The organism is Mycolicibacterium hippocampi (genome assembly GCF_010723735.1).
Taxonomy (GTDB): Bacteria; Actinomycetota; Actinomycetes; order Mycobacteriales; family Mycobacteriaceae; genus Mycobacterium; species Mycobacterium hippocampi.
In genome coordinates, this window is sequence record NZ_BLLB01000002.1 from 1307791 (window position 1) to 1421846 (window position 114056).

Consider the following 114056-nt stretch of genomic DNA (forward strand, 5'->3'; position numbering starts at 1 on the left):
ACTCACTCCGGCGCGGGGGAGTCCAACAACGCGCGCAGCATCGACAGCATCTCCGAGCGGGACTCCGCGCCGAGCCTCCGACGGATGCGGGCGACGTGATGTTCGACGGTCTTCGCGGAGATGAACAGCTGCGCGCCGATATCGCGGTAGGGCATGCCGTTGAGCAACAGCTCGGCGACCTCGCGTTCCCGGTCCGACAGGTGGGCCGCCGCACGCGCCGGCCCGGCAACCGGGGGCGCGCCGCGGTCGTCGGCTGCCGGTTCCGGGCTCGCGACCGTCTGCTTCAGATCACGAGCCAGCTGCAGCATCGTCTGCGACACCCGCGGATCGGTGGTCTGCAGTGCGGCCTGACTCACCAGCCGGGTCGCGTCCCAGGTATGACCGAACTGAGCCAGCGCGCGTGCGGCGGCGCTCACCTCGTCGGCCTCGACCTGGTTGGCCAGCACGCGTAGCCAGGTCCGACCGGCGGTGGCCAGCGCCTTGGCGAAATAGGTGTGCGGTGCGGCGGCCGTCAACGCCTGGCCGTGCGGGGCGACGGCGTCCGGCGAGTTGGCGAGGATGCCGGCGTGAACCCCGGCCCAGTGCAGCGGCACCGACCACAGCACCGGATCACCCATCGCGGCGAGCAGTGCAAAAGCTTCGTCCAGGGTGTGCTGCAGCTGGTCGACCTGCCGCATCCGGGCGGCCGCGACCCACAGTTCACCCAGCGGCAGCAACGCGAACACGTCGGCCGAGTACTCGGCCAGCACCTCCATCGCCGAATACCAGTGCTTCTGCATGGCGCCGCTGTCACCGCTTCGCCGGGCGATGGCGGTCTGCAGCGCGCTCGCCCACAGGGCATCCCGCCGGTGCAGTGTCGAGTACTCGGTGGTCGGAACTGCGGCAGCGGCGGCCTGGAGCTGTCCGTCCTGCATTTGCGCCCAGCCCAGCAGCAGCCGGTGCCGGTGTGTGACAAAAATCGCATCGGTGTGGCCGGGGTGGTCGCCGGCGTGGGAGTGGCGGACGGCGCGGGTGATCACGCTGCGGGCGCGCACCGGGTCGCCGCCGTGCAGCGCAGCGAGCGTGACGAGGGCGGCCGGGGTGTCGGGGACGACGTGGGTCTGGCCCCCGGATGCGCCGTAGTCGGCGTCGATCGCCTGGCTCAACCGTGCCACCGCGACGGGGTAGGGCTGATCGAGTGTCATGACCAGACCGTCGGTGATACTGCGTGCGGCCCGTGCCGTGGACGTCGGGGGACCGGAGGTCGGCGTCTCCGCGACCGCCCTGGCCGCGGTCGCGTCGCCGGCGGCCAACGCCGCGATGGTCGCCGCCGCGCCGACGACGGCATCCGGAGCAGGTCCGAGCCAGCGGAACAGGTCGTTGGCTTGCGCGGCGCTGCCGTCGTGCAGCGCAATGCTTGCCGCGATCCGCACCGCGGCGGCCCGATCGCCCAGATCCGGCGAGTCGAACAGCTCGTCGGCCAGCCGACCCGCCGTCACGCAGTCCCCGGTGAGGGCAAGCGCGTCGGCGAGGCGGGCGCTGAGCGCAGTGGCCCCGGCGTCGGCGGCTGCCCGGTACAGCTGTGCGGCGCGTGCCGGGTTTCCGGGGCTCCGCGCGGCGAGGTCGGTCAGCGCGGTGGCCAACCGCTCGTCGCGAACCCCGTGCTCGGCGATCCGCAACGCCAGCTCGGCGGTCAAGGTCGACAACTCGAGCTGCGAGCACAGCACCGACACCTCGATATCGTGATGCCTTGCCGCGCCGACGATCTGGGCGATGCCGTCGTGCAGCGTCCGCAGGAACCCCGGATGGTGTGACGGTTCGAGCAACCCGGTGGCGCGGGCCCGGTCCACCGCCGTCAGTGCTGCGTCCGATGGCATCCGCAGCGCGGCGGCGACGTCGTCGGGTCCGAGGTCGAAGCTCAGCGACGACACGAGCAGCGTGTCGAGCAGGCGTTCGTCGAGGCGGCGGAGCCGTTCGATCAGCGCGAAGCGGGCGGCCTGCCGCACGGCGGGGGCGCCGTCGGCGGCTGAGGCGAGCGCGGGACCGAGAAGAAACGGCAGCCCGGCCGTCGCCGACATGACGGCGCGGACCAGTTCCACCGCGGGCGGGGCGCCGAGAATCGACGCGGCGCTTCGGCCCAACTCGGCCGGCGACAGCGGTCCGAGGGCGACAGCGGGATTCTCCCGTTCGAGCGCCGTCATGAGGCTGCGCAGCGCCGGATGGTGAGCGAGCGGTTCGGCAGCGACCACCACCGTCGTGGCGGGGTCGGCGACCAGCTCGGTGAGCCGGTCGAGGTCGTCGGCGCCGAGCAGGTGCGCATCGTCGATGACGACCGCGGAATCCGCCGCGTCGTCGAGCCGCAGCGGCCGGGACAACACCGGGCGGCCAGACGCCCGCAGTGACCCGCGCACCGCCGCCATCACCGTCGACTTCCCGGTGCCGACACCACCGGTCACGAGCAACTTGGTGGGAGATCGCGGGTCGGCGTCGACGGCTGCGACGGCCTCACGGGAAGCCGGGGGGAGATCAGCCGGCCGACGCGGCGCCGGACTCGTCATCGGCGCAGATCACGCACCGTCGTCGGGAACGATGACCGTCGTGGTGACCGGATCCGGCGGGTCCACCGTGGTCGGCGGGGGCTCGGTCGTCGTCGGCGGTGGTGCCGTGGTGGTCGGCTGCGTCGTCGTCGGACGGGTCGTCGTGGTCCGCGTCGTCGTCGTGGTGGTGGGGGCCGTCGTGGTCGTCGTCGTGGTGGTCGTGGTCGGCTGTGTGGTCGTGGTGGGGGCCGTCGTGGTGGTCGTGGTCGTCGGTGTCACCGGTGGCGGCTGGCTGACCGTGGTGGTCGCCTGACCATCGGGTCCGACGGTCACGGTGGTGACCGGGTCGGGGGTCACCGGCGCAGCAGGTTCGCCAGGGCCCGGCGTGGCGGTCTCGGTGACCGGGGCCGGTTCACCGGTCGAGCTGGTCAACGTCACGGCGAGACCGCCGAGTGCGAGCAGCGCCGCCGCGGCCGCCGCACCGAACAACACCGGCGGACGCTTGTACCAGGGCAACGGTGGCGGCTCGTCGCCCAGATCGGGGTCGTATCCGTCGCCGGGGCCGAACGCCACCGGTGGCCGTGCGCCGGTCGCGCCCGCGTCGCCGTACGCCGCCGAAGTGGCGTAATCGTCGCCGGTGTAGGGCAGCGGATCCCCGGCCGATTCGTCGTCCTGCGACCACGCCAGCGCGCGGAAGGTCGCCGATGCGGCGCCGTCGTCGGCCGCTTGTCCTGCCGCCAGCCCGGCCGCACCGGCCGCCCATGCCGCCGGTCCCATGGCCGTCGGAACGTCGGCGGCCGAAGCCAGGCCGGTCGGTGCGTCGGCCTCCAGGCTCCGGTTCGCGACCAGCGCCGCACCGGCGGCGATGTTGAGCTGTGACTCCGGGGTGGTGACGACGGGGGCGCGTAGGTGCTCGGACAGCCGCTGAGTCACCAGCGGGATGGCGGCGCCGCCGCCCACGGTGGCCACCGCCGACACATCGGCGAGCTGAATCTGGTTGCGCTGCAACGTATCTTCAACCGAGTTCAGCAGCCCGCCGAGTGGTTCGGCGATCACCTGCTCGAACTCGGGCCGGGTGACCCGCAGGTCGGAGCGGAATCCGGGGAGGTCGGCCGGCACCACGGTGGCGGTCTCGGCGGAGAGGCGTTCCTTGGCCTTGCGGCACTCGTCGCGCAGCAGGGAGAGCGCCCCGACCGCGGCGGTCCCTGCGGGATCGGCATTGTTCGCGTCGGCGATCCCTGCCAGGACATGGTTCAGCAGCGCCTGGTCCATGCCGTCGCCCGAGAGTTCCGGGTAGCGGACGGTCTGTCCGATGGCGTCGAGGTTCGCCCCGGCGTCGGCCAACGTGATGCTGGATCCGCTGCCGCCGAGGTCGACCAGCACGACGACGCCCCGGTCGGGCAAGCCCGGCGCGGCCTGCAGCGCCGCCAGCGCGGCCGTCGAATCGGGGATCAGCGCGGCAGGCACACCGTCGGGTGCCAAGCTCGGCTTCGCGCGCAGCGCTCCGCGGAGTGCGCCCACGGTTCCGGGACCCCAGTGGGCGGGAACCGCGATCGCGACCGGCGAACCGCCGTCGACGGTGCGCGCCATTGCCTCGAGCGCCTCGGCCAGCACGGTCTCACCGCGGTGCGCCGAGCCGTCCGCGGCGACCAGCGGCACAGGGTCGCCGACGCGGTCGACGAAGCCGTTGAGGACAACGCCCGGCCCGGTGGGCACCCCGACCTCGGGCGCACGGTCGTCGAAGAGGGTGAGGATCGATCGCCGCATCACCGGCGGGCGGCCGACGCGGGCCGCGACCAGGTTGGTCATCCCGATCGACAACCCCAGTGGTTCAGTCATCGTGGCGTCTCTCCTGTCTGGGCCGGTCACCACCTTAACGGCTCGCCCACCAGGGTCGGCGGATTTCCCCTAGTGGCGCGATTCCCCTAATGGGCGATCCCCTAATGGCGTCGGCTCAGGGCTGGGTTCCGCACCGATCCCGTGAGCAGTGGACGTGGCTAGCATCGTGTCAGGCAGCTGGCAACAGCGGAGATCCAAAATGAAAGGTGTGGTCGTGGCGAACTCGCTACTCGACTTCGTGATGTCGCTGGTGCGCGATCCCGACGCTGCGGCACGCTACGCCGCTGATCCCGCGCAAGCCCTCGCCGACGCGCACCTGACCGATGTGACCAGCGCTGACGTCAGCAATTTGATCCCGGTGGTCGCGGAGTCACTGTCGATGGGTGCGCCATCGGCCGGTTTGGACGCCGTCGGTGTGGAGGCGGCGGGCAATGTGTGGGCCAGCGGCGCGGCCACCGCCGCTTTCGACGCCTTCTCCGATCCGACGGTCACGCCGGGGGTGATCGACGCCCCCCTGGTGGTTACCGACACCGTGGTGTCCGACACCGTCGAGGACGGCGGCTCGGTCCTGGAACCGTCGTCGGCAGGCGGCCCGGCCGACGACGCGGCATCGCTGCAGCTCGACGACCCTGTGTTCGAGGAGGGTGTGGTCGACGGCGCTGGTCTCACCGACGAGTGGGTGCAGCCGGTCGTCGACACCCAGCCCGGGGGTGACGACCCCGGCCCGGGATTCGACATCTTCAGCTGATCGAACCGACCCCCAGCACACCGCGCGGCCCATCCGGGCCGCGCGGTTTTGTCGTTTGACGTGCGGAAACGGGTCCATCCCCCGCAGCGTCCCGATTGCCCCGTAGAGTCCCCCTAATCCCCTAATGGGGGTCGCTGAATATCCCTAGGTAGGCGGGGCCAGAGAGGGGTCCCGACCCCGTTTGCCGCGGGTTCGGAAGTCCATAACGTGGTCTCCAGATCGCCGGGAAGCCCGGCGAGCCAACCTCCCCGAGGAACACGGTAGGACCCGGGAAGAACAGAAAGGCAGTTCAATGACAACCCTCATCGACTTCATCCTCGACCTGTTCCGCAGCCCCGCCGCAGCGACGTCTTTTGTCATCGACCCTGACGGCGCGTTGCGTGACGCCGGCCTGCCCAACGTGACCGCGGCCCAGCTCGCGTCGGTCGCCGCGACCGCGGCGCCGGCCGGCTACATGTTCGGCGGCGGCGACCCGGTGATGGGCCTGCAGCGCGCGGTGACCGACCATCACAACCTCAACACCAGCTTCGCCTCGCCGTTCTCGCCGCAGACCACGTTCGCGCCGGACACGAACACCGAACTGGGCAGCCGCAACAACACCGACCTGCTGAGTGGCAACAACGTCCCCGTGGCCAGCCCCGACCAGGCCGCGGGCGCCAACGCCCAGAACGGCGCGTTCAACCTGGGCTTCGGTGACATCACCCTCGGCGACAAGACCAGCAACACCGCCACCGACGGTGGCGTTGTGGTCGGCGGTGACAACGACGGCGACATCGTCAGCGGAGACGGCGCCGCGCTCGGCGACGGCAACACCATGAACAACGGCGACATCCTCGCCGGCTCCGGCTCCAACGTCGTGGTGGGCAAGGACAACGAGGTCGAGGACAATTCGCAGACCGCCGGCGGCGACCTCATCGCCGACAACGACGCCCCGGTCCTCAACGACGTCGACACCAGCGGAGGCAACGGTGGTGGCGCAGCCGGCGGTGACAGCCTGATCGGCATCGGCAGCGGCAACGCGTCCGGCGGCGACGGAGGAAGCGGTGGCGGGATCATCATCACCGACAACGACGTCAACACCGGCACCCAGATCGACGGCGACTACGGCAGCGACAACACCGAGGACAACTCGGTCAACACCTCGGTGGAGACGGAGACGACGACGTCGACGGAGAGCTCGGTCGAGGACAACTCCTCGAACTTCGAGTCCAACATCGGGTCGGGCAACGAGACCGACACCGATCTGTTCTCGGGCAACGACACCGAGACCGACCTGTTCTCGGACAACAACACCGGCTTCGACACCGACGTCGCGTCCAACAACAGCACCGACACGTCACTGGATGCGTTCTGAGTCACCGTGACCGGGTAGCGCAACTGGCGGGGACCGTGATGGTCCCCGCCAGTTCCGCGCGCCTAACGTTGAACAGTCGCCGTCGGACGTAGAGGGGCACCATGACCCAGGCCAAAGACCCACACACGGTGATCATCGAGCTCATCGACCACACCAGCAAGATCGCCGACACCAACGAGCGTGGCGATCTGGTGTCCCGGCTGGCGTGGGCCAAGCGGCGGATCAGCGACCCGCAGATCCGGGTGGTGATCGCCGGCCAGCTCAAGCAGGGCAAGAGCCAGCTGCTGAACTCCCTGCTGAACATGCCGGTCGCCCGGGTCGGTGACGACGAGTCCACGGTGCTGGCCACCGTGGTGTCCTACGGCGAGCAGGCGTCAGCGCGCCTGGTGGTGGCGCGGCCCGAGGGGGCGGAGCCCGAACTCGTCGAGATCCCCACCAGCGACCTGGGCAACGACCTGCGCCGCGCCCCGCAGGCCGCCGGCCGTGAGGTGCTGCGCGTCGAGGTGACCGCCCCCAGCCCGCTGCTCAAGGGGGGCCTGGCGTTCATCGACACCCCGGGTGTCGGCGGCCACGGCCAGCCGCACCTGTCGTCGACGCTGGGCCTGTTGCCCGACGCCGACGCGATGCTGATGCTCAGCGACACCAGCCAGGAGTTCACCGAACCCGAGATGACGTTCATCCGGCAGGCGCTCGAGATCTGCCCGGTCGCCGCGATCGTCGCGAGCAAGACCGACCTGTACCCGCACTGGCGGCAGGTGGTCGACGTCAATGCTGCCCACTTGCGCCGCGCCGGTGTCACCACACCGATGATCCCGGCGTCGGCGACGCTGCGCAGCCACGCCGTGAAGCTCAACGACAAGGAACTCAACGAGGAGTCGAACTTCCCGGCGATCGTGAAGTTCCTGTCCGAGGACGTGCTGGCCCGCCACAACGACCGGGTGCGCCAACAGGTGACCGCGGAGGTCCGGGCAACCGCCGAGCATCTGAAACTGGCTCTGGAGGCCGAACTCTCGGCGCTGGCCGACCCGCAGGCGCGCGACGGTCTGACCGCCGACCTGGAGCGTCGCAAGCAGGAGGCGCAGGACGCACTGCAGCAGACCGCGTTGTGGCAGCAGATCCTCAACGACGGCATCTCGGACCTGACCGCCGACGTCGACCACGACCTGCGTCACCGGTTCCGCAACATCACCCAGTACACCGAGAACGCGATCGACTCCTGCGACCCGACCCAGCACTGGGCCGAGATCGGCGCCGAGCTGGAGGACGCGGTCGCCACCGCGGTCGGCGACAACTTCGTGTGGGCCTACCAGCGGGCCGAGGTCCTGGCCGCCGAGGTCGCGAGGACGTTCACCGAAGCTGGGCTGAACGCCGTGCGGATGCCGGCGATCGACGCCCGCGACATGGGCGCCGGGATGGACGAGTTCAAGTCGCTGGCGTCGCTGGAGGCCAAACCGATCCGCGTCGGCGACCGGATGGTCTCGGGTATGCGGGGTTCCTTCGGCGGGGTGTTGATGTTCGGCATGCTGACGTCGGTGGCAGGCCTGGGGATGTTCAATCCGCTGTCGCTGGGGGCCGGAGCGCTGATCGGGCGCAAGGCCTACAAGGAGGAGATGGACAACCGGATGCTGCGGATCCGCAGCGACGCCAAGATGAACGTCCGCCGCTTCGTCGACGATGTGGCGTTCGTGGTGAGCAAGGAGTCCCGGGACCGGCTCAAGGGCATCCAGCGGCAGTTGCGCGACCACTACCGCGAGATCGCGAACCAGACCACCCGCTCGCTCAACGAGTCGCTGCAGGCCACCCTGGCGGCGGTCAAGATGGAGGAGGCCGAGCGCAACACCCGGGTCAAGGAACTCGAGCGCCAGCTCAACATCCTGCGGCAGGTCCTCGATCACGCCGACAAGCTCGCCACGCCGGCGGGGTCACTAAGCTCGAAGGGTTAGTAGTCGGGCGATCGGGACGGGACTGGGCGAACCCTGAGCACAAGCGACCAAGTGCGGGCGATCCTGGGTGGCACCATCACGGCCTACCGGGCCGATCCCGCCTACCGCCGGCGTCCGGACGTGCACCACGAACTCGAGCGCATCGGCCACCGGCTCAACCAGCCCATGCGCATCGCGTTGGCCGGCACGCTCAAGGCCGGTAAGTCGACGCTGGTGAACGCCCTGGTCGGAGACGATATCGCGCCCACCGACGCGACCGAGGCGACGCGCATCGTCACCTGGTTCCATCACGGCCCCACACCGAAGGTGACCGCCAACCACCGCGGGGGACGACGTTCCAACGTGCCGATCACCCGGCGGTCGGACGGTCCCGCGCAGGACAGGGGCCTGACGTTCGACTTCGCGATGGTCGACCCCGACGACGTCGTCGATCTCGACGTGGAATGGCCGGCAGCCGAACTGATCGACGCGACGATCATCGACACGCCCGGAACCTCGTCGCTGTCCCGGGACGTCTCCGCCCGCACGCTGCGGCTGCTGGTGCCCGACGACGGCGTGCCCCGGGTCGACGCCGTGGTGTTCCTGCTGCGCACGCTCAACGCCGCCGACATCGCGCTGCTCAAGCAGATCGGTCAGCTGGTCGGCGGCTCGTCCGGAGCGCTCGGGGTGATCGGGGTGGCCTCCCGCGCCGACGAGATCGGCGCGGGACGCATCGACGCGATGATGTCGGCCAAGGACGTCGCGCAGCGGTTCACCGCCGAGATGGACCGCACCGGCATCTGCCAGGCCGTCGTGCCGGTGTCCGGCCTGTTGGCGCTGACCGCCCGCACGCTGCGGCAGAGCGAGTTCGTGGCGCTGGAGAAGCTCGCCGGGGTGGAACCCGCCGCGCTGGCCAAGGCGATGCTGTCGGTTGACCGCTTCGTGCGCGAGGACGACGGTGAAAGCCCGGCGCTGCCTGTTGATGCCGCCACCCGCGCGGCGCTGCTGGACCGGTTCGGGATGTTCGGGATCCGGATCTCGATCGCGGTGCTGCGCGCCGGGGTGAGCGACTCGGTGGCGCTGGCCGACGAACTGCTCGAACGCAGCGGCCTGGTGGCGCTGCGTGAGGTGATCGACCAGCAGTTCGCGCAGCGCTCCGATCTGCTCAAGGCGCATACCGCGCTGTTGTCGCTGCGGCAGTTCGTGCAACTGAATCCGGTGTACGCGACACCCCACATCCTCGCCGACATCGAGCCGCTGCTGGCCGACACCCACGCGTTCGAGGAACTGCGGCTGATCAGCCAGCTGCGATCCCGGCCGACCACCCTCAACGCCGATGAGATGGCATCGTTGCGCCGCTTGATCGGCGGCTCCGGCACCGACGCCGCCAGCCGGCTGGGACTGCAGCCCGACGCCCCCGACGACGGGCCCCGCGCCGCCTTCGCCGCAGCTCAGCGCTGGCGGCGCCGGGCCGATCACCCGCTCAACGACCCGTTCACCGCACGCGCCTGCCGGGCGGCAGTGCGCAGCGCGGAGGCGTTGGTCGCCGACTACGCGCGCGGCAGGTAGCGGCCCGGAGCGGGTGAGGCGTGACGCCTAACGTTTCGATGCCCGGAAACGACTAACAGGTATGCGCAGTTCTCTGGGTGTCTCGTTGGGCGCAGCTAACCTCGTCGCGGTCGCCGACGGACGGCCGACCTTCCGGCCGGCGGTCGTGACGCTGCCGGGTGGTGTGTCGCTGACGGGATTCGTCGACCGTGTCGGTGACCCGGTGCCGCTGGTGGCGCCCGACGGTTCCGGGCATCACGCCGACCGGCTGACCGCGACCGCCATCGAGGCGTTGACGCGGGTCGCCCGGCCGCAGCGGCGCCCGGACGTGGCGGCCGTCGCGGTGCCCGCGCACTGGCCGGAGCAGGCGGTGACGGCGCTGCGCGCCCGCGTTCCGCATCTGAGGGTGGTGTCCGACGCGGTCGCGGCGCTCACCGCGCTGCAGTCCGACCCCGGGCTGCCGACCCGCGGCGTGGTGGCCCTGTGCGATTTCGGCGCCACGGGCAGCAGCATCACGCTTGCCGACGCCGGCAACGGCTTCGCCCCGATCGGGCAGACCGTGCGTCACGACGACTTCTCCGGTGACCTCCTCGATCAGGCCTTGCTGGGTCGGGTGCTCGCCGACCTGGAGGTCGACCCGGCAGGCACGTCGGCGGTCGAGTCGCTGACCGAGCTGCGCGAGCAGTGCCGCGCCGCGAAGGAACGGCTGACCGACGAGACCGCCACCGGGCTGGTCGGTGCCGGGGCGAGGATCCGGCTGACCCGGGCCGAACTCGAGGCGGTGATGCGGACCCCGCTCGACGGGTTCATACAGGTGCTGCTCGACACGCTGCAGCGCCACCGCGTCGGTGCGACCCAGCTCGCAGCGATCGCCACAGTCGGCGGCGGCGCCCGCATTCCGCTTGTCACCCAACGGCTTTCGGAGGCTCTCCGGCTTCCGGTGACCACCACGCCATACGCGCAGGCAGCGGCCGCGGCCGGCGCGGAGCTGCTGGCCCTGCGCAGCGCCGAACACGAGGCGCGCACCTCGCTGGTCCCGGCCTCCGGATTGGACGAGACGGTGGCGGCTGCAGCGGTCCCGCTCGCGTGGTCGGCCGAGACCACCGACCCCGGCGCGACCGAGGTCGTCCAACCCGTCTACGAGTCGGCCGACGCACGCCCCGACGTCCACTTCGACCCCCGAGGTGTCGATGTCCCGGAGTTCGAGCCGCTGCCCTGGTACCGGCGGCCCGGCGTGCTGTTCGCCGGTGCGGCGTGTCTGGCTGCGGTGGCGGTGACGGGTCTGCTGGTGACAACGCAGACCGGTCAGGCCGACACGTCCCCGGCCGGCGCCTCCGGGATCGCCACACCGGTCGCCACGCTGCCGCTGCGGGCACCCGCCCCGGAGACCGCGCTGCCTGCTCTGCCGCCGGTGACCGAGACGGTGGTCGCCAACGGTCCCGCACCGCGTGTCGTACAGGTGTCGCCGCAGGCTCCGCCACCCCCGCGGCGGGTCGTCGCCAAGCAGGCGGCACCACCGCCGGTTGCTCCTCCGCCTGCGGCCCCCGCGCCATCCACCACGGCGGAGCCGACACCCACGCCCACGCCGACGTCGACGGCGGAGCCGACACCAACGCCCACGCCCACACCGACGCCCACGCCCACACCAACCCCCACACCGACACCGGAGCCAACACCTTCGCCGACGTCTTCGCCGACGTCTTCGCCGACCCCGGAGCCGACGTCGTCTCCGGAGCCCACGTCGTCCCCGGAACCCACGTCGTCCCCGGAGCCCTCGGCCGCGGAGCCCTCGGCCGCGCCGGAACCCTCCACGGGCGAGATCACCGAGTGCGTCGCGGAGCCAGACGCAGTCTGCTGAGGCGGTCTTCCGGCCGGCGTGAACCGATCAGGGTTCTGCCGGCGGTGGGGGAGGCTCCGTGACCGTTTCGGTTTCGGTCTGGGTGACGGTGCTGGTACTGGTGCTCGTGGTGACCGACGTTGTCGGTGTCGTCGTCGTCGTCGTGGTGGTGGTGGTGGTCGTCGGCGGCGTGGTGGTGGTCGGGGCGGCTTCAGTGGTGGTCGTCGTCGGGGTCGCGGTCTCGGTGACCGTCGCGGGGGGCACCACGGCCGGGGCGGTCGTCGACGTCACCGGGGTGAGGGATGTCGTCGTGGTCGTCTCCGAGGTCGAGTCGCCGGTGATGGCCTTGGCCAGCCCGTAGACGATCAGCGCGACGAGCACCGCGCCGATGGCTCCGAACGCGACCAGAGCCGCCGGCTTGCGGTACCACGGCGGTCCCTCGGGCGGCTGTTCGTCGTAGGAGCCGTAGTCGCTGAGCTGGGTCGGCTCGTCGTCCGAGTAGTTGTTCGGGTCGTCGGGAGATCCGTAGCGCGCCACGAATCCCGATAGTAGGCGGGCTGGCCGCTACGGAACCGGGTTCAGCGTGCGTGTCACGTTGGTTCGCGGTCGGTTGCGTGTGGTGCGCGAGGTGGAATCGTCGTCCGCATCGTCCTCGCGTGTCCTGGGGGGCCGGTAGTTCGGGTTCCGGCGAGGCGACTCCGAGGTGTCCGAGGTGTCCGCGGTGCTCGTCGGCGTCAGGTCGGGATTGATGTCGGTCGTGATCGGCGGACTGGTGCTGGTGATGGTCCCGGTCGTGGTGCGCGTCGGCGACCGAGATTCGGTGGCCGAGCTCGGTGAGTCGATGTAATTGATGGGCGCCTGCTGCGGTTCGTTGAACTGGCGGGTGCCCCAGCTGATCGTCACGACCAGCAGAGCGATCGCGGCCACACCCGCCACGCTGGCTCCGAGCAAGGTGGAGGTGCGGTTGTGCCACGGAACGGGCGGCGCCTCCCCATGGGCGTCTTCGTCTCGATCCCGGCTGCTCACGGCCACCGATAGTAGCCGCGGACACCGGGCAGTCGCTGGGTCAGCGGAGCTGGGGAATCACCCTCTCGGCGAAGAACGCCACGTGGTCGAGATCGGACATGTCCAGGACCTGCAGGTAGACCCGCTCAACACCGGCCTCGATGAAGGGGCCCAACTTGTCGACGATCTCCGAAGGGGTCCCGACTGCAGGCGAGTTCGCGCGAAGCTCGTCGACCTCGCGGCCGATCGCCGCTGCGCGCCGGGAGACGTCGTCGTCGTCGCGGCCCGCGCACACCACGAACGCCGCGGAGTAGGTCAGCGAGTCCTTCTCCCGTCCCTGCTTTTCGACGGCCGCCGCCACCCGGGCGTATTGCGTGGTCAGCGTCTCCAGCGGGACGAACGGGATGTTGAACTCGGCGGCGTATTTCGCCGCCAGCGCGGGGGTCCGTTTGGCGCCACCGCCGCCGATGATGATCGGCGGATGCGGCGGTTGAGCAGGTTTGGGCAGTGCGGGGGATTGCGCGATGCTGTAGTGCGTCCCGGTGTAGTCGAAGGTCTCACCGACCGGGGTGGTCCACAGCCCGGTGAGGATCTCGAGCTGCTCGGTCAGCCTGTCGAATCGCTCGCCCAGCGGCGGGAAAGGGATCGCGTAGGCCAGGTGTTCGGCCTCGAACCACCCCGCGCCGATACCGAACTCGACACGTCCGTTCGACATCTCGTCGACCTGGGCCACCGAGATGGCCAGCGGTCCGGGGTGGCGGAACGTCGCCGAGGTCACCATGGTGCCCAGCCGGATCGAGGTGGTCTCCCGCGCGAGGCCGGCCAGCGTCACCCACGAGTCGGTCGGGCCCGGCAGCCCGTCGCCGGCCATCGCGACATAGTGGTCCGATCGGAAGAACGCCGAATATCCCGTGCTCTCCGCGATCAGAGCCACCGCGAGTTGGTCGGCGTAGCTGGCTCCCTGCTGAGGTTCGACGAAGATTCTGAAATCCACTGCATCCACGAGTTTCAGCCTATGCTCACAGCCCGCCGCGGGACTGTTTCACCCGCTCGACCAGGTCGGCTGCTCCGTCGACCGTGACCCGGGCCTCGTCGCGGCCCGCGGCGAACAGCAGCAGCTCGCCGGGTTCCCCGGTGACTGTGAGCTGCGGGCCCTGGCCCGCGGTGGCGAGCGTCTCGCCTTGCGGGGTGCGGAGTACGACCTTGGCCGGCGCCTTGCGCAGCGTCATCCGCGACATCATCGCCACCGGCCTGCGTAGCGCCGCGACCGTCTTGTCGTCGAGCGCCCTGGGTTCCCAGTCCGGCCGGGCACGCCGGACGTCCTCGTGGTGGATGAACATCTCGGCCACGTTGGCGATCGGATCCAGCAGCTTGAACGGCGAGTACAGCGGCGGCCCCTCGGCCACCTGACCCACCAGCACATCCCAGTCCGTGGAGGCCGCCAGCTGCCCCTGGACCCGCTCGGTGTATCCGGCGAACGCCGGGATCAGGATCCCCGGTGCCGCGTCCAACCGGCGCTCGCGGACTACCAGGTGTGCGGCGAGATCGCGGGCGTCCCAGCCCTCGCACAAGGTGGGCGCGTCCGGCGGAACCTCCCGGAACGTCGCAACAAGGGCGGCCCGTTCCTGCTGTGCCACGGTCATGTCAGTGGTTGCCCTTCCGTCGTCTCCCCAGTCTCCCACCGGCGGTTCGATGTTGATGCCAGCCGTCGCGGATCCGCTCATCCGGTGTGCTGTTCCACGACGGGGCAGGCGTCAAACGTCGCCGCCGGTGACCGCCACGTGACAGCGGGTCAGAAACCCTCGACGCCTTCGACGCTGACGACCATGCCCCGTCCGGTGCTGTCGTTGGTGAAGCGGGTACCGTCCACACTGGCGTCGATGGTCCAGCCCACCGCCGAATAGGTCCGGTAGTCCAGGGTTTCGGCGGGAATGGCCCCCAGATTCCCCAGCACCCAACTGATCTGTCCGTCAGCGGTGAGGCGCACGCCGTTCGCGGGCATGCCCTCGATCTCAGGTGCATCGGTGAACGCTGCCTCGCAGCCCACTTCCTGCTCGTCGAGTTGGCACCGGGTCTTGCCGGACTTGGTCTGGATGAACACGTACCCGTTGCGGGGTTGCAGCACCTGCCCGCCGGGGGGTCGCGGCGCGGTCGGGGTCGGGCGCGGATCCATGGTGGACGGCGGCGCCGCGGTCGGGCGGCTCGGCCTCGGGGTGGGAAATTCGGGCTCGGCGAACGAGTCCTGTTGCCGGGTGGCGGTGCCCTCGACGCTGGACTGGCAGCCGGCGAGCAGGCCGGCGCAGGCAAGCACGCTTGCGATCACCAGCCGCGTCTTCATTCCGGCCAGCGTACCCAGCATGTGGTGCGAGTGACGGAAGTGACGCGCGGGTGGTCGGGCGCCGCGAGTGTGAAGCCAAGGCTGTGATGTTGGTGCAGATCGCGACCAGGAACGCTATTTCGCGCAAGCCGGGGAACGTCGGGAACAAATCGCTCCGGCAGCCCGTTGGCCATATCGATAGTTGAGTGAATCAGGCTCAAGTCTGAGTTGACACCACGGTGGCATCAGGTGCAGTCTTGAGCGCGGTGCACTCACACGTCTGAGGATCAACTAAACGTCTATTCAGGAGGCAGCAATTATGGCTCGTGCGGTCGGTATCGACCTCGGGACCACCAACTCCGTCGTCGCAGTTCTGGAAGGTGGCGACCCAGTCGTCGTCGCCAACTCCGAAGGCTCCCGGACCACCCCTTCGGTCGTCGCGTTTGCGCGCAACGGCGAGGTGCTGGTCGGTCAGCCCGCCAAGAACCAGGCGGTGACCAACGTCGACCGGACCATCCGGTCGGTCAAGCGGGAGATCGGCACGGAATGGTCCGTGGAGATCGATGGCAAGAACTACACACCACAGGAGATCAGCGCGCGCATCCTGCAGAAGCTCAAGCGCGACGCCGAGAGCTACCTCGGTGAAGACATCGCCGACGCCGTCATCACGGTGCCCGCCTACTTCAACGACGCCCAGCGCCAGGCCACGAAGGAAGCCGGCCAGATCGCCGGGCTGAACGTGCTGCGCATCGTCAACGAGCCGACCGCGGCGGCGCTGGCCTACGGCCTGGACAAGGGCGAGAAGGAACAGACCATCCTGGTCTTCGACCTCGGCGGTGGCACCTTCGACGTGTCCCTGCTCGAGATCGGTGAGGGTGTGGTCGAGGTGCGCGCCACCTCCGGTGACAACCATCTCGGTGGCGACGACTGGGACGACCGGATCGTCGAATGGCTCGTCGACAAGTTCAAGGGCACCAGTGGCATCGACCTGACCAAGGACAAGATGGCGATGCAGCGGCTGCGTGAAGCCGCCGAGAAGGCGAAGATCGAGCTGAGCTCGGGTCAGTCCACCTCGATCAACCTGCCCTACATCACGGTTGACGCGGACAAGAACCCGCTGTTCCTCGACGAGCAGCTGACCCGCTCGGAGTTCCAGCGCATCACCCAGGATCTGCTCGATCGCACTCGCAAGCCGTTCCAGCAGGTCATCAAGGATGCTGGGATCGCCGTCGGTGACATCGACCACGTGGTCCTCGTCGGCGGGTCCACCCGGATGCCCGCGGTCTCCGAGCTGGTCAAGGAGATGACCGGCGGCCAGGAACCCAACAAGGGCGTCAACCCGGACGAGGTCGTCGCCGTTGGCGCCGCCCTGCAGGCCGGTGTGCTCAAGGGTGAGGTGAAAGACGTTCTGCTGCTTGACGTCACGCCGCTGTCTCTCGGTATCGAGACCAAGGGCGGTGTGATGACCAAGCTGATCGAGCGCAACACCACGATCCCGACCAAACGGTCGGAGACGTTCACCACGGCCGACGACAACCAGCCGTCGGTGCAGATCCAGGTGTTCCAGGGCGAACGTGAGATCGCCTCGCACAACAAGCTGCTCGGCTCCTTCGAGCTGACCGGTATCCCGCCGGCCCCCCGCGGCGTGCCGCAGATCGAGGTCACCTTCGACATCGACGCCAACGGCATCGTGCACGTCACCGCCAAGGACAAGGGCACCGGCAAGGAGAACACGATCCGCATCCAGGAGGGCTCCGGCCTGTCCCAGGAGGAGATCGACCGGATGATCAAGGACGCCGAGGCGCACGCCGAGGAGGACCGCACGCGTCGCGAAGAGGCCGACGTCCGCAACCAGGCCGAGTCGCTGGTGTACCAGACGGAGAAGTTCGTCAAGGAGCAGCGCGAAGCCGAGGGCGGTTCCAAGGTCCCCGAGGACACGTTGACCAAGGTCGACGGCGCGATCGCCGAGGCCAAGGCGGCGCTGGGCGGCACCGACATCGGCGCGATCAAGTCCGCGATGGAGAAGCTGGGTGAGGAGAGCCAGGCCCTGGGCCAGGCGATCTACGAGGCCACCCAGGCCGAGCAGGCTGCAGGTGGAGGTGACGCCGCCGGGGCCGAGGGTTCCAACGACGACGTCGTCGACGCCGAGGTTGTTGAGGACGATCAGGAGCGCAAGTGAGTGACGACCGAGACCGTTCCGCCGAACAGGAACCGATCACCGTCACCGACAAGCGGCGCATAGATCCGGAAACGGGTCAGGTGCGGGACACCGCTGCCGCCGGGCCGGCCCCCAGTGGGGGGCCGGCGCCGGACGAGTTCGCGGGCGAATCCGTCGAGGAAGCCGGCAAGGCGGCCGAGTTGCTGAACGATCTGCAACGCGTGCAAGCGGATTTCGCGAATTACCGCAAGCGGGCACTGCGTGATCAGCAGTTGATCTCCGACCGGGCCAAGGCCTCGGTGATCACCCAGCTGTTGCCGGTGCTCGACGACCTGGACCGGGCCCGCAGCCATGGTGACCTGGAATCCGGACCGCTGCGCTCTGTTGCCGACAAGCTCTCGACAGCGCTTGAAGCGCTTGGCCTTTCGGGATTCGGCAGCGAGGGTGACGAGTTCGATCCCGCGTTGCACGAAGCCGTTCAGCACGAAGGCGAGGGCACGCATCCGGTCGTCGGGACCGTGATGCGGCGCGGGTACAAGGTCGGTGACCAGGTGGTCCGTCATGCCATGGTGGGCGTCGTGGACACCGTGCCCGACGCGACCGCGGACGGCGGTAATGCCGACGTGAGCGCGGAACAACCCTCAGAATCATAAGAGTTGACCATCTACGACAACGAGCGGGAGAGGAGGTGACCCGATATGGCCCAGCGAGAGTGGGTTGAGAAGGACTTCTACAAGGAGCTCGGCGTCACCTCTGATGCCGACGAGAAGGAGATCAAGCGGGCCGCCCGCAAGATTCTCTCGGAGAACCACCCCGACCGGAACCCCGGCAACGCCGCGGCCGAAGAGCGGTACAAAGCCGCGTCGGAAGCCAAGGAAGTCCTCACGGATCCGGCGAAGCGCAAGGAGTACGACGAAACCCGCCGGCTGTTCGCAGGCGGCGGGTACGGTCGGGGCCGCTTCGGCGGTGGCGGCAGTGGTGGCGGTGGGTTCGGCGGTTTCGGTGCCGGCGGGGACGGCCAGGAGTTCAACCTGAACGACCTGTTCGACGCTGCCGGTCAAACCGGTGGCGCGAACATCGGGGACCTGTTCGGCGGGCTTTTCGGGCGGGGTGCTCAGCAACCGCGCCCGTCGCGTCCGCGCCGGGGCAACGACCTTGAGACCGAGACCGAGCTGAGCTTCCTGGAAGCCACCAAGGGCGTGGCGATGCCACTTCGGCTGACCAGCCCGGCCCCGTGCACGAACTGCCACGGCAGCGGCGCACGTCCGGGAACCAGCCCGAAGGTCTGCCCGAACTGCAACGGCGCGGGCGTCATCAGCCGCAATCAGGGCGCGTTCGGCTTCTCCGAGCCGTGCACCGAATGTCGTGGCAGCGGGTCGATCATCGAGAACCCCTGCGACGAGTGCAAGGGAACCGGCGTGACCACCCGCACCCGCACCATCAACGTGCGGATACCTCCCGGTGTCGAGGACGGTCAGCGTATCCGGCTGGCCGGCCAGGGCGAAGCCGGACTCCGGGGAGCGCCGTCGGGTGACCTGTACGTGACAGTACACGTCAGGCCGGACAAGGTGTTCGGACGCAACGGCGACGACCTGACAGTCACGGTGCCGGTCAGCTTCCACGAATTGGCCCTGGGCACAACGCTTTCGGTTCCAACACTGGAAGGCAAGGTCGGGGTCCGGGTGCCGAAGGGGACATCCGACGGCCGCATCCTGCGGGTGCGCGGACGTGGCGTGCCCAAGCGTGCCGGCGGCCACGGTGATCTGCTGGTCACCGTCAAGGTGGCGGTGCCACCGAATCTCGAGGGTGAAGCCGCCGAGGCCCTCGAGGCCTACGCGAAAGCCGAGCGCGCCGCAGGGTTCGACCCCCGGGCGGGTTGGGCCGGTGCGCAATGAGTGCCGGCCGCAGGGAGGAAGCCAGGACGTTTCTGATCTCGGTGGCCGCCGAACTTGCCGGCATGCACGCGCAGACACTGCGCACCTACGACCGACTCGGTCTGGTCAGCCCGCAGCGCAGTTCCGGTGGCGGACGGCGTTATTCGGAACGTGACGTGGATTTGCTCCGCGAGGTGCAGCGGCTGTCGCAGGACGAGGGTGTGAACCTGGCCGGTATCAAGCGGATCATCGAGTTGACCAACCAGGTCGAGGCGCTGCAGGCGCGGGTCCGCGAACTGAGCGCCGAGGTCGAGCACCTGCGGGCTCAGCCGCGGGCCAAGAGCACCGCGCTGGTGGTGTGGCAGCCACGCCACCAGCGCTGACCATCCGCCGGAACGGTATTCCAGCAGAGGCTTTCTCGGATTTCTGCGCCTGGAATACCGTTCCGGCGGATCTAGTCGATCTTGATGCGGAACTGGGCCGTCGCGGATTCGCCGGGCTGCACCTCGTGATAGCCGCCGCGGCGCAGCGCGTCTGTGGGGGCGGCCATCGGCTCGAAGCACACCACGTCGTCGTCGCCGGGTGCGAACACCTGCGCGGCGGTGAAACCCTCATCGAAGTGCACCTCGATGCGCCGGTCACCACCTGAGAGGGCGAACACCGAGCCGGGCGCGACTTCGTCGTAGCCGTCGTCGATGAACCTGTCACCCAACAACTCCGAGGCCGCCGGGCGATCCTCGATCCGGCCGGTCGGAATTCCCCACGCGTTCACCGGCTGGTACCGCATGGCTGGTGTCTCGATGTTCCAGTTCGCCCGCGGCACACCCGGCAACTGCAGGTAGGGATGGAAGCCGAAGCACATCGGCACCCGCGATCCGGTGGTCGCGCTGACCGTGGTCTTCACCGTCAGCGTCCGGTCGAGCAGGGTGATGTCCAACGTCAGCAGGTGCGGGAACGGGAACGTCGCCAGCAGCGCCGGGCGCGCGGCGAAATCCAGTTCGGCGGTCAGCTGGGACTCCAGCATCGTGGTGACGTCCCAGTCCGGGTACGCGGCCAATGTCCCGTGGATCGGCACCCCGTGCTGGTCGGTACGCACGCCACCGGTGCCGGGGGTCAGCGTCACGACCGCACCGTCGACGCCGTAACCATTGCTGCTCAGCCGGTTCGCCCACGGGTAGAGGATCGGGATCCCCATGGTCTTGTGGTTGGACACATAGGCCTGCAGCCCGCGGCGCTGACCCAGCAGTTCGGCACCCCCGTCCGACAGCGACGTGGCGACCATGCCTGCGGTGGGGACGTAGGTGGCGGTCAGCGCGGACGAGGGATCGCGCAGCGTGACGGTTTCAAACTCGGCCATGGCAGTCGATCCTGCCATGTGGGCTCAGCTTGCCAGCGGGTCATGGCGGATTTGTTCGGCAGGTGCGCCTTTGGCGATCAGTGCTGCCTTGGTGGCCTGCACCATCTCGGGCTTGCCGCAGAGCAAGATCTGGCGGTCACTCCAGCTGCCGTACCGCGTCACGACCTCGGGCAGGGCACCGGTCTGCCGCACGTGCAGGCCGCGAGGTGGCGTCGCGTCGGGGTAGTCGGCGGCCCACGGAGGATCAAAACCGAGCTCGGAGACCGGCGTCACCGACAGCCATGGGTTGGTCGAGGCGATCTCCCAGAGGGTGCGCAGGTCGTAGAGCTCGCACGGGTACCGCGCCCCGAAGAACAGGTGGACGCGCGGGTTCTCCCCGAACCTGGTCAGATCCATGATCAGGGCGCGCAGCGGCGCCAGCCCGGTCGAACCGGCGACCATCAGGACGTCGCCGGCGTCGCGGTCGACGTGCATCGCGCCGTGCGGGTTGGACAGCCGCCACCGGTCGCCGGGGCGGGCCTCGCCGACGATCGTCGGGCTCACCATCCCGCCGGGGACCGAGCGGATGTGGAACTCGACGTACCCGGCCGGGTCGGCCGGGATCGACGGACTCAGGTAGCGCCACCGCCGCGGCCACTGCGGGACCTGGACCGGGACGTACTGGCCGGGCAGGTAGTTCAGCGCGTGATCCATCTTCAGCCGGACGATCGAGACGTCGCGGGTGGGCCGCAGGTGTTCGAGCACGGTGCCGTCACTGAACGGCGGGCTGGTCTCGGCGTCCGCGGCGCCGCTCATCACGCCGATGACCAACTCCACGACGTCGTTGACGGCCTCGTTGAGTCGGCGGTCCCACCGGTCGGCCAGCTGTGAGCGCAGGACTGTCAGCAGCGCCTGCTGCAGCGACGCGTAGTGCGCTTGGGTGACACCGTACTTGCGGTGGTCGCGACCGAGCTGGGCGAGGAAGGCCACCGGCTCCTCGGCTCGCTGGGCGATGAGCTGGTCACACAGCCAGCACAGGGCCTCGGCGAAGACCTTGCGCTGCGTCTCCATGTCGGGCGGGAACAGGTCCCGAGCGGCGAGGTCGGCGCCGAACCATCTGGTGTGGATCTCGCGGATCAGCGGCTCCGATCCGAGATCCGGGTCGACGGCATCACGGAGGATGCGCATCGATTCCCGGTCTTCGAGTCCCACGCCGCACGATCCTAAGTCACTGCGCTGTGGATCCCGGCCGGCGCAGTGCGGCGGTGACGATGAGCACGGTCCCGGCCAGGATCCAGCAGGCCAGCACGACGACCGCGCTGGTTGCGCCGGCGCCGTCGAACGCGGCCGTCGACCGCAGCAGCGTGGCGGTGGCGCCCTGGGGCAGCAGCTGGCCCAGTTGGCCCCACGGTCCGGGCAGCATCTCCGGGGCGCTCGTCAGGCCCGACAGGGGGTTGCCCACCAGCACCGCCAGCAGTGCGCCGACTGCCAGGCCCACCTTGCCGAACAGCGCGCCCAGACCCAGCACGGTCAACGAGGCTGCCGCCACCCCGAGGGTGAGCGCCGCCGCGACGCCCCAGAAGTTCTGATCGATCGAGCCGAACACGTAGCGCAACAGGGCCGCGATCGTGACACCGGCCGCGCCGGCGAAGACCACCGCCGCACCGAACCGGGTCCAGGCCTCACGGCGCAACACCAGCAGCAGGGCGATCGCCGGCAGCAGCCCGGCCAACGTGATGGGTAGTGCCGACGCCGCGATGCCCGCTCCGCGGGGGTCGGCCGACGTGGGCGGAGCGAGGTCTTCGGTGTCCATCGGGATCCCGGTCTGCTGGCTGACCTGGCTTCCAAGCTGGGTCAGCAACTGGGCGATCGCCGGGCTGCCACCCGTGGCGGTCAGCAACCGGGCCTGTCCGCCCGGCTCGGACGGGAGCACGATGCCGCCGTACACGTCGCGCTGCCGGATGGCTTCTGTCAGCGCCGCCTCGCCGGGGTAATAGATGACCTCGAAGGCGCCGGGGGCATTCTGCTCGAGGCTCGTGGCGAGTTGCCCGCCGGCGGCCTGCGGACCCGCCGCCCCGATGGGCACGCCGTTCGGCGCGGAGTGCACGGCGGGCAGTGCGAACGCCAGCGCCAGGATCACCAGGACCGTGGTGAGCGCGACGATGACGCCCGCCGCCCGCGCCGCGGCCGGTGCTTCGTGCGGCGGCTCCGCGCGGTGGTGGGTGTGCTCCGGGCTGGTGGTGACCATGACCGTCCCCTTTTCATTCGTCGTTGAATTAATCCGCTGAGGGGAGCGTAAGCCGTCGTCGTCGATATTTCAACAATCATTGAAATGGTAGCGTCGGTTCATGCCACCACCAGCGCAGACGGTCAGGCGCCGGGGTCGACGACAGGGCGGGCCGGTCTCCCGGGAGGCGGTTCTGACGGCGGCCAAGACCCGGTTCGCCCGGGACGGATACGAGAAGACGACGCTGCGGGCCATCGCCGGGGAGGCGCGCGTCGATCCCTCGATGGTGCTCTACCTCTTCGGTTCGAAAGAGGAACTGTTCCGGGAGTCTCTGCGGCTGATCATCGACCCCGAGGTGCTCGTGGCCGCCCTCACCGGCGCCGGCGACGACGAGCCCGACATCGGCACCCGGATGGTGCGGACCTACCTCGGTGTGTGGGAGGCGCCGGAGAGTTCGGCGAGCATGCGCACGATGCTGGCGTCGGCGACGTCGAACCCCGACGCGCACGCCGCGTTCCGCGGCTTCATGCAGAACTACGTGCTGACAGCTGTCTCCGGTGTGCTCGGCGGCGACGAGCAGGCCAGGCTGCGGGCGATGCTGGCGGCGAGCAGCCTGGTCGGCACGGCGATGCTGCGTTACCTGATCTGCGTGCCGCCACTGTCGGACCTGCCGACCGAGGACGTGGTGCGCCTGGTGGCGCCGACCGTGACGCGATACCTGACCGCAGACGCCGCCGAACTGGGACTGCCGCTATAGGCCGTGAATCCCCTTGTACAGCACCAGAAGGCCGATCACCACCAGGATCGCGGCGACCAGGACGGCGTGCTGTTTCTCCATCCAGTCCTTGAGTCGGGTCAAGGCGGGATCCAGACGTTGGCCCGACACCGCGTATCCGAGGATGGGCAGTGCCACCGATGAGCCTGCCACTGCCACGAACCAGGCGACCGCGATCCACACGCTCGGTGAATCCAGACCCGCCGACCCGATCGCCAAACCGGCTGCCGCGCAGATGAACAACACCTTGACGTTGAGCACCGTCAGGACCGCCGCGGTCACCGCCGCCTTGCCCGGGGTAAGGGAGCTCATCCGGGTCATCCACCCCGGCATGTGCTCGGACTTCTTCCGATTCGCCCACCGGTAGCCGCCGAAGACGATCAGCGCGACACCGACGACGATCCGAAGCCACGACGCCCACCCCGGCGGTTTCTCCCCGATCCCGCCGATCAGGTTGGACACCGACAGGAACACCGCGGTCAAGACGGCGAGGCTGAGGATCCAGCCCGCCGCGAACGCCAACCCCGTGGGCTTGGGCCGCGCCGTGTGCAGCGCCAGCACCGCCGGGATGATCGACAGCGGGGACAGCGCCACCACCAGGGCGAGCGGAATGAGCTCGGTCAGAATCGATCCCCAGTCACCCGACACCCGGAGAACCTAACAAGAAGTGGGCCTTTGTGGCGCTTGAACCCCGCTAACGGGTCGTGGCCGGTACTCTCACTCGATGATCCAGGTGCACCTCGGGCACGTCTTCCATCTGGCGGGGCGGCCGGGGGTCGGCGACTCGGCCGCCGCGCTGGTGACCCTGCCCGACGGCGCATTGGTCGTCGATGACGACGGCCGGATCGTGTTCTGCGGGGCGCGCGGTGAGCTGCCTGCCCGGTTCGGCTCCGTCGAGACGGTCGACCACCGACCCGGGTTTCTCCTGCCGGGCTTCGTCGACACCCACATCCACTTCCCCCAGACCTACGCCGGCGATTCGTACGGAGGCGGCCAGCTATTGGAGTGGCTCGACCAGTGCATCTTCCCGGCCGAATCCCGCCTGGCTGAGCCGGAGTTCGCCCAGCAGGCCGCCGTCGAGTTCTGCGACCGCCGGATCGCCGCGGGTACCACCGCTGCGATGGTCTTCGGCTCGGCGTTTCCCCACGCCCAGGATGCACTGTTCTCCGAGACCCGCCGGCGGGGCCTGCGCATGGTCAGCGGCCGCGGCATCCAGACCGTCGGGCCGGACAGCGCCGCCGCACTGATCACCTCGGAGGAGGACGCGCTGCGTCTGACCGCCGCGGAGATCGACAAGTGGCACGCCGCCGACACCGGTGATGTGTCCACCGCGCTTCTGCACGTGGCCATCGTCCCGAGGTTCGCACCTGCGGTCACTCCCGAGACACTGAAAAACCTGGGGGATCTTTATGACTCTGTCCGCGACAGAGGTGTGTACGTGCACTCCCATCTGAACGAGAACAACCGGCCGGGCACCGGGGAGGTGGACACTGTCAAACAGAGCTACCAGGTCGACAGCTACCTGGACACCTACGACGGGAAATTTTTGCCAGGATCCTCGGCCGGCGGTACCAGCCTGCTCGGACGACGCACCATCCTGGCGCACTGCGTGCACTGCCAGGACGCCGAACTGGAGCGGATGGCGCAGACGGGAACCTCGATCTCGCACTGCCCGACGTCACAGCTGTTCCTGGGATCCGGCACGATGCCGTGGCGCCGCACCGTCGAATCCGGTGTGAACATCTCAGCGGGAACGGATTTCGGTGCTGGTGATGAATGGCTGATCCCCCGGGTCCTCGGTGATGCGTTCAAGGTCCACATCAGCGAGGAGGGTGACGCAGGTGTATCGATGCATCCCGCCGAGATGTTGTTCGTCGGGACCCTCGGCGGCGCCCGCGCTCTCGACATGGAAGATCGGTTCGGCAACTTCGACGTCGGCAAGGAGGCGGACTTCGTGGTGGTCGATCCGTCGCGTACGCCCGCGCTGGCGAACTCGGTGATCGGCGGCGTCCGTTCCACGGATGGCGAGATGGCCCGCGATCAGACACTTTTTGCGCTCCTGATGGGCATCCGGGAGTCGTCGATCGCTCAGGTCTACGTGCAGGGGCGCCGCGTTCATGGGTGAGGCAACCGCGGTCACCGTCTTCCATCCGGTGGACGATGCGGCGGGCTTCGGTCGTTGGTCGCAGGACCTGTTGGCGTCCGCGCAGACAGCGGCTGGCCACGTGGCCGGCCGACTCTCGGTGTGCCCTGATACAGCGCTGGATTGTGCTGTGGCGGTGACCTTCTCCGATGAGCTCGCGCTGCACCGTTGGCTCGACAGTGCGGAGCGGCGCGAGGTGCTCGATGACGGCCGGACCCGGGGTTACTCGACGTGTTCGACCGACATGATCTTCAAAGAGGACGTGCCGCTTTCGGCAGGCGTGGGACTGTTCCGCCATGCCGTCGCGCCTGGCAAGGAAGCCGATTTCGAGGCGATGGAGGTGCACCTGGCGGTCGCTGCCGCCGACTTCCCCGGGTACGAGGGCACGGTGCTGCTGGCACCGGGCCAGCGCGGCGAATGGATCTCGATGGCGCGGTTCCGAACCAGCGCTCAGCTGTCGGAGTGGATGCACTCGGTCGCCCGGTCCGAGGCGTTGTCGGGATTGCGCTCGACATTGCGGCGGGAGTTCACCGCGGCGTCCAGCACCACTCCGTTCGCCACTACGGTGCGGATCGAGGGCGGCCGCACACTCATGACGCCGAACTGGAAGTCGGCGATGCTGGTGTTGCTCGTGCTCTACCCGACGGTGATGCTGCTGTCACGATTCCTCGGACCGGTGATCGCGGATGCGGGTGCAGCACCCTGGCTGGGGCTGTGGATCAGTCAGATCATCAGTGTGGTGGCGATGCAGTGGTGGCTGATGCCGGCGGCGTCACTGCCGTTCCGTCGTTGGCTCGACCCGGTCGAGGGGAAGGACTTCGGTATCAGTGCTGCCGGGGCTGCGGCGATCGTCGCGCTGTACGCGGTGATCCTCACGGTCTTCGCGACCGTGCACGAGCTGCACTTCTGGGACTACCTGGACTGAGGGTGCGCAAGTCCGATGGCCGCGGCGCGCGTCCGCAGTTTGGCATGAATACCACCGTACGGTTCGACGTCGGGAAGCGGATGTTTGTACAGCTTGGTCACCGCGCTGTAGTTCACGTCGACGACGTTGGCCAGCGGCGAAAGGCACAGCTGGCTACACAACTGGTATGCATCCATCCGGCCGAGACCGTACAACTCCGTCATCCACTCGACCATCTCCACCTGGCTGCAGCGCCAGGCGTCCTCCAGCGGCCGCGCGGAACCGACCGTGATCAGCGCGTCGTCGTGCTCGAAGCGTGGCCACGCCGGCGCCCCGCCCTTGATCAGGTCGACGAGCACCGTGACGTTCATGGCGCCCTCGAGCGCGGTGCCGCACGTCTCACCCTCACCCTGCCGGTAGTGCCCGTCGCCGACCGAGAACAGCGCACCTTCGACATTGACGCCGAGGTACACCGTCGTGCCCGCCCGCAACTCGGGGGTGTCCATGTTGCCGCCGAAGTAGTCGGGCACCAACGTCGTGCGCACCTCACGCAACGCCGGTGCGACGCCGACGGTCCCGAGCATCGGGGCCAGCGGTAACTCCAGCGTGAAGTCGCTTTCGTGCGCGACGAACGTCGCTGTCGCCCGCTCGACATCCACGTCGTATATCCACGTCAGCTCCGGCAGTGGAGTCTGCAACATCGCCGTGCGATCGGTGCCGGTGAGCGCGCCGAAAAGCGGGATGGTGGTGGAGGCCGCCCAGGCCCGTGCCGGTTCGATGGCGGCGAAGTGGAGTGCGAGGGTGTCGCCCGGTTCGGCGCCGGTGACGTAGAACGGCCCGGTCTGCGGGTTGAGCTCCTTCGTATTGAGTACCTGGCTCGGTTTGTCGGTCGGGGAGGTGACTCGCCCCGCGAAGGCGTCCTCGGTCCATAACCGAAGAGCAGTGCCGGGCGACACCTCCATGACGGGCTCGGCGCCGCCGAATGTCCACACGTACTGGTCCCTGGTGGGCGTGAACTCAACGACCGCCATGAACAACCTCCTTCACAGCAGGCGAAGTGCGCGCCGACGAAGCGCGCGACACCGCCACCGCGAAAGCCGTAGCCAAGACCATCCACATCACTGCCGCGGTCAGCACCGAGTGAAGGCGGAAGTTGTACAGCAGGTCAGCCGGGAAACCGGGGAACAGCAGGGACCCGGTGCCGTCGACCAAAGCGTCCGGGACCTCATGGACCTTGGGCAAAATTGTTGCGGCGAGCGCGATCACGCCGACGTAGGACCAGCAGGCAGCAATCACCGACGTCCATGTGCCCACACGTGGTGCGTACCGAAGCGCCACGGCGGCGAGTACGGACGCCGCGGCCACCGACGCGATCAACAGGACGAGGTAGGCAACCGTGCGGTGCCCCGACGTCACTTCCTGACCGACGCCGGGCGGGTTACCGGGATAGAAGATGAACGGGGCGAGGCTCACAGTCAAAAACCCGGCCATACCCAAACACGTTGACAAACAGGTTGAATCGACAGAGCGACCTCGGCCGGCCAGCGACGTGGACAGCACCGCGTACGCGACCGCGAAAAGTATCCCGACGACCACACCGAAGCCGATCACGCCGACGCCGGCACCGACGTTCTCCTGCACGGCGCGGGTGAACAGCTCGTGCCCGTGTCCGTGGTCGTGTTCACCGGCCATCTCGGACAGAGCGTGTGACCGTTCCTCTTCGTAGTCGATCGCCTGCCGGATCAGGGGGGCGACCTGGACGCGGGCATAGCCGAAGGCGGCCAGGCCTGCCACGGCCCCTGCGCCCGCACCGATTCCGATGAGCTTCTGCATCGTCGTCTCCTCGATGAGTCAGTGGCAGGGGAAGCCGAGCAGATGGCGGGCGTCGTGCAGGAACTCGTGCACGTGGGTGTCGGCGCCGAAGACCGATACCGCGCCCTGGTCGAAGGCCAGGAAGTAGAACGCGATGAGCGCAACGACGGTGGACGCGGTCAGCCACAGGGCGGCGCCGGCGGTGGCGGCGTCCGGTAGGACTGACGTCGTGCTGCGGGGCAGGGAGCCGGTCGCGGGAATCGATTTCATCGGGCCTATTCCTTCTTGGTCAGGAGCAACTACTTCCAGAACGCAACTATTGCGTGTGACCTGCTTACCGCCAGCAAGCCGGCTCGTCAACACGAAGCGGCGCAGGGCGCGATATGGAAACGTCGTAGAAACAAGCGGGGGTGGCGCAAGGTAAAGGCTCTGTTACAAGCCATCGCTCCGGATTGCCATCGCCGCCGACGCGGTACATCCTTCCATTTGGAAGTGTTTGATCAACCAATGATTGGAGAGATTCGTATGCATGGCCCACACGATCTCGGTGGACGCGACGGCATCGGTCCGATCGATCCCGAGTTTCTCGAGCCGGGGATACCGGAATGGCGCTATCCCTTCGAGGGTCGGATGCACGCCGTCACCGCCATGGCGATCGCCAAAGGTGCGTTCAACCTCGATGAGCAGCGGCACGGGATCGAGCTGATGAAGTGGAGCGACTATCTCGACTCGACCTACTACGCACACTGGCTGTTCTCGGTTGAGAAGTTGCTCAACGACAAGGGTTACATCTCTCACGAGGAAGTCGACGCGCGCATGCGTGAGCTCGGCGCTCCGTCGATGACGCCCCACCCGGTCAAGCCGGAGGCGCTGTCGCCGTTCGCAGAGCAGATGATCGAGGTGTTGTGGGCGGGCACACCTCACGATCGACCGACCGACATCCCGCCGGTCTACGAAGTCGGTGCCTCCGTGCTGGTGCGCAACCTCAATGAGGCCAGCCACAACCGGCTGCCCGGCTACCTCAACAAGGTGCCCGGTGTGATCGCCAAGCAGTACGGGGCGCACCACGATCCCGCCGACAGCGCGCACCGCCAGGTGGATACACCGCACCACCTGTACATGGTCCGCTTCACCTCCACCGACCTCTGGGGCGACGACGCGCCCGAAGAGTTCGACCTGTACGCCGATCTGTTCGAGAACTATCTCGAGCCAGCCTGAGCACACCGATTCACCAGCCGTATCCAGAGGAGACACACATCATGAACTGGCTTTCACTCACCGACGTCGAGGCGCGGGTCAACGCGCTGGAATCGCTGATGGTCGAGAAAGGTCTCGCCGAACACGAGGCGGTCGACGCCGTCGTCGCGTCGTTCGAGAACGACATGGGTCCGGTCAACGGTGCCAAGGTGGTAGCGCGGGCATGGACGGAACCCGAGTACCGCGAATGGCTGCTGGCCGACGCGACTGCCGCTATCGCGGACATGGGCTTCACCGGGTTGCAGACCGAACACATGGTAGCCGTGGAGAACACCCCCGAGCGGCACAACATCGTCGTGTGCACGCTGTGTTCCTGCTATCCGTGGACGCTGCTCGGGATCCCGCCGGCCTGGTTCAAGTACCCGCAATACCGGGCACGCGTGGTGAAGGAACCGCGCAGCGTGCTCGCCGAATTCGGGGTGGCCCTGCCCGATCAGGTCACGATCGATGTCTGGGACAGTAGTGCGGAGATCCGCTATCTCGTCATCCCGCAGCGCCCCGAAGGCACAGAGGCACTGACCGCCGACGAACTCGTGCCGCTGATCAGTCGCGACTCGATGGTCGGAACGGCGCTGGTGACGACAGGAACACCGGCATGACAACCTCAGTAGCGCTGGACCTTTCAGACTTCGACGCACCTGACAGTGATGCCGCCCTGCCGCGGTCGAACGGAGAGCTGGTCTTCGACGCGCCTTGGCAAGGCCGGCTATTCGGTCTGGTCGTGCACCTGTGCCAGGCAGGAACGTTCGAATGGGACGACTTCAAGGCGCACTTGATCGCTGCCATAGAAGAGTCTGGGGTCGGCGAGACCTGCGATCCCGCAGTGTATTACCGGCAGTTTGCGGAGGCCTTCTGTCGTCTGTCGCGCGAGAAGGGGTTCTTCGCCGAGGTCGAGCTGGAGCAGAGAGCCGCCGCAGAGGCGCAACGCCTCGCACATTCCGATCACGACCACGGCCACGACGGTCACCACCACCACTGAGAGGCGAGAATGTCGAAAGCCACTGCACTGTCGATCAGTGTCGGAGTGTTGGGAATGGTGTCGACGTTGATGACGGCGACGGTATGGAACCTTCCGGTCTGGGTGCTGTTTCTGGCCTGGGCATCGTTCTTCTTCGTCGGGTCGGGCACGTCCGGCCTGGCGAAGTCGGTGGCGTGCAACTGGGCGGGTATCGCGATCGCGACCTGCACGCTGCTAGCGGTCCAAAACGCCACGGGCGCCCTGTGGTTGTCGATCGCAGTCGGGCTGGGAAGCTTTGCAATGGTTCAGGCTTCACGCCTGGCGTGGATATCGGCGACGCCGGCGATCGTGTTCGGCTTCGCTATGACCGTAGGTACCATCGCCGCTACAGGCCATTCCATCACCGAGACCGGGGTGTCCAACCCAGCGCTCATCGCGGCGGTAACGGCTTTGGTGGGTGCGTTGTTCGGTGTGGTGTCCGAGTATGGCGCGACCCTACTCTGTCGGGTCCCGTTGCGCCGTAGTGTCACTGATTCGATGCAGCACGCGCGACAGCCGTTGGGGTAATGTCGCTATGAAGACGATCTCGGACCGAGGAATGAATCGATCTCTGCGAGGAGCACATTGACGATCGCGACTGGCTTCGACAGCGTGTCGGAAGTCTTCTTCCGCGCCGAGCGTCGCTGGACTGACGCATTGTGCCGCGGCCTGCTCGACAGCGACGTCACCACCATCGAGGGATGGCGGCTACTCGGTGCCCTTCGCGGCGGTGATGGGCTGACCATGAGCGACATCTCGTCGGCGATGTCGATCCCGCCGCCCACGCTGACCAGGATCGTCGACAAGTTGGTCGACGGCGGATTCGTACTACGGCGAGTCGACGCCGCCGATCGGCGGCGTGTGCTGATCTACCTGTCGGCGCGTGGTAAGACCAAGCTGCGCAAGCTCGCCAGGCAGGAAACTCTGCTCAAGACGGCGCTCGCCGACGAGCTGGGCGAAGATGCCGCGGTGGCGTTCATCCGCGCGCTTGCTCGCATCGGGGACTCCACGTTGTAGGTGCGTTGTTAGTACCGGTTCGCAACTTTTCAACCATCGAACAGATGGGAAACGTGGCGGTAACGCGACAGGTCGATGATGGGCCACAAGCGACCCGAGACTGGAAGTGGACGGAGCGGGACGGTGAATCTGACACTGAACATCGCCCTGGTGATTCCCCGCAGTGGGTCGGCGGGAATTTACGGCCCCTCCTGCGAAGCGTGCGCCGAGCTTGCGGTTGCGGAGGCGAATGCTCACTACGGGGTCCTCGGCCGAGAGATGCGCCTCATCCCGGTGGACGGAAGCCGGCCGCCATCAGTGGTAGCCGCGGAGATCGCCCGACTGGTCGAAAGTGGCGCGATCGACGCAGTCACCGGCTGGCACATCTCGCCCGTGCGGCAAGCCATTGCCCAGGTGACCGCAGGCCGTGTGCCCTACGTGTACGGGCCCCTGTACGAGGGCGGTGAGCACACGGCGGGTGTGTTCCTCACGGGCGAGACGCCGTCACGTCAGCTGTTACCCGCAATGGACTGGATGACGTCTGAGTACGGCATCGACCGGTGGATCGTGATCGGCAACGACTACATCTTTCCGCGCGGCACCGGTCTCGCGGCGGCCAGGCATGCCAGGGCGCAGGGCTCCCCGCTGGTCGGTCAGCTGTATGTGCCGCTGGGGACCGAGGATTTCACCGAGGCCATTCGACAGGTCGAGACCAGGGAGGCCACCGGGGTCGTGGTGCTTCTCGTCGGTGGCGACGGTGTTGCGTTCAACCGGCAGTTCGCCGCCACCGGGATGGACACTGCGATACCCCGCCTGAGCCCGCACGTCGAGGAGAACATGCTGATGGCCAGCGGAAGCCGGGCCAACACGGGATTATTCTCGGCTGCAGGGTATTTCGAGGCGCTCAATACCACCGCGAGTATGGAATTCGCGGCGCGCTACTACTCCCGGTTCGGGCAGGGCGCTCCCGCTCTCAATAGCATCGGCGAATCTTGCTACGAGGCTCTTGCTCTGCTGATTGCGCTCGCGTCGCGGGCTCGTTCACTGAGCGTTGACGCGCTGACCCTCGCAGCCGAGGATCTGAGGTACGTCAGTCCGCGGGGTGAGGTCACCATGCGGGGCAATCAGATGAGCCAGGACGTCTACGTCGCGGAAGCTGTAGACCTGGACTTCCAAGTGCGGGCTCGAATTTCCGCCGCCTGATCCACCCTTCGAACTGGTTCGGCCAGGTTGTGACAAATGGCGGTCCGAGCGAATGGCGGCCCAGGTACTCGTTGCGGAGTCGACCGTCCTCGGACGTCTCGGTGGTGCAGAACGAAGAGGTGGTCAGATCGACGACGGTCCGCCGCGCTCGGCCTCGGGTCGAACGCCGCCACGGCGGCATCTCGTGCACGAAGAACTTCTGCGCCAATTCGAAGTCACCGCGTCGGACTCGGACAGCGACGCTAGCCCGGGCCGAAGCCGCTGGACGTGACGGTCGCGGCCGTGTCAGCGACAAGGATTCCAAAAAAGTTAAAGTTGAGCGGAACAGACTCAACCTTGACGACGTTGGTCAAGGGGACAAGCATTCGAAGGGGCCGTTCTGCGGCCCACTGCACATGGAAGGGGAGGTGTCGTGGATTCGTTCAATCCGACGACCAAGACCCAAGCGGCGTTGACCTCGGCACTGCAGGCTGCCACAGCGGCGGGGAACCCACAGATCGCCCCCGCGCATCTGCTGATGGCTTTGCTGACGCAGAACGACGGTATCGCCGCGCCGCTGCTCGAGGCCGTCGGCGTGGAACCCGCGACCGTTCGCTCCGAGACACAGCGGCTGCTCGACCGGCTGCCCAGTGCGACCGGTTCGGCGTCGCAGCCTCAGCTGGCGCCACAGTCGCTGGCGGCGATCACCGCCGCGCAGCACCTCGCCACCGAGATGGACGACGAGTACGTCTCCACCGAGCATCTGCTCGTCGGCCTGGCCACCGGAGACAGTGACACAGCCAAGCTCCTGACCGGCCACGGCGCGTCGCCCCAGGCGTTGCGTGAGGCGTTCACCAAGGTGCGCGGCAGCGCCCGCGTCACCAGCCCGGATCCCGAGGGCACCTATCAGGCGCTGGAGAAGTACTCCACCGACCTCACCGCACGCGCCAAGGAAGGCAAGCTGGACCCGGTCATCGGGCGTGACAACGAGATCCGGCGCGTCGTGCAGGTGCTGAGCCGTCGCACCAAGAACAACCCGGTGCTCATCGGTGAACCCGGTGTGGGCAAGACCGCGATCGTCGAGGGCCTGGCGCAGCGCATCATCGCCGGCGACGTCCCCGAGAGCCTGCGGGACAAGACCGTCGTCTCGCTCGACATGGGTTCGATGGTGGCCGGCGCGAAGTACCGCGGCGAGTTCGAGGAACGGCTCAAGGCCGTCCTCGACGACATCAAGAACTCCGCGGGCCAGATCATCACGTTCATCGACGAGCTGCACACCATCGTCGGCGCCGGTGCCACCGGCGAGGGCGCCATGGACGCGGGCAACATGATCAAGCCGATGCTGGCCCGTGGCGAGCTGCGGTTGGTGGGTGCCACCACGCTCGACGAGTACCGCAAGTACATCGAGAAGGACGCCGCGCTGGAGCGTCGCTTCCAGCAGGTGCTGGTCGGGGAACCGTCGGTCGACGACACCGTCGGCATCCTGCGCGGCCTCAAAGACCGCTACGAGGTGCACCACGGCGTCCGGATCACCGACTCGGCGCTGGTGGCCGCGGCCACCCTCTCCGACCGGTACATCACCGCGCGTTTCCTCCCGGACAAGGCCATCGACCTGGTCGACGAGGCCGCCTCGCGGCTGCGGATGGAGATCGACTCCCGCCCGGTGGAGATCGACGAGGTCGAACGCCTGGTCCGGCGCCTGGAGATCGAGGAGATGGCGCTGGCGAAGGAGACGGACGCAGCGTCTGTCGACCGGTTGGAGAAGCTGCGTGCCGAGCTGGCCGATCACAAGGAGAAGCTGGCCGAGCTGACCACCAGATGGCAGAACGAGAAGGGCGCCATCGACATCGTCCGCGACCTCAAGGAGCAGCTGGACACGCTGCGCGGTGAGGCCGACCGGGCCGAACGCGACGGTGACCTGGCCAAGGCCGCCGAGCTGCGTTACGGGCGCATCCCCGAGGTCGAGAAGAAGCTCGACGCGGTGGTGCCCCAGGCCGAGGCCCGCGAGAACGTGATGCTCAAGGAAGAGGTCGGCCCCGACGACATCGCCGATGTGGTGTCGGCGTGGACGGGTATCCCCGCAGGTCGGATGCTCGAAGGTGAGACCGCGAAGCTGCTGCGGATGGAAGACGAGCTGGGCAAGCGCGTCGTCGGCCAGAGCAAGGCCGTGCAGGCTGTCTCCGATGCGGTTCGCAGGAGCCGTGCCGGTGTGGCGGACCCGAATCGTCCGACGGGGTCGTTCATGTTCCTCGGGCCGACCGGCGTCGGTAAGACCGAGCTCGCCAAGGCTTTGGCCGAGTTCCTGTTCGACGACGAGCGCGCGATGGTGCGCATCGACATGAGCGAGTACGGCGAGAAGCACTCGGTGGCCCGCCTGGTCGGCGCCCCTCCCGGCTACGTCGGCTACGACCAGGGCGGTCAGCTGACCGAGGCGGTGCGGCGGCGTCCGTACACGGTGATCTTGTTCGACGAGATCGAGAAGGCGCACCCGGACGTGTTCGACGTGCTGCTGCAGGTCCTCGACGAGGGCAGACTCACCGACGGCCAGGGCCGCACGGTGGACTTCCGCAACACCATCCTGATCCTGACCTCCAACCTCGGAGCAGGCGGCTCCGAGGAGCAGGTGATGGCGGCGGTGCGCTCGGCGTTCAAGCCGGAGTTCATCAACCGGCTCGACGACGTGATCATCTTCGACGGGCTCGACCCCGAGGAGCTGGTGTCGATCGTCGACATCCAGCTCGCGCAACTGGCCAAGCGGCTGGCTCAGCGCCGCCTCACCCTGGAGGTGTCGCCGCCGGCGAAGAAGTGGCTGGCCGAGCGCGGTTTCGATCCGCTCTACGGTGCGCGGCCACTGCGGCGGCTGCTGCAACAGGCGATCGGCGACCAGCTGGCCAAGTTGTTGCTGGCCGGCGAGGTGCACGACGGTGACGTGGTGCCGGTCAACGTCAGCGCGGATGGCGATTCGCTGGTCCTGGGCTGACGCCCGACCCCCGCCGGAACGGTATTCCAGCAGGCGTCCACCCGGGCAATGTCAACCGGTTAGTGCAACATTTAGGCGGCTTGGCTAAGAAGTGCGTTGAGTCGTTGGCCGGGTGTGTCGAGGTCGAGGGTGGGCCGTGGCCGGGTGTTGAGTTTGTCGGCGATACGTCTGAGGTCGGCTTTGGTGTAGCCGCTCAGATCGCTGCCCTTTTCGAACCAGAACCTCAATAACCGGTTGGTGTTTTCGTTGGTGCCGCGCTGCCACGGTGAGTGCGGGTTGCAGAAGTACACCGGGGTGCCCAGGGCCATCTTGATGTGCTGCCAGTTCGCCATCTCGCTGCCGCGGTCCCAGGTGATCGATCGGCGCAGGTGATCGGGCAGTTCGGCCATCGCCTCGATCATCGCCGCAGCCACGGTCTCGGCGGTGTGGTCGCCGGGCAGATGCAACAAGATGGTGAACCGGGTGCTGCGCTCGACCAGGGTGCCGATCGCGCTGCGGTTGCCCGAGCCCATGATCAGATCGCCTTCCCAATGCCCGGGTACGGCACGATCGCCGGCTTCAGCGGGGCGATCGCTGATAGTGAAGATTTCCCCAGGGGTGTAGACACCGCTGCGGCCGGGGTGCCCACGGGGTTTGCGTGTGGAGCGTTTCGTCGACAGGCATTTGTGCAGATCAGCACGTAACTGACCACGAGTCTGAACATAGAGGCTCTGGTAGAGGGTCTCGTGGCTCATCTGCATCAGCTTGTCATCGGCAAAGTCACACGCCAACATCTGCGAGATCAGCCTCGGGCTCCAGCCGTCGTCCATCCAGGCTTCGATCATCGAACACAGCCGGTGATCGCTGAGCTTGAAATTCTTCGGGCGGCGGGCGTTGTCGGTGGCCCGGGCCTGGGCCATCAAGGCGTGGTAATCGCCGTTGGGCAGGCTGTTTCGCCGCACTTCGCGCCAGATCACCGATCGGTCGCGCTTGAGCCGGCGACCGATCTCGGCGAAACTGAGACCGGCCTGCAGGCCGCGGTCGATCTCAAAGCGTTCAGCGAAGCTCAGCCGATGTCCGCGCCCACCAGCACGTGTCAGATCTCCCGCGTAGGCCAGTCCACCCAGGCCGTCGCCGCCTATCCGTAATTTCATGCCCCCAGCCTGGCGCCACCACAACCAGCCGGTACGTCGCGACACGCTCACCCGCAACGACGCCTCAGTCGTGGTCATCCCGCCACAGACCAGATCGAAGAACTCCCGCTTGACTACCCACGGCACCGGAAACCCTGACGGCATAGCAACCCCTCAAATCACTGGATGTTGCATTGACCGTATGAATCTGCCCCGGATTTGACCTGCCGGAATACCGTTCCGCGGGGGTGTGACGGCTGAGATTGGGATTGTGATCCGTTCGAGTTCGGGATTCGTCGCCCAGAGCGGATACTCTTGAGCCAATGGTTCCGCTCTGGTTCACGCTGTCTGCACTCTGCTTCGTGGGTGCGGCCGTGTTGTTGTATGTCGACCTCGACCGACGTCGAGGTCTCGGCCGACGCCGCAAGTCGTGGGCCAAGTCGCACGGATTCGACTACGAGCACGAGTCCACCGACATCCTCAAGCGCTGGAAGCGTGGGGTGATGTCCACCGTCGGCGACGTCAGTGCCCGCAATGTGGTTCTCGGCCAGATCCGCGGCGAGGCGGTCTTCATCTTCGATCTCGAAGACGTCGCCACGGTCATCGCGCTGCACCGCAAGGTCGGCACCAACGTCGTCGTCGACATGCGTCTCAAGGGCATCAAGGAACCACGCGAGAGCGACATCTGGCTGCTCGGCGCCATCGGACCGCGAATGGTGTACTCCACCAACCTCGACGCCGCCCGCCGTGCCTGCGACCGCAGGATGGTCACGTTCGCCCACACCGCGCCCGATTGCGCCGAGATCATGTGGAACGAACAGAACTGGACGCTCGTCAGCATGCCGATCACCAGCACCCGTGCCCAATGGGACGAGGGGCTGCGCACGGTGCGCCAGTTCAACGACCTGCTGCGGGTGCTGCCACCGCTTCCTTCGGCCTCCGCGGGCCAGCCGGTCGCCCGCCGCAGCGGATCGCCGAGCCGCCCGCTCACGCCCTCCCCTGCGGGACGGTCTGAGTTGGCGCCCGGTATGAAAGACCAACCACCCGGGCGCGCCGACGTCGGTCGTTACGCCACCCGACCCGAACCCGGCAGGTTCGAGGCCGGTTCGGGCCGGCCCGAGCCGGTCCGTCGTACCCCTCCACCGGCCCGCAACGGTCGGCAGTCGCCGAACTATCAGCGGTAAGTATCCTCTGGGGATGCCTCGCCCCGTCGCTCTGATCACCGGGCCGACGTCCGGTCTGGGTGAAGGATTCGCCCGCCGCTACGCAGTCGATGGCTACGACCTCGTGCTCGTTGCCCGTGACGTCGCCCGGCTCGAACGTCTCGCCGCCGAGTTGCATGACGAGGCAGGCGCTCAGGTGGAGGTGCTTCCCGCCGACCTGTCGGCCGCCGCCGACCGGGAGCGTGTCGCCGAGCGGCTGCGCGCCGGCGTCCGCGTCCTGGTGAACAACGCAGGGTTCGGCACGGCCGGCGAGTTCTGGTCCGCCGATCTCGAGGTGCTGCAGCGTCAGCTCGACGTCAACGTCACCGCGGTCATGCAACTCACCCACGCCGCGTTGCCGTCGATGCTGGCCGCAGGCGAGGGCACCGTGCTCAACGTGGCCAGCGTGGCCGGGCTGCTGCCCGGGCGCGGCTCCACCTACTCGGCATCCAAGGCTTGGGTGGTCTCGTTCTCCGAGGGCCTGGCCAACGGGCTCACCGGAACCGGGGTGGGGGTGCACGCACTGTGCCCGGGGTTCGTCCACACCGAGTTCCATGCGCGCGCCGACATCGACATGGCCGGCACTCCGTCCTTCCTGTGGCTCGAGGTCGACGACGTGGTCCGAGAGACGATGGCCGACCTCGCCAAGGGCAAAATAGTGATCATTCCCGGCCTGCAGTACAAGGCGCTGACCACCGGCGGCCGGATGATCCCCCGAAACGTGGTGCGCGCCTTGACCAAAGTGGTGGGCAAGGGCCGTGACCGAACCTGAGACCACGTGCGGGTAATCGCGATCCTGGTGGCGATCGTTCTCGCCGCCACGTCCTGCTCGGGATCAGCCGACCGAACCGACGTGTACTCCGCCGCAACGGCTTCGATGGGTGAATCGCTGGCGATCCTCGGCTGGAACATGTCGGTGGCCAACCTGAGGTTCGACGCCGACTACGTGCTGGTCGACGTGGACGCGTCGCCGTCGCAGGAGAACGGGCAGCATGCCGATCCGCAGGAGATCAGGTTCGGACTCTACGGAGCGCTGGCGCACCCGATCGAGGCCTCTGGCATCGGTGGCTGTGAGGACGTGACAAGCCTTGACATCCAACCGTTGTCGGCGCCCACGCCGGACCGGCTTACCGGCACCGTGTGCATGGGTCCGTTGCGGGACCAGTCCCAGGTGCGCGGGGTGTACGTCTACTCACCGCGCGACCGCATCGCCGGCACCACGGCGTCCTATCCCGCGGCGTTCCCCGTCGGGGTGATGCCCACCAACGAGAACGACACGGGACTGACGGTCCGGACGACCAGCGTGGATGCCTTCCGTGCGGACGGGGCGAAACTCGACCCCGCGGCCCTCGGCGATCCGACTGCGTTCACCGGCAACGGTTACATGCTGTTGGGACTCGAGATCAACGGCCTGGCAGCACGTTACCGCGACGATTCGGCGGAGCGCGGCGGACCGATGATGGTGTTGGCCGCCCCGACGCTTCCGGGTAGGGGGCTGAGTCATGCGTGCAGCGTGTACGGGTCCTCGGTGCTCGTGCTGCCCGAGGCGTCGCGGGAGGCGGTGCAGATCCGCGCCTCGCTGTGCACCCAGGGCGAGATCAACGAGGCGCTGCTCTACCCTACGGTGTCGCTGACCGGCACCCATGCGGCGCTGTGGACGGTCGAGCCGAAGGATGACTGACGACCCCGAGAGTACTGACGGCACTGCCGATCCGGCCGGACCCACCGAGTGGGGGGAGGGCCGCGGGGTGGGGCCGTGGCAGGGACCGTTTCCCGAGGACATCAGGTACGACCCGGAGTTGTTGCGGGCCGGGGACACCCGCAACGTGGTCGACCCCTACCGCTACTGGACTCGGGAAGCCATCATCGCCGACATCGACGAGCGGCGGCATCCGCTGCACGTGGCCATCGAGAACTTCGGCAACGACGCCAACATCGGTGCGGTCGTGCGCACCGCGAACGCCTTCGCCGTCGACACCGTGCACATCGTCGGCCGGCGTCGCTGGAACCGCCGAGGGGCCATGGTCACCGACCGCTATCAGCGGTTGCGCCACCACGACACGACCGCCGAGTTGCTGGACTTCGCCACGCGGGCCGGGCTGACCGTGGTGGCGGTCGACAACATCCCCGGGGCGTCACGACTCGAGGACGTCACGCTGCCGCGGGACTGCCTGCTGATCTTCGGGCAGGAGGGTCCGGGCATCACCGCCGATGCCAAGGCCGGCGCCGGTGCAGTGGTGTCGATCGCCCAGTTCGGTTCCACGCGCAGCATCAACGCCGCGGTCGCCGCGGGGATCGCCATGCACGCCTGGATCCGCGAGCATGCGGACCTCGACCGGGCCTGGTGAGCCGTCGCGTGGCCGCAGCAGCAGCCAGACTGCGACCGCGGCGGTGAGCAGCAGCGCCGCGCCGACACCGGAGGCGATGGCCAGGCCGTCGGTGAACGCGGTCTTGGCGGCCGTGAGCAGACCCGTCGCCTGATCGGCCGGCAACCCGTCGGCCGCGCGCAGGGCGCCGGGCAGTGAATCCCGGGCGGCGGTGGCGACGTCGGCCGGGACGCTCGGCGCGATCACGACGGTGCGGTAGACGGCGGTGACGATCGACCCCAGCGTCGCGATGCCCAGCGCCATGCCGAGTTCGTAGGCGGTCTCGGAGACCGCCGCCGCCGAGCCGGCCCGTTCCCTGGGCACGCTGGCGAGGATCACGTCGCTGGCGACGGTGAAGGCCAGACCGAGCCCGACGCCGACGACGAACAGCGCGATGCCCAGCGGCAGGTACGGCGTGACCGGTGTGAACAGCTTCAGTGACGCCATCAGCGCGGCCATCGCCACACCGACGAGCGCCAGCCCGGTGGTCAGTACCAGGCGGTGCGACACGTACCGCACGGCCACCCCGGCGAGCACGCCGAACACGGTCGCAGTCACGGCGGCGGGCAGTTCCGCCAGGCCGGCCTTCAGCGGCCCGTACCCCTGCACCAGCTGGAAATACTGCGACAGGAAGAACACCAGCCCGGAAAGTCCGAGCACCGAGAGCAGGTTGGCGGACACCACCCCGGAGAACACCGGGTTGCGGAACAGCCGGACATCGATCAGCGGCACCGGCAGACGCAACTGCCGGCGGACGAACAACGTCAGCGCTGTCGCGCCGACAACGGCCGCGAGGACGGCGTCGATGCGCACGCCGTGCGAGATGGCGGCGAAGCCCTCCTTGATGCCGTAGACCACACCGAGCATGCCGACCATGGACAGCACTACGCTGGGGATGTCCCACGGTCCGGGTTCGGGGTCGCGGTGTTCGGGCAGCAGCACGACGCCGCCGACGACGAGCACCAGCATCACCGGGATGTTGATCAGGAACACCGATCCCCACCAGAAGTGCTCGAGCAGCACGCCGCCGACCACCGGGCCCAGCGCAGCGCCTGCGGAAAACGCCGATGCCCACACACCGACGGCGATGCTCCGCTCCCGCTGATCGGGGAAGAGCCCGCGGATCAATGCGAGGGTGGCGGGTGCCAGGGTGGCGCCCGCCATGCCCAGCAGCGCCCGCATCAGGATCAGCATCTCCGGGGTCGACGCGTACGCTGTGGCCACCGAGACGACCGCGAATGCTGTTGCGCCCCAGAGCAGCAGCTTTTTGTGTCCGATGCGGTCCCCGAGGCTGCCCATGGTGATCAGCAGCGCGGCCAGCACGAACGAGTAGAGGTCCCCGATCCACAGGATCTGGGTGCCGGTGGCGCCGAGGTCGGCGCTGATGAACGGCGTCGCCAACGCGAGAACCGTTCCGTCGACGCCGATGAGCAGCACCGCCATGGTGAGGATGCCAAGAGCGAACCAGCGGCGGTTCATGAGGTCTGTACTCCGTGCAGTAGTAGGTCGGTGATGAGTCGGTCGAAGTCACGGCCGGCGACGCGTCCCGCGCGCACCGCCCAGGCGGTGCCTTCCACCAGGCTGTAGAACGCCTCGGTGAGCCACGCCGCGGTCAGGTCGGGGCGGAAGTCTCCGTCGTGCTGTCCGCGCTCGAACAACGACGTGATCTCGGTGTCGATCTCCTGCCAGACGTCCAGGGTGTGGTCCAGGTCGAGTTCCTGGCTCTGGCTGTACAAAAGGGCCAGGTACGGCGACACCGGCCGGCACGCCGAGATGAGTCGGCGCAGCGCCTCGGGGGCCGGTCCCTCGTGCGGGCGGGCGGTGCTCAGCACGTCGCGCATCTCTGCGATGGCGAGCTCTTCGAGTGCCTCCATCAGGGCGGCCTTACCGGCGAAGTGCCGGTGCAAGGTTGCCCGGCTCACGCCGACGGCGGTGGCGATCTCGTCTTGCGTTGCGTTCGGGCGACGACCGAGGAAGTCCGCCGCAGCGCGCAGCAACTCCTCACGCGTCGATGACATGCAACAACAATAGCTCATATGAGACAAAACTGTCTCATACCCATTTGCCGGCGGTTGAGGCAGGATCAACACCATGGATCAGTTGTGGGCCAACCGCGCCGCCAGTGCGGAAGCGGCGATCACGAAGCGGCACCTCAAGAAGCTGTGGGGGCTGCCGGGCACACAACTCGGCGTCGTCGCCTGGCCCGCCGCCGGGCAGCACCGGCGGTTCGGTACCTGGCACTACTGGTGGCAGGCCCACCTACTGGACAACCTCGTCGACGCCCAGCTGCGCGACCCCGACCCCGAGCGGTTGAAGTCGATCACCCGGCAGATCCGCGGCCAACGGCTGCGCAACCTCGGCTCCTGGGTCAACGACTACTACGACGACATGGCCTGGCTGGCGCTGGCACTCGAGCGCGCGGAACGCCTGACCGGAGTGGGTCGGCCCAAGGCCCTGGAGAAGCTCGCCGACCAGTTCCTCGGCGCCTGGGTGCCCGAGGACGGCGGCGGGATTCCCTGGCGCAAGCAGGACCAGTTCTTCAACGCCCCCGCCAACGGGCCTGCCGGGATCTTTCTCGCCCGCTACGAGGGCCGGCTGCGGCGCGCGCAGCAGATGGCCGATTGGATCGACGAGACGCTGATCGACCCGGAGACCCATCTGGTGTTCGACGGCATCAAGTCCGGCTCGCTGGTGCGTGCGCAGTACACGTACTGCCAGGGTGTGGTGCTCGGGCTGGAAACCGAACTCGCCGCGCGCACCGAGGACACCCGCCACGCCGAACGGGTACACCGACTGGTCGCGGCGGTCGCCGAGCACATGGCACCCGAGGGGGTGATCAAGGCCGGCGGTGGAGGCGACGGCGGGCTGTTCAACGGGATCCTGGCACGCTACCTGGCGCTGGTGGCGACCTCGCTGCCCCGACGCACAGACGAGGACGAGAAGGCCTGTCAGACAGCGCGTTCAGTGGTTCTCACCTCGGCGCGGGTGGCGTGGGACAATCGCCAGACGGTCGAGGGGCTTCCGTTGTTCGGCGCGTTCTGGGATCGCGCGGCCGAGATGCCGACCGCCGGATCCAAGGACGCCGAGTTCGCGCAAAATGTTGATGGCGCCGTCAACTCGTCGGCGATCCCGGAGCGCGATCTTTCCGTGCAGCTTTCGGGATGGATGCTGATGGAGGCCGCCCACGGACTCGATGCGCAGAAGGCCGACCCGGAGATCACCGTCGGTGAGTGAACTGCCGGCCCAGCGGGGGTTCCCGCTGCTTCCTGCACGGCTCAATCGCGGCAGCAAGGCCACCAAGACGACGGACAACACCGCGGCGGCGTTGTTGCTCGCGTTCACTGTCTTCGCCATCCTGTGGGCCAATTCACCTTGGGCGCAGAGCTATTCAGATTTTCTCGACACCCACCTGGGTCTCACGGTCGGCGCCCATCATTTCGAGATGACGGTCAAACATCTCGTCAACGACGGGCTGATGACCTTCTTCTTCTTCATCGTGGGGCTGGAGGTGACCCGCGAGTTCACCATCGGTGAGCTGACCGACCGGTCCCGGGCCGCGGTGCCGGTGGTCGCCGCGGCGGCGGGCCTGGTGATCCCGGCGGTGGTGTTCCTGCTGTTCAACCCGTCCGGCGAGGACGCGCATGCATGGGGCGTGGTGATCTCCACCGATACCGCCTTCCTGGTCGGGGCACTGGCCATCATCAAACCGAAGTTCCCTGCCCGGGTGCGGATCTTCTTGCTCACCCTCGCCGTGGTGGATGACGTGGGAGCGCTGGTCGCGATCGCGCTGTTCTACTCCGACAGCATCCAGGTCGGTCCGCTGATCGTCTCGGTGACGCTGCTCGTCGCGCTGGCGCTGGTGCGCTTCCTGCCGCCTGGAGTACGCGGGCCCGCATACGCGGTCTCGGGTGTCGCGCTGTGGATTGCACTGTATCTGGCGGGGATCCACCCGACACTGGCCGGAGTTGCGGTCGCACTGCTGATTCCGGTGTTCACGCCCGAACGAGGTCCGGTCGAGCGGGCCGTCCACCAGATCCGGGCGTTCCGTCAGTCTCCGAACTCCCAGTATGCCCGTGCGGCCAGCCGCTCTCTGCGGGAGTCGATCTCGATCAACGAGAGACTGCAGACGAGCGTCGGTCCGACGGTCTCGTTTGTGGTCCTGCCGCTGTTCGCGTTGGTCAACGCCGGCGTGCGGCTGGACGAGCAGAGCCTGTCGACGGCGCTACGGTCACCGTTGACGTGGGGGATCGTCGCCGGTCTGGTGATCGGGAAGTTCGTCGGCATCACCGGAGCCACCTGGTTCATGCGACGCACCGAGCTGGGCGAGCTCGCCCCGGGGCTCACGCTGCGCCGCGTCGCCGGCGGTGCCGCGCTGTCCGGCATCGGCTTCACCATCTCGCTGTTCATCGTCGATATCGCGATCCTGGAACCCGCCCGCCAGGATCAGGCACGCATCGGTGTGCTGGCGGCTTCTCTGATCGCGTTCACGCTGGGGTGGACGATCTTCCGGGTCACCGACTGGCTGAGTCCGCCCGAGCCGGTCGGGCTCAAGCTGCTCCGGCCGGTGGACCCGGAGCGTGACCACATCCGTGGCAACAACGACGCGCCGCTGACACTGGTCGAATACGGCGATTTCGAGTGCCCGTTCTGCAGCCGGGCCACCGGGGCCATCGACGAGGTACGCGCCCATTTCGGTGACGAGCTGCGCTACGTGTGGCGACACTTTCCACTCGAGCGGGCGCACCCCCGCGCCTTCGACGCGGCCCGGGCCAGCGAGGCGGCCGCCCTCCAGGGCCGGTTCTGGGAGATGGCGTGCGAACTGTTCGAGCACCAGGATGACCTGGAGTGGTCGGACATGTACCGGTACGCGGTGACCGCTGGGTGCGACATCGAGCAGTTCGATCAGGATGTGCGGGTGCACTCGTCGAAGGTGCTGCACCGGGTGAGCGACGACGCCGAGGACGCCGAGGAGATGGACCTCAACGCCACGCCGACGCTGTTTGTCAACGGCAGGCGGCACCTCGGGCCGTGGGACGCCGCCAGCCTGATCCGCGCGCTCGAACAGGGGCGCGCTGAGCCGTAGCGGTCAGACCGTCGGCTCGGGCTCGGGCTCGGGCTCGGGCTCGGACGCCCCGCCCGCCTGCTTCTCTGCCCTCCGGCGTTTGGTCCATTCGTAGGCCATCGGGAGGACCGAGAGGACGACAATGCCGATGACGATCGGTTCGAGCAGACTCTGGATTACCTGAAATCGGCCGAGCCAGTAACCGAGCAACGTCAGACCCACACCCCACACCACGGCGCCGAGCGCGTTGTAGAGCGTGAATGCGTAGTAGTTCATCCTGGCTGCGCCGGCGGTGATGGGGGCGAGCGTGCGTACGACCGGCACGAATCGTGCGATGACTATCGCGACTGGACCGCGCTGTTCGAAGAACAGGTGGGCCTCGTCGAGGTATCTCTGCTTGAGGAAGCGGGCGTTGGGTGTGAACATGGCGGTGCCCACGTTGCGTCCGATCCAATAGCCGACCTGGCCGCCGAGTACCGCAGCGATGGGGATGAACACCACCAACTGCCAGAGCGCAAAGTTCGCCTGCACGGTGCTGTCGTGGGCCGCCGCGGCGGTCCCGGCGGCGAGCATCCCCGCCACGAACAGCAGTGAGTCGCCGGGCAGGACCGGGAACAGCACGCCGGACTCTACGAACACCACCACCAGCAGCCCGATCAGCGCCCAGGTGCCGAAGTAGCTGAGCAGGTTGATCGGATCCAGGTAATCCGGCATCAGCGCGATATTGTCGACGACCACGGAGTCCAAGGCTACCGGCGGTTACGCCGGCCAGGACATCGCCACTCGAGTCCACGCTCGCAACCGCTAGCGTGATCGCGTGCTTGCAACTGTCACCAACCTTGTCCGTGGTGCACTCATGGGAGTAGCCGAAGTCATCCCCGGGGTGAGCGGTGGAACTGTCGCACTCATCGTGGGCATCTACGAGACGCTGATCAACGCGATCGCCAATGTCGTGCTTTCCCTTCGGCAGCTCGTCGGTCTCGGCACGGGAAAGGCCTCTGCGCGCGCCTCCGCCACCACATTTCGTGGCCTCCCTTGGCGAACACTGATACCTGTCGCGATTGGAATGGTCATCGCACTCGTTCTCGGAGCACGCTTCCTGGAGCCGCTACTCGAGGAGCATCCAGTCCAGATGCGGGCGTTGTTCTTCGGACTCGTGCTCGCGGGTGTGTACGTGCCTGCTCACATGGTTATCCGTACCTCCCCCGGCGCATGGCCCGCGAAGGACCTGGCTGTCGGGGCAGTGGCCGCGATCTTTCTGTTTTGGCTCACGGGTGTCCCACCAGCGAACATCGGTGATCCGAACCCGCTCGTGATCGTGCTGGCTGCGGCCGTGGCCATTTGCGCGCTCGTATTGCCCGGGGTTTCCGGATCCTTCCTCCTGCTGTCCATCGGCATGTACGAGACGACCATCAGCGCTGTCAACGACCGCGACTTCGGCTACATCGCGCTCTTCGGACTCGGCGCCGTCGTCGGCCTCGGATCGTTCGTCACGCTGCTGAGGTGGCTGCTCGCACACCGAGCTCGCATTACCCTCGTCATCATCACCGGGCTCATGGTGGGGTCGCTGAGGGCGCTCTGGCCGTGGCAGTCGGAGGATCGCGATCTGCTTGCGCCGGCCGCTGACATCTCCATGGTGCTGGTGTTGTTCGCCGCGGGAATCCTGGCCGTCGCGGGCCTGATCCTCATCGAGCGCCGACTGGGAATTTCCGAAGAGCAGACAGACTTCGACTGATCGGGCGCAGGTTGAGAGCGTCCGTTCACAGGTATTCATTAGTGCCAACATCGCGGATATCGTCGATCGCATGCCTGAAAGCACCCGCACCCACGCTGCCGTCCAACTCACTGCGGCCGGCGAACCGCTCACTCTCGTCGACGTGGAGACCACTCCGCCCGCCCGGGATCACGTCCGCCTCGACGTCGCCGCGTGCGGCGTCTGTGGAACCGACCGGGAGTTCTACGCAGGCCACTTTCCCGGTCTGCAGTGGCCGCTCACGCTGGGCCACGAGATCGCGGGAACGGTGGCCGAGGTCGGAGACGGTGTCGAGGACTTCGCGGTCGGCGACCGGGTGGCCGTCGGGTGGTTCGGAGGCAACTGCAACCGCTGCGTGCCGTGTCGCAGAGGCGCCTTCATGCAGTGCGAGCGCATGCAGGTGCCGAGCTGGCACTACCCGGGCGGCTACGCGGAGTCGGTGACGGCCCCGGCCACCGCGTTGGCGCGGATTCCGGACGGGCTGTCGTTCGTCGAAGCCGCGCCGATGGGCTGCGCAGGAGTGACGACGTTCAACGGATTGCGCGAGACGCGTGCCAAGGCCGGTGATCTGGTCGCGATCCTCGGTGTCGGCGGGTTGGGTCACCTGGGTGTTCAGTGGTCGCGGGCCATGGGGTTCGAGACCGTCGCGATCGCCCGGGGAACCGGCAAGGCCGACGAGGCCGCGCGACTGGGAGCACATCACTACATCGACTCGACCGCGCAGGACGTCGCGGCAGAACTGAAGAAGCTGGGTGGCGCAGCCGTGGTGCTGGCCACCGCGAACAACGCGGCTGCGATGGCCGCGGCCGTCGGTGGCCTCGGCCCGGCAGGGGAGCTGGTCGTCGTCGGCGTCACCGCGGAGAACTTGCCGATCAGCCCGCTCGACCTGATCAACTCCGGGCTGTCGGTGGCCGGTCACCCGTCGGGCACGTCACGCGACGTCGAGGAGACGATGGCGTTCGCGCAGTTGTCCGGCGTGCGGGCGCTCGTCGAGGAGCGTCCGCTGGCCCAAGCCGCCGAGGCTTACGCCGCGATGGACTCCGGCCGTGCTCGCTACCGGATGGTGCTGACCGTGTGATGGAGCACTCACCGTCCGGGCTGATCACCAGGGCGTCGGCGCCCATCCACTGAGGGTCGTACCGGTTGACCCGGCACGACCCTCAGCGCAATCTCGGATATGTCCGATACCTGATCGACTACCTAGTCGACCGGAGCCACACCGATGACTGCGACGTTGGTGGATTCATCATCGATGTCTCCGCCGACGGCGGTTTGATAGGCAGTGTTGCCCGGATCGACAACGGGACCACCGACCGCAGGACCATCGATGTCGTAGGTCGCGAGAACCTGGTCCGTGGCGTTTCCCGGATCGATGACCGTCACGTGGGTGACGAATCCGTCTTCTCCCAGGGTCTGCGTGGTCACGTACACGAGCCCGTTGCCGTCGACGGCGACCTGGCTGCCCTCGTTCGGCGGTGCGCCGGCGATTGCGTGATCGATCTGGATCGTGCCCTCCGGGTTGTTCGGATCGACGACCGTCACGCGCGTGGTGTACACGGTGTCGCCGCCGACTTCGGTTTCGGTGGTCACGGCGATGTACGCTCGGCCATCCTGTCCGATGGCCACATTGCTGGTTTGGAAGTCACCGTTGATGATGGTGGGGCCGTTTAGTTCGACGGCGAAGGCAGCGTCGGGATCTTGCGGGTCGATCACGACCAACTGGTAGATCGTGGTGATGTCGGGGAAGTTGGTGTAGTCGCTGACCGTCACACCGGCGTAGATGATGCCGCCTGGTCCGACGATGATCGGTCCGTCCAGTGCGCCCAGTACCTCATAGGTTTCTGGATCGTCGACCTGGTTCAGGTCGATTCTCATTATTTCCGTTGTGGTCTGGAGGCTGGAGAAGTCGTCCCCCTCGATGGATATCGTGGCGGCAGCCTGATAAACGTCGCCGTCGGGCCCGAACGCGACTCCGTTGAACGCGGTACCTGTCATCTCGAATTGCACTGGTACGCCTGGGTTGTCCGGGTCGATTACGACGACGTGGGTGGTCGCGGTGTCGCCGTCTACCGACCACGTCGTGAGATAGATGGAACCGTCCGGCCCGGACACCAAACCGTCAGCCGGCAGCGATCCCGGGCTTTCGGTGACGAAGATCAGCGGATCGTCGGGCGAGGTGATGTCGATTTCGAAGAGCTGCACGCGTTCTTCGGCATCGTCGGACTCTTCGGCCACGTAGGGAGTGCCGCTCAGCTGATTGAACACCACAGGCCCGTCTGCAGCGGTACCTGTCAGGTCGATTGACACTGGGGCAGAGGTGTTCTCCGGGTCGACGACGAGCAGTTGTCCGCCGGTCAACACGTAGGCAGAGCCGTCGGGACTGATGGACACGTCGTCGTCGAAAACGCGGCCGCTGCCGAGCCCCACGGCAGCGAATGTCCCGGGGTTCTGCAGGTCGATCACCAGCAGGTAGCCTGTCTGGCTGTCGTAGTCGAACGTGGTTTGGAAGACGTACCGTTCCGGTGCGAACATCAACCCACTGTCTGCCCCTCCCTCGGCCATGTCGACGACAGTCTCCAGCGCCCCCGATCCATCTGGGTTCAGCGCGTAAACCGACGTGTGCTGGTTTGAGGTTCCGAGGCCGAAGACCACCGATTGATAGGCAGTTCCGTCGGGACCCACCACAACAGGACCTGAAGGATCTCCCGGCAGTTGCGCAATTCCTTGCAGGGTGGGTGTCGCGTCGGGGGTTGGCAGCGCGGCGATGGGGACGTCGAAGGTGGTGCTGGCGGTGAGTTCGCCGTCGGAGGCCAGCACGGTGAAGCTGGCGGCGCCGTCGGGTTCGCCGAACTCCGGTCGGGTGGCCGGGGTGTAGGTGTAGGTGCCGAGGACGGCGTCGATGGTGACGCTGCCGTTGGCGGGTGGGTCGGTGACGGTGTAGGTGAGGGTGTCGCCGTCGGGGTCGGTGAAGCCCAGTGTGCCGGTGACGACGCCTGTTTCGTCGTCGACGACCGGGGTTCCGGGGGTGCCGGCGACGGGTGCGTTGTTGTCCGGTTCGGGCAGCGCCACGATGGGCAGGCCGATGGTGTTGGTGGCGGTGAGGCCGTCGGGGTCGGTGGCGACCACGGTGAAGGTGGTGGTTTCGTCGGGTTCGCCGAACTCCGGTCGGGTGGCGGGGGTGTAGGTGTAGGTCCCGGCTTGGTTGTCGACGGTGACGGTGCCGTTGTCGGGTTGGTCGGTGACCGTGTAGGTGAGGTCGTCGCCGTCGGGGTCGGTGAAGCCGAGGGTTGCGGTGACCACGCCGGTTTGTTCGTTGATCTGCCAGGGGCCGGACTGTCCGGTTTGTGGTGCCTGGTTGTCGGGTGCCGGCAGCGCGGCGACAGGAACGTCGAAGTCGGTGCTGGCGGTGAGGCCGTCGGGGTCGCTGGCGACGATGGTGAAGGTGGCGGTGCCGTCCGGTTCGCCGAACTCCGGTCGGGTGGCCGGGGTGTAGGTGTAGGTGCCGGCGACGGCGTCGATGGTGACGCTGCCGTTGGCGGGTGGGTCGGTGACGGTGTAGGTGAGGGTGTCGCCGTCGGGGTCGGTGAAGCCCAGTGTGCCGGTGACGAAGCCTGTTTCGTCGTCGACGACCGGGGTTCCGGGGGTCCCGGCGACTGGGGCGTTGTTGCCAGGGGTTGGCAGCGCGGCAATGGGGACGTCGAAGGTTGTGCTGGCGGTGAGTTCGCCGTCGGAGGCCAGCACGGTGAAGCTGGCGGCGCCGTCGGGTTCGCCGAACTCCGGTCGGGTGGCCGGGGTGTAGGTGTAGGTGCCGAGGACGGCGTCGATGGTGACGCTGCCGTTGGCGGGTGGGTCGGTGACGGTGTAGGTGAGGGTGTCGCCGTCGGGGTCGGTGAAGCCCAGTGTGCCGGTGACGACGCCTGTTTCGTCGTCGACGACCGGGGTTCCGGGGGTGCCGGCGACTGGTGCGTTGTTACCCGGGGCCGGCAGCGCCACGATGGGCAGGCCGATGGTGTTGGTGGCGGTGAGGCCGTCGGGGTCGGTGGCGACCACGGTGAAGGTGGTGGTTTCGTCAGGTTCGCCGAACTCCGGTCGGGTGGCGGGGGTGTAGGTGTAGGTCCCGGCTGCGTTGTCGACGGTGACGACGCCGTTGTCGGGCTGGTCGGTGACCGTGTAGGTGAGGTCGTCGCCGTCGGGGTCGGTGAAGCCGAGGGTTGCGGTGACCACGCCGGTTTGTTCGTTGATCTGCCAGGGGCCGGACTGTCCGGTTTGTGGTGCCTGGTTGTCGGGTGCCGGCAGCGCGGCGACAGGAACGTCGAAGTCGGTGCTGGCGGTGAGGCCCTCGGGGTCTCTGGCGACGATGGTGAAGGTGGCGGTGCCGTCCGGTTCGCCGAACTCCGGTCGGGTGGCCGGGGTGTAGGTGTAGGTGCCGGCGACGGCGTCAATGGTGACCGCACCGTTGCCGGGTCCGTCGCTGACGGTGTAGGCGAGGATGTCGCCGTCGGGGTCGGTGAAGCCCATTGTGCCTGTGACGACGCCTGTTTCGGGGTCGACGGTGGGAGCGCCGGGCGCACCGGCGACCGGAGCATTGTTGTCCGGGCTGATGGGCTGGCCGAACGCGATGTTTCCGTCGCCGGGTCCGGTATCAGCGATCAGGTTGTTTCCGATCGCGATCGCGGTGTTGTCGCTACCCGGACCGGCTGTGGCGATCGACTGCGCACCCAGAACGAATGCGTAGTTGTCCTCGCCGATGGCGTTGACCGTATTGGCCCTGCCCACGGAGAGCGCGGTGCTGCCTCCGTCGGCGGTCGCAGCACTGTCGTATCCCTGGATCCGAACGACGCTTCCGGTGTCGACTGAAGTAGCGACGTTGCCGTCGCCATTGATGACGGCAACGCCGTTGGTGGCCTCCGCCGCGTTCCCGTCTCCGTAGACGGCGGCACGGGCCCATTCATCGGCCACAGCGCTGGTGGCGGCGACGTTGTCGTCACCGATCACCCGCGTCGTGGCAGTGCCTCCGCTGGTGCTGCTCGTGGCGAGGGTGTTGTCACCGACGATCCGAGTCGACGCGGTGCCTGCGGAGGCGATGGTGCTGGCCCTGCTGTCGTCCCCGACAATGCGCGCTGATGCATGACCGTCCATGTCGGCGTCGGCGAGCGCCACACTGCCGTCCCCGTACATCGTGATGCGCGCGTACGAGTCGTTGTGGGCACTGGCTGACGACGAACCGTTGTCGGCATTCATCGTGATGCTGGCACGAGATCCGCCTGCGGCGGTTGCGATGGCGTCGCTGCCAGTGCCGGTGAGCTGTATGGATGCGGTGCCGTCTTCTGCGATTGCGGTCGCACTGCTGTTGTCGCCGTTGAGGTAGACGGAGACGCGTCCGTTCTCGCTGGCGAGCAGCACCGAGTTGGTGTCGCCGTATACGGTCGCGTCGTTGCGTGCACCTGTGCTTGCGACGACGTTGCCGGCGCCGCGCACCCGTGCCGTCGAGTAGTTTCCGTCCGACACGTCGACGGTGTTCTCGTCGCCGTAGACGCGGGCGGTGTTGAACCCGCCCTGGGCGGCCCTGGCGGTGCTGTCGTCACCGTTCACGCGGGCCTTGTTGAAGTTGCCGTCCGCGGTGGCGCTGCCGTCGTCACCGTCCACGATGGCCATGCTGAACAGGCCGGTGGCGGTCGCGGTGCTGTTGGCGCCCCACGCGATGGCCAGTGAGCCGAAGCCCTCCGAGGTGGCCATCGCGGTGCCGCGCTGCACCAGTGACACCCCACCGATCGAGATGCTGACGTCCTGATAGGTGGCCTCGATCTCGCGGCGCACCCAGGCCAGCACGGCCAACAGGCCCGGAGAGGGCGCCGGCGCTGCGGGCGCGGGATTGGGAGCCGCGAACGGTGCGAGGGCCGTGGACAGCATGGTGGTGGCCACGCTGATGAAGGTGCCCGGCTGGGCCTGAAGCGCCTTGGCCGGCGCCTCGTCCGCCATCGCGCTCGCATCGTCGGCGGGCGCCGCTGCTGCGGTGAAGGTGTCGGCGGCCGCGCTCGAACGTGACGTCTCGGCCACGGCGGCCTCGGCCGGGGCGGCGGCTGGGGTGTCCGTTGATTCGGGTGTCTCGACGAGTGCCGGCGTGGCAGCACGTGCAGGGCGCTTGGTTTGGCTGGTGGGTGTGGTGACGGCCGCGGGGGCCGGATCGCGCTTCGCGGGGACGGGTGCCGGTTCAGCCGGCGGATCGGTGTCTTCGTCGACGGGTTTGGGGTCGTCCTGCTCGTCGGCATCGGACTCGTCGTCGGCAGGCGTGTCGGTCTCGTCCAGATCGGTGTCGGTGTCGAGGTCATAATCCGACTCGGTGTCGGTGTCGGTGTCGGTGTCGGTGTCGGTGTCGGTGTCGGTGTCGGTGTCGGTCGAGTCGTCATCCGCGGACTCGTTGTCCGAGGAGTCGGTTTCGCGGGAGGACGCGTTGTCCGACTTGCGCTCGGACGACTTTGAAGAACCGGACGACGACGAACCGGACGACGACGAGCCGGACGACGACGAGCCAGATGACGAACCCGACGAGCTGGATCCACTGGAGGAGTCGGCCAGAGCGACGCCGGGGATGGTCGCTGCTGCCATCCCCAAGCCGAGCGCTACCGCTAATCCGCCAACTCGTGAAACATACTTCGCCGACTCCATGTGACTGCCTTCCCGAACGGTGCCTGATGGTCACTTGACGCTAGGTCCGGGGCGGCAGGAGCGAATCGGGTGAAACCCTATGTATTGACCCTCGCGCAAGTGGCAGGAAGCCCCGCAGATCGGCGACGGCGCACCCTGGCCGGCGATTCTTGCGATACTGGTCGGACTTGCACGTGCAGATGCCGAGAGGAACCCGTCATGCCCATCGCCACGCCCGAGGTCTACGCCGAGATGCTGGGTCGTGCCAAGGAGCACTCCTTCGCGTTCCCTGCCATCAACTGCGTCGGGTCCGAGAGCGTCAACGCCGCGATCAAGGGCTTTGCGGATGCCGGCTCCGACGGCATCATCCAATTCTCCACCGGAGGTGCGGAATTCGCGTCCGGTCTGGGGATCAAGGAGATGGTCACCGGCGCCGTGGCTCTCGCCGAGTTCGCGCACGTCGTCGCCGCCAAGTACGACATCACGGTCGCGTTGCACACCGACCACTGCCCGAAGGACAAGCTCGACACCTACGTCCGGCCGCTGCTGGCGATCTCCGCCGAGCGCGTCGCCAAGGGCCGCAACCCGCTGTTCCAGTCGCACATGTGGGACGGCTCGGCGGTGCCGATCGACGAGAACCTGTCGATCGCGCAGGAACTTCTCAAGCAGGCGGCCGCTGCCAAGATCGTCCTGGAGATCGAGATCGGCGTGGTGGGCGGCGAAGAGGACGGCGTCGAGGCCGAGATCAACGACAAGCTGTACACCACGGCCGAGGACTTCGAGAAGACGATCGAGGCGCTCGGTGCAGGTGAGCACGGCAAGTACCTGCTGGCCGCCACCTTCGGCAATGTGCACGGTGTCTACAAGCCGGGCAACGTCAAGCTCAAGCCGGAGATCCTGGCCGAGGGTCAGAGGGTCGCAACGGCCAAGCTCGGCCTCCCCGAGGGTTCCAAGCCGTTCGACTTCGTCTTCCACGGCGGATCCGGCTCGCTGAAGTCCGAGATCGAGGACTCGCTCAACTACGGCGTGGTCAAGATGAACGTCGACACCGACACCCAGTACGCGTTCACCCGGCCGATCGTCGGACACATGTTCAGCAACTACGACGGCGTGCTGAAGGTCGACGGAGAGGTCGGCAACAAGAAGGTCTACGACCCGCGCAGCTACTTCAAAAAGGCCGAGGCCGGGATGAGCGAGCGTGTCGTCGAGGCGTGCAACGACCTGCACAGCGTGGGTCGCAGCGTCACGGCCTAGCTAGCAGGCGCCTGGCAGATCTTCCACTGGTCGTCGCGGAACTCCAGATCGAAGCTTCGCGTCGAGCGGGTCTGCGGCGCGTACGCCATGAAGGTGGTGACGTTGGCCTCCGCGTGGTCGCCGTTGACCACCACCTGATCGATGCTGGCGACCACCGGGTACTGCTTGGCCGCGGCCACCCGGGAGTGCGTGTCGGCCCAGGCCTGCTCCTCGTAGCGGACGTAGCTGTCGCGGGTGGCCCCGCAGGTGATGCTGCGCAGCGTGGACAGGTCGCCGTTCTGCACGGCGATGTCGAACTCCTCGATCGTGGAACGGACCATGTCCTCCTGGGACACCGCCGGCGTCGACGTGCGGGTCAGAAGGATGGTTCCGAGGATCGCGATGGCCGCCAGTGCCGCGATGACCAGCACGATCGCCGCCACCCAGCCCCAGCTGCGGCTCTTCTGTGGCGGCTTCGGTGCCTCGCCGCCACGGGGCGGAATCATCTGGGGGGCAACAGGCTTGGAAGCGGCAAACACCTCGGTGGCCGGCTCGTTGGGCCGGTCGATGATCTGCGTCGACCCGGCGTCGAACCCGGACGGCGCGGTGAAGCGCCGCTCACCGGGTTGCTCCTCTGACGTCTGGTCCTGCGCCCCCGGTTCGGCGGGTGCCATGACCTCGGTGGCGGGCTCGTGGTCGTGATCCGGTTCCGGCAGGATCTCCGTCTCGGCCTCTGCGTCTGCCGGTGGCGCAGCGTCACCGGCTTGCTCAGCAGCGTCGGTGGTCTCGTCCGGTTGGTCAGGCCCTGTGGGGTTCGACATCCCTGCTGAAATCCTCCCTGGTCCTTCCCTGGCTGATGCTAGGGCGAAGCTTAGCCATCCGCGGTGACGCGCGCCCACGGCCGCACTGCACAATGGGTCCATGACTCGGATGGGCGATCTTCTCGGACCGGAACCAGTATTGCTGCCCGGTGATCCCGCGGCCGAGGCCGAACTGGACGCCGCGGAGAACCCGGCCATCGTGGCCGCGGCGCATCCGACGGCGTCGATCGCGTGGGCGCTGCTCGCCGAGGACGCGCTCCGCGACGACAAGGCGGTCACCGCATACGCCTACGCTCGTACCGGCTATCACCGCGGGCTCGATCAACTCCGTCGCAACGGGTGGAAGGGCTTCGGTCCGGTGCCGTTCTTCCACGAACCCAACCGTGGCTTCCTGCGGTGCGTGGCGGCGCTGGCCCGGGCGGCCGATGCGATCGGGGAGGCCCCGGAGTATCAGCGGTGCCTGGACCTGCTCGACGATTGTGATCCGTCCGCCCGCGGGCAACTCGGACTGCCCTGACCCGATCCGGCTACCGGTTGTTGGTTTCGCACTCACAGTCCGCGGCGGCATCGGGCGGTTCCACCTGAACCGTCGCGTGGTCGAGGCCACGTGCGGTCAGCACGGCACGGGCGTCGTCGAGCACTCGCGCGGAGTCTCGCCTGCTCGTCAGGTGCGCGGTCACCATGTCCTTGCCCGGTACCAGCGTCCACACGTGCAGATCATGGACTTCGGTGACACCTTCGACGCGGCAGAGGGCGGTGCGTAACTCCTCCACGTCGATGTGGCTCGGCGACGTCTCGGACAGGATCCGCAACGCGGCCCGGGCCAGGGAGATGGCCCGGGGGAGCACCCACAGCGCCACCAGCACGGCGACGACGACGTCGGCGTACGGCCAGGACGTCGTCACCGTGACGATGCCGGCGATCAGCACCCCGATACTGCCGACGGTGTCGGCGAGGACCTCCATGTAGGCGCCCTTGACCGCGAGGCTGTCCTTGGACTGCGACCGCAACAGGGCCACCACGGCGACGTTGGCCAGCAGTCCCGCGAGCGCGACGACGATCATCGGCACGCCCGGGATCTCCGGAGCGTCGCCGAGTCGCTCGAACGCCTCGTACAGGATGAAGCCGGCCATTCCGAGCAGCAGCGCGGCGTTGGCCACCGCGGTGAAGACCTCGGCGCGGTGCCAGCCGTAGGTCCGCGACGGGGAGGTGCTGCCCCGCCTGGCCAGCAGCACCGCCGTCAGTCCCATGAACATCGCCACCAGGTCGGTGAGCATGTGGCCCGCGTCGGCCAGCAACGCGATCGAGTTGATCGCCAGCGCTGTGGTCAGTTCGACGACGAAGAAGATCGACAGGATGCCCGCGGCGAGCAGCATCCGGGAGACACGGGTGTCCGCATGTCCGTGATCGTGTCCCGCGCCCATGGGCAGAAATATATGCGGAAATTCGCATGTATGACAAGCCCGGCTGGTCGTCGCGATCCGCGGGCACTCGGTAGCATCCGTGAGTGGCGCAAACCTGGGAGTCTCCTGTGTACTACCTGGTCGCCACGGCAGGTTTTCCGAACTACGGCGACGAGCTGATCCTCGACGGATGGCTGCGTCACCTCCGGGATGTCGCACCGAACGCCGAGGTCTGGGTCGACACGCCCTCGCCCGGACCCACCCAGCTGCTGTTCGGGGAGGCACATCCGCGGGTGCGGTTCGTCGACACGCTGTGGCGGCTGTGCTGGGAAGCGCCGTCCGACGACCCGTGGGAGGTCGCGGCCTGGGTGCAGGACGCTGTCGCCAACCCCGGCATGGCGCCCCGCTGGCACCAGGGCATCGCGCTGCTGCATCGACTCGACGTCGTGCACGTCGTGGGCGGCGGGTACGTCAACGCGATCTGGCCGCGGCACGTCGGTCTGCTGGCGGGCGCTGCGGCGGCGGCTCGCCATTCAGGGGCGCGCGCGGCGATGACCGGGCAGGGCCTGGTGCCGGAGCCCGCGGGTGCCGCGCCCCTGCTGGAGGCGCTGGCGGACCGCTTCGACGTCGTCGACGTGCGCGACGTGGAATCCGCTGAGCTGCTGGGCGTCGAACCCGGCGTCGACGACGCGTTCCTGCCCATCGGGCAGCACCGGGTGTGCCGCCCGCAGGACGTCTGGCCGGATTCCCGTCCGCCGGAGGTGATGGTGTGCCTGCAGTCCGACATGAACGATGCCGGCACCGGGGCGGTCGCCGGTGCCGCGTTGTCGATGCTGCGCCGGTGGCAGGTTCCCGGCGAGGACGTGTGCGTCGTGGAAGGCATCCCGCGAGTCGACCGTGAGGTGTACGCGCTGATCGAGCATGAACTGCCCGGCGCACGTTTCCTGCCGTTCGTCGACGTGTGGGCGGCGGGCCTGCCGGTGTCGGCCGCACAGACGTGGATCTCCACCCGTTTTCACCCCCACCTGCTGGCCGCCGGTGCCGGGGCGGCCGGTGTGGCGATCTCGATCAGCCCGGACTACTACGCCCCCAAACACCGGTCGCTGATCACGCTCGGATCAGGCTGGACGCTGATGGAAGATCTGGGCAAGGTGCCGGAACGGCCGAGCGCCGGTGGGTTCGTGCCCGAGACCGTGCGCCGGCTGAGCATGCAGAAGCGAACCGTGGCCCAGGCCCTGTACCGCTAGTGGCCCGGCTACAGCCACGCCGACCAGAACCTGGTCAGCTGGCTGCCGACGGACGACAGCGCGGAAGGCACCCCCGACTGGTCGAAAAGCCAGTACACCCCCGAGAAGAACCACTGGTTGAGCCCCGGCGAGATCAGCAGGACCAGCAGGATGACAAAGCCCCACTGTTTGGCCGGCTGCACCGCGCGCTGTGTCTCGGCGCTCAGGTGCGGCTCCAGCGCTCCGTACCCGTCGAGGCCCGGGATGGGGAGCATGTTCAGCAGCAGCGCGGTGATCTGGAGGAAACCCAGGAACGCCACGCCGGCCCAGAACACCGAATGCGCCGGGTCGTACAACAGCCGGATCAGCGCTAGCAGCAGCACCGCAAAAACCAGGTTGACGGCCGGACCCGCGAGGCTGACCAGCGTCTTCTGTCGGCGCGTCATGGATGCCGTCTGCACGTAGACCGCACCACCGGGCAGGCCGATGCCGCCGAGTGCGATGAACAGCACCGGAAGTCCCAGCGACAGCAGCGGATGGGAGTACTTCAACGGGTTGAGCGTGAGGTATCCGCGCACGGCGACGTCGCGGTCGCCGAACCGCCACGCGGTATAGGCGTGACCGAACTCGTGCAGACACAGCGACACCAGCCAGCCGAAGATGACGAACACGAAGACGCCGACATAGGCGATCGGCCGGACCTGCTGCGCCGAATACCACGCCACGGCCCCACCGGCGGCGGTGAGCGCGACGATGGCCAGAAAGACCGGACTGGGGCGCACCGACTGGTGAAGTGGGCGAATGCTCACCTCATGAAGCTACCCGCAGCCAACCCTCGGTATGTCGGTAGAAGGTGGAGCGCCGCACCGGCCGCGGCGCCGGCTCGCCGTCGCGGACCACCAGCGCGCCGGTGGTCCCCAGCTGGGCGGCCCGTCCCGCCACCCAGCGCTTCGGTCGCATCCGGCCCGACAGCACGCAGGCGCGAAGTCCGGGCATCGCGGCGGTCGGCTCGATCCGCACCCCCGTCACCTCCCCGTCGAAGAGCACCTCGTCGTCGACCACCGCCTCGCCGCGGATCGTGTGGGCGTCCTGCTGCGGCAGCCAGTAGGCCGACGCGGTGACGACGGTGCCGGTCTCGTCGCGGATCAGCGGCACCCGGTTTGCGGCGCCGGTCAGCGCCCGCCGTCCCTGCCACCGCCGCGTCGCGTGGGCCACCTCGACGTCGAGCCGGTCGGCGCGCAGCAGCCGCGTCAACACCGACGCCAGATCGGCGTGGGAACCGACCACGACGATGCGGCGGCAGTCGGGGTCACGGTTGATGACGGCGTCGGTGTCGACGACGGGAAGGCCGTGCAGCGCCCCGGGGATCCGGCGCCCGCCGAAGCGCAGAACCGCGACTTGCGATGCGTCCAATCTGCTCCTCGTAAACGGGGCTCGATCAGGTCGGATAGGGTGGCTCACCGGCTGCACAGTATTTGAGCGCAGTACCAGCAGGAGACAGCGGGAGAATATGCCATGCCGGCAATCGTCCTCATCGGCGCCCAGTGGGGCGACGAGGGCAAGGGTAAGGCCACCGACCTTCTCGGTGGTCGCGTCCAATGGGTCGTTCGTTACCAGGGGGGCAACAACGCCGGTCACACGGTCGTTCTGCCGACGGGGGAGAACTTCGCGCTGCACCTGATCCCGTCGGGGATCCTGACCCCGGGCGTCACGAACGTCATCGGCAACGGCGTCGTCGTCGACCCCGGGGTGCTGCTCAGCGAGCTGCAGGGGCTCGAGGCGCGCGCAGTGGACACCGGGCAGCTGCTGATCTCGGCCGACGCCCACCTGTTGATGCCGTACCACGTGGCGATCGACAAGGTCGTCGAACGGTATGCCGGCAGCAAGAAGATCGGCACCACCGGCCGCGGCATCGGACCCTGCTATCAGGACAAGATCGCCCGCATCGGGATTCGGGTCGCCGATGTGCTCGACCCCACTCTTCTTGCCGAGAAGATCGAGGGCGCACTGGAATTCAAGAACCAGGTGCTGGTCAAGATCTACAACCGCAAGGCGCTGGACCCCGCCGAGGTGGTCGACGCCCTACTGGCGCAGGCGGAGGGCTTCAAACACCGCATCGCCGACACCCGACTGTTGCTCAACGCAGCGCTCGAGCAGGGCGAGATCGTGCTGCTGGAGGGGTCGCAGGGCACCCTGCTCGACGTCGACCACGGCACGTATCCATTTGTCACGTCATCGAATCCGACCGCCGGCGGCGCGTCGGTGGGCTCGGGCATCGGCCCGACCCGGATCACCACGGTGCTGGGGATCCTCAAGGCGTACACGACACGTGTCGGCTCGGGACCGTTCCCCACCGAATTGTTCGACGCCAACGGTGAATATTTGGCGAAGACCGGCGGCGAGATCGGCGTGACCACCGGTCGCCGCCGTCGCTGCGGCTGGTTCGACGCAGTGATCGCCCGCTACGCGACCAGGGTCAACGGCATCACCGACTACTTCCTCACCAAACTCGACGTCCTGTCGAGTCTGGAGGCGGTGCCGGTGTGTGTCGGATACCGCGTCGACGGCAAGCGCACCGATGACATGCCAATGACCCAGAGTGACATCGCCCGCGCCGAGCCGATCTACGAGGAACTTCCCGGCTGGTGGGAGGACATCAGCGGGTGCCGCACATTCGACGAGCTGCCCGCCAAGGCGCGTGACTATGTTCTACGGCTCGAAGAGCTTGCCGGGGCGCATGTTTCGTGTATCGGTGTCGGACCGGGACGCGAGCAGACGATCGTCCGGCGCGACATCCTGGCCGCCAAGTGACCGCGGACGCCAGGAGCGACAAGGCGGGAGATCCGAGGGCGGTCGATCCCGAGTACGACCGGCACGGCGGTTTCCCGAACTTCCAGCCGGCGCAGCCCGGTCCGGGTTTCGGCCGGTTCCTCTCGGCGATGCGCCGGGCCCAGGACCTGGCTGTGTCGGCCGATCCGGACACCGACACCTGGGAGCGGGCCGCGGACCTCGCCGAGGAACTGGTCGGGCTGCTGGGTCCGTTCGAAGCGCCCGAGGGTGTCGGCCCGGCGAACCGGGTGCCCAAGCTGCCGGGGGCCGGCAGCCTGCTGATGCCGCCGTACAAGGTGATCAGCTTCGAGCCGGACGGGGTGGAGCTGGAGGTGACGTTCAGCCGGTTCTCGGTCGGCGGCAACTCCGCAGTCCACGGAGGGGTGCTGCCGCTGCTGTTCGACTCGGTGTTCGGGATGGTGATCCACGCCGCCGGCCGCCCGATCAGCCGGACCGCCTTCCTGCACGTGGACTATCGCAACGTCACGCCCACCGACACCGTGTTGACCGCGCGCGGATGGGTGCGCGAGGCGCAGGGGCGTAAAGCCTTCGTCAACGCCGAACTACGGGACCCGCAAGGCCGACTGCTGGCAGAGGCGAACGGGCTGATGATCCGGCTCCTGCCCGGCCAGCCCTGACTGCACCCAGGGGGGGTGGATGGAAAAGGGGATTCGGGAGTACTTCTCGATTTGGTGGCGGCAGCCGTTCGAGTTCGACTGGACCGCAAGGCATTTTCGCGCCCGAGGGGTGATGCGCGTACATCAGGTTTTCATCGGCAGCTTTTCCCTCCTCTACGGCCTCACCGCGCTGCTGACCATGGTGTGGGGTTATGTCGACGGCGGGCCGGTCGGCAGCCGGTGGCTGGTGTTCATCGTGGCCTTGAGCTCAGCGGTGCTGGGTGTGCTCTGGATCTTCGGTCCCTGGCCGACCGCGCGCCAGTCGGCGGCGTTCGTGATCTATGCCGACCTCGCGGTGGTCACGGTGATCGCCTGCTACGAGGACGCGTTCCTGGCGATGCCGGGGCTGGCGCTGCTGGCCGCCAACGGAATCTACGTGGTGATCACGCACGGCCCCCGCGCGCTGTTGCTGCACCTGGCGTTCACCGTCGCGGCGTTCGTCTGGTTGTACACGATGTCCATCGCGCAGGGCACCGCTGCGGTCTCGCTGATCACCGTGCGCCTGCTGGTGTTGGTACCGACCGTGGTCGGGGTCCCGGTGATCGTGCAGTCGTATCTGCTGGCATTGCGCATCGGTGCCGCCGACGCGATGTACGACCCGCTGACCCGGCTGCTCAACCGGCGCGGCCTCGAGGACGAGGTCGACGATCTGGTGGCGGCGGACGGCGGCCAGGTCGGCGTGCTGGCCGTGGACATCGACAAGTTCAAGGCCATCAACGACAGGCACGGCCATGAGGCCGGAGACCGGGTGCTCATCGGAGTGGCCAACGCCGCACGCGACGCGGTGGCGTCGGCAGGTGCACGGGCGGTGATCGCCCGCACCGGCGGTGAGGAGTTCGTCGTCGTTGTCAACGACCGAGTGCTCGACGGCCGGGCGACCGTTGCCTTGCGGGTGGCCGAACTGCTCCACGACAAGGTGGCCCGGTGTGACGTCGCCGCCGCGCCGACGCTGAGCATCGGTGCCGTGACGGCGGGCACGCGTGGCGACGTACGGCGGACGGTGCGCGAGTTGATCGAGCGCGCCGACGCCGCGATGTATCGGGCCAAGAACGCCGGCGGCAACCGGACGGTGGCGGGCGACGACGCCGTTGCGGCCGGCGAATGAGCCGCGGCATGCCACGATGAGGCCGTGACGCATCCGGTCGACCGCCACCTTCGCCGCCTCACGACACCGCGGGCCGCGGCATTCGCCGGCGTGGCTTTCGCGCTGCTGTTCGGGGCGGTGCTGGTGCTGACGCGCACCGCACTGCCCCAGGGCGCGGAACTGGGCTCCCAATGGGTCGACGGATCCGAGTCGCGGCTGCGGTTCGCCGTGGTGCTGATGCCCTTCGCGGGCATCGCGTTCCTGTGGTTCATCGGGGTGGTGCGCGACGGCCTGGGCATGCTGGAGGACAAGTTCTTCACCACGGTGCTCATCGGCAGCGGTCTGCTGTTCCTGGCGATGACGTTCGCGGCCACGGCAGTGGGCGCCGGTCTGCTCGCCAGCAAGGAAACACTCGTGGGCGCGGACAACCGAACCGAGGTCGCCGCCTTCGGCCAGGGGCTGCTGGTCGCGCTCTCCAACACCTACGCCCTTCGGATGGCTGCGGTGTTCATGATCTCGCTGGCGACCATCTGGCTGCGGACGCATCTGATGCCGGTCTGGTTGGTGATCGTGACCTACCTGGTCGCGCTGAGCGTTCTGATCGCCAGTGACATCAATCTGTGGATGACGTTGGCGTTCCCGATATGGGTGCTGGTGGTCAGCCTGGTGCTGCTGGTTCGGCGATCGCCAGAGCACTCGCCGGGCACAGCTTGACGGCCTCCCGGGCGTGCTCGACTTCGTCCGGGGGCACTTCGTCGACCAGCACCACCACGATGCCGTCGTCGTCCTGATCGAAGACCTCGCCGGCGACCATCACGCAGTTGCCGGCCTGGATGCACAACTCGCGGTCAGCGGACACCCGCACTGATCCGTCACCCATTCCAGTTCACCTCCAACGACTTCAGACCGTAGATGAAGTGAAAGGAGCGGAACTCGACATCGTCGAATTGCTCGGCGAGTGACAGCGTGGGGAAGCGCTGCAGCAGCGCCGGAAAGGCGATCTGCATCTCCATCCGGGCCAACGAAGCGCCCAGGCAGTGGTGGACTCCGTGACCGAAAGCCAGGTGACCGAGTGCCCCGCGGCCGATGTCGAGGGTGTCGGGGTGGTCGATGAAGCGTCCGTCACGGTTGGCCAGCGGCAGCGAGGCGAACACCAGCTGTCCGGCGGGGATCGACACCCCGGAGATCTGGACCTCGGTGGTGGTGATGCGTGGGATCGCGGAGTGCAGGATCGACAGCCACCGCAGCAGCTCTTCCACCGCGGGCGCCACCGCGGCCGGATCGTCGCGGACCGCTGCCAACTGTGCGGGATGACGCAACAGCGCCAGAGTGCCCAGTCCCAGCATGTTCGACGTCGTCTCGTGCCCGGCGAGCAGCAAAAGGCTTGCGACGCCGATCAGTTCGTCGTCGGTGAGATCGTCACCGTGCTCGCGGATCAGCATCCCGAGGATGTCGTCACCGGGGTGGGTTCTGGCCGCGTCGACCAGCGAACCCATGTAGTCCCTGCCCTGACGCTGCAACGCGATTCGCTCGTCGACGGGAGCGGACACGTCGAGCTGGCGCGCGCTCCGCCGCTGGAAGTCGTCGCGGTCGGCGTAGGGCACCCCGAGCAGCTCGCAGATCACCAGCGACGGGATCGGCAGCGCGAAGTGCTCCACCAGATCGGCCGGCGGGCCGGCAGCGGCCATGGCGTCGAGTTGCTGGTCGACGATCTCCAGGATCCGCGGCTGCAGCCGTTTGATCCGTCGAATCGTGAACTCCGGGGTGAGCATCCGACGCAGCCGCTGATGTTCGGGCGGGTCCAGGCCGAGCAGGTTCCCGGCCCTGGCACGGGCCTGGTCCTCGTCGGAGATGGCCGGTGCCCCCGGCACGACGAAGCCGGGGGGGCGGGCGTTGGAGAATCGTGCGTGATCCGACAGCACGGTCTTCACATCTTCGTAGCGGGTGACGAGGTAGACCTGCATCCCGAACGCGTTGGTGACGGTCCGCACGCCGGTGGTGTCGCGGATCTCGCGCAGTTCCGGTGTGGGGTCGAAGGCCTCGCGCCGCATGTGCAGTGGCGGCAACTCGGCGTCGGCGGTTCTGGCCTGACTCATCTATCGACGCTACCTGCCGAAAACGAAGTCCTCTATCAACGTGTTCACCAGGCTGGGGTTCTCCAGGCCCGCCAGGTGGGCCACCCCGTCGAGCACGACGAAGCCGGCACCGGGGATGGCGTCGGCCATCGCCTTGGTCTCGACGTTCGGGAAGGTGGCGTCTTCCGCGCCGGCGACGACGAGCACCGGTGTCGTCACCTGCGACAGCAGCGCCCGCTGGTCGGGGCGCTCCGGCACGACGCTGCGGACCGCCCAGGCTGCCGACCGCACGTCCACCGACTCCACGGTGGCCCGCACGAAGGCGACGACGTCGGGGCGGGTGCGCAACGTCGTCGGTCCCAGGAACGCCTTGAGCACCGAACGGGTCAGCGGCGGCCGGATTCCACCGAACAGTGTCGCCATCCGCAGCAGCAGCCCGTATTCGAGCTTCTGGCGTCTTGCCGCCGCCGATGCGGTGCAGTTCATCAGCACCGCCCGCCCGATGCGCCCGGGGAGCCGGGCGGCGAAGGTGCCGCCGATCATGCCTCCCCAGGAGTTGCCGACGAAGTGGGCGCTCGGCACCCCCAGTTCGTCGAGGACGTCGACGATGCACTGCGCGCACTGATCGAAAGTGAAAGGGGCGGTGAGCTGCTCGCTGCCGCCGTGGCCGGGCGGGTCGACGAGGATGACCCGCCGGTCGGTGCCGAAGTGGTCCGCCTGGGCAGCCCACATGTCCCCGGTCATCAACAGACTGGGCCAGAAGACGATGGCTTCTCGGCCGGGCTCCCCGCGGCTACGTATCCGCAGCCGCCCGAGTGCGGTGTCGACCTCCTGGCTGTCCACCGGGGGAACGGTAGTCCTCACCAGGCAGTGCCGGCCACCAGATCCGTGGCCCGATGAGGGTGAACAGCGCCGGGATGATCACGGTGCGCACCACGAACGTGTCCAGCAGGATGCCCAGTCCGACGATGATGCCGACCTGGGTGAGCACGATCAGCGGCAACACGCCCAGCACACAGAACACCGCGGCCAGCACGATGCCCGCGCTGGTGATGACCACGCCGGTGGCCGACACCGCCCTGACGATGCCGTTGCGCGTGCCGTGTTCGGGTGTCTCTTCCCGTGCGCGGGTCACCAGGAAGATCGTGTAATCCACCCCGAGCGCCACCAGGAACAGGAATGCGAACAGCGGGGCGGTGTTGTCCAGTGCCGGGAAGCCGAACACGTGCACGCTCGCCCAACCGCCGAGGCCCAGCGCCGCCAGTGCGCTCAGCACCGTGACCGCGACCAGGACGAGCGGCGCCAGCGCCGAGCGCAGCAACACGTACAACACGATCAGGACCACGGCGAGGATGGCGGGTATGACCACCACGCGGTCGTGTCCGGCTGCTGCCGCAGCGTCGCGCGCCTTGGCATCGGACCCGCCGACGAGTGCGTCCGCATCCTCCTGCCGGACCGAATTCCGCAGCGCCTCAATTGTTTCGAAAGCCTCATCGGATGCCGGGGCGGCATCGAGAACCACCGACCACTGGCTCAGCCCGGCGTCGGGTGCGGTCCCCGCCGGCCGGACGGACACGACGCCGGGTGTGCCGTCGACGGCGCGTTGCACCTCGGCGGCGCGGTCGGTCGATGCGATGACGACGGCGGGGTCGGTGAGACCGCTCGGGAAGTGGGCCGCCAGCGTGTCGTAGCCGCTGACCGATTCGGCCTGCACGCGGAACTGTTCAGTCTGCGACAGGCCGATGGGAGTGCTCAGCAGCCCGGTACACAGCAGCGCCAGGGCGCCGATCGACACCACTGCCACCCGGGCGGGCCGGCGGGCGACCGCCGAGGCCACCCGGTGCCACACGCCGCTGTCGGTGAGAGCGCGCGCACCCACCTGAGGAATGAACGGCCAGAACAGTTTGCGGCCGAAAAGCCCCAGCAGCGGAGGCAGCACCAGCAGCACGAACACCGCCGCGACCACCAGGCCCGACGCGGCCTGCACCCCGAGGCTGCGGGTGCTCGGCGACTCGGCGAACACCAGGGTCAGCAGGGCCAGCACCACGGTCGCGTTGCTGGCCAGGATGGCGGGCCCGGCCCGCCGGACGGCTGTCTGCAATGCGTCCTGGTGGACGTGGCTGCGGCCCAGTTCTTCTCGGTACCGCGAGATCAGCAGCAGCGCGTAGTTGGTGCCCGCGCCGAACACCAGAACGCTGGTGATTCCCGACGTCGACCCGTCCGGTGTCATCCCCACCGCGTCGGCGACCGCGGACCCGACGACGGCGGCGACGCGGTCGGCGAACCCGATGACCATCAGTGGCACCAGCCACAGCACCGGGGAGCGGTAGGTGATGATCAGCAGCAACGCCACCACCGTCGCGGTGACGATCAGCAGCGTGACGTTCGCGCCGGAGAACGAGTCGGCGATGTCCGCGCCGAACGCCGGGCCGCCGGTGACCTCGGCTCGCAGGTCGCCGGGCAGCTCCTCGGACGCCACGGTGCGCAGTTCGGTGACCTTGTCGCTGAGCGCGAAACCGGACAGGTCCGCCTGCAGCGGCACCGTGGCGACGGCCGCCTGCCGGTCATCGGAGACCTGGACCGGCGGGCCCGCGTCGCCGGCGTCGGCGGCGGCGAGCATCCGCTGACGTGACAGATCGGCGGCTTCGATGTCGGCGGGGGTCAGGCGGGCGCCGTCGTCCCGGCTGATCACCAGGATCACCGGGGCCTGGTCCCCGCCGGGGAACTCGGCCCGCAGGGCGTCGGCACGCGCCGACTCGGCGCCCGGAGGTACCGCCACCGGCGACTGTTCGGCGGAGTCACCTCCGCTCAGTAGCGCCATCAGCGCCACCGACGCGGCGATGACGACAAGTGCGAGTGCCCAGGAGAGTCGTCGAGCCATGACACCAAATATTTCAGATAGTTAACAATTAAGCAATCGAAGATTCTGACTAAGGTGGATCCGTGCGAGATATGGATCGAGACGGGCTCGAAGCGCTGATTGCCGCCGATGTGCGGGCGCTGACGGCCGGATCCGACCAGATCGGGCACAACTTCGCCGGCCGCCACGCAATGACGGCCAACGATTTCCGCGCGCTGCTGCACGTGATGGTCGCCGAGACGGCCGGGGAACCGTTGACGGCCGGTGAGCTCAGGAAACGGATGGGTGTGTCGGGCGCCGCGATCACCTATCTCGTCGAACGGATGATCACCTCGGGTCACCTGCTTCGGGATTCCGATCCGTCGGACCGCCGCAAGGTGATGCTGCGGGTCGCCGACCAGGGCATGGAGGTCGCGCGGGAGTTCTTCACCCCCCTGGCTGTCCACACCCGTCGCGCCCTGGCCGACGTTCCCGACGGCGACCTCGCCGCCGCCCACCGCGTCTTCGGCGCGCTCGTCGAGGCGATGGACACGTTCCGTGGACAACTCGACAACCCCGATGCGCATGGAGCGACTCATCCGGCCGAAGGTTCTGGCAGGGTGGATGGTCGATGAATGACACGACTGACAACGACTCGGTGAGCACGCAGACGGCTTCGCCCGCACTCGGTTCGGCATCGGTGATGCTGCTCGGTGCCGGGGAACGCAGCCGCGAGCTGACACTGGCATTCCAGCGTCTGGGTGCCGAGGTGATCGCTGTGGACCGCTACGCCGACGCGCCCGCACACACCGTGGCCGACCGAACGGCCGTCGTGCGGATGACCGACGCGGAGGCGCTCACGGCGCTGATCGACGAGGAGAAGCCGGCCTACGTCGTGGTCGACTCCAGCGCGGTCGCGACGGACGCGCTGATCGCCCTCGCCGAGCGCGGCGACGTCGAAGTCTTCCCGACCCCGCGCAGCACCCGGCTGTCCCTGGACGGCGAAGGGCTGCGGCGGCTCGCGGCCGACGAACTGGGCCTGCCCACCGCACCGTTCTGGTTCGCCGGATCGGCCGAGGAACTCACCGCGGTTGCGAAGCACGCGGGTTTTCCGTTGGTGGTCAAGCCGGTCGCCGCCGCTCCGGGAGAGGGGGAGTCGGTGCTGTTGCGGCCCGAGGACGTCGAGCCCGCGTGGCGCCGGGCCGTCGCCGGCGGCCGGCTGAGCCTGCAACGCGTGATGGCCGAAACCGTGGTGGACGTCGACTTCGAGGTCACGCTGCTGACGGTGCGCACCACTGGCCCGACGGGGCCGGTGGTCCATTTCTGTGAGCCCATCGGCCACCACCAGCCCGGCGGCAACACTCTCGAAGCCTGGCAGCCACAGCAGCTTTCGCCGGCGGCGCTGGACGCGGCCAAGTCGATCGCCGCCCGCATCGTGAACTCGCTGGGAGGGCGCGGCGTGTTCAGCGTGGAGTTGTTGGTCCGCGGGGACGAGGTCTACTTCTCCAACGTCCGGCCGCGACCCCACGACAGCGGCCTGGTGACGTTGCGCTCCCAGCGGCTCTCCGAGTTCGAGTTGCACGCTCGCGCCATCCTGGGTCTTCCCGTCGACACGATCATGATCTCGCCGGGCGCGGTCCAGATGGAATATGCGCCCACCGAGTCGGAACAACCCGAGGCCGACGCCGCGCAACAGCGATCCGTCCTCGCCGAAGCCTTGGCCGTCGCCGAGAGCGACGTGCGGCTGTTCAGCCACGCCGACGCCACGGCGGTCCGGCGATGGCTCTGGCTGTCGACGGCCACCGCTCCCGATCCGATCGTGGCTCGCGACCGGGCGCGCCGGGTGGCGGCGGCCCTGCGCAGGCTGCGGTGACGGGGTGACCGAACCGTCTGACTCGTCGTCGGAGGGCGGCACCGCCGGCCCGTTCCTCGGTGCGCTGACGATCATCGTCGCCGTGGTGATCGCGGTGTGGCTGTTCAACGTGTTCTCCGGCGACGACCTCACCGATCAGCAGCAGATCGGCCGTGCCGTGGCCGCGCAGAACGATGCGTTGCAGCGGCAGGCCTACGCCGACTTCCGTGCCTACACCTGCGCCCAGGAGCACGGGTCGGAGTCCGAAGTGATGGACGAGCAACGTGATTCGGCTGACGAGCGAGGCGAGCGGTTCGTCGAGGGGACCGGCGGCGTGGTGATCGACGGTGACCGGGCCACCGCGGACGTCACCTACTATTTCGACAGCGACCCCGACGCCAAGGAGACGGTCGAGATGGCCTTCGTGCGCCAGGACGGGGTATGGAAGGTCTGTTCGACCGGTCCCGGTTAGCTGTGGGACACTCACGACCGTGAGTTACGCGGGAGACATCACGCCTGACGAGGCCTGGAAGCTGCTGAGCGAGAACCCCGAAGCAGTGCTGGTCGACTGTCGGACGGAGGCCGAGTGGCGCTTCGTCGGGGTGGCCGACCTCTCCGGCCTGGATCGCGACGTCGTCTACGTCGAGTGGAATCGCACCGACGGCACCCACAACGACGGCTTCGTCGACGACCTGCTGGGCGCCGGCGTCACCCCGGGTGACCGTCCGGTGGTGTTCCTGTGCCGTTCGGGCAACCGCTCCATCCCGGCCGCCGAGGCGGCGACGGAGGCCGGTATCGCCCCGTCCTACAACATGCTGGACGGCTTCGAGGGCAACCTCGACGAGCAGAAGCACCGCGGCGGCACGGGCTGGCGCGCCCTCGGGCTGCCCTGGAGACAGTCGTGAGCGAGGACGTGCCTTCGGTTCGGGTGCCCGCCCCGTTGCCCGAAGGTGTCAGCCAGGCCACCATCGGTGTGCGCGGTGGGTTGCTGCGGTCGGGCTTCGAGGAGACCTCCGAGGCGATGTATCTGACGTCGGGCTATGTCTACGAGACGGCCGCCGACGCGGAGAAGGCGTTCACCGGTGAGATCGACCGCTACGTCTACTCGCGCTACGGCAACCCGACGATCTCGATGTTCGAGGAGCGGCTGCGGCTGATCGAAGGTGCGCCCGCATGTTTCGCGACGTCGTCCGGCATGTCGGCGGTCTTCACCTCGCTGGGTGCGTTGCTGGGCGCCGGTGACCGGTTGGTCGCCGCGCGCAGTCTGTTCGGGTCGTGCTTCGTCGTCTGCAACGAGATCCTCCCGCGCTGGGGGGTGGAGACGGTGCTGGTCGACGGTGACGACCTGTCCCAGTGGGAAGAGGCACTGTCGGTACCCACCCAAGCCGTATTCTTCGAGACGCCGTCGAACCCGATGCAGCAGCTGGTCGACATCGCCGCGGTGTGCGAGATGGCGCACGCTGCCGGCGCAAAAGTCGTGCTGGACAATGTTTTTGCCACCCCCATCCTGCAACAGGGCTTTCCGCTCGGCGTCGACGTCGTCGTCTACTCCGGCACCAAGCACATCGACGGTCAGGGCCGGGTGCTGGGTGGGGCCATCCTGGGAAGCAAGGAGTACATCGACGAGCCGGTGCAGAAGTTGATGCGCCACACCGGCCCTGCGCTGAGCCCGTTCAACGCGTGGACGCTGCTGAAGGGCCTGGAGACGCTGGCATTGCGTGTGCAGCACCAGAATTCGTCCGCGCACCGGATCGCCGAGTTCCTCGAGGCCCACCCGTCGGTGAGCTGGGTCAAATATCCGTTCCTCGAGTCACATCCGCAGTACGACCTGGCCAAGCGCCAGATGACCGGCGGCGGCACCGTGGTGACATTCGAGCTCGAGGGCGCCAGCAAGGCACGCGCCTTCGAGGTACTGGACAAGCTGCAGGTCATCGACATCTCCAACAACCTGGGTGACTCCAAGTCGTTGATCACCCATCCGGCCACCACGACCCATCGCGCGATGGGCCCGGAGGGGCGGGCGGCGATCGGGCTCGGTGACGGCGTGGTGCGGGTCTCGGTCGGGCTGGAAGGGACCGAGGATCTGATCGCCGACCTGGACCGGGCGCTGAGCTGAGTGTCCCGAAAGTCCGACGCCAAGAAGGCGCGACGCCGCAAGCGCCAGGCAGACCGCGGCCTGGCGTTCGCACCCGACGATGTGCAGGAGCGTGTCGCCGCGGTGGTCGCCGACCTCGAGGACTTCGACGCGCAGCTCACTCAACGCGGCTGGGTCTTCAGCGAGGACACCGACGACGACACGGGCGTGCTCTGGTTCTGGCCACCGTCGTACGCTGAGGTCGCCGATCCCGACATGGCCACCGCGACGGTCGTCGCGCTCATCGAGGCCGAGGGCGGCGACATCGCGCACGTGGTGTTCGTCGGAGCCGACGAGGACTACCAGTTCGGACTCGAGGAACTCTCCGAGCACATCGAGGTCATCGAGTCCTACCGCGTGGGAGAGCCGTTGCCGCGCTTCGACTGATCTTTACGTCTTCGCCCCGGCGAACCGCATGATCGCCTCGCTCACGGCGGCAGGGTCGTCCAGTGGGACGAAGGTCGATGCAGCCGGAACTTCGACCATGGTCGAATCGGGGAACAGAGCCGCCAGACGCCGGCCCAGGGCCGGTGTGAAGCACCGGTCGTCCAGACCCCACACGACCGTCACCGGTTTGGTGAAACGGTGCAATCGCGGCGCGACGTCCGTGAGATCGGTGCCGCCGATGCCACGCGCCAGCGCGGCGAAGTCGGCGGCGATCCTGCGGTCGGTACGGGCAGGCTGCAGCCAGGACGCGGTCAGGTCGGGGTCGAGGTTGTTGGCGAGCAGTCCGAAGCCGGCCGGCGAGTGTCGTAGCACCGTCGGCCCCATCGTCGCCATGAGGGCCGTGACCGACACGCGCGTGCGCATCAGCGCGAAGATCGCGTTGAACGGGAACGGCGGGAACTTGTCGAACGCGTCGCAGTTGGTCAGGACGAGCCGGCCGATCCGCTCCGGGTGGGCGTCGATCAGGAATTGGCACAGGCCGCCGCCGGTGTCGTTGCCGACCAGCGTCACATCGTCGAGGCCGAGCCGGGTCAGGAATTCGTGCAGCAGACCCGCGACGCCGGAGGGGGTGAGCACGCCGCGGTCGGTCACGGGAATCGTGTGCGCACCCAGCGGCAGGTTCGGCTGCAGGCACCGGTAGCCCTGAGCGGCGAGGGAGGCGGCGACGGCGTCCCACAGTCGTGAGTCGACGAGTGCGCCATGGACGAAGAGCACCGGAGGAAACGCCGAATCCTTCGGCCCGGACTCGCGGTACTCGACCGTGGCCGCAGACAACGTGAGTTGGGGCATGTCGGTTATCCTTCTCGTCGGGATTTACAAACACTGAGTATGAAAGTTACGTACAGTCTGTATGGAAGTCAACCCCTCGCCCCGCCGGTCTCAAGCCGAGCGCACCGCGGCCACCCGCGCCACCCTGCTCGCCGCCGCGCGAATGCAGTTCTCCACCAATGCCTTTGTCGACGTATCCACGCAGTCGATCGTCGAAGCGGCAGGCGTCACCCGTGGTGCGCTCTACCACCAGTTCGCCGACAAGACCGAGCTGTTCGCGGCGGTACACGAGCAGGTGGAAGCCGAGTTGGTCGAGAAGATAGCCGACGGTCTCGCCGGGTCGGGTCCGGCAGACCCGCTCGCGGCCATGAGGACGGGTGCGCGGCTGTTCCTGGATCTCTGCTCGGCGCCCGACGTCCAGCGCATCGTCCTGATCGACGCGCCGTCGGTGCTCGGTTGGGACCGGTGGCGCGAGGTCGGACTGAAGTACGGCCTCGGGGTGATCGAGGCCTTGCTCGGCCAGGCGGTGGCCGACGGCGTGATCCCCGAGCAACCCGTGCGGCCGACCGCGCACATCCTGCTCGGTGCGCTCGACGAGGCGGCGCTCTACGTTTCGCGCGCCGCGGACCCGGTGCAGGCGAGAGAGGACATGTACGCGGTCTGCGACCGGATCATCTCCGGCATCGCGCGCTGATGCCGTTGCGGCGAGCCGCAGACGAGCTCCCGACCCGGAGATACTGGGGCGCCGTTGCGCAAGCGTGACGAAGCCTTGATCGAATCGAAGGCGCGCAATATCTTTCGGTAGGCACTCTTGACCTACTATCAGACATTGACGATCTTGATAGTTCCAAGGATGCGGAGAACCATGCGCGTGGCTGTTCGGAGTGTCCTCGCGATGGGCGTAGTGGCTGCGAGCGTGGTTGTCGGGCCGGTGGATACCAGTAGCGCGGCAAGTTGGTCGCCGCAGCTCGATATTGCCGCTCTGTCCCCTGCGGAGGGCGCAGTGGTGGGTGTGGCGCATCCGCTGGTGATCACCTTCGACGGCCCGGTGGTCAACCGGCGCGCGGCCGAACGAGCCTTGGACGTCACGTCTGAGCCACCGATGACAGGCAAGTTCGAGTGGGTCGAAAATACTGTCCTGCATTGGGTTCCAGACCGCTTCTGGCCGGCACACAGCACGGTCAAGCTCGCGTTCGACAACTTGCCGACCAGGAACTTCGAGACAGGCCCGGCCGTCATCGGTGTCGCCGACCTCTCAGGACACACGTTCACCGTGACCGTCGACGGAAAGCCCCCCGAGGAGCTGCCGGCGCCACATCACCGGCCCAACTGGGGTCAGCCCGGGGTGTTCCCGGCTTCGATGGGCCGTCCGGAATACCCGACGCCGGTGGGGATCTACACCGTGTTGGCCAAGGAACGCGACATCGTGATGGATTCGAGCAGCGTCGGCATTCCCATCGACTCTGAAGACGGCTACCTGCTGGACGTGGAGTATGCCGTCCGGTTCACCCAGCGAGGGCTGTTCGTGCACTCCGCTCCGTGGGCTGTCAACCAAATGGGATTCGAGAACACCAGCCACGGCTGTATCGGACTCAGCACCGAAGATGCCGAATGGTACTTGAACACCGTCAATGTCGGTGATCCGATCATCATCCGGGAGAACGCCGTCGAGGTTCCCCGGACTGTTTCCGGATAGCGCCGCCTGGGCGTTGCTCCGCCCGGGCGCTTCCCGTGAGTAGGCCCTAGCCGTTTCCTTTGGCGTCGTTTCCTTTGGCCGCCCGAATTTGTTGTGCCGCTTTGGCATGCCGCCGGGTTCCGACCCACTTGAGACGCGGCACGGTCATACACTGACGGCCCGCCCCCTGGTCGGGGACGGGCCGTCGGCGGTGTTTCAGATCTCGGCTACGCTCCGGGGCCGGGCGTGATCGGTTGCCCTGGTACCGGCGCGCCAGTCGGCGCCGGTCCCGTCGAATCTCCCTTTCCGGCAAGGCCACCCATGGTGGACATCGGAAGGCCGCCCGCCACAGGAGCTGCGGCCGGGATCAGAGGCGCCACCGGCGGAGCCAACGGCGGAACCACCGGGGGTGGCGCCAGAGGCGGTACCACCGGCGGCGGTGCCAGAGGCGGCACGACCGGCGGGATCGGCGGCGGTGCCAGAGGTGGCACGATCGGCGGAACGACCGGGGGTGGCGCCAACGGCGGCACAACCGGGGGTGGTGCCAGTGGTCCTGGCAACGCCATTGGAACACCGGACATTTCAGAGATCGGCGCGCAGGCCACCGCCCCGGCCGCGGGGACTTCACCCGCCGAGGTCTGGAGGCACTCGTACCCACCGGCTTGCGCGACGCCAGGGCTCAATGCCAAGGCGATGCCGCACAGGCCGGCACCGACGGCAGTCACTCTGATGCTGAGTCGATCAAAGACCGCCATCATCTACCAACTCCTTCATTCACTCTCCAAGGATCTTTCGTTCCCCTCGGAACGACGTCGTCAATTTATCCCCACGCGCACCAGGGGCGGAACACGCCGCACCATGCCGTTTCCGAATGGTGATGTTGGGTATGGGTTGACATCTGTTCGTGTCGGAAACCCGTTGCAAAAGAGATGATTTCGGTACTGATGCGTGTCCGTTTCTCAGCCGGACCGCTACCTGCTCCGCGTGGAACGACCTGGGCGGTGCGGATCCTACGGACCTGCGAAGTCGCCGACAGCGGTCATCGTGCGGCCGTCGGAGGCAGTGGCGAACCCTCCTGCGGTGAACCCGCAGTTCAGGATGATCGCCCGGTGTCCAGGACTTTGCATCCAGAAGTCGAGCGCACCGTCCGCAGTCGCAGCGGACCCGGTGGCCCAGTACACGATCTCACCGGTGGAGCCCAGAGCGCCATAGCCTGCGTCCGCCATGCGCGCCCGGGGCGACGAACCGTCCGAGCCGGTATGGCTGTACGCCTTGTTCTGTAACATGTCGTTGGCGTGCCGCTGAGCCGCCGCCGTCAGCCGCGCATCCTCGCCGATCGTCCCGCATGCCTGACGAAGCTGATTGACGCCGACGTATATCCCGGCCGCCCGGCCGTCTGCCTGCGCCGTGAAGTCTCCGGCGGAGGCGTCGAGCGCCGTGGTGAGGACAGCGCACATTGCCAGAATGCCGACGACCTTGGCTTTCACCATCATGTTGCCTCTTGCCGTGCCTGCAGTTACCAATGGTGTAGTCGTGACGCTACGGGAAACTGTTACACGAAAGACATCAAATCGTGTCGGCTGGTCTATCCCGGTCCGGAACCTTCGACCACGCCTTGCGCGGCTTGCGCACGCTGTTCATAGCCCTGCCGCTTCGTGTTGTCGAACTCGAGGAACACGTTGTCCAGGCCGAGCTTCCTGTTCATCCAGCGACGTCCGCGCGGACCCAGCATCTGGGCGGCTTGGGCGGTGAACCGCAGGAACGGCGGCACCGAGACGTGGGTCTTCGGCTTGTCGAGGGTTTTGACGATGGCGGCCGCGATGTCCTCGGGCTCGACGGGTTTGGTGCCCGGCGTCTCTCTGGTACCGGAGATCAGCTCGGTGTTCGTGAACGGCGGCATCACCACCGACACGTGCACACCGTGTGGCGCCATCTCATCAGCCAGCGCCGCGGACAGCCCGACCACGCCGAACTTGGCGCCGACGTAGACGACCTGGCCGGGAACCGGGATCACCCCTGACAGGGAAGCGATGTTGATGATGTGGCCGCGCCCGCGGGAGACCATGCCGGGCAGCACCAACTGGCACCCGGCGATGACGCCGTAGAGGTTGACCTCGATCGAAGAGCGGATCGACCCTTCGGACTGCTCCAGGAAGGGGCCGATCGGCATCACGCCGGCGTTGTTGATCAGCACGTCGATGTGGCCGCCGCCGTCGGTGCGGGCTTTGTCCAGGAACGTCGCGAACGACTCCCGGTCCGTCACGTCGAGCGGGTAGCCCGAGACCGACCCGAGCTTGGTCAGCTGGGCGACCGCGGACTCCTGAAGTGCCACGTCACGGTCACCGATGACGACACGAGCACCCCGCTTGAGCAGCGCTGTCGCGGTCGCATATCCGATGCCCCGGGCGGCGCCGGTGATGGCGATGGTCTTGCCGCGGATGTTGTCCATGCGGCGAAACTTTACACGTGTCAAGTTTTCCGCGGAAGTCCCCTCACTCGACGACGTCGGCGGTCGCCGGGCCGAACAGAAACAGGTGGTCGAGTACCGGCGTAGGGTCGCTCGACCAGTTCATCGCGGCAAGCTGAGCACGACTACGACGTCCTGTCCGCCATCGGAGCGCTTCGAACAGCGTGGTCTGCAGTCGGATCTCGGTTCCGTCGACGGGGCCGCTGCGGTACTCACCGTCTTCCACGACGATCCGCAGTGGCAGCGGCGGGCGCAGCAGCGTGAGCAGTCGGTCGGCGGTCCAGTGCACCGACTCGGCATCCCGGGCGCCCGGTCGTCCGATCGCGCTGCGGATGTCGTGTTCGTGGCATGCGATATCTCCGAGCGGCGGTTCGAGGCCGGCGGTCGAGGCCAGTTCTCGGAGTTGAGATGTGGCATCGGACCAGATTGCGAGGATCTCGGCCTCGTCGCGGCTTCGGAAACGGGCGACGTGCTCGGCCGTCTCCTCGTCGGTCGGCGCGCCGGACAGTCGCCCGTCCGCCCAATCCTGTGCGACCGCGGTCATGTGCGAGACCACGTCGCGCACCGACCAACCGGGGCACGCCGGAACCTGGCGCTGCCAGATGGCGGGCGGCGCGCCGGCCAGCAGGTCGGTGATCCGCATCCGGGTGTCCTGGTAGAGATCGGCGATCTCTCGGACGTCACGAGGCGGCACAGTGACCACACTCCCGGGTCTCGCCGTAGGTGTCGTGCCAACTCCACCACTCGTAGGGTGCGGACTGCGGGTAGCCCGGCGGCGAGTCCTCCCAGCTTTCCTGTCGTCCCAGCGCAGTCATGTCGAGGAAGTTGAACGTGTTGACGAACGCTTCGTCGCCGCGGTTGTTGGTGAAGTACGTGCGGAACACCCGGTCCTGGCCGTCGACCTGCCAGCGGATGAATGCGTTGGTGCCGTGCCACTTGTCGACGTCGAAGTCGACGTCGAAAGCGCTGCCTTCATCGGGAAGCATTGTGTACCAGGGGATGTCCCAGCCCATCCGGGCTTTGATCCGCGCCAGGTCGGGCTGTGTCCCGCGGGAGGTGTAGACGAGGGTGGTGTCCCGAGCGTTGAGGTGGGCGAGGTTGCCGATGTGGTCGGCCATCAAAGAGCAACCGACACAACCGTGTTCGGGCCAGCCGTCCACACCGGGGTCCATGAAGGCGCGGTAAACGATCAGTTGGCGACGACCGTCGAACAAGTCGAGCAGGCTCACGTGCCCGCCGGGACCGTCGAAGCGATAGTCCTTGTCGACCGGCGTCCAGGGCATTCGACGGCGCTTGGCGGCCAGCGCGTCGCGAGCCCGCGTGAAGGCCTTCTCGTCAGTCAGCATGTCCGCGAGCGCCGATTCCCACTGCTGCAGGGAAACGATCTCGGGTGTCTCCATGGATTCTCCCTCGGGCTTGACATTAAACAAAGTAGTTGAACGTTGAGGACTCCAGCAGACCACGGCGAGCGGCTATAGTCAACAGAATGGTTGAAGATCCGCTGTTGGACCGTGCGTACGCCGCACTGGCCGATCCCACCCGCCGGTGGCTGCTGGAGACTCTCCGCGAGGGTGATGCGCGCATCACCGATCTGGCCGCGCCGCTGCCGATGACGTTCGCGGGGGTGTCGCGTCACGTCGGTGTGCTCGAGTCCGCCGGCCTCGTCCGGCGCGAAGTGCGCGGCCGCGAGCACTGGTTGTCTGCGCGGCCGGATGGTCTCAAATCTGCGCAGCATTGGATCGACGAGCAGACGGACTTCTGGTCCGCCCGCGCGGACGCGCTGTCGGAGCGGCTGCGCAAGAAGGGGCGTGGCCGGTGACCAGCCCGCCCGTGGTCCGGGTGCAGCGGGTGATGCCTGCGAGGCCCGAGGAGGTCTTCGACGAATGGCTGGACCCCGAGGCGTTGGCGGACTGGATGTGTCCGCGGCCGGTGAGGTGTGTCGCGATCACCGTCGAACCGCATGTCGGGGGCCGCGTCCGGTTCGACGTCGACGACTCGGGCTCGCTGGTGCTGATCACCGGCCAGTTCCTCGACATCGATCGGCCGCGCCTGTTGCGCTTCACCTGGAGTCACTCGGGGTGGACGGATCCGACGGTGACGAGCGTCGTCAACGTCGCGTTCGAGCCCTTCGGCGAGGATCAGACCCTGATGTCGATCGAGCACTCGCTGCTGCCGCCGGAGGCGATCGAGGATCACGACCTCGGGTGGACGGCCACCGCCGATCAGCTGATGGCCCTGCTGCCGCGGCGCTGATGTGGCACATCCGATCTGTCACTGCCTGGCGGTAAAATCGAACACATGTTCGATGGTTCGTTGGTGGGGCCGGATCAGCTCACCGGTCTCAGTGACGCCGCGCTGGCCCAGGCCGCGGCAGGCTGGGCGAGCGCTTCGGCGGCGGCCGAGGCCCGCAAGCTGGCGGTGATCGCCGAGATCGAACGCCGCGCCCGGGCCGCTCAACAGCATCCGAACTGGGTCGTCGATGACCTCGATGCCGCAGCGGCCGGGTTGTCGTGTGCCCTGACGATCAGCCACGGCCGGGCGTTGGGCCAGATCGGGCTGGCGGTCACGCTGCGCGACCGGCTACCCAAAGTCGGGGCCCGGTTCCTGGCCGGGCAGATCAGCGCGGCGATGATCGCCACCATCTCCTGGCGCACCTACCTGGTGTGCGACCCGGCAGCGCTGGCCCGCATCGACACCGAGATCGCCGAGCACGCCCCGGCCTGGGGCCGGCTGTCGCAGTACAAACTGGAAAAAGCCATCGACTTCTGGGTCGAACGCCATGACCCCGACGCGGTGCGCCGGGTCCGCAACGGGGTCCGCGGACGCGACTTCGTCATCGGCGACCGCGACGACGCCACCGGCACCACCAGCGTGCACGGACGGCTCACCAGCACCGACGCCGCGCTACTCGAACAGCGCCTGGCCGCGATGATCGCCACCGTGTGTGACGACGATCCCCGCACCCTGGCCCAACGCCGCGCCGATGCCCTCGGCGCGATCGCCGCCCACGCCACCACGCTGGCCTGCCGCTGCGACAACCCCGGATGCGCCGCCCAAACCGACGACGGCCGCGCCAGCAACTTCGTCGTCCACGTCTTCACCGACACAGACACCCTCAACGACACCCTCAACGACACCCTCAACGACACCCTCAACGACACCCTCAACGACACCCTCAACGACACCCTGGACCCGACACTGCACGGCCCCGACGACCCGCCACCCCATTCAGCGCAGGCAGCGGCCAAGCCCGCCGAATCGCCCGCGCCCACGCCCGCCGAGCCGGCTGCGTCACCCGAGCCGACAGTCGCGAAGCCCGCCGCCGAGTCGAAGCCCGAGTCAACACCGCCCACGTCGGGTCGACCGGCGCGGCGGCGCCGCAAAGCCGCGCTGATCCCCGGCTCCAACGCCGCGATCGTGCCCCCGGCACTGCTGGCCGACCTGATCCACCACGGCGCCAAAATCCGCTTCGTCACCACCCCCGACCCCTGCGGCGAAGACCGCTACCGACCCTCGACCGCACTGGCCGACTTCATCCGCACCCGCGACCTGACCTGCCGCTTCCCCGGCTGCGACCGCCCCGCCACCCACGCCGACATCGACCACACCCGACCCTGGCCCACCGGACCCACCCACCCCACCAACTGCAAGTGCTACTGCCGGCTACACCACCTGATCAAAACCTTCTGGACCGGCTGGCGCGACACCCAACACCCCGACGGCACCCTGGCCATCACCACCCCGTCGGGCCTGACCTACACCACCAAACCCTTCACCGCACTGCTGTTCCCCCACTGGAACACCACCACCCCACCACCACCGCGACCACCCGGACCACCCACACCGACCGGACCCGGCCGGCACCTCAAGATGCCCACCCGCCGCCGCACCCGCACCCAAACCCGCACCGCCCGCATCACCGCCGAACGAAAACTCAACGCCACTCAACGCGCGCTGGAAAACGCACCAATCACACCGACCCCACCACCGGGCCACCACTACCCCGACTACCAATTCCACCCCGCCGACCACACCCCCGACTACGGCGACGACCCACCACCCTTCTGACGGAATGAGGCACGGCGGCATGCGTTAGACATGAGCGTGATGTCCACACCTGCCGTCGGTGATCTGCGCTTCGTGGCGGTCGCCCAGGATGACCCGCTCGCGGTGCCGTTGATCGATGAGCTCGCGATCGAGTACGCCGACCGGTACGGGGGCGCACGGGACAAAGTCCACGCGTGGTTGCGCGGATATCCCAGCGCGGAATTCGAAGCACCGAGCGGTGGCCTGCTGATCGGCCTGCTCGACGGTCAACCCGTCACCGGCGGGGCGTTCCGCCGGTTCGACGCCGCAACGGCCGAGCTCAAACGGATCTGGACCGACAGTCGCCACCGTCGCCGCGGACATGCACGTGCCCTGGTAGCCCGACTGGAAGACGACATCGCCGCCCGCGGCTACACGCGGATCTACCTCACGACCGGTGATCGGCAACCCGAAGCCGAGGCGCTGTACCTGTCGATGGGCTACACGCGGTTGGCCGAACCGTTGCCCGCCGAGGGTGAGGTCTACCCGATCGCATTCACCAAGGCGTTGCCGCTCGACCTATAGGCTTGCGAACGTGTCGGAGTCGACCATCGGTTGGTTGATGCTCGCCGCTGCCGCAATGACATTCGTGTTCGGTGGCGCATCTCGGGTATTCATCGGCCGCCGACGCCACACCAGAGGCGTCCGCCGGCTCGTGCATGTCTTCCGCCGCACCGGCGTAGCACGGGTGCTGTTCGGCCGCTTCGAGGAAGACGTCCTCGACGACGACGAACTCGACACGATGATCCTGATGCCCGCCATCGTCATCGCCTGCGGCCTGGCCCTGACGGCGGTGTTCCTGCTCGGCTACGACACTTTGGCCTGATTCACGCCTCCGCCGTGGTGGCCTGATTCACGCCTCCGCCGTGGTGGCCTGGTTCACGGCTCCGCCGTGGTGGCGTGAAGAGCCTGTTCGGCCGCCTCCCGGACCGGCCCCCGCCACACCGGCCCGTGACCGGGCAACAGCACCTCGGCATCGAGGGCTGCCAGCGCAGCCAGGCTCCGGCGGCAGCTCTCGTCGTCGTGATTGAACAGCGACGGCAGCAGCTGCGGTCCCGACCGAGGCGTCACCGGGTGATCGGTGATCAGTGCGTCGCCGCTGATGACCACCCCGTCCACGACGTATGAGCAGTGGCCACCGGTGTGACCGGGAGTCGGGATCGCCTTAGGTGTTCCGGGCAGCCGTGCCGCGATGTCCTCGGTCAGCGCCGCCGTCGTCGGGATGCCGGCGTGGGTCAGGCCGCCCTTGCGGATGAGCGACACAGACCACTTCAGCCACTTCGGTTGCCACACCTTCGCCGCGACATCCATCGGAGAGGCCTGCTCGAGATACTCCCGCTTGGAGTGCCCGACCTCGTCGGCGTGGCAGTACACCGGGGTCCCGTGGGCCTCGGCGAACCAGATGGCCGTTCCGAAGTGGTCGATGTGCGCGTGGGTCAACAGGATCGCGCGCACATCGGGCACGCCGAATCCGAGCCGGCCCAGCGAATCGAGGACCTCCGCGCGGTGGCCGGGGTAGCCCGCGTCGATCAGTAGCACACCGTCGTCACCGGTGACCAGCGTCCAGTTCACGAGGTCGGTCTGGGCGAAGTGGACGCGGTCGGTGATGGCTGTCAGAACCGGTGGCATGCGGCGAGTGTAGAAACATAGGTATGGCTGAACTGAAACTGGGCTACAAGGCGTCGGCGGAGCAGTTCGCGCCGCGTGAACTCGTCGAACTGGCCGTCGCGGCCGAGGAACACGGCATGGACAGCGCGACGGTCAGTGACCACTTCCAGCCTTGGCGGCACGAAGGCGGACATGCGCCGTTCTCGCTCGCCTGGATGACTGCGGTCGGGGAGCGCACCCAGCGGCTCGTTCTCGGCACGTCGGTGCTGACTCCGACCTTCCGCTACAACCCGGCAGTCATCGCCCAGGCCTTCGCCACCATGGCGTGCCTCTACCCGAACCGCATCTTCCTGGGTGTCGGCACCGGGGAGGCGCTCAACGAGATCGCCACCGGATACGAAGGCGAGTGGCCGGAGTTCAAGGAGCGGTTCGCCCGGCTGCGCGAGTCGGTCAAGTTGATGCGCGAGCTGTGGCTCGGCGACCGCGTGGATTTTGACGGCGAGTACTACAAGACCAAGGGTGCGTCGATCTACGACGTACCCGATGGCGGGGTGCCGGTCTACATCGCGGCCGGCGGCCCCGTGGTCGCGAAGTACGCGGGCCGCGCCGGCGACGGCTTCATCTGCACCTCCGGCAAGGGGGAGGAGCTGTACAAGGACAAGCTCATCCCCGCCGTGCAGGAGGGCGCCGAGAAGGCCGACCGCAACTCCGAGGACATCGACCGGATGATCGAGATCAAGATCTCCTACGACACCGACCCGGAGCTGGCACTGGAGAACACCCGGTTCTGGGCGCCGCTGTCGCTGACGGCCGAACAGAAGCACAGCATCGACGACCCGATGGAGATGGAGAAAGCCGCCGACGAGCTGCCCATCGAACAGGTGGCCAAGCGCTGGATCGTCGCCTCCGATCCCGACGAGGCCGTCGAGAAGGTCAAGGACTACGTCGGCTGGGGACTCAACCACCTCGTCTTCCACGCGCCCGGGCATGACCAGCGGCGCTTCCTGGAACTGTTCCAGCGCGACCTGGAACCGAGGCTGCGGCGCCTGGCCTGACGCCGCGAACCGGGCGAGTTCATGAGGATTCTCGCGTCGGTGCTGGGTCTGCTGTTGCTGGCCGTCGCGCTGGCGTCGTTCGGGGCTCGCTATCTGCCGATCTCCGGGCATCCCACCCTGATCGTCGCGGCGGTGGCGCCCTACCTGGTGCTCGCCGCGCCGGTGGCCGTGCTGCTTCTCGGTCTGGGGAGACGCTGGCTGCTGACCGTGGTGGCGCTGGCGGTGACGGCGGGGCTGGTCGGGGTGTACCTGCCGCGGTTCCAAAGCTCGGCCGTCGCCGAGACGTCAGCCGCGGTGCAGGTGCGGGTGCTGACCGCCAACCTCGGTATGGGACAGGCCGATCCACCCGCACTGGTCGCGCTGGCCCGCGACACCGCCGACATCGTGGCGGTCCAGGAGATGACCCAGGAGGCCGCCGACGGGCTGTCGGCCGCCGGGATGGATGCGGTGTTCCCGCACCGGGTCGTCCTGCCCGAACGCCGGGCGTCCGGCATCGGCATCTGGAGTCGCCACCCGATCGTCAACTCCGGCCGGATCGACGGTTACGCCTTGCCGATGCTGGGCGCGCGGATCCGGATCCCCGGCGTGGTGGTCGACACCACCGTGCTGTCCGTTCACCTGGCGGCGCCCTGGCCACAGCCGATCGAGCAATGGCTGCAGGACATCGCGCAGCTTCCCGACACGCTGCGGGAGGTGGGGCAAGCCGCCGGCGCGGGCGCGGTGATCGTCGCCGGCGATTTCAACGCCACCACCGACATGGCGCCGTTCCGGCGGCTGCTGGCACAGGGATACGCGGACGGCGGCGCGCGGGCCGGGGCCGGGTTGGCCCGCACCTACCCGGCAGACGCCAGGTGGCCGCCGCTGCTGGGAATCGACCACATCCTGGTGAAGAACGCCGCCGCGGTGTCGGCCACCACGGTGGTGGTAGCCGGATCGGACCACCGCGGGCTGCGCGCCACACTGCGGGTGCCGGTGGACATGACAAGCAGTTGACGGCAGGCTTTGACACGTGCCCGACGCGCTGAGCTCCCCGATGCCCGCCATCTACGTAGCCTCACCGGAGGGTGACACCGGGAAGTCGACGATTGCGCTGGGCATTCTGCACCGCCTTGCTGCGAAGGTCGCCAGGGTCGGGGTGTTCCGGCCCATCACCCGGTTGGGTGAGGGCCGCGACTACATCCTGGAGCTGCTGCTCGATCACACCACCGCGGGGCTGGCTTACGAGGACTGCGTCGGTGTCAGCTACCAGCAGTTGCACGACGACCCGGACGCCGCACTCGCCGAGATCGTCGACCGCTTCCATCAGGTCGCCGACCAGTGCGACGCTGTCCTGGTCGTGGGCAGCGACTACACCGACGTCGCGGCCCCAAGCGAGTTGTCCACCAACGCCCGCATCGCCGCCAACCTCGGCGCCCCGGTGGTGCTCGCCGTCAAGGCCAGAGGCCGCACCCCCGACCAGGTCGTGCAGGTGGTCGAGGTCTGCATGGACGAGATCGCCGCGCAGCACGCCAGAACCGCCGCGGTGGTGGTCAACCGGTGTGAGCCCGCCGAGATGGCCGATGTCGCTGCGGCACTGCAGAATCTCGGACCCAGGACCTACGTGCTGCCCGAGGAACCGCTGCTGGTCGCCCCCTCGGTCGCCGAACTGCAGAGCGCGGTCGAGGGCACGGTGCTGCGGGGCGAGCCCGCCCTGCTGACCCGCGAAGTGCTCGACGTGCTGGTCGCCGGGATGACGGCCGAGCACGTGCTCGAGCGGCTGACCGAAGGCGTTGCGGTGGTCACCCCCGGCGACCGTTCCGACGTGGTGCTGGCCGTGCTCAGCGCCCATGCCGCAGAGGGCTTTCCGTCGCTGTCGTGTGTCATCCTCAACGGCGGTCTGCCACTGCATCCGTCGATCGAGTCGCTGGTGTCGGGTCTGGGGCTGCGGTTGCCGATCATCGAGACCCGGTTCGGCACCTTCGAGACGGCGAGCAGGGTCGCCGCCACCCGCGGCCGGGTGACCACCCAGTCGCACCGCAAGGTCGACACCGCGCTCGCGTTGATGGACGCCCACGTCGACACCGAGGATCTGTTGGCGCAGTTGGCCATTGCCACCCCCACGGCGGTGACACCGCAGATGTTCACCTACCGGCTGCTGGACCGGGCCCGTGCGCAGCGCAAGCACATCGTGCTGCCCGAGGGCAACGACGACCGCATCCTCCGAGCGGCCGGCCGGTTGCTGCAGCGCAGTGTCGCCGATCTGACGATCCTCGGGGAGGAGTCCCAGGTCCGCGCTCGCGCGGCAGAACTCGGCGTCGACCTGTCCAGCGCCGTGGTGCTCGATCCGCAGACCAGTGAGCTGTGCGACCAGTTCGCGCAGCAGTACGCGAAGCTGCGCGCACACAAAGGGGTCACCGTCGAGCAGGCTCGCGAGATCATCCACGATGTCTCATATTTCGGCACCATGTTGGTGCACAACAACATGGTCGACGGCATGGTGTCGGGTGCCAGGCACACCACCGCGCACACCGTGCGTCCGTCGTTCGAGATCATCAAGACACTGCCCGACGTGTCCACGGTGTCCAGCATCTTTCTGATGTGCCTGGCCGACGAGGTGCTGGCCTACGGGGACTGTGCGATCGTCCCGGACCCCACCGCCGAACAGCTCGCCGACATCGCGATCTCCTCGGCCCGCACCGCCGCGCAGTTCGGCATCGATCCGCGGGTGGCGATGCTGTCGTACTCGACCGGGTCCTCGGGCACTGGCGCCGACGTCGACAAGGTCAGGAAGGCAACGGAATTGGTGCGCTCCCGGGAACCCGAGCTGATGGTGGAGGGCCCGATTCAGTACGACGCCGCGGTGGAACCGTCGGTGGCGGCGACGAAGATGCCCGAATCGAAGGTGGCGGGCCACGCCACGGTGCTGATCTTCCCCGACCTCAACACCGGCAACAACACCTACAAGGCGGTCCAGCGCAGTGCGGGCGCCATCGCCATCGGCCCGGTGCTGCAGGGCCTGAACAAGCCCGTCAACGACCTGTCGCGCGGCGCGCTGGTCACCGACATCGTCAACACCGTGGCGATAACCGCGATCCAGGCCCAGGGGTGAGGTCGTGACACGCACTGTGCTCGTCCTCAACTCCGGTTCGTCGTCGGTGAAACTGCAGTTGGTGGAACCGGACTCGGGAGCGTCGCTGGCCGAGGGGATCGTCGAGCGGATCGGTGAGGATTCCTCGTCGGCCGGCCTGACAGCCGGGCAGACCACGGTGTCCCGCGACCAGCGGGTGGCCGATCACGATGAGGCGCTACGCGTCGCCTTCGAGCTGTTCGAGGAGGCCGGGGCGCGCCTGGAGGATCTCGGCCTCGTCGCGGTCGGGCACCGCGTCGTGCACGGCGGGCCCGACCTGTACCGGCCCACGGTGGTCGACGACGCGCTGATCGAGCGGCTCGAGGAGCTGGCGCCATTGGCGCCGCTGCACAACCCACCGGCGATCCTCGGCATCGAGGTCGCCCGCAAGGCCCTGCCCGACATACCGCATGTCGCGGTCTTCGACACCGCCTTCTTCCACGACCTGCCGCCCGCGGCAGCCACCTACGCCATCGACCACGAAATTGCCGCCCGGTGGAACATCCGGCGGTACGGGTTCCACGGCACGTCGCACCAGTACGTCAGCGAACAGGCGGCGGCGTTCCTCGCCGTGCCGCCGGAGTCGCTGAGCCAGATCGTGCTGCACCTCGGCAACGGGGCCTCGGCCTCGGCGATCGTCGGTGGCCGACCGGTGGAGACCTCGATGGGGCTCACCCCGATGGAGGGGCTGGTGATGGGAACCCGGTCCGGGGACATCGACCCCGGCGTGATCACCTACCTGTGGCGCACGGCAGGCATGAGCGTCGAGGACATCGAGTCGATGTTGAACCGGCGTTCAGGGGTGCGCGGGCTGGGCGGCGAGGTCGATTTCCGGGTGCTGCGCCGGCAGATCGAGTCCGGGTCCGAATCAGGCCGGGCCGCAGCACAATTGGCCTACGACGTGTACATCCACCGACTGCGGAAGTATATCGGCGCCTACTTTGCCGTCCTCGGCACGGTCGACGTCATCACGTTCACGGCGGGTGTGGGGGAGAACGACGCCGCGGTCCGCCGCGACGCGCTCTCGGGGCTCGCGGCCTTCGGGATCGAACTCGACGAACACCTCAACGAGAGCCCGGCCCGCGCGGCCAGGCGCATCTCACCGGACGGTTCGCCGACGACGGTGCTAGTGATCCCCACCAACGAGGAGCTTGCGATCGCCCGGGCGTGTGCGCAGGTACTTGGCAGCTGACGGGTCGCGGGCCACGGGCAGTTCGCGTGCCGGATCGCAGATCCGCAACAACCGTCCGACGTGCGGACCGGTCAGCAGCGTCCACTGCACCCCGACCCTGGCGCACATGACGTTGATGTTGGACAGCGCGGCAAACCCGGACGCGGCGAAGAACTCGACGGTCTGCAGGTCGAGGATCAGCTGCCGGGACCCGAAGATCCGTCGCTCGACGTAGCGGGCGAGCGCGCAGCTGTTGGTGGCGTCGATCTCGCCGTGAATCGTCACGAGCACCTTGGACGGGGGCAGCTGGCACGCAGAGAACGTGGCGCGGTGATGTTCTTCCCGCAGATCGAAGGATCTCGGGTCCGGGCGGTACACCCGCTGCGTGCTCGGAGCCGGCAGCGATTCTGATATGGACATGGTGGCCTCCGTCAGCCGAAACCTGGGAAATCGTGCTGTGGATGCCGTCAGGGAAACTGGCCCTGGCTTCTCAAAGCCGTCGATGACGTCACCAATTTGTTCTGCTGTACTGGCTGGCCCATCAACCAGGTTGGCTCACGATACTACGGATTTCGTGGCTTGACCATAAGTCTGCTGGAACGAATGAAAACCGCTCTAGCTGCAATGTTGCTGCACTATCTAGGTAATTTCTCCGGACGCCGGCAGTGGCTCTGTCAAAATTGACACATCAGCAACTGATTCCGCAATTGCTGGGGGATTGGCATGAAACATCAAACGTGTGATCATTTGGCGCATGTCGGGTGAACTGGCCGGAAAAGTCGCGATCGTCACGGGCACCAGCAGGGGTGTCGGCGTCGGCATCGCCCACGAACTGTTGCGCGCCGGGGCGACCGTGATCGGTTGCTCCCGCGCGCCACTCGACGCGATCCCCGGTGTCGGTGACGAACCGGGGTGGGCGCTGCGATCCGCCCAGATGGTTTGTGACCAAGGCGATTTCCACGCGATCGACGCGATGGTGACCGAGGTCGTCGAAACCTACGGCGCGGTCGACATCCTCGTGAACAACGCCGGTGGTACCGTCCCGGCACCACACGCCGAGGACGTGCCCGCCCTGGTCTCGCGAATCCAGGGCGCGCCCGCATCCGACGACGATTTCGAGCGGACTGTGCTGTTCCACGCTTTCGCCGTACAGATGAACCTGATCAGCCCGTTGTGGTTCGCGATCCGTGTCTACCGGCAGATGAAGCGCCAGGAAGGGACCGGGTGCATCATCAACGTCTCCAGCGGTGCCGGACACCCGGCGGGGTCGCCGACGCTGGTGTCGTATGGTGCGGCCAAATCCGGGCTGAACCACCTGACGAGATCGCTGGCCGAGGAGTGGGGTCCACAAGCCCGGGTGAACTGCGTGGCGCTCGGTCCGACGATCACCGAGAACTTCCGGTCGTTCGTGCTTCCCAAGGACGACCCCACCGGCGCAACCTATTTCAGCGCCCTGCCGCTGCGGCGCGGCGGCGAGCCCGCCGAAGTCGGCCGCACCTGTGTCTTCCTCGCTTCCGGCGCAGCCGATTTCATCAACGGCACCACCATCGAGATTGATGGCGGCATGTTGCCCGGGGTGCTCTACGAGGCGGGCCTGAAGACGATCACCGACCTGTTGTGAGGAGCGGATAATGCGCCGGATCATTCAGTTCTCCACCGGAAATGTCGGTGTGCACGCGTTGCGCAGCATCATCGAGCGCCCAGATCTCGAGCTGGCGGGTGTCCACGCGAGCAGCGCCGGCAAGACCGGGCGCGACGCTGCCGAGCTGTGTGGATTGCCCGCGCCGACCGGTGTCACCGCCACCGACGACATCGAGGCGTTGGTGGCCCTCGACGCCGACTGTGTTGTGTACACCTCCCAGGCCGAGACCAGGCCGACGGCGGCCATCGACGAAATCAGTCGTTTCCTGCGTGCCGGCACCAATGTGGTCGGCACCTCCTTCGTTTGGCTGGTCGCACCTGAGCAGGCCGATGGCTGGCTGCGCGAACCGTTGGCCGCCGCGTGCGCCGACGGTGAGAGCACGTTGTACATCAACGGCATCGACCCGGGATTCTCCGGTGACACACTGGTGTTCACGGCCCTGAGCCTGGCGGCGCGTGCCACCGCGGTCACCGTCCAGGAGATCTTCGACTACGGAACCTACGACGACGCGGAGTTCACCGGGGTCAGCTTCGGTTTCGGCACGCGGCCCGACCACACCCCGATCATGTTCTCGCCCGGAGTGCTGTCGTCGATGTGGGGTGCCCAGGTGCGCAGCCTCGCGGTGGACCTGGGGATCGAACTCGACGAGGTACGCGAGCGGCACGAGAAGTGGGTGACCCCCGAACCCATCGACTGCACGATGATGCGTGTCGAGCCCGGTCACGTCGCCGCTGTCAAGTTCGGTGTCGACGGCCTGCGCGGGGGACATCCCGTCATCACCATGGAGCACGTCAACAGGCTCACCGCTGCCGCGGCACCCGAGTGGCCGTTCCCGCCGGACGGCCATCCCGGTGTGCACCGGGTCGTCATCGACGGCAGCCCGGGAATCGAGATCAACACCCACGTAGGGACTTCGGGCATCGATCACAACCAGGGTGGGGTGATCGCCACCGCCGCGCGGGCCGTCAACGCCATCGAGGCGGTGTGCCGCGCGCCGAGCGGACTGCTGGCCGCCGGAGATCTCCGCGCGACCGACCATGTCCGGGGTGTCATGTGGTGAACCGCAGACCATGACCGCACCGCGACGCCCACCGACGGGGGGGCAGGCGCGAGCCGAGCGCACCCGCGCCGCGGTGATCGACGAGACGGTCCGCTGCATCCTGGACGAGGGCTTCGCCCCGCCCAGCGTTCGACACATCACCGAACGCGCCGGCGTGACATGGGGGGTCGTCCAGTACCACTTCGGTGATCTCGACGGCATCCTGATGGCCGTAGTAGACCAGGGCTTCGGCGAGCTGCTCGACACGTTGGCTGATCTGTCACCGGAAGCTGCGCGGCTGGACCCGCGGGCGCGGGTGGCCTTCGTGGTCGAGGCGGTGTGGCAGGCCTTCTCCAGCGCGACTTCCCGTGCCGCGCTGGAGATCCTGATCTCGACCCGCGGCATCCGGGGCGACGCGGTGAACACCCACCTGGCAGAGCTGATGGCCAAGCTCACCGATCTCGGCAGGCAACTCGGCGAAGGGCTGGCGGCGCCGGACGCCACGCATGTCGGCAATCTCATCTGGAACGCCCTGCGCGGCATCGTCATTGCGCAGATGACCTGGCCCGAACCGGTTGACCAGTCACGGGATCTGCAGACGCTGGTCGACGTGGTGAGCACTTACATCGCCGCGCAGTGACCCCGGCTCAGAACGTGGACATCGGGCGCACGCTGTTGGCCAGGTCGATCAGCGCGTAGCGGTGCGCCTGAGTCGGCGCGACCCTGGCGAGGTTGCGCAGCGCCGCCTCGACACCCAGCTGCAGGCCGTGCTCGGTGAACGGGAACCCGAGGATGTGGTTGGTGCTGGCGGTGTTGTCGGCGAGCCAGTCCATCGCGGTTCCCAGGACGAGTGCCCGGATCTGCAACACTCGCGGCTCGGTGTCGGGCAGCGCCTCCACCCGGCGCGCGGCGTTGCGGATCTGCTGCTCGGTGATCTCACTGGCAGAGCGGCCGGACAGAAGAGTGACCGCACTGGTCAACCGCGCGGTGGTGAAGTGCCTCGAGGTGGCCGGCACCTCGTCGAGGGTCCGGACCGCCGCATCGCGTGCGCCCTGGGCGGACTGGGCGCGCGCCAGGCCGAAGCCGGCCGAGATGATGCCGTGGTCGGTGGACCAGACGGTGTCGTAGAACTTGCGTTCGGGCGCGGTCGACACGTCCGCGCCGGCCAGCTCGGCTGTCGCCGCCAGCGCCAGCTTCGGTGCCAGCTCGCCGGGCAGGGTGTCGAGCACCTCGGTGAAATGCTTGATGGCCGAGTCGTAGTCGGCAGTGAGCAACTCGGAGACGGCGCGGAACCACACCAGCCGCCACCGCCAGCCCACCCGCTCGGCGAGGTCGTCGAGCTTGCGGGTGGCCTTGGCCACGTCACCGAGGTCCAGCAGCGCGCGCACCTCCATCAGCGGCAACTCGATCGACTCCGACAGGTCGATGCCCTCGGAGTCCAGCGCCCCGTGCCGCGCGGCCCGTAGCGAATCCAGCGTCTGCACCGGCTCACTGAGCACCGTGGCCGACAGCACCGCCGCGCCGACGTCGGAGGGATCGACCAGCGGCACCTGCAGCGCCCTGACGATCTCCTGTGCGGTGAGCTTCTCCGAATGGACCTGGCCGTCGAGGTAGACATCGGTGTGCGCGACCAGCAGGTCGACGCCGAACGTGGACCGGGACGGGCTGAACACCGTCGACAGGCCGGGGCGCGGCACCCCGGTGTCGTGTGCGACCACTTCACGCAGCACACCCATCAACTGGCTGGCCATCTCCTCGGCGGTGCGGAACCGCCGCCGCGGGTCGGGGTCCGTCGCGCGATGCAACAGCCGGCCGAACGAGTCGTATTCGGCCAGCACCGGATCGTCCTCGGGCAGCCCGTCGACGTAGCGCCCCTTGCGGGTACGCAGATGCAACGTCAGCGCCGCCAGGGTGCGGCCGACCGTGTAGATGTCTGAGGCGATGGTCGGCCCGGTGCGCACGATCTCCGGCGCCTGGTAACCGGGTGTGCCGTAGAGATAGCCGAACGAGTTGATCGGCGAGACCGCGCCGAGGTCGATGAGCTTGAGCTGATCCTCGGTCACCATGATGTTCTCGGGCTTGAGGTCGTTGTACACCAGCCCGTTGACGTGCAGATAGCCCAGCGCGGGCAGGATCTCGAGCATGAAGCCGATGGCCTCGGCCACCGGAAGCCGGGTGCCCTCGGTCTGCTTGAGCCGGGTGGCCTGCTTGAGCGACGATCCGCCGACGTACTCCATGACGATGTAGCCGACCGGGTTGCCGTGCTTGTCGTCGTGCTCGACGAAGTTGTAGATCTTGACGATGCCGGGGTGGGTCACCTCGGCGAGGAACTGCCGTTCGGCCATCGCGATGGCCTGGGCCTCGGCGTCACCGGAGTGCACCAGGCCCTTGAGCACCACCGGACGGTCGTTGACGTTCTTGTCGAACGCCAGATACACCCAGCCCAGACCACCGTGCGCGATGCAGCCCTTGATCTCGTACTGGTCGGCCACGATGTCGCCGACGCCCAGCTGCGGCAGGAACGAGTACGAGCTGCCGCAGTGTGGGCACCAGCCCTCCGACAGAGCCCGCCCGTCGGGCGTCGACCGGCCGACGGGTCGTCCGCAGTTCCAGCAGAAGCGCTTGGACTCCGCCACGACGGGGTCGGTCATCAGCGCGGCGAGCGGGTCCACGGCGGGCACCCTGGGGATCTCCACCAGCCCGCCGCCGAGCCGACGGGTCGGCGACACCGTCCGGGTCAGCGTCGTGGGCTGGTCCTGAGGTTCGGTGTCGCCGGTCTGCAGCGAATCGCCGTCCTCATCGTCATCGTCGAAGTTGGGGCGGAACACCGCCTGCGTTGACATCGGACGCATCGTCGGCGCCGACTCCATGTCGAGTTCGTCCAGGCTCGCCGGCTGGGTGCCCGGGTCTTCATCGTGGTCCCTGTCGTGGTCCTCGCGTGGCGCTTCGCTCATCAGTCCGAGTACCTCGCCGGCGGAGCCTGCGGTGCCGGACCCAGCACCGTCAACCACTTGCGGTACAACGTGTTCCAGGTGCCGTCGCGGCGGATCCGTTCGAGGGTGCCGTTGACGAACCGGACCAGGCCGGTGTTCTCCTTGTTGATGCCGATGCCGTACGGCTCCTCACTCAGCGAGGGGCCGACGATGTGCAGATACGGATCCTGGGCCACCAGTCCCGCCAGGATCGAGTCGTCGGTGCTGACCGCGTCGACCTGGCGTTGTTGCAGCGCGACCAGACAGTCGGCCCACGTGACCGCGCCGACGACGATCGGCGGCGGCGCGATCTCCTGGATCCGCTGCAGCGACGTGGTGCCCTTGGCGACGCAGACCCGCTTCCCCGACAGATCGGCCGGGGTCCTGATCGGCGAGTCGCGCGGGGCCAGGATCCGTTGGTCGGCGGTCAGATACACCGTGGAGAAGTTCACCTGCTCCTTGCGCTCACAGGTGATGGTCATGGTCTTGACCACCACGTCCACCTCGTTGTTCTGCAGCGCATCGACACGGTCCGCCGACGACAGGATCCGGTACTCGACCTGCGACGGGGTGCCGAAGATGTCACGCGCGATCTCCCCGGCGATGTCGACGTCGAACCCGGTGATCTCGCCGGTGATCGGGTCGCGGAAGCTGAACAGGTTGCTGCCGATGTCCAGGCCGACCACCAGCCTGCCGCGGTCCCTGATGTTGGCGACTGCCTCCTCGGCCTCGGCGTCGGTGTCGAACGGGCGCAGGCTTGCCGTCAGGTTGCAGTCGTCGCCGGCTGCGCTCGGCGCCCGCGCCGACTCCGGCGGCAACTCCTCCATCCCGGCCGGCGTCGGCGGCGCCAGCGTGACGCCGGGGGTGGGAGCCATCGGCGCGGCCTCGGCGCAGCCGCTCAACAGCAGCGCCGTCGCCAGTAGCGTCCCCAGTGTCCTGTTCATGTGCCCCCGCTACCGATACTCGCTCAGTCTCGGCCAGATTCCCAGCGCCACGGCGATGGCCGCCACGACGCTGAGCGCGGCGGCGCCGACGGTGGCACCCGAGAGCACCCGGCGGGCGTTGACGATGTCGCTGCGCAGCTGGTTGCGGCTCTGCTCGATGCCTTTGGTCAACGCTTCGTCGAGCTTGTCGAATGCGGGGGTGGCGTCGTCCTCGCCGACCCCCAGCGCGACCTGCGTCGCCGCCTGGTAGTTGCCGACCGCGATGTAGGCGGTGATCCGGTCGTCGGCGGCGCGCCACCGGTCGAGCAGCTCGTCCGCCTCGGCCAGGTCGGTCTTGTCGATCGAGTCGTCCCGCGCCAGGTATTTGGCCAGCTGGTCCTGCATCGCCTCGATTCGCTGGTAGTACGACTGCTTGCGGATGTTCTCGTCGCCGCGACGGATCAGCGACAGGGTCTCGTCGGCGCGGGCCTGCTGGGCGGTGATCGCCAGGTTGGTGACGGTCTTGAGGGACTCGGCCGCGGTGTCCTTCGCGCTTCGGCTGTCCGACGTCGAGATCACCAGTGCGGTGCCCACCCAGATCAACATGATCAGGACCGCCATCCCGCCGGCGACGAACCCGATGTTGACCCGTCTTCGGGTGCGCTTGGCCAGCCAGCGGTTGGCGAACAACCCGAACAGCAGGGTCGCCAACACCACCAGGATCACCGGGCCCGGGATTCGGGTCGAGGCGGTGGTCTCGGCGTCCACCCGCGCCGAGGTCTCCTCGTAGAGCCGCTGGGCATCGGGCAGGATCTGCTGCTGCATCATCGACGACGCCTCGGACAGGTACGAGGATCCGACCGGGTTGCCCGCCCGGTTGTTGGTGCGTGCCGTCTCGACCAGCCCGGTGTACACGGCCAACCGGGCGTTGATGCGGCCGAGCAACTGCACCATCGGCTCATCGGTCAACCCGCTCGACGCCCGCGTCACCGCCACCGAGGCGTCGGTGATCGCCTGCTCGTAGCGCTGCCGCACCGCGCGGGGTTCGACACCGGCGATGAACGCCGTGGCCGCTGCGGCGTCGGCGACCGACAGGGTGGTGTAGAGCTGCCCGGCGGCGAACGACAGCGGCTCCGTGTGATTGAGCACGGTGGTCAACGCCTGCTGCCGGTTGTTGATCGTCGTCGACGTCGCGAACGCGCTGCCGACCACCAGCGCCGCCAACACCAATCCGATGCTCAGGATGCGGCCGGGAGTCGTCCACAGGAACCACCACCGGGGATGCGACGGCGTTGTCGGCGACCGCGACGCAAGAGGTTCGGTCGAGGGATGCGCCAACTCCACAGTCACGGTTGCGCGGACCTCATCTTGGTCTCGATCTCTCTGGCTTTCGTATCGACTTCACCCGAACTCTATAAAAGAAGTCTAAGAGCTGGCCGTGCGAACTGTGTGCATTCGACGACGGCGATTGCGGGTGACTACCCCGATTCTCACCGCTGTTCCCTATCCTGAACGCGTGCGCGGGGACGGTGACGGCTGGGTGGTGTCGGCCAATGGTGCCGCTTACTGGGGCAGGCACGGTGCCGCGGGACTGTTGCTGCGAGCGCCCCGGCCCGACGGCTCCGCGGCGGTGCTGCTGCAGCACCGGGCGCCGTGGAGTCACCAGGGAGGTACCTGGGGGCTGCCCGGCGGCGCCCGCGACAGCCACGAGACCCCTGAGCAGGCCGCGATGCGCGAAGCTCACGAAGAGGCCGGGCTCCCCGCCGATGCGCTGACCGTGCGCACCACGGTGGTGACGGCCGAGGTGTCCGGGTGGACGTACACGACCGTCATCGCCGACGCCGAGAAGCTGTTGGACACCGTCCCCAACCGGGAGAGCGCCGAGCTGCGCTGGGTGGCTGAGGACGAGGTGACCGAGCTGCCCCTGCACCCGGGTTTCGCCGCGAGCTGGGACCGGCTCCGCAGCCTCGCCGCGTCCATCCCGCTGGGGGTCATCCGCGAGATCTGAGCAGCCTGCTGAGCTCCTCGGCCGCCGCCTTCGGGTCGTCGGCGGCCGTGATCGCGCGGACCACGACGATGCGGCGCGCGCCGGCCTCGAGCACCTCGGGCACCCGTGCGGTGTCGATACCGCCGATGGCGAACCACGGCTTGCCGGTGCCGGTGGTGTCCTCGAGCGCGCGGGCGGCGCGGACCAGGTCCAACCCCGGCGCCGCGCGCCCCGGCTTGGTGGGTGTCGGCCAGCACGGCCCGACGCAGAAGTAGTCGACGTCTTCGGCCATCGCGGCCTGCACCTGGTCGATGTCGTGGGTCGAGCGACCCACGACGGTGTCGCCGACGATGCTGCGCGCCACCTCCAGAGGAAGGTCGTCCTGGCCCAGATGCAGGACGTCCGCGCCGGCAGCCAGCGCGATGTCGGCGCGGTCGTTGACGGCCAGCAACGCGCCGTGGCGCCGCGCCGCGTCGCCGATCGTCGCCAGCGCGTCGAGCTCCTGGCGGGCCTCCAGCGGGCCGAACCGTTCCTCCCCCGGGGAGCCCTTGTCCCTGAGCTGGATGATGTCGACCCCGCCCGCCAGCGCCTGCTCGGCGAACTCCGCCAGGTCACCGCGTTCGCGGCGGGCGTCGGTGCACAGGTACAGCGACGACGAGAGCAGTCGGGTGCGCGGCGAGGTGTCACTCACACTGCGAAACGCTAACCGCGTGCCGACGTAGGCTGGTAACCGACCACACGGGAGTCCCGGGTACGGGGACTGAGAGTGAGCGCGCCGTTCTTACCGTCACACCTGATCCGGGTCATGCCGGCGAAGGGAGGAGAAGATGCCGACCATGAGCAGGAAAGCCATGAACCTTGCTGTCGTCGGCGGCGGCGTCATCGGATTGGCTGTCGCCCGCCGCGCCGCCCAGGACGGTTGGGCGGTCCGGGTGCACCGGGCCGAGCAGCGCGGCGCATCCTGGGTCGCCGGCGGCATGCTCGCGCCGCACAGCGAGGGCTGGCCCGGTGAGGAACGCCTGCTGCGGATCGGCCTGGAGTCGCTCGAGCTGTGGCATCGGGGATTTCTGGACGGCCTGCCACCCGAGGTGGTGACGGCCCGGCAATCGCTGGTCGTCGCGGTGGACCGCGCTGATGCTGCAGATCTGAAGACCGTCGGCGAGTGGCTGGCCGGCCAGGGTCATCCCGTGACGCTGACGAATTCCGCGCGCGACATCGAACCGCTTCTCGCCCAGGGCATTCGGCACGGATTCACCGCAGACACCGAGCTGGCGGTGGACAACCGGGCCGTCGTGGACGCGCTCGCCGCGCACTGCGGTCGGCTCGGCGTGCAGTGGGCACCACCGGTGCAGGACCTCGCCCGGGTCGACGCGGACACCGTCGTCATCGCCAACGGGATCGACGCGCCCACGCTCTGGCCGGGGTTGCCGGTCCGCCCGGTCAAGGGTGAGGTGTTGCGGCTGCGATGGCGTCGCGGATGTATGCCCGTGCCGCAGCGGGTCATCCGGGCACGGGTGCACGGACGCCAGGTGTATCTGGTGCCCAGGGCCGACGGTGTGGTGGTCGGCGCGACGCAGTACGAACACGGCCGGGACACCGCTCCCGCGGTGACCGGTGTGCGGGAACTGCTCGACGACGCCTGCGCGGTGGTGCCCGCGCTCGGTGAGTACGAGTTCGCCGAGTGCGCCGCCGGGCTGCGGCCCATGACCACCGACAACCTTCCGCTCGTCGGCAGGCTCGACGAGCGCACCCTGGTGGCGGCAGGTCATGGCCGCTCAGGGTTCCTGCTGGCCCCATGGACGGCCGAGGTGATCGCCGCGGAGCTGTCCGGCGTACCGCTGCCGAACCCCGACGAACTGAAGGTGGCGCGATGAAGGTCGTGGTCAACGATGAAACGGTGGAGATCGACGATCAGATGACAGTGGCAGGCCTGCTCGAATCGCTCGGGTTCCCGGAGAAGGGGATCGCGGTGGCGGTCAACTGGTCGGTGATCCCGCGGTCGCAGTGGGACACGACACTCGACGACGGTGCGAAGGTGGAAGTGGTGACGGCGGTGCAGGGTGGTTGAGGTGGCGGTGCACACCGGACCGGACAAGTTGAGCATCGCCGACCGGGAGTTCGGCTCGCGGTTGATCCTCGGCACCGGCGGGGCGGCCAACCTCGCGGTGCTCGAGGAGGCGTTGATCGCCTCGGAGACCGAGCTCACCACGGTGGCGATGCGTCGTGTCGACGCCGACGGCCGCACCGGTGTGCTCGAACTGCTCGCGCGGATCGGCGTCACCCCGCTGCCGAACACGGCCGGTTGCCGCGGGGCGGCCGAAGCGGTGATGACGGCACAGTTGGCGCGCGAAGCGCTGCAGACGAACTGGGTGAAGCTCGAGGTCATCGCCGACGAGCGGACGCTGCTTCCCGACGGTGTCGAATTGATCAGGGCCGCCGAGCAACTGGTCGACGACGGCTTCGTGGTGCTGCCCTACACCAACGACGACCCGGTGTTGGCCCGGCGCCTGGAGGACACCGGCTGTGCCGCGGTGATGCCGCTCGGTTCGCCGATCGGCACCGGCCTGGGCATCGCCAACCCGCACAACATCGAGATGATCGTCGAGCACGCCTCCGTGCCGGTGATCCTCGACGCGGGTATCGGGACCGCGAGCGACGCCGCACTGGCGATGGAACTCGGCTGTGACGCCGTGCTTTTGGCCAGCGCCGTCACCCGTGCCGCCGATCCGGCCGCGATGGCGGCGGCGATGGCCGCCGCGGTCAAGGGCGGCTACCTGGCACGGCGAGCGGGCAGGATCCCGAAGCGGTTCTGGGCGCAAGCCTCCAGCCCGCGGCTGTGAGCGCAAAACGCTATGTGGCGCTGGGTAGTTCGATGGCCGCCGGGCCCGGGATCCAGCCACGGGTGGCAGGCTCGCCACGGGCCGCCGGACGGTCCGCGCGCAACTACCCGCACCTCGTCGCCAGATCGCTGAGCCTCGACCTCGTCGACGTCACCTACTCGGGGGCGACCACCGCGCACGTCCTCACCGAATCCCAGCGCGGGGCGCCGCCGCAGGTGGACGCGCTCGACGGCACCGAGACGCTGGTGACGGTGACGATCGGCGGAAACGACGTCGGCTATGTGCCGATGCTGTTCGCCGCGGGCCTGCCCGGATTCGCACAGTCGGTTCCGTTCCTGGGCGCGCGGTTGCGCGAACTCCTCGACCCCACGGCGCGGGACCGGGCGCTGGCCGAGGTCGGCGAGTCGCTGGTGGAGGTGGGACGGGCGGTGCGACACCGTGCGCCGCACGCGACCGTGGTGTTCGTCGACTACCTCACCCTGCTGCCGCCTCCCGGCGTGGCGGCACCCCCGCTGCGGGATGCCGATGTCGCGCTGGGCCGGCGGGTGGCGACCACCCTGGAGCGGCTGACCGCCGACGCGGCGGCGCAGACCGGGTGTGGGGTGGTGGGTGCCGCCGAGGCCAGCCGGGACCACCACGCGTGGTCGGCGCAGCCCTGGACGACCCGGTTCGGCTGGCCGGTACCGCGCCACCCGGCCCCGCTGCACCCTAATGCCGACGGCATGCGTGCGGTCGCCGACATGGTGGTCGCCGCCGGCACATGATCGAACTTTCCGCTCTGACCAAGGCCTACGGGGCCAACCGTGCCGTCGACGGTCTGACGTGCACCATCGAACCCGGCGTCGTGACCGGCTTCCTGGGCCCCAACGGCGCCGGAAAGACCACCACGATGCGGATCATCCTCGGGCTCGACCACCCGACGTCGGGAACCGCCACCATCGGCGGCAAGGCCTACCGGCAGCTCACCGATCCGTTGCGCAGCGTGGGGGCGCTTCTGGACGCCCGTCAGGTCCACCCCAACCGGTCGGTGCGCAATCACCTGCGCTGGATCGCGGCGACGAACCGTATTCCGGCCCGCCGCATCGACGAGGTGCTGGACATGGTCGGTCTGACCAGCGTCGCGGGTGCCAGGGCGGGCACGCTGTCACTGGGGATGAGCCAGCGCCTCGGAATCGCCGCCGCGCTGCTCGGCGATCCGCCGGTGCTGTTGTTCGACGAACCGGTCAACGGCCTCGACCCGGAGGGGATTCACTGGGCCCGCACGCTGATGCGCACGCTGGCGGCGCAGGGACGCACCGTCCTGGTCTCCAGCCACCTGCTCTCCGAGATGGCGAACACCGCCGACCGACTGGTCGTCATCGGCAGAGGCAAGCTGATCGCCTCCACCACGGTCGCCGAGTTCATCGGCGGCTCCGGGCGGGCCACCGTGTGGGTGCGCAGCCCTCAGCGCGACACCCTGCACGAGATCCTCACCGCCTCCGGGTTGACCGTGACCGGCGCAGTCGATGCGTTGACGGTGCACGACGCCACCACCGAGGCAGTCGGGGAACTGGCCGCCCGGCACTCGATCACGCTGCACGAACTGCGCGCCGAGCAGGTGTCGCTCGAACAGGCCTACCTGGCTTCCACCGACGACGCCACCGAGTACCGGGGTGGCCGCACATGACCCCGCTGACCACGGTGGCCGCGGTGATCAACGCCGAGCGGATCAAGCTGACGACGGTGCGGTCGCCGCTGTGGTCCACGGCGGCGGTGGTGGTGTTGAGCCTGGGCATCGCCGCCCTGCAGGCGGCCGCGGCCTACGACCCCGAACAGTTGAGCGCGCCGACGGCCGCGATGGGAGTCGCGGTGTTCGGGGTGCCGGTGCTGATGGTCGTCGCAGCGATGACGGTGACGGGGGAGTACCGCACCGGGATGGTGCGCACCACGTTTCTGGCCAGCCCGGGACGGACCCTGGTGCTGGTGGCGAAAGCTGTTGTGGCGGCGGTGTTCTCGGGTTCAGTCGGCGCCGTGATGGTTCTCGGGTCGATCCTGGTGGCCCGGGTGGATTTCGACGCGGCGGCGTGGCGAACGACTGCCGCGGTCGGGGTCTACGCGGCATCGGCGGCGGTCCTCGGGGTCGGCGTCGCGGTGCTGTTGCGACACACCGCAGGCGCGGTCACCGTGCTGCTGCTGTGGCCGTTGCTCGTCGAACCACTGCTGGGCAACCTTCCCGGAAGGGGGCCGCAGATCGGGCCGTACCTGCCGTTCGCCAACGTCTTCGAGTTCCTGGACGTGCAATGGCTGTTTCCCAGCTACGCGATGCACTGGGGCCCGGCCGGATCGCTGGGCTATTTCCTCACGGTCGTCGCCGCTGTGTTCGTGACCGCCGTCGTCGCGGTCAATCGCCGTGATGCGTGAGGATTCTTCGCTGATGCGGGGGTAACCCCCGATTCCTGTGGCCGGAGTCCGGCCTAGCCTCGCCGGGTATGTGTGTGAGCGGACTTGGGCCGGGCTACCTGGCCGAGTGGTACCGAGGGGATCTCACCGAAGAGGTCGTCGGCGCCATGGTTTCGGCACTGACCTCGGCAACCGGGCCGACGTCGGGAGCGGGAGCAGCGGTCCGGCTCGTCGCGGTGTTCGCCGTGCCCTCCGACGAAGTGGTCTACGGGTTGTTCACGGCGGCATCGGTACAGGCCATCACCGACGCGTGCGGCAGTGCCTCGATGCCACCCGACCGGCTCACCGGCGACATCGGGGCCTGGGTCGCTAAGGTCGGCCCATGACCTCGGTGGCGATACTCGGTGGGGGCGTCGGCGGTCTGAGCGCAGCGCAGGAACTCGCGCAGCGTGGCTTCGAGGTGACCGTCTACGAGGCCCGGGACGTCTTCGGCGGCAAGGCCCGTTCCATGCCGGTCCCGGGATCGGGGACGGATGGACGCACCAATCTCCCGGCCGAACACGGGTTCCGGTTCTTTCCCGGCTTCTACCGCCACATCACCGACACGATGAAGAACATCCCCGGTGACAAGGGAACCGTCTACGACCACCTGACGCCGTGCAGCGAGATCCTGATGGCGCAGGGGGACGGGCGCAGTGAGCTCGTCGCCCCGATCAAGGTTCCCGGTTCGCTCGCCGAGCTCGCCGATGGACTGCGCTTCCTTCGTGACCTGACGTCGCAGGTGGGCATCCCGCTCCACGAGCTGGCCGTCTTCGTCGACCGGATTCTGACGATGATGACGTCGTGTGACGAACGGCGGCTCGCCGAGTTCGAAGCGATGAGCTGGTGGGACTTCGTCGAGGCGGAGCACAAGTCCGATGCCTACAAGAAGTTCCTCGCCACCGGGATGACGCGCACCCTGGTGGCCGCCAAAGCCGAGGAGATGTCCGCACGGACCGGCGGAACCATTCTCTGCCAACTGATCTACGACATCCTGCGTCTCGACGGGCGCCTCGACAACGTCCTCGACGGGCCGACCAGTGAGGTGTGGATCGACCCTTGGCTGGAGCACCTCCAAAGCCTGGGCGTCACCTTGCAGCCCGAGTGCACCGTCGCCGGCATCCACTGCGAAGCGGGTCTCATCACCGGGGTCACCATCGTGGCCCCGGACGGTGACCGCCGCATCGAGGCGGACCACTACATCGCGGCACTGCCGGTGGAGAGATTCTGCGACCTCGTGTCGCGGTCGATGCGTTCGGCGGACCCGCGGCTCGGGCTGATCCGCCACCTGGAGTACGACTGGATGAACGGGGTGATGTTCTATTTGGACACCGACGAGCCCCTCGAGCACGGCCACGCGATCTTCATCGACTCCGAGTGGGCGCTGACCGCGATCTCACAGAAGCAGTTCTGGCCCGACATCGATCTGACGCAGCGCGGCGACGGCCGGGTCGAGGGCATTCTCTCGGTGGACGTGTCGGCCTGGGACGTGCCCGGTCCGGTGACCGGGAAGGTCGCGTCGGCGTGCACGAAGGAGGAGATCCGGCAAGAGGTCTGGGCACAGCTGGTCCGGCACATCGACGACGGGCGCCTGGACGAATCGAACGTGCTGTCGTGGTTCCTCGACCCTGCGATCGAGTTCCCCAACCCCGGCAAGGCGACCAACGCCGAACCACTGCTGGTCAACGTGAAGTGCTCGTGGGCTCACCGGCCGGACGCGGTCACCGCCATCCCGAACCTGTTCCTGGCCGCCGACTTCGTCCGCACCAAAACCGATCTCGCGACGATGGAGGCGGCCAACGAAGCCGCCCGCGCCGCCGTCAACGGCATCCTCGAAGCCACGGGTTCGCCCCATTCCCGTTGCACGATATACGATCTCGCCGAGCCCCGGATCCTGTGGCCGTTCCGCCAGCTGGACCGGGTGCTGTTCCGGCTCGGTCGCAGGACCGCCAGACCCCCGTTCCGGCTGACCACCGCAGGCGCATTGAAACCCACGGGTCCGTTGGCCCGGGCCGGCCTGGCGGCTCTCCGGGTGCGCGGCAAAGGCGCATTTCTCGCTCAGCCCGGCTCGCACTGAATCCTGAACGCTGCTATCGCATCCGGTCCAGCCGCCGCCCCAACTCGGCCCGGGTCCGGATGCCGAGCTTGGAGTACACCCGGCTCAGATTGTGTTCCACCGTCTTGAGGCTGATGAACAACTGCGCGGCGATGTCGCGGTTCCGCAGGCCGGACGCGGCCAGGTCGGCGACGCGCTGCTCGGACGGCGTCAGCGGGGATTCGGCGCTGCGACCGGCGTGGGTACGGGCAAGTTCGGCGCGCACCCGTTGTGCCCACAGCGTCGCCCCCATCGCCTCGAACGCCTCGAGTGCCTCCCGAAGCGTCCTTCCGGCCGCGTCTTTTGCACGTCTGCGCCGCTGCAGCTGACCCAGCAACAGCTGAGATCGGCGGTGCTCGAACGGCATGGGAAGCCGCTCGTGCTCGGCCATCGCCTCCTCGGTCTTGGCGAGCGCCTCGTCGAGAGATCCGTTCGCAGCCAACAGCATTGCCCGGCATCTGGCACCGGTGGCCAGCATCCAGGCGCGGTCCAACCGCCGGCCGTGCGTCTCCAGCAGCGTGATCACGTCGTCGGCGTCGTCCAGTCGGCCGAGGGCCACCATGGCCTCGGCGGCGTCGGGAAGGAACCAGCCGTGCATCAACTCGATACCGGGGACCTGAGGTAAGCGGTCCACCAGGGGCTGCAGCGCCGACGCCGCTTCGGCGTAGTCGCCACGCGAGACCTCGAGGAATCCCAGGGTCATCCGCGGCCAGTCGGCCATCCGCGTCGCGCCGGATTCCGCGACCGCCTGCATCACCGCAGCACAGTCCGCGCGGGCGGCGGACTCGTGCCCCTGGTAGGCCGCAACCGCCGCCCGGACGGTCAGTGGGATCACCTCGACGTGGCTGCCGCCGAGTTGTTGCGCACGTTCGACCGCTTCCTGTGCGGAACCCATTGCCGCACCGAGGTTCCCGATCCACATGTCGATCAGGGCGTGGTAGGCGGCGACTCCCATCATGTTGCGGTCGTCGCCTCGCTGCAGACAGCGTTGACGCACTGTCGACAACTGTCTGCGGGCCACGGCGAGGTCACCTGTCCACGCCGAGACCATCGCCTGGATGACGCCGGCGCTGAAGGCCGTTGGCACGTCGTCGTCGACACACTCCAACGCGACCGCACGCGCCAGACTGTCCTCGTCGACGCCGTAACCGTGGATGAACCTGGTGTGTACCCACATCGTCAGCGCCTGCGACGTCATCGACGGGTCACCGAGTTCCTCGGCCAGCGTCACCGCCCGGCGAGCGGTGCCGACCATCTCCTCCACCCAGCCGGCGGGGTCGGCACCGTCGGAGTGAGATCCCATGCCGCGGGCCAGCGACAGCGACATCAGCGTCTGCACCAGGATCGGGGGCGTGTCCCGGGCGTCCTCGGCAGCAGAGTTCAGCAGCGCGATCGCTTCGGTGAAACGGTTGTCGTAGATGTGGACCGCCGCGCGCAGGTTCAGCGCGATCGCGCGCAGCCAGCCCGGACGCAGATCGCCGAGACACGCATCGAGCAGAGCCTGCGCCCTGGCGGTGTCACCGGCCCGGAAGTGGTCACCGGCGGCGCGGACCCGGCGCAGCGGTTTGTCGCCGCCCAGTTGGATCGCCAGCTCCAGCAGCTCGGCGGCGGCCGCCGGGGCACCCCGTTGCCGTGCGGCATCGGCCGCAGAGTCGAGCGCGCCCAGGGTGGCGTCGTCGGCGGACGTGCCGGCCAGCGCGAGGTGGCGTGCCTTGAGTTCGGGCTGCGTCTCGACGGCGGCGAGCGCACGGTGGATGACCCGGCGGCTGGCGGGGGTGGCGTCGGAGTACACCCCACGCGCCAGCAGCGGATGGGTGAACCTCACCTGGTTCCCGTTGATCGTGATGATCCCGTCGGTCTCGACGGTTTCGAGCAGCTCGACGATGTGGTCGGCGGTGGTGGTGTTGACGCGGGCCAGCAGGTCGACGGTGGGTGCGGCCACCGAGGCCACCGCGAGCAACAGGTTGCGGACGTCGCCGTCGAGACGCCCGATCCGGGCGCGCACCAGTTCGGCCAGTGTCTGCGGGAGCCCAGGCTCGGGCCTGAGGTTCTGCCCGTCGAGCGCGCGTGCGAGCTCGAGGGCGTAGAACGGGTTGCCGCCGGAGATCTCGCTGATGCGCACCATCGTCGCGCGAGGTAGGGCGTGCCCGAGCCGGGTCAGGATCAGGCCGTGCAGGCCGCCGAGACTCAGCGGACGCAACCGGGTCCGGGCGGTCGCCGCTGCGACACCGAGCTGCAGCCACGACGACGTGGTGCCCTGGTCGGGGTCGCAGCGCTCGGTCGCCAGGATGCCGATGGGGCCCCTGAGCCGGCGCGCGACGAAGGCGATCACGGACTTGCTCGACGCATCGAGCCACTGCACGTCGTCGATGGCGATGACGACGGGGGAGCGTTCGGCGAGCTCCTCGACGATGACGCCGAACGCCGCCGCGGTCACCCGCTGATCGGTCGCCGGGCCCTCGCCGTCGGCTCTGAGCAGGACGCGGTCCATCGCGAGGCGCTGCAGAGCCGGCAACGACTCGATGACCCCGGCGTCGACATCGGTGAGCAGATCGGCCACCGCCGCGTAGGCGAGCACCGACTCGGCCTCACCGACCCGGGCGCAGAGCACCCGGATCCCTTTCTCGGCGCAGCTCGTAACGGCTTCTGACCACAGGGTCGTCTTGCCGATCCCGGCTTCACCCTCCAGGACGAGGGCCGCCGGACCTGTGGCGACGGAGTCGAGGAAATCGGCGACCGTCTGCCGCTCGGGTGAACGGGCCCCCGCTCCGGTCGACATCGAAGCATCATGACAGGCAGCAAAAACGGTGACAACCGGGACGACGAACGTTCACCCGTTGCCACGTCCGCCCGGAAGGTCCGTGGTAAGACGGGCGTATGGACGACACCGCACCCGAAGACTCGGATTGGAGACGTGCGGTCCTGGCCGACTCCGAGGCCGCGTTGGCGCAGCTGTGCGCCACGGTGGAGCAGATCCTCGCCGAACCGGAGCCCCTGGCGGCCCCCGGCGTGAAGGCGCTGCTGACCGCGGTGGTCGGTGCCACGGCGCTGGCCGACAAGCGGACCCACGAGATCATCGCGTCGTTGCCGGCGGACGGCAGCCGTGACCACGCCGATGCACCGGACGGGGGCGCCTTGACCCAGTTCGGCGAGGCTGTCCTGGAGCGCTTCCGGCGCTCCGGCGGGCCCGTCGACCGATGACCGGGCCGTCCGACCTCCCGAGATGGAAGCTGCCCGAACTCCGTCGCGCGGCATCCGTCGACGACGTCATCGCGAACTTCGATGCCGTCATCGACTGGTCGATCGAAGCCGAGAACGGCATCGGCTACTTCGCGACGGTCTACAAGCGGGCGACCCTGGCCATCCGTGACAAGATCGCCGCCGGTGACTATTTCGACGACAACGCCCGGATGACCCGCTTCGACATCATCTTCGCGCAGCGCTACTTCGATGCACTCAACGCGTACTTCCATCCCCGGGACTACGAAGCTCCCACCCACGTCTGGCAGTGGTGCTTCGACGGCCACGAGTACGAGACGCCGGACCAGCCGATCATGCTGCAGCACATGCTCACAGCGGTGAACTCGCACGTGAACCTGGACCTCGGAATCGCCGCGATGATGGCCGCGCAGGACGGTTCCCTGCGCTCGATGAGAGATGACTTCAACCGGATCAACGACCTGCTGGCCGGTGAGGTGACGCTGTTCCTGGACACCCTCGGCGAACTTTCGGGCAGGGTGAAGGTGATCCGCCGGATCCTGTTGTGTGAGGACCGCATCCTCAACCAGGTGTTGCGGGTCTTCCGGGATCTGGCATGGTCGTTCGCCAATCAGCTTGACATGCAGTCCGATCGGCGCCGGGATCACATCGGCGTCCACGACTCCTGGGCCGGCGTGCTCGGTTCGTACTATCTGCACCCCACCGACACCATCGACGGCCTGGTGCGATGGATCCGCGAGGTGGAGAGCCAGGACATCGCCCACAACATCCGGGTGCTCGATGGCCGCTGACGGGGATGGACGCCGCCTGAATGAACGCTGACTCGATGGACGAACCACAGACCCTGGTGCTGCAGCTGCCCCACCTCGACGTCACCGCGCTGTGCTGGGGACCCGCGGACGGCCGGCTGGTGTTGTGCCTGCACGGGTTCCCCGACAGTGCGTGGGGGTGGCGGAGGATGGCGCCGATACTGGCCGAGCGGGGCCTGCGGGTGGTGGCGCCCTTCTCCCGGGGATACGCACCGACCGGGCCCGCTCCCGACAGTGACTATCACATCGGGGCCCTGATGTATGACGCGCTTGCGGTGTACCGGGAACTCGGAGCGCCCGCCGACGCGGTCGTGATCGGTCACGACTGGGGTGCGTTCACCAGCAACGCGCTCGCTGCGTATCCGGAGTCACCGTTCGCGGTGCACGTCTCGATGGCGGTACCGCCGGTGGCGGCGCTGAACCGGACCCGCGGTCCGGTCGCCCGTCAGCTGAAGATGATGCCGCGCCAGCTGCGCAACAGCTGGTACATCATGTTCTTCCAGCTGCCCGGACTGCCCGAACGGCTGCTGCCCCGCATCATTCCCAGGCTGTGGCGCGACTGGGGACCGCCCGGCTACCCGACCGAGGCCGAGCGCGACGAGGCACTGGCTGCGCTGCCGGGTCCCGCGCACCGGCGCGCGGCCGTCGGCTACTACCGCGCGCTGGCCCGGCCAGGTCGTCCGGCGCCGCGTTACGCCGAACTGCACAAGTGGCGCTTCGAGATGCCGCGGGTGCCGATCCTGTATCTGCAGGGAGTGCAGGACGGCGCCATGCTGGCCGGATACGCCGAGAACATCAACACGGTGCTGCCGGACCGGAGCCGGGTGCTGACCCTGCCGGGGGCGGGGCACTTCCTCCAGATCGAGCAGCCGCAGGTCGCTGCCGAGGCAGTCCTGGACTTCCTGGACTCGCGCTAACGTGGTGGCGTGACGCGCACTCAACGCACGGTCACGGCTGCGCTGGCGGTCGTGGTCCTCGCGATCGGCGGCTGCAGCAGGCAGGCCACTCCAGTACCCGCGCCGACCCCGGATCCTGATCCGGCCGCTGCGGTCGAGTTCGCCGACGGACTCCGAGAGAAGGTCGCCGTCGATGCGATGATGGCGCACCTCGGCAGGTTCGCCGAGATCGCCGACGCCCACGGAGGCAACCGCGCGCTCGGCACCCCGGGATATGACGCGAGCCTGGACTATGTCGTCGATGCGCTGCGGGACAAGGGGTTCGACGTGGACACCCCGGAGTTCGAGGTGCGGATCCCGTGGGCCGACGAGCCGGCGTTGACCGTTGCAGGCGACTCCGTGGAAGCCCGGCCGTTGGAGTACACGATAGGCACCGAACCCGGCGGCGTCACCGGTCCGTTGCTGCCGGCCCGGGTCGAGGACACTCCGGGCTGCACGGCCGATGACTACGACGGGCTGCCCGTCGAAGGCGCGGTGGTGCTCGTCGATCGCGGGTCGTGCCCGTTCGGTGCCAAGCAGGCCGTGGCCGCGGAGCGCGGCGCGGTGGCGCTGATCGTCGCCAACAACGAGGACGGCGACCAGATGGGCGGCACCCTCGGGCAGGACACCGAGGTACGCATCCCGGTCGTCAGCGTCACCAGGGACGCGGGTGCGCAGTTGCGCGGGCAGTCGGGTGCCCCGACGGCGCTCACGCTGAACGCCGGGGTCCGGATCGAACAGACCCGCAACGTGATCGCCCAGACCAAGACGGGTTCGACAGCCGACATCGTCATGGTCGGAGCGCATCTCGACAGCGTGGCCGAGGGGCCCGGGATCAACGACAACGCATCCGGGGTCGCGGCGGTGCTCGAAACTGCGCTGCAGCTGGGAAGTTCACCGCAGATCAACAATGCCGTCCGGTTCGGGTTCTGGGGCGCCGAGGAGTTCGGGCTGCTCGGTTCCAGTAACTATGTCGAGTCGCTGGACGCCGAGGCACTCAAGGACATCGCGCTGTACCTCAACTTCGACATGATCGGCTCGCCCAACCCGGGGTACTTCACCTATGACGGTGACCAGTCCACCGCTCCCGACCCGCGCGAAGGCAATCCCCGGATCCCCGAGGGATCCGCGGGAATCGAACGGACCCTGGTGGACTACCTCGACCGGCAGGGAAAGCCCGGCGAGGACACCTCGTTCAACGGCAGGTCCGACTACGACGCGTTCACCAGATCGGGAGTCCCTGCGGGAGGCCTGTTCTCGGGTGCAGAAGCGGAGAAGTCGGCACGGCAAGCCGAAATCTGGGGCGGTCAGGCCGACGAGCCCTTCGACCCGAACTACCACAAGGACACCGACACACTGGACAAGATCGACCGGACGGCGATGCAGATCCACGGTGGCGGCGTCGCCTACTCGGTGGGTCTGTACGCCCAGGACCAGCGTGGCCGCAACGGCATTCCGGTGCGCGAGGACCGTACCCGTCACCAGCTCGAAGAGTCATGACGCGGCGGTGGTCAGCGGCCGTCGCGATGCTGACGGTCACGGCCGTGGTGTCCTGCGCGTCGGACACCCCCGAAACCGAACCGGCGCTGGGTGCGCAACTGGCGGACAAGGTGACCGTCGACGGCGTCCACCGCCATCTGGTGGAGCTGCAGCGGATCGCCGATGCCAACGACGGCAACCGGGCCGACGGTTCACCGGGGCACCAGGCCAGCGTCGACTATGTCGCCGACCTGCTGCGGGAGAGTGGATTCGACGTGCAGACACCGCAGTTCGAACGGCTCTCCGGATCCCGCGGCGGCGAGCCGGGGCTGACCGTGGCAGGCCGTGAGCACCGGGTCGACCAGGCGTCGCTGCTGATCACCACGCCACCGGGCGGGTTACGCGCGCTGACCTTCAGGCCGGGTGAGCCCGCTGGGTGCGAGCAGGACGACTACGACTCGGTGTCGGTCGAGGGCGCCATCGCGGTCGTCGACGACAGCGAGTGCTCGATCGTCGACAAGCAGGACGCCGCGCTCGCCGAGGGAGCGGTCGGATTGCTGGTGGTCAGCCGGGCTAACCCGACCAAACCGGTCGGCGCCCCGGCGAGTCTGTACAGCCCGGGCTACTACGGCAATCTCACTGTTCCGGTCGGCATCATCGACCCGGCTGCGGATGCGGCGCTGCGACGCACCACCAGGCCGGTGACACTGGTGCTCGACAACGAACCGGTGATGACGACGTCGCGGAACGTGCTCGCGCAGACCGCCTCCGGCGACACCGGCAACGTCGTGGTCGTCGGCGCGCACCTCGACAGCGTCCGGTCGGGACCGGGCATCAACGACAACGGGTCGGGTGTGGCTGCGGTACTGGAGACCGCACTGCAACTCGGCGCCCGGCCGCCGGAAGGCAACGCGGTGCGGTTCGCGTTCTGGGGAGCCGAGGAGATCTCCGCCGACGGCTCCACGGACTACGTCCGCTCGCTGACCGGTGAACAACTCGACGACATCGCGCTCTACCTGAACTTCGACATGGTCGCCTCGCCCAACGCCGGTTACTTCACCGACGACGGCGACCAGTCGTCGGTGACCGGCCCGCAGCTCCGTGAGGTCCCCGAGGGCACGGCCGGCATCGAGCGCATGCTGGCCGGACGCCTCAACCTGGCCGGGGTGCGCCCGGCGGACATGCCACTGGGCAGAACCACCGACTACGCCCCGTTCCTGGCGGCGGGCGTGCCGATCGGCGGCATAACCACCGGGTCGTCACAGCGGAAAACAGAAGTCCAGGAACGGATCTGGGGTGGACAGGCAGGAATCGCCTTCGACCCGAACTATCACACTCCTCGGGACACGATCGACAACATCGACCGCGTGGCGCTCGGGATCACGGCTTCGACCGTCGCGTTCGCGGTCGGCAGCTACGCCCAGACGATCGACGGCGTCAACGGGGTGCCGGCGCGGGATCGGCGCCATCGGCCTGCGTCCTAGCGCCGGGCCGGAAGCCCAGCAGTCGCATTCCGTGGTAGACCAGCAACGCGGCGATGGAACCCAGTGCGATCCCGGTGAAGGTCAGATTTCCTGCTTGCCAGGTGAAGTCGGCTATTCCGATGACCAACGGGATGGCGGCCGTCATCTGGTTGACGGGCTTGGAGAAGTCGACGTGGTTGGTCAGCCAGATCCGCACGCCGAGGATGCCGACCAGGCCGTAGAGCACGATGGTGGCGCCGCCGAGCACGCCGGCCGGCACCGCCGAGATCACCGCGCCCACCTTGGGGCACAACGACAACACGATGGCCACCGCCGCGGCGACCCAGTACGCCGCGGTCGAGTAGACCCGCGTCGCGGCCATCACCCCGATGTTCTCGGCGTAGGTCGTCGTCGCCGAACCGCCGCCGAAGCCGGCCAACGTGGTGGCCACCCCGTCGGCGGCGAGTGCCCGGCCCATCAGCGGGTCCATGTCGGTGCGCGTCATCTGGCCGACGGACTTGACGTGGCCGATGTTCTCGGCGATCAGAGCGATCACCGCGGGCAGGAACATCGGCAGCACCGACAGGGTGAACGCCGGCGTCTGGAACTCGGGCAGCCCGATCCACGCGGCCGAGGCGATCGCCGAGGTGTCGACGTCGCCGAGGAACAGCCCCAGCAGGTAACCCGCCACCACCGCCAGGAAGATCGCGAGCCTGCCGATCATGCCGCGGAACAACGCCAGCGCGCCGACCAGCAGCACCAGCGTGACCAAACCGAGCAGCGGGCCTTCCTCGAAGTTCGACTTGGCTGCCGGTGCCAGGTTGAACCCGATGAGAGCGACCACCGCGCCCGTCACCACCGGCGGCAGGGTCAGGTCGAGCCAGCGGGTACCGGCCAGGTGCACCACCGCGCCGACGAGGATGAGGAGCAGCCCGACCGCGACGATGCCGCCGAGCGCGCTGCCGGTGCCCTGCGCGGCGACCGCGGCGGTGACCGGAGCGATGACCGAGAAGCTCGATCCCAGATAGCTCGGTAGTCGATTGCCGGTGATGAGCAGGAACAGGATGGTGCCGACACCGGAGAACAACAGCGTCGTCGCCGGCGGGAACCCGGTGAGCACCGGTACCAGGAACGTGGCGCCGAACATGGCCACCACGTGCTGGGCGCCCAGCCCCAGGGTGCGCGGCCAGCTCAGCCGCTCGTCGGGCGCGACGACGAAGTCCGGATCCGACCGTGAATCAACGGGCTTCCAGGAAAGTCGCACGCCTGCGACTACACACCATGACGCAGCCTGCCGCCAGCCAAGTAGGCGACCATGCCGATCAGCACCACCACCGTCCCCGCCAGCACCGCGGTCACCGGCAGCGTGACCGCCAGCATCAGACAGCCGGCCAGGCCGAGCGCGGGCAGCACCCGACCCTGCCCCAGCGTGAAGGCAGACGCGTTGGCGATCGCGTAGTAGAGCAGCACCCCGAACGACGAGAAGCCGATGGCGGTGCGGACGTCGACCACCGCCGCGAGCAGCGCGACGGCGACCCCGACGGCCAGCTCCGCGCGATGCGGTGTGCGGTGGCGAGGGTGCACGGCTGCCAGTGCATGCGGCAGGTGATGATCACGGGCCATCGCCAGCGTCGTCCGAGATACGCCGAGCAGCAGTGCCAGCAGAGCGCCGAGCGCACCGACAGCGGCGCCGACGGTGACGACCGGCACCAGCGCCGGGAATCCCGCCGCCCGCACGGCGTCGGCCAGCGGCGCGCTCGCCGAGGCGAGACCGGCGCTGCCCAGTTCGGCGAGCACCGCGGCGGCGACCAG

General features: G+C 68.1%; 109 protein-coding genes, 1 pseudogene and 1 riboswitch (1 of these 111 running past the window's edge). Of the genes and pseudogenes, 68 read left to right on the plus strand and 42 right to left on the minus strand.

What is annotated here, in order from left to right; translation table 11 throughout:
- Nucleotides 1–2: 2 nt before the first annotated feature.
- Nucleotides 3–2537: an isoniazid response ATPase/transcriptional regulator IniR gene (iniR, locus tag G6N53_RS07325; protein ID WP_163887874.1), complete on the minus strand. Its 2535-nt coding sequence runs from the start codon at nt 2535–2537 to the stop codon at nt 3–5.
- 9 nt (nt 2538–2546) lie between these two features.
- A complete protein-coding gene (locus tag G6N53_RS07330; protein ID WP_163887875.1) occupies nt 2547–4355 on the minus strand; it encodes an Hsp70 family protein in 1809 nt (602 codons plus the stop codon).
- A gap of 214 nt (nt 4356–4569) precedes the next feature.
- Between G6N53_RS07330 and G6N53_RS07335 the strand changes: the two genes are divergently transcribed.
- The 5 genes from G6N53_RS07335 (at nt 4570) to G6N53_RS07355 (ending at nt 11785) form a co-directional block, all read left to right on the plus strand.
- Nucleotides 4570–5103, plus strand: coding sequence for an Rv0340 family IniB-related protein (locus G6N53_RS07335; RefSeq protein WP_163887876.1), 534 nt, complete (start codon nt 4570–4572; stop codon nt 5101–5103).
- Between the two features lie 292 nt (nt 5104–5395).
- A complete protein-coding gene (locus G6N53_RS07340; RefSeq protein WP_163887877.1) occupies nt 5396–6457 on the plus strand; it encodes an IniB N-terminal domain-containing protein in 1062 nt (353 codons plus the stop codon).
- A 101-nt stretch (nt 6458–6558) separates the two neighbouring features.
- On the plus strand, nt 6559–8400 hold the full coding sequence (gene iniA / locus G6N53_RS07345; RefSeq protein ID WP_163887878.1) for an isoniazid-induced dynamin-like GTPase IniA: 1842 nt from the start codon (nt 6559–6561) through the stop codon (nt 8398–8400).
- A gap of 33 nt (nt 8401–8433) precedes the next feature.
- A complete protein-coding gene (locus G6N53_RS07350; RefSeq protein WP_163895586.1) occupies nt 8434–9948 on the plus strand; it encodes a dynamin family protein in 1515 nt (504 codons plus the stop codon).
- A gap of 61 nt (nt 9949–10009) precedes the next feature.
- Complete coding sequence (locus tag G6N53_RS07355) at nt 10010–11785, plus strand: Hsp70 family protein (RefSeq protein ID WP_163887879.1); 1776 nt, start codon at nt 10010–10012, stop codon at nt 11783–11785.
- A 27-nt stretch (nt 11786–11812) separates the two neighbouring features.
- On the opposite strand, the gene G6N53_RS07360 is transcribed toward G6N53_RS07355, so the two are convergent.
- From G6N53_RS07360 to G6N53_RS07380, 5 genes are all read right to left on the minus strand, one after another.
- Nucleotides 11813–12301, minus strand: a complete 489-nt coding sequence (locus G6N53_RS07360; protein ID WP_163887880.1) for a hypothetical protein — start codon at nt 12299–12301, stop codon at nt 11813–11815.
- Nucleotides 12302–12328: 27 nt separating this feature from the next.
- A complete protein-coding gene (locus tag G6N53_RS07365; RefSeq protein WP_308206908.1) occupies nt 12329–12790 on the minus strand; it encodes a hypothetical protein in 462 nt (153 codons plus the stop codon).
- Between the two features lie 40 nt (nt 12791–12830).
- The gene (locus G6N53_RS07370) at nt 12831–13763 is read right to left on the minus strand and encodes an LLM class F420-dependent oxidoreductase (protein WP_163895588.1); all 933 of its coding nucleotides are present in this window, start codon (nt 13761–13763) and stop codon (nt 12831–12833) included.
- Nucleotides 13764–13788: 25 nt separating this feature from the next.
- On the minus strand, nt 13789–14412 hold the full coding sequence (locus tag G6N53_RS07375; protein ID WP_163895590.1) for a TIGR03085 family metal-binding protein: 624 nt from the start codon (nt 14410–14412) through the stop codon (nt 13789–13791).
- A gap of 149 nt (nt 14413–14561) precedes the next feature.
- On the minus strand, nt 14562–15107 hold the full coding sequence (locus tag G6N53_RS07380) for a hypothetical protein (protein WP_163887882.1): 546 nt from the start codon (nt 15105–15107) through the stop codon (nt 14562–14564).
- A gap of 298 nt (nt 15108–15405) precedes the next feature.
- Here G6N53_RS07380 and dnaK point away from each other — a divergent pair, with 298 nt between their 5' ends.
- From dnaK to G6N53_RS07400, 4 genes are read left to right on the plus strand one after another with little or no spacing between them, the layout of a single operon-like run.
- Entirely contained in the window at nt 15406–17265 is a 1860-nt protein-coding gene (gene dnaK, locus G6N53_RS07385; RefSeq protein ID WP_163887883.1) for a molecular chaperone DnaK, read from the plus strand.
- Nucleotides 17262–17897 carry a nucleotide exchange factor GrpE gene (grpE, locus tag G6N53_RS07390; protein WP_163887884.1) on the plus strand — a complete coding sequence of 212 codons (636 nt, stop codon included), beginning with the start codon at nt 17262–17264 and terminating at the stop codon, nt 17895–17897. Before dnaK ends, grpE begins: the two co-directional genes overlap by 4 nt.
- Nucleotides 17898–17942: 45 nt before the next feature.
- On the plus strand, nt 17943–19139 hold the full coding sequence (gene dnaJ, locus G6N53_RS07395) for a molecular chaperone DnaJ (RefSeq protein ID WP_163887885.1): 1197 nt from the start codon (nt 17943–17945) through the stop codon (nt 19137–19139).
- Entirely contained in the window at nt 19136–19501 is a 366-nt protein-coding gene (locus G6N53_RS07400; protein ID WP_163887886.1) for a heat shock protein transcriptional repressor HspR, read from the plus strand. The genes dnaJ and G6N53_RS07400 overlap by 4 nt, the downstream gene beginning before the upstream one ends.
- A gap of 71 nt (nt 19502–19572) precedes the next feature.
- Here the strand turns inward: G6N53_RS07400 and G6N53_RS07405 are convergent, their stop codons facing one another.
- Genes G6N53_RS07405 through G6N53_RS07415 form a run of 3 tightly spaced genes read right to left on the minus strand, consistent with a single transcriptional unit; the run spans nt 19573 to nt 22702 of the window.
- On the minus strand, nt 19573–20475 hold the full coding sequence (locus G6N53_RS07405; protein WP_163887887.1) for an aldose 1-epimerase: 903 nt from the start codon (nt 20473–20475) through the stop codon (nt 19573–19575).
- 24 nt (nt 20476–20499) lie between these two features.
- On the minus strand, nt 20500–21666 hold the full coding sequence (locus G6N53_RS07410; RefSeq protein WP_163887888.1) for an FAD-binding oxidoreductase: 1167 nt from the start codon (nt 21664–21666) through the stop codon (nt 20500–20502).
- Nucleotides 21667–21682: 16 nt separating this feature from the next.
- The gene (locus G6N53_RS07415; protein ID WP_163887889.1) at nt 21683–22702 is read right to left on the minus strand and encodes an ABC transporter permease; all 1020 of its coding nucleotides are present in this window, start codon (nt 22700–22702) and stop codon (nt 21683–21685) included.
- A gap of 100 nt (nt 22703–22802) precedes the next feature.
- On the opposite strand from G6N53_RS07415, the gene G6N53_RS07420 reads away from it, so the two are divergent.
- A complete protein-coding gene (locus tag G6N53_RS07420) occupies nt 22803–23438 on the plus strand; it encodes a TetR/AcrR family transcriptional regulator (protein ID WP_163887890.1) in 636 nt (211 codons plus the stop codon).
- Here G6N53_RS07420 and G6N53_RS07425 read toward each other — a convergent pair.
- Nucleotides 23433–24104 carry a GAP family protein gene (locus G6N53_RS07425; RefSeq protein WP_163887891.1) on the minus strand — a complete coding sequence of 224 codons (672 nt, stop codon included), beginning with the start codon at nt 24102–24104 and terminating at the stop codon, nt 23433–23435. The genes G6N53_RS07420 and G6N53_RS07425 overlap by 6 nt on opposite strands.
- Before the next feature lie 76 nt (nt 24105–24180).
- Here G6N53_RS07425 and G6N53_RS07430 point away from each other — a divergent pair, with 76 nt between their 5' ends.
- Nucleotides 24181–25581 carry a guanine deaminase gene (locus G6N53_RS07430; RefSeq protein ID WP_163887892.1) on the plus strand — a complete coding sequence of 467 codons (1401 nt, stop codon included), beginning with the start codon at nt 24181–24183 and terminating at the stop codon, nt 25579–25581.
- On the plus strand, nt 25574–26524 hold the full coding sequence (locus G6N53_RS07435; protein ID WP_163887893.1) for a putative antibiotic biosynthesis monooxygenase: 951 nt from the start codon (nt 25574–25576) through the stop codon (nt 26522–26524). The genes G6N53_RS07430 and G6N53_RS07435 overlap by 8 nt, the downstream gene beginning before the upstream one ends.
- On the opposite strand, the gene G6N53_RS07440 is transcribed toward G6N53_RS07435, so the two are convergent.
- Genes G6N53_RS07440 through G6N53_RS07450 form a run of 3 tightly spaced genes read right to left on the minus strand, consistent with a single transcriptional unit; the run spans nt 26512 to nt 28585 of the window.
- Nucleotides 26512–27534, minus strand: coding sequence for an acetamidase/formamidase family protein (locus G6N53_RS07440; protein ID WP_163887894.1), 1023 nt, complete (start codon nt 27532–27534; stop codon nt 26512–26514). The two genes, G6N53_RS07435 and G6N53_RS07440, sit on opposite strands and share 13 nt — an antisense overlap.
- Nucleotides 27521–28336, minus strand: coding sequence for a CbtA family protein (locus tag G6N53_RS07445; protein WP_163887895.1), 816 nt, complete (start codon nt 28334–28336; stop codon nt 27521–27523). The genes G6N53_RS07440 and G6N53_RS07445 overlap by 14 nt, the downstream gene beginning before the upstream one ends.
- A gap of 18 nt (nt 28337–28354) precedes the next feature.
- On the minus strand, nt 28355–28585 hold the full coding sequence (locus G6N53_RS07450) for a CbtB domain-containing protein (RefSeq protein WP_163887896.1): 231 nt from the start codon (nt 28583–28585) through the stop codon (nt 28355–28357).
- A 255-nt stretch (nt 28586–28840) separates the two neighbouring features.
- On the opposite strand from G6N53_RS07450, the gene nthB reads away from it, so the two are divergent.
- From nthB to clpB, 7 genes are all read left to right on the plus strand, one after another.
- A complete protein-coding gene (nthB, locus tag G6N53_RS07455; RefSeq protein ID WP_163887897.1) occupies nt 28841–29533 on the plus strand; it encodes a nitrile hydratase subunit beta in 693 nt (230 codons plus the stop codon).
- A 41-nt stretch (nt 29534–29574) separates the two neighbouring features.
- On the plus strand, nt 29575–30171 hold the full coding sequence (nthA, locus tag G6N53_RS07460) for a nitrile hydratase subunit alpha (protein WP_163887898.1): 597 nt from the start codon (nt 29575–29577) through the stop codon (nt 30169–30171).
- Nucleotides 30168–30551 (plus strand): nitrile hydratase accessory protein, encoded by a 384-nt coding sequence (locus G6N53_RS07465; RefSeq protein WP_163887899.1) that lies wholly within the window; start codon nt 30168–30170, stop codon nt 30549–30551. Before nthA ends, G6N53_RS07465 begins: the two co-directional genes overlap by 4 nt.
- A gap of 9 nt (nt 30552–30560) precedes the next feature.
- Nucleotides 30561–31097: a DUF1097 domain-containing protein gene (locus G6N53_RS07470; protein WP_163887900.1), complete on the plus strand. Its 537-nt coding sequence runs from the start codon at nt 30561–30563 to the stop codon at nt 31095–31097.
- Nucleotides 31098–31154: 57 nt separating this feature from the next.
- A complete protein-coding gene (locus G6N53_RS07475; protein WP_237166451.1) occupies nt 31155–31586 on the plus strand; it encodes a MarR family winged helix-turn-helix transcriptional regulator in 432 nt (143 codons plus the stop codon).
- A 123-nt stretch (nt 31587–31709) separates the two neighbouring features.
- Nucleotides 31710–32768, plus strand: coding sequence for a substrate-binding domain-containing protein (locus tag G6N53_RS07480; protein ID WP_163887901.1), 1059 nt, complete (start codon nt 31710–31712; stop codon nt 32766–32768).
- Nucleotides 32769–33180: 412 nt separating this feature from the next.
- A complete protein-coding gene (gene clpB, locus G6N53_RS07485; protein WP_163887902.1) occupies nt 33181–35727 on the plus strand; it encodes an ATP-dependent chaperone ClpB in 2547 nt (848 codons plus the stop codon).
- A gap of 71 nt (nt 35728–35798) precedes the next feature.
- Here clpB and G6N53_RS07490 read toward each other — a convergent pair whose 3' ends face one another.
- Nucleotides 35799–37004 (minus strand): IS30 family transposase, encoded by a 1206-nt coding sequence (locus G6N53_RS07490; RefSeq protein WP_163887903.1) that lies wholly within the window; start codon nt 37002–37004, stop codon nt 35799–35801.
- 158 nt (nt 37005–37162) lie between these two features.
- Between G6N53_RS07490 and ttfA the strand changes: the two genes are divergently transcribed.
- Genes ttfA through G6N53_RS07510 form a run of 4 tightly spaced genes read left to right on the plus strand, consistent with a single transcriptional unit; the run spans nt 37163 to nt 40389 of the window.
- The gene (gene ttfA, locus G6N53_RS07495) at nt 37163–38023 is read left to right on the plus strand and encodes a trehalose monomycolate transport factor TtfA (RefSeq protein ID WP_163887904.1); all 861 of its coding nucleotides are present in this window, start codon (nt 37163–37165) and stop codon (nt 38021–38023) included.
- A gap of 13 nt (nt 38024–38036) precedes the next feature.
- Nucleotides 38037–38813 carry an SDR family NAD(P)-dependent oxidoreductase gene (locus G6N53_RS07500; RefSeq protein ID WP_163887905.1) on the plus strand — a complete coding sequence of 259 codons (777 nt, stop codon included), beginning with the start codon at nt 38037–38039 and terminating at the stop codon, nt 38811–38813.
- A 6-nt stretch (nt 38814–38819) separates the two neighbouring features.
- A complete protein-coding gene (locus G6N53_RS07505) occupies nt 38820–39722 on the plus strand; it encodes a hypothetical protein (protein ID WP_163887906.1) in 903 nt (300 codons plus the stop codon).
- Nucleotides 39715–40389: a TrmH family RNA methyltransferase gene (locus tag G6N53_RS07510; RefSeq protein WP_163887907.1), complete on the plus strand. Its 675-nt coding sequence runs from the start codon at nt 39715–39717 to the stop codon at nt 40387–40389. Before G6N53_RS07505 ends, G6N53_RS07510 begins: the two co-directional genes overlap by 8 nt.
- On the opposite strand, the pseudogene G6N53_RS07515 reads toward G6N53_RS07510, so the two are convergent.
- Nucleotides 40279–41886: pseudogene (locus G6N53_RS07515) on the minus strand (MFS transporter); the annotation flags it as partial. The gene G6N53_RS07510 and the pseudogene G6N53_RS07515 overlap by 111 nt on opposite strands.
- A complete protein-coding gene (locus tag G6N53_RS07520) occupies nt 41883–42425 on the minus strand; it encodes a TetR/AcrR family transcriptional regulator (RefSeq protein WP_163887908.1) in 543 nt (180 codons plus the stop codon). The gene G6N53_RS07520 and the pseudogene G6N53_RS07515, both read right to left, overlap by 4 nt.
- 73 nt (nt 42426–42498) lie before the next feature.
- Here G6N53_RS07520 and G6N53_RS07525 point away from each other — a divergent pair, with 73 nt between their 5' ends.
- Both G6N53_RS07525 and nhaA read left to right on the plus strand, forming a co-directional pair.
- Nucleotides 42499–43641: a glycoside hydrolase family 76 protein gene (locus tag G6N53_RS07525; RefSeq protein WP_163887909.1), complete on the plus strand. Its 1143-nt coding sequence runs from the start codon at nt 42499–42501 to the stop codon at nt 43639–43641.
- On the plus strand, nt 43601–45490 hold the full coding sequence (gene nhaA / locus G6N53_RS07530; protein WP_163887910.1) for a Na+/H+ antiporter NhaA: 1890 nt from the start codon (nt 43601–43603) through the stop codon (nt 45488–45490). The genes G6N53_RS07525 and nhaA overlap by 41 nt, the downstream gene beginning before the upstream one ends.
- A gap of 3 nt (nt 45491–45493) precedes the next feature.
- Here nhaA and G6N53_RS07535 read toward each other — a convergent pair whose 3' ends face one another.
- Nucleotides 45494–46183 (minus strand): DedA family protein, encoded by a 690-nt coding sequence (locus G6N53_RS07535; RefSeq protein ID WP_163895594.1) that lies wholly within the window; start codon nt 46181–46183, stop codon nt 45494–45496.
- 142 nt (nt 46184–46325) lie between these two features.
- On the opposite strand from G6N53_RS07535, the gene G6N53_RS07540 reads away from it, so the two are divergent.
- A complete protein-coding gene (locus G6N53_RS07540; RefSeq protein WP_163887911.1) occupies nt 46326–47204 on the plus strand; it encodes a DUF368 domain-containing protein in 879 nt (292 codons plus the stop codon).
- A 70-nt stretch (nt 47205–47274) separates the two neighbouring features.
- Nucleotides 47275–48300, plus strand: coding sequence for an alcohol dehydrogenase catalytic domain-containing protein (locus tag G6N53_RS07545; RefSeq protein ID WP_163887912.1), 1026 nt, complete (start codon nt 47275–47277; stop codon nt 48298–48300).
- Between the two features lie 122 nt (nt 48301–48422).
- On the opposite strand, the gene G6N53_RS07550 is transcribed toward G6N53_RS07545, so the two are convergent.
- Nucleotides 48423–53828 carry a cadherin-like domain-containing protein gene (locus G6N53_RS07550; protein WP_163887913.1) on the minus strand — a complete coding sequence of 1802 codons (5406 nt, stop codon included), beginning with the start codon at nt 53826–53828 and terminating at the stop codon, nt 48423–48425.
- A gap of 258 nt (nt 53829–54086) precedes the next feature.
- Here G6N53_RS07550 and fbaA point away from each other — a divergent pair, with 258 nt between their 5' ends.
- Nucleotides 54087–55121 (plus strand): class II fructose-bisphosphate aldolase, encoded by a 1035-nt coding sequence (fbaA, locus tag G6N53_RS07555; protein ID WP_163887914.1) that lies wholly within the window; start codon nt 54087–54089, stop codon nt 55119–55121.
- Here the strand turns inward: fbaA and G6N53_RS07560 are convergent.
- The gene (locus G6N53_RS07560; protein ID WP_163887915.1) at nt 55118–55921 is read right to left on the minus strand and encodes an Rv0361 family membrane protein; all 804 of its coding nucleotides are present in this window, start codon (nt 55919–55921) and stop codon (nt 55118–55120) included. The two genes, fbaA and G6N53_RS07560, sit on opposite strands and share 4 nt — an antisense overlap.
- 100 nt (nt 55922–56021) lie before the next feature.
- Between G6N53_RS07560 and G6N53_RS07565 the strand changes: the two genes are divergently transcribed.
- The gene (locus G6N53_RS07565; RefSeq protein ID WP_163887916.1) at nt 56022–56438 is read left to right on the plus strand and encodes a DUF3151 domain-containing protein; all 417 of its coding nucleotides are present in this window, start codon (nt 56022–56024) and stop codon (nt 56436–56438) included.
- 10 nt (nt 56439–56448) lie between these two features.
- Here the strand turns inward: G6N53_RS07565 and G6N53_RS07570 are convergent, their stop codons facing one another.
- Nucleotides 56449–57345 (minus strand): cation diffusion facilitator family transporter, encoded by an 897-nt coding sequence (locus tag G6N53_RS07570; protein ID WP_163887917.1) that lies wholly within the window; start codon nt 57343–57345, stop codon nt 56449–56451.
- 83 nt (nt 57346–57428) lie between these two features.
- Between G6N53_RS07570 and G6N53_RS07575 the strand changes: the two genes are divergently transcribed.
- Nucleotides 57429–58571, plus strand: a complete 1143-nt coding sequence (locus G6N53_RS07575; RefSeq protein ID WP_205390324.1) for a polysaccharide pyruvyl transferase family protein — start codon at nt 57429–57431, stop codon at nt 58569–58571.
- An 8-nt stretch (nt 58572–58579) separates the two neighbouring features.
- On the opposite strand, the gene G6N53_RS07580 is transcribed toward G6N53_RS07575, so the two are convergent.
- Complete coding sequence (locus tag G6N53_RS07580; RefSeq protein ID WP_163887918.1) at nt 58580–59359, minus strand: site-2 protease family protein; 780 nt, start codon at nt 59357–59359, stop codon at nt 58580–58582.
- Between the two features lies 1 nt (nt 59360).
- Complete coding sequence (locus G6N53_RS07585; protein ID WP_163887919.1) at nt 59361–59963, minus strand: peptidase M50; 603 nt, start codon at nt 59961–59963, stop codon at nt 59361–59363.
- Nucleotides 59964–60065: 102 nt separating this feature from the next.
- Here G6N53_RS07585 and G6N53_RS07590 point away from each other — a divergent pair, with 102 nt between their 5' ends.
- Genes G6N53_RS07590 through G6N53_RS07605 form a run of 4 tightly spaced genes read left to right on the plus strand, consistent with a single transcriptional unit; the run spans nt 60066 to nt 63854 of the window.
- Nucleotides 60066–61361 (plus strand): adenylosuccinate synthase, encoded by a 1296-nt coding sequence (locus tag G6N53_RS07590; protein WP_163887920.1) that lies wholly within the window; start codon nt 60066–60068, stop codon nt 61359–61361.
- Nucleotides 61358–62017 carry a PaaI family thioesterase gene (locus G6N53_RS07595; RefSeq protein ID WP_163887921.1) on the plus strand — a complete coding sequence of 220 codons (660 nt, stop codon included), beginning with the start codon at nt 61358–61360 and terminating at the stop codon, nt 62015–62017. The genes G6N53_RS07590 and G6N53_RS07595 overlap by 4 nt, the downstream gene beginning before the upstream one ends.
- 19 nt (nt 62018–62036) lie before the next feature.
- Nucleotides 62037–63161, plus strand: a complete 1125-nt coding sequence (locus G6N53_RS07600) for a GGDEF domain-containing protein (RefSeq protein ID WP_163887922.1) — start codon at nt 62037–62039, stop codon at nt 63159–63161.
- Nucleotides 63162–63185: 24 nt separating this feature from the next.
- Complete coding sequence (locus G6N53_RS07605) at nt 63186–63854, plus strand: hypothetical protein (RefSeq protein ID WP_163887923.1); 669 nt, start codon at nt 63186–63188, stop codon at nt 63852–63854.
- Here G6N53_RS07605 and G6N53_RS07610 read toward each other — a convergent pair.
- The 4 genes from G6N53_RS07610 to G6N53_RS07625 are packed head-to-tail and all read right to left on the minus strand — an operon-like array spanning nt 63799 to nt 68096.
- Complete coding sequence (locus G6N53_RS07610; protein ID WP_163895599.1) at nt 63799–64005, minus strand: ferredoxin; 207 nt, start codon at nt 64003–64005, stop codon at nt 63799–63801. The genes G6N53_RS07605 and G6N53_RS07610 overlap by 56 nt on opposite strands.
- A gap of 7 nt (nt 64006–64012) precedes the next feature.
- Nucleotides 64013–65236, minus strand: coding sequence for a cytochrome P450 (locus G6N53_RS07615; protein ID WP_163887924.1), 1224 nt, complete (start codon nt 65234–65236; stop codon nt 64013–64015).
- A 9-nt stretch (nt 65237–65245) separates the two neighbouring features.
- Nucleotides 65246–66079, minus strand: a complete 834-nt coding sequence (locus tag G6N53_RS07620) for an alpha/beta fold hydrolase (protein WP_163887925.1) — start codon at nt 66077–66079, stop codon at nt 65246–65248.
- Complete coding sequence (locus G6N53_RS07625; RefSeq protein WP_163887926.1) at nt 66009–68096, minus strand: MMPL family transporter; 2088 nt, start codon at nt 68094–68096, stop codon at nt 66009–66011. Before G6N53_RS07625 ends, G6N53_RS07620 begins: the two co-directional genes overlap by 71 nt.
- 71 nt (nt 68097–68167) lie before the next feature.
- Here G6N53_RS07625 and G6N53_RS07630 point away from each other — a divergent pair, with 71 nt between their 5' ends.
- From G6N53_RS07630 to G6N53_RS07655, 6 genes are read left to right on the plus strand one after another with little or no spacing between them, the layout of a single operon-like run.
- Entirely contained in the window at nt 68168–68689 is a 522-nt protein-coding gene (locus G6N53_RS07630; protein ID WP_276000080.1) for a MarR family winged helix-turn-helix transcriptional regulator, read from the plus strand.
- On the plus strand, nt 68686–69927 hold the full coding sequence (gene purT / locus G6N53_RS07635; protein WP_163887928.1) for a formate-dependent phosphoribosylglycinamide formyltransferase: 1242 nt from the start codon (nt 68686–68688) through the stop codon (nt 69925–69927). The genes G6N53_RS07630 and purT overlap by 4 nt, the downstream gene beginning before the upstream one ends.
- A gap of 4 nt (nt 69928–69931) precedes the next feature.
- Entirely contained in the window at nt 69932–70378 is a 447-nt protein-coding gene (locus tag G6N53_RS07640; RefSeq protein ID WP_163887929.1) for an Rv0361 family membrane protein, read from the plus strand.
- A gap of 19 nt (nt 70379–70397) precedes the next feature.
- A complete protein-coding gene (locus G6N53_RS07645; RefSeq protein WP_163887930.1) occupies nt 70398–70811 on the plus strand; it encodes a rhodanese-like domain-containing protein in 414 nt (137 codons plus the stop codon).
- On the plus strand, nt 70808–72022 hold the full coding sequence (locus G6N53_RS07650; protein ID WP_163887931.1) for an O-succinylhomoserine sulfhydrylase: 1215 nt from the start codon (nt 70808–70810) through the stop codon (nt 72020–72022). The genes G6N53_RS07645 and G6N53_RS07650 overlap by 4 nt, the downstream gene beginning before the upstream one ends.
- Nucleotides 72023–72427, plus strand: coding sequence for a hypothetical protein (locus G6N53_RS07655; protein WP_163887932.1), 405 nt, complete (start codon nt 72023–72025; stop codon nt 72425–72427).
- A gap of 3 nt (nt 72428–72430) precedes the next feature.
- Here the strand turns inward: G6N53_RS07655 and G6N53_RS07660 are convergent, their stop codons facing one another.
- Nucleotides 72431–73276: an alpha/beta fold hydrolase gene (locus G6N53_RS07660; RefSeq protein ID WP_163887933.1), complete on the minus strand. Its 846-nt coding sequence runs from the start codon at nt 73274–73276 to the stop codon at nt 72431–72433.
- Between the two features lie 61 nt (nt 73277–73337).
- Here G6N53_RS07660 and G6N53_RS07665 point away from each other — a divergent pair, with 61 nt between their 5' ends.
- Entirely contained in the window at nt 73338–73949 is a 612-nt protein-coding gene (locus G6N53_RS07665) for a TetR/AcrR family transcriptional regulator (RefSeq protein WP_163887934.1), read from the plus strand.
- Between the two features lie 171 nt (nt 73950–74120).
- Nucleotides 74121–74951 (plus strand): L,D-transpeptidase, encoded by an 831-nt coding sequence (locus G6N53_RS07670; protein ID WP_163887935.1) that lies wholly within the window; start codon nt 74121–74123, stop codon nt 74949–74951.
- A 206-nt stretch (nt 74952–75157) separates the two neighbouring features.
- On the opposite strand, the gene G6N53_RS30130 is transcribed toward G6N53_RS07670, so the two are convergent.
- The 5 genes from G6N53_RS30130 to G6N53_RS07690 all read right to left on the minus strand — a co-directional run bounded on the left by G6N53_RS30130 (nt 75158) and on the right by G6N53_RS07690 (nt 78797).
- The gene (locus tag G6N53_RS30130) at nt 75158–75685 is read right to left on the minus strand and encodes a hypothetical protein (protein ID WP_237166453.1); all 528 of its coding nucleotides are present in this window, start codon (nt 75683–75685) and stop codon (nt 75158–75160) included.
- A gap of 255 nt (nt 75686–75940) precedes the next feature.
- The gene (locus G6N53_RS07675) at nt 75941–76420 is read right to left on the minus strand and encodes a CAP domain-containing protein (protein ID WP_371870881.1); all 480 of its coding nucleotides are present in this window, start codon (nt 76418–76420) and stop codon (nt 75941–75943) included.
- 95 nt (nt 76421–76515) lie between these two features.
- Nucleotides 76516–77379 carry an SDR family oxidoreductase gene (locus tag G6N53_RS07680; protein WP_163887937.1) on the minus strand — a complete coding sequence of 288 codons (864 nt, stop codon included), beginning with the start codon at nt 77377–77379 and terminating at the stop codon, nt 76516–76518.
- Between the two features lie 43 nt (nt 77380–77422).
- Nucleotides 77423–78091: a maleylpyruvate isomerase family mycothiol-dependent enzyme gene (locus G6N53_RS07685; protein ID WP_237166454.1), complete on the minus strand. Its 669-nt coding sequence runs from the start codon at nt 78089–78091 to the stop codon at nt 77423–77425.
- The gene (locus G6N53_RS07690; protein WP_163887938.1) at nt 78078–78797 is read right to left on the minus strand and encodes a DUF899 domain-containing protein; all 720 of its coding nucleotides are present in this window, start codon (nt 78795–78797) and stop codon (nt 78078–78080) included. Before G6N53_RS07690 ends, G6N53_RS07685 begins: the two co-directional genes overlap by 14 nt.
- 86 nt (nt 78798–78883) lie before the next feature.
- Here G6N53_RS07690 and G6N53_RS07695 point away from each other — a divergent pair, with 86 nt between their 5' ends.
- From G6N53_RS07695 to G6N53_RS07715, 5 genes are read left to right on the plus strand one after another with little or no spacing between them, the layout of a single operon-like run.
- Nucleotides 78884–79216, plus strand: a complete 333-nt coding sequence (locus G6N53_RS07695; RefSeq protein ID WP_163887939.1) for an ArsR/SmtB family transcription factor — start codon at nt 78884–78886, stop codon at nt 79214–79216.
- Entirely contained in the window at nt 79213–79650 is a 438-nt protein-coding gene (locus tag G6N53_RS07700; RefSeq protein ID WP_163887940.1) for an SRPBCC family protein, read from the plus strand. Before G6N53_RS07695 ends, G6N53_RS07700 begins: the two co-directional genes overlap by 4 nt.
- Before the next feature lie 45 nt (nt 79651–79695).
- Entirely contained in the window at nt 79696–81465 is a 1770-nt protein-coding gene (locus G6N53_RS07705) for an HNH endonuclease signature motif containing protein (protein ID WP_163887941.1), read from the plus strand.
- A gap of 39 nt (nt 81466–81504) precedes the next feature.
- Nucleotides 81505–82008, plus strand: a complete 504-nt coding sequence (locus G6N53_RS07710; RefSeq protein ID WP_163887942.1) for a GNAT family N-acetyltransferase — start codon at nt 81505–81507, stop codon at nt 82006–82008.
- Between the two features lie 37 nt (nt 82009–82045).
- Nucleotides 82046–82309: a hypothetical protein gene (locus tag G6N53_RS07715; protein WP_205390530.1), complete on the plus strand. Its 264-nt coding sequence runs from the start codon at nt 82046–82048 to the stop codon at nt 82307–82309.
- A 53-nt stretch (nt 82310–82362) separates the two neighbouring features.
- Here the strand turns inward: G6N53_RS07715 and G6N53_RS07720 are convergent, their stop codons facing one another.
- The gene (locus tag G6N53_RS07720) at nt 82363–83112 is read right to left on the minus strand and encodes an MBL fold metallo-hydrolase (RefSeq protein WP_163887944.1); all 750 of its coding nucleotides are present in this window, start codon (nt 83110–83112) and stop codon (nt 82363–82365) included.
- Nucleotides 83113–83135: 23 nt separating this feature from the next.
- On the opposite strand from G6N53_RS07720, the gene fgd reads away from it, so the two are divergent.
- Genes fgd through G6N53_RS07740 form a run of 4 tightly spaced genes read left to right on the plus strand, consistent with a single transcriptional unit; the run spans nt 83136 to nt 88444 of the window.
- The gene (fgd, locus tag G6N53_RS07725) at nt 83136–84146 is read left to right on the plus strand and encodes a glucose-6-phosphate dehydrogenase (coenzyme-F420) (protein ID WP_163887945.1); all 1011 of its coding nucleotides are present in this window, start codon (nt 83136–83138) and stop codon (nt 84144–84146) included.
- 21 nt (nt 84147–84167) lie between these two features.
- Entirely contained in the window at nt 84168–85139 is a 972-nt protein-coding gene (locus G6N53_RS07730) for an endonuclease/exonuclease/phosphatase family protein (protein WP_163887946.1), read from the plus strand.
- A gap of 40 nt (nt 85140–85179) precedes the next feature.
- Nucleotides 85180–87234: a phosphate acetyltransferase gene (pta, locus tag G6N53_RS07735; protein WP_163895604.1), complete on the plus strand. Its 2055-nt coding sequence runs from the start codon at nt 85180–85182 to the stop codon at nt 87232–87234.
- 4 nt (nt 87235–87238) lie between these two features.
- Nucleotides 87239–88444, plus strand: a complete 1206-nt coding sequence (locus tag G6N53_RS07740; protein WP_163887947.1) for an acetate kinase — start codon at nt 87239–87241, stop codon at nt 88442–88444.
- Here G6N53_RS07740 and G6N53_RS07745 read toward each other — a convergent pair.
- Nucleotides 88379–88843, minus strand: a complete 465-nt coding sequence (locus tag G6N53_RS07745) for an STAS domain-containing protein (RefSeq protein WP_163887948.1) — start codon at nt 88841–88843, stop codon at nt 88379–88381. The two genes, G6N53_RS07740 and G6N53_RS07745, sit on opposite strands and share 66 nt — an antisense overlap.
- A gap of 334 nt (nt 88844–89177) precedes the next feature.
- Here G6N53_RS07745 and G6N53_RS07750 point away from each other — a divergent pair, with 334 nt between their 5' ends.
- Genes G6N53_RS07750 through G6N53_RS07760 form a run of 3 tightly spaced genes read left to right on the plus strand, consistent with a single transcriptional unit; the run spans nt 89178 to nt 91744 of the window.
- A complete protein-coding gene (locus tag G6N53_RS07750; protein ID WP_163887949.1) occupies nt 89178–90044 on the plus strand; it encodes an SDR family NAD(P)-dependent oxidoreductase in 867 nt (288 codons plus the stop codon).
- Between the two features lie 10 nt (nt 90045–90054).
- Nucleotides 90055–91125 (plus strand): NAD(P)H-dependent amine dehydrogenase family protein, encoded by a 1071-nt coding sequence (locus G6N53_RS07755; protein WP_163887950.1) that lies wholly within the window; start codon nt 90055–90057, stop codon nt 91123–91125.
- Between the two features lie 10 nt (nt 91126–91135).
- Nucleotides 91136–91744 carry a TetR/AcrR family transcriptional regulator gene (locus G6N53_RS07760; protein ID WP_163887951.1) on the plus strand — a complete coding sequence of 203 codons (609 nt, stop codon included), beginning with the start codon at nt 91136–91138 and terminating at the stop codon, nt 91742–91744.
- Nucleotides 91745–91751: 7 nt separating this feature from the next.
- On the opposite strand, the gene G6N53_RS07765 is transcribed toward G6N53_RS07760, so the two are convergent.
- The 3 genes from G6N53_RS07765 to glnX are packed head-to-tail and all read right to left on the minus strand — an operon-like array spanning nt 91752 to nt 96349.
- Nucleotides 91752–94058 carry a serine/threonine-protein kinase PknG gene (locus G6N53_RS07765; protein WP_163887952.1) on the minus strand — a complete coding sequence of 769 codons (2307 nt, stop codon included), beginning with the start codon at nt 94056–94058 and terminating at the stop codon, nt 91752–91754.
- Complete coding sequence (locus G6N53_RS07770; RefSeq protein WP_163887953.1) at nt 94058–95020, minus strand: glutamate ABC transporter substrate-binding protein; 963 nt, start codon at nt 95018–95020, stop codon at nt 94058–94060. The genes G6N53_RS07765 and G6N53_RS07770 overlap by 1 nt, the downstream gene beginning before the upstream one ends.
- Nucleotides 95021–95029: 9 nt before the next feature.
- Nucleotides 95030–96349 (minus strand): protein kinase G-activating protein GlnX, encoded by a 1320-nt coding sequence (gene glnX, locus G6N53_RS07775; RefSeq protein WP_163887954.1) that lies wholly within the window; start codon nt 96347–96349, stop codon nt 95030–95032.
- A 166-nt stretch (nt 96350–96515) separates the two neighbouring features.
- Between glnX and G6N53_RS07780 the strand changes: the two genes are divergently transcribed.
- On the plus strand, nt 96516–97007 hold the full coding sequence (locus G6N53_RS07780; protein ID WP_205390327.1) for an NUDIX hydrolase: 492 nt from the start codon (nt 96516–96518) through the stop codon (nt 97005–97007).
- Here G6N53_RS07780 and thiE read toward each other — a convergent pair.
- Nucleotides 96991–97677 carry a thiamine phosphate synthase gene (gene thiE / locus G6N53_RS07785; RefSeq protein WP_163887955.1) on the minus strand — a complete coding sequence of 229 codons (687 nt, stop codon included), beginning with the start codon at nt 97675–97677 and terminating at the stop codon, nt 96991–96993. The two genes, G6N53_RS07780 and thiE, sit on opposite strands and share 17 nt — an antisense overlap.
- 37 nt (nt 97678–97714) lie before the next feature.
- A riboswitch (TPP riboswitch) is annotated at nt 97715–97823 on the plus strand.
- On the opposite strand from thiE, the gene thiO reads away from it, so the two are divergent.
- The 8 genes from thiO to G6N53_RS07825 all read left to right on the plus strand — a co-directional run bounded on the left by thiO (nt 97823) and on the right by G6N53_RS07825 (nt 104321).
- A complete protein-coding gene (gene thiO, locus G6N53_RS07790) occupies nt 97823–98860 on the plus strand; it encodes a glycine oxidase ThiO (RefSeq protein WP_205390328.1) in 1038 nt (345 codons plus the stop codon). (Overlaps the previous riboswitch by 1 nt.)
- Nucleotides 98857–99054 (plus strand): sulfur carrier protein ThiS, encoded by a 198-nt coding sequence (gene thiS, locus G6N53_RS07795; RefSeq protein ID WP_163887956.1) that lies wholly within the window; start codon nt 98857–98859, stop codon nt 99052–99054. Before thiO ends, thiS begins: the two co-directional genes overlap by 4 nt.
- Before the next feature lie 7 nt (nt 99055–99061).
- Nucleotides 99062–99826 (plus strand): thiazole synthase, encoded by a 765-nt coding sequence (locus tag G6N53_RS07800; protein WP_163895611.1) that lies wholly within the window; start codon nt 99062–99064, stop codon nt 99824–99826.
- The gene (locus G6N53_RS07805; protein ID WP_264063821.1) at nt 99823–100590 is read left to right on the plus strand and encodes an SGNH/GDSL hydrolase family protein; all 768 of its coding nucleotides are present in this window, start codon (nt 99823–99825) and stop codon (nt 100588–100590) included. The genes G6N53_RS07800 and G6N53_RS07805 overlap by 4 nt, the downstream gene beginning before the upstream one ends.
- Nucleotides 100587–101492, plus strand: a complete 906-nt coding sequence (locus G6N53_RS07810) for an ABC transporter ATP-binding protein (protein ID WP_163887957.1) — start codon at nt 100587–100589, stop codon at nt 101490–101492. Before G6N53_RS07805 ends, G6N53_RS07810 begins: the two co-directional genes overlap by 4 nt.
- Nucleotides 101489–102226, plus strand: coding sequence for an ABC transporter permease (locus G6N53_RS07815; protein WP_163887958.1), 738 nt, complete (start codon nt 101489–101491; stop codon nt 102224–102226). The genes G6N53_RS07810 and G6N53_RS07815 overlap by 4 nt, the downstream gene beginning before the upstream one ends.
- A 74-nt stretch (nt 102227–102300) precedes the next feature.
- Nucleotides 102301–102591, plus strand: coding sequence for a hypothetical protein (locus G6N53_RS07820; RefSeq protein ID WP_163887959.1), 291 nt, complete (start codon nt 102301–102303; stop codon nt 102589–102591).
- Nucleotides 102588–104321, plus strand: coding sequence for a hydroxysqualene dehydroxylase (locus G6N53_RS07825; protein WP_163887960.1), 1734 nt, complete (start codon nt 102588–102590; stop codon nt 104319–104321). The genes G6N53_RS07820 and G6N53_RS07825 overlap by 4 nt, the downstream gene beginning before the upstream one ends.
- Nucleotides 104322–104334: 13 nt before the next feature.
- On the opposite strand, the gene G6N53_RS07830 is transcribed toward G6N53_RS07825, so the two are convergent.
- Nucleotides 104335–107118 (minus strand): helix-turn-helix transcriptional regulator, encoded by a 2784-nt coding sequence (locus G6N53_RS07830; protein ID WP_163887961.1) that lies wholly within the window; start codon nt 107116–107118, stop codon nt 104335–104337.
- Nucleotides 107119–107216: 98 nt separating this feature from the next.
- Between G6N53_RS07830 and G6N53_RS07835 the strand changes: the two genes are divergently transcribed.
- From G6N53_RS07835 to G6N53_RS07855, 5 genes are read left to right on the plus strand one after another with little or no spacing between them, the layout of a single operon-like run.
- Nucleotides 107217–107540 (plus strand): hypothetical protein, encoded by a 324-nt coding sequence (locus tag G6N53_RS07835; protein WP_163887962.1) that lies wholly within the window; start codon nt 107217–107219, stop codon nt 107538–107540.
- The gene (locus G6N53_RS07840; RefSeq protein ID WP_163887963.1) at nt 107537–108349 is read left to right on the plus strand and encodes a DUF5995 family protein; all 813 of its coding nucleotides are present in this window, start codon (nt 107537–107539) and stop codon (nt 108347–108349) included. Before G6N53_RS07835 ends, G6N53_RS07840 begins: the two co-directional genes overlap by 4 nt.
- A gap of 35 nt (nt 108350–108384) precedes the next feature.
- Nucleotides 108385–109284 (plus strand): alpha/beta fold hydrolase, encoded by a 900-nt coding sequence (locus G6N53_RS07845; RefSeq protein WP_163887964.1) that lies wholly within the window; start codon nt 108385–108387, stop codon nt 109282–109284.
- 9 nt (nt 109285–109293) lie between these two features.
- On the plus strand, nt 109294–110802 hold the full coding sequence (locus G6N53_RS07850) for a M28 family metallopeptidase (RefSeq protein ID WP_163887965.1): 1509 nt from the start codon (nt 109294–109296) through the stop codon (nt 110800–110802).
- Nucleotides 110799–112265: a M28 family peptidase gene (locus G6N53_RS07855; RefSeq protein ID WP_163887966.1), complete on the plus strand. Its 1467-nt coding sequence runs from the start codon at nt 110799–110801 to the stop codon at nt 112263–112265. Before G6N53_RS07850 ends, G6N53_RS07855 begins: the two co-directional genes overlap by 4 nt.
- Here G6N53_RS07855 and G6N53_RS07860 read toward each other — a convergent pair.
- Both G6N53_RS07860 and G6N53_RS07865 read right to left on the minus strand, forming a co-directional pair.
- Complete coding sequence (locus G6N53_RS07860; protein WP_163887967.1) at nt 112219–113508, minus strand: uracil-xanthine permease family protein; 1290 nt, start codon at nt 113506–113508, stop codon at nt 112219–112221. The two genes, G6N53_RS07855 and G6N53_RS07860, sit on opposite strands and share 47 nt — an antisense overlap.
- 8 nt (nt 113509–113516) lie before the next feature.
- On the minus strand, nt 113517–114056 hold the 3' end of the coding sequence (locus G6N53_RS07865; protein WP_237166711.1) for an APC family permease. It continues 627 nt past the right edge of the window; only the last 540 of its 1167 coding nucleotides appear in the window; the start codon falls outside the window, past its right edge; its stop codon occupies nt 113517–113519.

Bases quoted from the DNA above. Each gene is read 5' to 3' on its own strand.
- G6N53_RS07400 (WP_163887886.1), top strand. From the start codon at position 19,136: ATGAGTGCCGGCCGCAGGGAGGAAGCCAGGACGTTTCTGATCTCGGTG.
- G6N53_RS07450 (WP_163887896.1), bottom strand. From the start codon at position 28,585: ATGAAATCGATTCCCGCGACCGGCTCCCTGCCCCGCAGCACGACGTCA.
- G6N53_RS07705 (WP_163887941.1), top strand. From the start codon at position 79,696: ATGTTCGATGGTTCGTTGGTGGGGCCGGATCAGCTCACCGGTCTCAGT.
- G6N53_RS30130 (WP_237166453.1), bottom strand. From the start codon at position 75,685: ATGGCGGTCTTTGATCGACTCAGCATCAGAGTGACTGCCGTCGGTGCC.
- G6N53_RS07715 (WP_205390530.1), top strand. From the start codon at position 82,046: ATGCTCGCCGCTGCCGCAATGACATTCGTGTTCGGTGGCGCATCTCGG.
- G6N53_RS07380 (WP_163887882.1), bottom strand. From the start codon at position 15,107: ATGAAGACGCGGCTGGTGATCGCAAGCGTGCTTGCCTGCGCCGGCCTG.
- thiO (WP_205390328.1), top strand. From the start codon at position 97,823: ATGAGCAGGAAAGCCATGAACCTTGCTGTCGTCGGCGGCGGCGTCATC.
- G6N53_RS07835 (WP_163887962.1), top strand. From the start codon at position 107,217: ATGGACGACACCGCACCCGAAGACTCGGATTGGAGACGTGCGGTCCTG.
- G6N53_RS07615 (WP_163887924.1), bottom strand. From the start codon at position 65,236: ATGAGTCAGGCCAGAACCGCCGACGCCGAGTTGCCGCCACTGCACATG.
- G6N53_RS07720 (WP_163887944.1), bottom strand. From the start codon at position 83,112: ATGCCACCGGTTCTGACAGCCATCACCGACCGCGTCCACTTCGCCCAG.
- G6N53_RS07770 (WP_163887953.1), bottom strand. From the start codon at position 95,020: ATGAACAGGACACTGGGGACGCTACTGGCGACGGCGCTGCTGTTGAGC.
- G6N53_RS07445 (WP_163887895.1), bottom strand. From the start codon at position 28,336: ATGCAGAAGCTCATCGGAATCGGTGCGGGCGCAGGGGCCGTGGCAGGC.
- iniR (WP_163887874.1), bottom strand. From the start codon at position 2,537: ATGACGAGTCCGGCGCCGCGTCGGCCGGCTGATCTCCCCCCGGCTTCC.
- G6N53_RS07690 (WP_163887938.1), bottom strand. From the start codon at position 78,797: ATGGAGACACCCGAGATCGTTTCCCTGCAGCAGTGGGAATCGGCGCTC.
- G6N53_RS07355 (WP_163887879.1), top strand. From the start codon at position 10,010: ATGCGCAGTTCTCTGGGTGTCTCGTTGGGCGCAGCTAACCTCGTCGCG.
- G6N53_RS07375 (WP_163895590.1), bottom strand. From the start codon at position 14,412: ATGACCGTGGCACAGCAGGAACGGGCCGCCCTTGTTGCGACGTTCCGG.
- G6N53_RS07440 (WP_163887894.1), bottom strand. From the start codon at position 27,534: ATGGCGGTCGTTGAGTTCACGCCCACCAGGGACCAGTACGTGTGGACA.
- G6N53_RS07745 (WP_163887948.1), bottom strand. From the start codon at position 88,843: ATGTCCATATCAGAATCGCTGCCGGCTCCGAGCACGCAGCGGGTGTAC.
- pta (WP_163895604.1), top strand. From the start codon at position 85,180: ATGCCCGCCATCTACGTAGCCTCACCGGAGGGTGACACCGGGAAGTCG.
- G6N53_RS07830 (WP_163887961.1), bottom strand. From the start codon at position 107,118: ATGTCGACCGGAGCGGGGGCCCGTTCACCCGAGCGGCAGACGGTCGCC.
- G6N53_RS07535 (WP_163895594.1), bottom strand. From the start codon at position 46,183: ATGCCGGATTACCTGGATCCGATCAACCTGCTCAGCTACTTCGGCACC.
- nthB (WP_163887897.1), top strand. From the start codon at position 28,841: ATGCATGGCCCACACGATCTCGGTGGACGCGACGGCATCGGTCCGATC.
- G6N53_RS07665 (WP_163887934.1), top strand. From the start codon at position 73,338: ATGGAAGTCAACCCCTCGCCCCGCCGGTCTCAAGCCGAGCGCACCGCG.
- thiS (WP_163887956.1), top strand. From the start codon at position 98,857: ATGAAGGTCGTGGTCAACGATGAAACGGTGGAGATCGACGATCAGATG.
- G6N53_RS07405 (WP_163887887.1), bottom strand. From the start codon at position 20,475: ATGGCCGAGTTTGAAACCGTCACGCTGCGCGATCCCTCGTCCGCGCTG.
- ttfA (WP_163887904.1), top strand. From the start codon at position 37,163: ATGGTTCCGCTCTGGTTCACGCTGTCTGCACTCTGCTTCGTGGGTGCG.
- G6N53_RS07760 (WP_163887951.1), top strand. From the start codon at position 91,136: ATGACCGCACCGCGACGCCCACCGACGGGGGGGCAGGCGCGAGCCGAG.
- G6N53_RS07470 (WP_163887900.1), top strand. From the start codon at position 30,561: ATGTCGAAAGCCACTGCACTGTCGATCAGTGTCGGAGTGTTGGGAATG.
- G6N53_RS07680 (WP_163887937.1), bottom strand. From the start codon at position 77,379: ATGGACAACATCCGCGGCAAGACCATCGCCATCACCGGCGCCGCCCGG.
- G6N53_RS07520 (WP_163887908.1), bottom strand. From the start codon at position 42,425: ATGTCATCGACGCGTGAGGAGTTGCTGCGCGCTGCGGCGGACTTCCTC.
- purT (WP_163887928.1), top strand. From the start codon at position 68,686: ATGAATGACACGACTGACAACGACTCGGTGAGCACGCAGACGGCTTCG.
- G6N53_RS07525 (WP_163887909.1), top strand. From the start codon at position 42,499: ATGGATCAGTTGTGGGCCAACCGCGCCGCCAGTGCGGAAGCGGCGATC.
- G6N53_RS07630 (WP_276000080.1), top strand. From the start codon at position 68,168: ATGGATCGAGACGGGCTCGAAGCGCTGATTGCCGCCGATGTGCGGGCG.
- G6N53_RS07590 (WP_163887920.1), top strand. From the start codon at position 60,066: ATGCCGGCAATCGTCCTCATCGGCGCCCAGTGGGGCGACGAGGGCAAG.
- G6N53_RS07435 (WP_163887893.1), top strand. From the start codon at position 25,574: ATGGGTGAGGCAACCGCGGTCACCGTCTTCCATCCGGTGGACGATGCG.
- G6N53_RS07765 (WP_163887952.1), bottom strand. From the start codon at position 94,058: ATGAGCGAAGCGCCACGCGAGGACCACGACAGGGACCACGATGAAGAC.
- G6N53_RS07430 (WP_163887892.1), top strand. From the start codon at position 24,181: ATGATCCAGGTGCACCTCGGGCACGTCTTCCATCTGGCGGGGCGGCCG.
- G6N53_RS07815 (WP_163887958.1), top strand. From the start codon at position 101,489: ATGACCCCGCTGACCACGGTGGCCGCGGTGATCAACGCCGAGCGGATC.
- G6N53_RS07855 (WP_163887966.1), top strand. From the start codon at position 110,799: ATGACGCGGCGGTGGTCAGCGGCCGTCGCGATGCTGACGGTCACGGCC.
- G6N53_RS07510 (WP_163887907.1), top strand. From the start codon at position 39,715: ATGACTGACGACCCCGAGAGTACTGACGGCACTGCCGATCCGGCCGGA.
- G6N53_RS07565 (WP_163887916.1), top strand. From the start codon at position 56,022: ATGACTCGGATGGGCGATCTTCTCGGACCGGAACCAGTATTGCTGCCC.
- G6N53_RS07730 (WP_163887946.1), top strand. From the start codon at position 84,168: ATGAGGATTCTCGCGTCGGTGCTGGGTCTGCTGTTGCTGGCCGTCGCG.
- G6N53_RS07340 (WP_163887877.1), top strand. From the start codon at position 5,396: ATGACAACCCTCATCGACTTCATCCTCGACCTGTTCCGCAGCCCCGCC.
- G6N53_RS07660 (WP_163887933.1), bottom strand. From the start codon at position 73,276: ATGCCCCAACTCACGTTGTCTGCGGCCACGGTCGAGTACCGCGAGTCC.
- G6N53_RS07550 (WP_163887913.1), bottom strand. From the start codon at position 53,828: ATGGCAGCAGCGACCATCCCCGGCGTCGCTCTGGCCGACTCCTCCAGT.
- G6N53_RS07490 (WP_163887903.1), bottom strand. From the start codon at position 37,004: ATGCCGTCAGGGTTTCCGGTGCCGTGGGTAGTCAAGCGGGAGTTCTTC.
- G6N53_RS07710 (WP_163887942.1), top strand. From the start codon at position 81,505: ATGTCCACACCTGCCGTCGGTGATCTGCGCTTCGTGGCGGTCGCCCAG.
- G6N53_RS07670 (WP_163887935.1), top strand. From the start codon at position 74,121: ATGCGCGTGGCTGTTCGGAGTGTCCTCGCGATGGGCGTAGTGGCTGCG.
- nthA (WP_163887898.1), top strand. From the start codon at position 29,575: ATGAACTGGCTTTCACTCACCGACGTCGAGGCGCGGGTCAACGCGCTG.
- G6N53_RS07600 (WP_163887922.1), top strand. From the start codon at position 62,037: ATGGAAAAGGGGATTCGGGAGTACTTCTCGATTTGGTGGCGGCAGCCG.
- dnaK (WP_163887883.1), top strand. From the start codon at position 15,406: ATGGCTCGTGCGGTCGGTATCGACCTCGGGACCACCAACTCCGTCGTC.
- nhaA (WP_163887910.1), top strand. From the start codon at position 43,601: ATGCGCAGAAGGCCGACCCGGAGATCACCGTCGGTGAGTGAACTGCCG.
- G6N53_RS07570 (WP_163887917.1), bottom strand. From the start codon at position 57,345: ATGGGCGCGGGACACGATCACGGACATGCGGACACCCGTGTCTCCCGG.
- G6N53_RS07500 (WP_163887905.1), top strand. From the start codon at position 38,037: ATGCCTCGCCCCGTCGCTCTGATCACCGGGCCGACGTCCGGTCTGGGT.
- G6N53_RS07675 (WP_371870881.1), bottom strand. From the start codon at position 76,420: ATGGTGAAAGCCAAGGTCGTCGGCATTCTGGCAATGTGCGCTGTCCTC.
- fbaA (WP_163887914.1), top strand. From the start codon at position 54,087: ATGCCCATCGCCACGCCCGAGGTCTACGCCGAGATGCTGGGTCGTGCC.
- G6N53_RS07695 (WP_163887939.1), top strand. From the start codon at position 78,884: ATGGTTGAAGATCCGCTGTTGGACCGTGCGTACGCCGCACTGGCCGAT.
- G6N53_RS07465 (WP_163887899.1), top strand. From the start codon at position 30,168: ATGACAACCTCAGTAGCGCTGGACCTTTCAGACTTCGACGCACCTGAC.
- G6N53_RS07545 (WP_163887912.1), top strand. From the start codon at position 47,275: ATGCCTGAAAGCACCCGCACCCACGCTGCCGTCCAACTCACTGCGGCC.
- G6N53_RS07840 (WP_163887963.1), top strand. From the start codon at position 107,537: ATGACCGGGCCGTCCGACCTCCCGAGATGGAAGCTGCCCGAACTCCGT.
- G6N53_RS07755 (WP_163887950.1), top strand. From the start codon at position 90,055: ATGCGCCGGATCATTCAGTTCTCCACCGGAAATGTCGGTGTGCACGCG.
- dnaJ (WP_163887885.1), top strand. From the start codon at position 17,943: ATGGCCCAGCGAGAGTGGGTTGAGAAGGACTTCTACAAGGAGCTCGGC.
- G6N53_RS07540 (WP_163887911.1), top strand. From the start codon at position 46,326: ATGGGAGTAGCCGAAGTCATCCCCGGGGTGAGCGGTGGAACTGTCGCA.
- iniA (WP_163887878.1), top strand. From the start codon at position 6,559: ATGACCCAGGCCAAAGACCCACACACGGTGATCATCGAGCTCATCGAC.
- G6N53_RS07750 (WP_163887949.1), top strand. From the start codon at position 89,178: ATGTCGGGTGAACTGGCCGGAAAAGTCGCGATCGTCACGGGCACCAGC.
- fgd (WP_163887945.1), top strand. From the start codon at position 83,136: ATGGCTGAACTGAAACTGGGCTACAAGGCGTCGGCGGAGCAGTTCGCG.
- G6N53_RS07420 (WP_163887890.1), top strand. From the start codon at position 22,803: ATGCCACCACCAGCGCAGACGGTCAGGCGCCGGGGTCGACGACAGGGC.
- G6N53_RS07845 (WP_163887964.1), top strand. From the start codon at position 108,385: ATGGACGAACCACAGACCCTGGTGCTGCAGCTGCCCCACCTCGACGTC.
- G6N53_RS07825 (WP_163887960.1), top strand. From the start codon at position 102,588: ATGACCTCGGTGGCGATACTCGGTGGGGGCGTCGGCGGTCTGAGCGCA.
- G6N53_RS07810 (WP_163887957.1), top strand. From the start codon at position 100,587: ATGATCGAACTTTCCGCTCTGACCAAGGCCTACGGGGCCAACCGTGCC.
- G6N53_RS07560 (WP_163887915.1), bottom strand. From the start codon at position 55,921: ATGTCGAACCCCACAGGGCCTGACCAACCGGACGAGACCACCGACGCT.
- G6N53_RS07625 (WP_163887926.1), bottom strand. From the start codon at position 68,096: ATGGCTCGACGACTCTCCTGGGCACTCGCACTTGTCGTCATCGCCGCG.
- G6N53_RS07415 (WP_163887889.1), bottom strand. From the start codon at position 22,702: ATGGTCACCACCAGCCCGGAGCACACCCACCACCGCGCGGAGCCGCCG.
- G6N53_RS07330 (WP_163887875.1), bottom strand. From the start codon at position 4,355: ATGACTGAACCACTGGGGTTGTCGATCGGGATGACCAACCTGGTCGCG.